This window comes from Kibdelosporangium banguiense (assembly GCF_017876405.1).
GTDB classification, from domain to species: Bacteria; Actinomycetota; Actinomycetes; order Mycobacteriales; family Pseudonocardiaceae; genus Kibdelosporangium; species Kibdelosporangium banguiense.
This window is the reverse complement of record NZ_JAGINW010000001.1, coordinates 627,120-740,124: the sequence shown is the minus strand read 5'-3', so window position 1 is coordinate 740,124 and position 113,005 is coordinate 627,120. Positions and strand designations below refer to the sequence as shown.

The window sequence follows — 113,005 nt, the reverse complement described above, 5'->3', positions numbered from 1 at the left end:
TACCTGCCGAAACCCTTTGACTACGAAGAATTGGTCGCCCGCGTGCAGGCATTGGGCCGACGTGTCCAGGCTCCGCTGCCGCCGACGTTGCAACGGCACGGGATCGTGCTGGACACAAACCTCATGCAGGTCACGCGCGACGGCCGCCATCTGCGGTTGTCGCTCAAGGAGTACGCGGTGCTCGAAGTTCTGATGCGAGCGAACGGAGGAGTCGTGAGCGCGGAGACATTGCTGGAGAAGGCCTGGGACGAGCACACGGACCCGTTCACCACCGTCGTGCGCGTGATCGTCAGCCGGCTGCGGGCCAAACTCGGTGACCCGCCGTGCATCCGGACCTTACCGGGAGCTGGATACCTGTTATGAAACAAACCATCCGGGTGCGGCTGACCCTCTTGTACACCAGCCTCTTCCTGGTCACGTCCGGGATTCTGGTGACCGTGGTGAACCTGTCATTGGGCAAGAAGCTGGAAAGCCGGGTCTCCGACATCGACGCGGCGCCACCTCCCGGTGCCGTTCCGCCACATCTTGCGCCCTTGCCGCACCCGCCAGCCGGCCGGGCGGCCCGTTCAGTGCTTGAGTTGCCCGATGAAGTCGTTGAGTACCAATGGATTGTCACGGCGATCGCGATCATCGTGCTGAGCCTGCTGTCGGTGGCGGCGGGCTGGTGGCTGGCCGGCCGGATGCTGCGACCGCTGCGTGGCATCACCGCGACCGCGCGTCGGCTCTCCTTGTCCAACTTGCACGAGCGAATCGGGGCCACAGGCCCACACGACGAACTACGGCACCTGGCCGACACGTTCGACGCGATGCTGGCCCGCCTGGAACGCTCGGTGGAAAGCCAGCGCTTGTTCATCGCCAACGCCGCCCATGAGCTGCGCACACCGCTGGCCACCCAGCGGGCCGCGATCCAGATCGGCCTGGAGGACCCGGTCGACCTGCCCGCGATCCGGGAAACCCTGCTCACTCACAACCGGCGGACCGAGCGCCTGATCGACTCCCTGCTGGTGCTGGCCCAAGCCGAACACGGCCTGGACGTCACCCAGCCCGTGGCCCTGGACGTGCTGGCAACCCAAGCCGTGGCGGAGGTAGCCGACTCAGGCCTCACGGTCACGGTCGAAGCCGAGCCGGTGACCGTGGCCGGAGATCCGGTGCTGCTCACCCAGTTGCTGGCCAACCTCGTGCAGAACGCTGTCCGGTACAACATCCCGGACGGGTCCGTCTACATCGGACTTACATCGACCGGCGTGCTGACTGTGCGTAACACTGGGCCGGTTGTCCCGGAGGAGCGGGTCGAGGAGCTGTTCGAGCCGTTCCGGCAGCTACAAAGCCGTACCGGAGGCGGCGCAGGGCTTGGGTTGTCGATCGTCGCGGCGATCGCACGAGTACACAGAGCGACGCTTTCGGCTCGCGCGAATCCCGGGGGTGGTCTTGAACTGACCGTGCGATGGAACCTGCTCGATGGGCGCAGCGTGTCAGATCCTGCGCTCAGTTTCCGTTGAGGGAACCACTGGCATACCTCCCGCGTCCTAGGGATCCCGGAGGGGACGGGGGAGTGGTGGGGCCGGCGTGGCGGCCCCACCACGCTGTTACCCCGGCAAGGTGTCTGCCGGGTCGAACGCCGGGGCGCTCACCTCGAACGGGTACTTCATGCCTGCGCCTGTGTTCAGCACGACGACACGGTGATTCTCGGCCAGCCAGCCGCTTTCACGGAGCTTGCGGACCGCGGCGAGGGTCGCTGCACCCTCAGGGCAGACAAAGGCGCCTTCCAGCTGGGCACACCGGGCCTGGGTGGCGACTGTGTCGGTGTCGTCGACTGCGACCGCTGTTCCTTTGGTCGCGTACAACGCGTCCAGGATGAGGAAATCGCCCAGCGGCTTCGGCACAGTCAGTCCAAACGCGACGGTTCGCGGATCGGGCCATTGCTCCGCGGTCCGTTTCCCGGCCTCAAAGGCCTGGACAATCGGTGCACAGCCGCTTGATTGCACCGCGACCAGGCGGGGCAGTGGCCCGCTGATCCAGCCCAGCTCCTGCATCTCCTGCAGCGCCTTGTAGATACCGATCAGCCCGACGCCACCACCGGTCGGATAGACGATCACGTCCGGGCAGCGCCAGCCGAGTTGCTCGATGATCTCGTACCCCATTGTCTTCTTGCCCTCGATGCGATACGGCTCTTTCAACGTCGAAGCATCGAACAATGCACCGCCCGATCGTGCGATGAGATCCGCGATCATCCGGCCCGCATCACCGATATGACCACGGACCAGGTAGAGCTGAGCCCCGCTGATGACGGTCTCGGTTCGTGTGATGCTCGGTGCATCGACTGGCATTGCTACGACGCTGCGCAGACCTGCCCGCGCGCCGTACGCGGCCCATGCTGATGCCGCGTTTCCATTGCTGGGCATGGCAAAAGCGCTCACACCGAGCTCGGCGGCGCGGGACACGCCCACTGCAGCGCCGCGTGCCTTGAACGAGCCGGTCGGGATGAGGCCGTCGTCCTTCATCAACAACCCGGGCACACCGAGCTCCAGGCCCAGCCGTTGCAGGGGGAGCAACGGAGTCATGCCTTCGCCGAGGCTGATCACGCGCTCCCGGACCGGCAGGACCTCGTGATAACGCCACATGGTGTGCGGCCGTGCCGCGATATCGCCGGGCCGGGTCGTGATGGAAGCCAGGTCGTAGCGGGCCAGCAGGGGAGAACCGCACTCGCAGAGGTTGTTGATCACGTCCGCGTCGTACTGCCGTCCGCACCGCGGGCAGTCCAAATGCGACAGGTGACTTAGGCTCATACCGCCATCCTTGTTGATCGACGCCGGACATGCAGCACACTGGACCAGTGGCTGAGAACATCGACATCTACGACGCGAACCTGGCACACCTCGGCGTGATGGAACGGGTGCAGGCGCACCTCACGGGCCAATGGCACCGCGCGTTCCACTGCTGGGTGGTATCCGCTGACGGAAAGGTGCTGCTGCAGAAACGCTCGCCCTCTTCTGCCGGCTATCCCAGTCTGCTCGACGTCAGTGCGGCCGGCCATCTTGAGGCAGGCGAATCCGTCCTGGCAGGCGCCCGGGAGATCACCGAGGAGCTCGGCATTCCCGTTGCTGTGGAGGAGTTGCATTTCCTGGGCGAACGGGTCGAGGTGGCCGACCTGACCAACGGTCACCTCAACCGGGAGTTCCAGTCCGTTCACCTGCTGCGGTGCGATGTTCCGCTGAGCGGGTACCAGGCCGATCCTGGGGAAGTCGTCGGGCTTGTGTGGCTGCCGATAACCGACGGATACCAACTGTTCGACGGCTCAGTGCGGGAACTCACCTTGTCCGGCTACCGGTTCAGCGCTGATGGAGCGTGGGAACCGTTCGACATGGCCGTGACCACGGAGTCGTTCGTGCCCAGGATTCAGCGCTACTACGTCACAGCGTTGATCATGGCTGAGCGGCTGCTGGCCGGGATCGGGCCGCTTGCGATCTCCTGAAGCGTTTCTCGGCAGCACGGCGTTTTGACATCTCTTGACCGGTACTTCACCCGCGCAGTATGGTCTAGACCACAAACCCCTGCAGTGGTCCCTGTGTTCCAGTGTCGGCAACGTCCCGCGCTGCCGACATACCGCCGCCCGCGGGAACCGCAGCTCGTCTCTTTAACAGGAGGAGCTGGAATGTCGAAACGCAGATTCATCGCCGCACTGATAGGTGTTCTCGTAGCTCCATTGCTCACTGTTGTCATGCCTGCCGGCACAGCCAGCGCCCACGGCTGGATCACCAGCCCGGCCAGCCGCCAGGAACAATGCCGCGCCGGGACCGTCAGCTGCGGCGAGATCAAGTACGAGCCCCAGAGCGTCGAGGGCCCCAAGGGCCTGCGCAATTGCCACGGCAACGTCGGCCGTTTCGCCGAGCTGAACAACGACGGCAAGGGCTGGCGTGTCCAGAACGTCAGTCGTACCACCACATTCCGCTGGAACCTGACCGCCCGCCACCGCACGAGCACCTGGGAGTACTACATCGGTGGCGCACGTGTCGCGTCGTTCAACGACGGCGGAGCCATCCCCGGCTCGACCGTCACGCACAACGTCAACCTCGGCCGCACAGGCCGGCAGAAGCTGCTGGCGATCTGGAACATCGCCGACACCGCCAACGCCTTCTACGTCTGTGTCGACCTGAACATCAGCTAGATTTCCCGTGATCAGTCCGGCCCGGCGGTCAGCGCACCGCCGGGCCGGCACCATTGCACCGAGAGTAACGATCAGGATCGCCCGGATGTAGCTATCCGGACATGGGACGTTTCGGTTAGCTGTCCGCATGGAGATCGTCGATCTTGCGAGCCGGCCCGATCTGGCGGACGCGGCCCTGAACCTCGGTGACGTCGGCGGCGAGTTCATCTACCGCGGCTCCAGCGGCAAGATGATCACGCTGGAGCGGTTCCGGCAGCACTGGGCCCGCTACTTCCTGATCGCGATCGAGGACGACGTACCGATCGCCCGGGCGCTGTCGGTACCGTTGGCCTATCCGGCCGAAGACCGCCCCGAACTGCCCGACCATGGCTGGGACGAGGCAATCCAATGGGCCGCCCAGGACAAAATGGACGGTCGCGCGCCGAACGCGCTGTGCGCCCTCGAAGTCGTGATCAACCCAGACCACCGCGGCCGAGGCCTGTCGGCACCCATGCTGAAGGCACTGAAAGCCCGAGCAGCCGAAACCGGCCTGCAAAAGCTGATCGTCTCAGTCCGCCCGATCGGCAAGGAACAAGAACCGGAAGTCCCGATGCCCGACTACGCCAACCGGCGCCGGGACGACGGCCTGCTCGCCGACCGCTGGTTGCGTACCCACGAACGCCTGGGTGCAAAAATACTCAAAATCTGTCCATTCGCCGTGACAATCTCCGGCTCCCTGGCGGACTGGCGCGACTGGACCGGCGTCAAACTAGCCGACGGCGACAACATCTTCCCCGGCGGCATCGCCCCCATCATCGCTTCGGTCGAACGAGACTACGGCGTCTACGTCGAACCGAACGTCTGGATGGAACACCCGATGTGATTGTTGCAAGACATGCCCTGGCCGGGCGGGCAAACCTCGGATGGCGAAGGGCTGGTCATTCGGATGGCGAAGAGTTGGGCGCGGGCTCACTCGGGCGGCCGAGGGCCCGGGGTGCGGGGATTACTCGGATGGGGGCCGGGGCGCGATCATACGGATGGCCGGGCCGAGGTGCAGGGATCGCTTGGATGGTTCACCGCCAAGCCGGGGCCCAGACCCCGGCTTGGCGGTGAAGTGGTCAGAGGGTGTGGGCGAGGCGTTCGGCGAGGATGCGGGTGAATCGGGGAGCGTCGGCCAGTTCGCCGCCCTCGGCCAGGAGGGCTATTCCGTAGAGGAGTTCGGCGGTTTCGGCTGTTCCTTCTTTGTTCGCGGCTTTGGCGTCGCGCAGGCCGGTCACCAGGGGGTGGTCTGGGTTCAGCTCGAGGATTCGCTTGATCTGGGGGATGTCCTGGCCCATGGCTCGGTACATCTTTTCCAGGGTGGGGGTCACGTCGTTCGAGTCGCCGACGATGCAGGCCGGTGATGTGGTCAGGCGCGCGGTCAGGCGGACCTCCTTGATGTTGTCCTTCAACGTTTCCGTCATCCAGGCCAACAGGTCCGTGAAGTCCTCGCGGTCGGTCTTCTCCTTGTCCGACGGGTCGAGGTCGACCTGGCCCTTGGCGATGGACTGGAAGGACTTGCCGTCGAACTCGTTGACCGAGCTGACCCACATCTCGTCGATTGTGTCGGTCAGGATCAGGACTTCGTAGCCCTTGGCCGTGAAGGCTTCCATGTGCGGCGAGTTCTCGATGATCGAGCGGGATGCGCCGGTCAGGTAGTAGATGTGTTCCTGACCGTCCTTCATCCGCTCGACGTACTGGCGCAGTGTGGTCTGGTCGGTGGCGTGATGCGTTGAGGCGAACGACGAGATCTCGAGGATTGCCTCGCGGTTGTCGAAGTCGTTGATCAGCCCTTCTTTCACCGCCGGGCCGAACTCCTTCCAGAACGTCTCGTAGCGCGCGGAGTCGTTCATCATCGTCTTCACCGTCGACAGCACCTTTTTCACCAGGCGACGGCGCATCAGCTGGATCTGCCGGTCCTGCTGCAGGATTTCCCGCGACACGTTCAGCGAGAGGTCCTGGGCGTCGACCACACCCTTGACGAAACGCAGGTATTCCGGCATCAGCGCTTCGCAGTCGTCCATGATGAACACGCGCTTCACGTACAGCTGCACGCCGCGCTTGCTTTCGCGCATGAACAGGTCCAGCGGCGCGTGCGACGGGATGAACAGCAGCGCCTGGTATTCGAACGTGCCTTCGGCCTGCATCTGGATGATCTCAAGGGGATCTGTCCAGTCGTGGCTGATGTGCTTGTAGAACTCGTTGAACTCGGCTTCGGTCGCGTCGTCCTTCGAGCGCGCCCAGAGTGCCTTCATCGAGTTGACGGTCTCGAATTCGACCTTTGTCTCTTCGTTCTCGGTCCGTTCGACCGCGAGCTTCACCGGCCAGGTGATGAAATCGGAGTAACGACGGACGATCTCGCGGATCTTGTATTCCGCCGTGTAGTCGAAAAGGTGGTCCTCGGCGTCCTCGGGCTTGAGGTGCAGCCGGACCGAGGTGCCCTGCGGGGCGTCGTCGACCGATTCGATGGTGTACGTGCCCTCGCCGCTGGATTCCCACTGCGTCGCATGGCTTTCCCCGGCCCGGCGGGTCAGCAGCGTGACCTTGTCGGCCACCATGAAACTCGAGTAGAACCCGACGCCGAACTGCCCGATCAGATCGTGCGAGGCCGCGGTGTCCTTGGTCTCCTTGAGCTTGCGCAGCAGCTCCGCGGTCCCGGACTTCGCGATCGTGCCGATCAGGTCGACCACCTCGGCCCGCGACATGCCGATTCCGTTGTCCCGGATGGTCAGCGTGCGCTGCTCTTTGTCGACCTCGAGTTCGATGTGCAGGTCATCGGTGTCGACTTGTAGTTCTTTGTCCCGGAACGCTTCCAGCCGCAGTTTGTCGAGTGCGTCGGACGCGTTGGAGATCAGCTCACGCAGAAAGATGTCCTTGTTCGAATAGATCGAATGGACCATCAACTGCAGCAGCTGGCGTGCCTCGGCCTGAAACTCAAGCGTTTCGATCTGGGTACTCACAGACTTCCTCTCGGGGTGAAACGGACCACTCCCCAGTATCTCAGGTCCAGGCCCATGATCGTCCGAAAGGCCCGATGTGGTTGCGGGGTGAGCGGCGAGCCACTCACCCCGCAAGTTCACCAGCGGTCGTGCACCGAGGCGCGGATCCGCCTGTCGTAGAGGTCCTCGATGGCGGTCAAGGTCTCCGGGGACAACGCGGGCACATCGGCGGCTGCCGAATTGGCCTGAGCCTGGGCGACGTTGCGGGCTCCAGGAATCACGGTGCTGACACCAGGCTGCTGAATGATCCAGCGCAAAGCCAGTTGCGCAGGGGTGACGCCGGACGGCGCCAGCGCGGAGAACTCCTGGGCCGCGGCGACGCCGGTTTCGTAGTCGACGCCGGAGAAGGTCTCGCCCACGTCGAAGGCTTCGCCGTGCCTGTTGTACGTACGGTGGTCGTCGGCCGGGAACACGGAGTCCATCGTGTACCGGCCCGACAGCAGCCCTGAGGCCAGCGGGACCCGGGCGATGATGCCGACGCCGGCCGCCGCGGCCGCGGGCAGGACCTGCTCCAAAGGCTTGCGGCGGAAGGCGTTCAGGATGATCTGGATGCTCGCCACGTTCGGCCGGGCGATCGCGGCCATGGCTTCGGCCACTGTCTCCACGCTCACGCCGTAGGCTGCGATCTTCTTCTCGTCCACCAATGTGTCCAGTGCGTCGAACACGGCGTCGGAGGCGATCACCGACGGCGGCGGGCAGTGCAGCTGGACCAGGTCCAGGGTGTCCATGCCGAGGTTCTTGCGCGAGCGGTCGTTCCACTGGCGGAAGTTCGCCATTGTGTAATTACCCAGCTCCTGGGCCATTCGGCGGCCCATCTTGGTCGCCACGAACGGCCGGTCAGAACGGCCGTGGATGAACTTGGCGATCAGCTGCTCGCTGCGGCCGTCGCCGTAGACGTCCGCGGTGTCGAAGAAATTGACGCCTGTCTCGACCGCGGCCTCCAGCAGCGCCAGCGCCTCGGTCTCGCTGACGTCGCCCCAGTCGGCGCCGAGCTGCCATGTGCCGAGGCCGATGACCGAGACGTCCTGCCCGATCCGGCCGATGGTCCTGTTCTCCACGAAGATCCCTTCCTCACGACTCGCCTGAAGTCTAGTTTCTTCGGGGAGTGACCGCCGGTCACGGTAAGTATTTGCGACGTTGTGCTCTCCCGCGGTCGCTTTGAGTGCTGTAGGGATACCGCATGGCTCCACGACGTTTACGGTTACGTGACTTCATGTCGGTCATCGCCTCTTCCGCCATGGTGATAACGGCGTTGGCGCCGGCGAGCGCGGCCGATCCGCAGTACCAGCGCGGCGGCGACCCGGCCAACCCGGCAATTGCACGGCGTTACCTCGACCAGCCGGTCTCCTGGAGCGTCTGTTCCTTCGACGCCCAGATCAAGGCCTCCTACCCGCAGGCGCCGACGACCGAGTGCGCGGTGGTCAAGGTCCCGATGGACTGGCACAACCCGGACGGGCACCGCGACATCAGCCTGGCGATCTCACGCAGCAAGGCCCTGGGGACGTCCAAAGGCCTGCTGACCAGCAACCCCGGCGGCCCCGGTGGTGCGGGCCTGAACTTCACCGCGACCCTGGCCACCACCAAACAGCGCCTGTTCCAGGAATACGACCTGATGGGCTTCGACCCGCGCGGGTTCGGCCGCAGCGAGCCGCTGCAGTGCCTGACCACGACCGAGGAACTGAACGCCCTGCCGACCACTCTGGACTACCGCGAGCGCACCGAGCAGACGCACCGCACGGAGATCGCCGAGGCGAAGCTGCTCGCCAAGGCCTGTGCGTCCACCGAGTTCGCCCAGTTCGTGAGCAGCCAGCAGACCGTGTACGACATGGAGTTCCTGCGGGCGCTCAACGGCGCCCGGCTGCTGAACTTCATCGGCTACAGCTACGGAACCTGGCTCGGTGGCTGGTATGCCGACTCGTACCCGCAGCGTGTCGGCCGGTTCGTCATCGACTCCAATATGGACTGGACGCACAGCCAGTGGGACAACGTGAACTTCGATCCGTGGTCCTACCAACGGCGTTACGACACGCAGCTGCTGCCGTGGATCGCCCGGCACGCCGACCAGATCAGCGGCCTCGGCTCCACCCCGCAGCAGGTGCAGGCCACCTACCAGCGGATCAGGGCCAAACTGGTCGAGCTGCAGAAGGCAGGCACCAGTTCGGTCCGCGGTGACGGCCTCGACGGCAACGTCGCCGGCGTGATCGGTAACAACCGCCGCTTCATCCGCGCGACGGTCGACATCCTCGTGCACGACGAGTACGTCAAAGCGCCATCGGCCAGCGGCCGGATCGACGGAGGGCACGTCGACCGCGCCTGGGCACGGCTCGCGCCTGAGCTGCAGAAGTACGACACGCTCGCCGCGACCAAGGCCAGGTACGGCGTGCCCGCCGTGGCCGCTGCCGACGAGGTCGTGAACCTCGGTGCAAGCGGTACGGTCGTGCGGTGCAATGACACTGCCTGGAACAAGGACCCGCGCTTCTACACGCGTGAAGCCGACCAGATGACCAAGCGCAATCCGTGGTTCGGCTACCTCAACGGCGTGCCGTTCTGCGCTTTCTGGCCGTATCAGCCACAGGACCGCAAGCTGGACCTGAAGGGCTCGCCGCGCCTGCTGATGGTGCACAGCGAGATCGACCCGCAGACCGCCTACGAAGGCGCTTTGCGGACCCACAAGGACATTTCAGGCGCGTCCCGGCTGGTGTCCATTGACGACGAAGGCCAGCACGGTCAGTACATCCTCGGCCCGTCGTCGTGTGTCGCCGACATCGGCGACCGGTTCGTGTTCAACGGTGAACTGCCTGGCCGCGACCAGATCTGTGGCACGTCGCCGCTGCCCGAGGACGGCTCGGTCTACGAGGTCAAGGGCCCGCTCGACGGCCGCGCGATGCCGTTGCCGCGCAACCTGCTGGCCGCCCGCACCGCGGAAAGCAACCCGTTGCTGGAGCAGGTCATCGACCATCTCAGCCAGCCGCTGAAGCCGGTCCTGCACCGATAGGTCAGGCGTCCGGGGCCTCGGCGACGGGGCCCCGGACGATCTTGCCGAGCCCGCCGATGCCCAGCAGGCCGGCCGGGCTGTCGTTGTCGCTCTCCAGCGCGCCGTCCGGCCGCCAGTCCGGCAGCACGGTGACGCCCGGCTCCAGCAGCCGCATACCGTCGAACCAGGTCGTGAACTCCGTCTCGCCGAAGACGTTGATCTGCTCGCTGGCGTCGTCGTAGACACTGATCAGGTCGAGCATCTGCTTGTGTGTCACGGGATCGTACTTGCTCACGTGTTCCAGCGTGATGACCGAGATCGGCACCAGGCTGCCCGGCGCGCAGGCGTCCCGATAGGTCGCGACCAGCCCTTTCGGGTTGTACTCGTCGCCGACGTACAACAGGATGCCGACCATCAGCAGGCCCATCGGCCGGTCGAAGTCCAGCAGGCCGAGGACCTCCGGTGCCGACAGCACACTGTCCGGGTCGCGGATGTCGGCGTGCAGGATTGCGGCGTTCTCGTTGCCGTCCAACAGTTTCTTCGCGTGCATGACGGCCGTCGCGTCGTAGTCGACGTACATCACGCGTGCGTCGGGATTGCGCCGCTGGACGATCTCGTGCACGTTGCCTACTGTCGGGATGCCCGATCCGAGATCCAGGAACTGGTCGATTCCCTCGTCCAGGCAGGCGTTCACGGCCCGGCGCAGGAAGGACCGGTTGAGCCGCGCCAGCGACGGCGTGCACGCGAGCACTGATTTCGCACGTTCGGCCAGTTCACGGTCGGCAGTGAAGTTCATCGCGCCGCCGAGGTAGTAGTCGTACATGCGGGATGCGTTCGGTACGTCGCTGTCGAAGCTCCGCGGGCCGATCGGCGGTAAAGGCGGAGGCGTGGGGCGGCTCATCCGGTCAGCATCCCCCGTGGCGACAACGCGAGGCAAACTGATCTACACAGCCGAAAAGTTTGTCAGAACACGAAATTTTGGTGCGGCCACCGAGGTTCGTGACCGGGCGTCCCACGTCCTCAGTGTCCTTGCCAGAGGGGGAAATTTTCGCCCATCGTTCATGTCCGTGTGGATCTTGGCGATCTAGGGTTTGGCACATGCGGGTTCTGACAGTGGTTCTCAGTGTTGTCGCATTGGTCTTCGGTGTCTCCTCTGCCGCCTCGGCGACGCAGGTGCGCCCGTTGCCCCAGGCGCACGCGCACAACGACTATGAGCACGAGCGGCCTTTGCTCGATGCCCTCGACCACGGCTTCACCAGCGTGGAAGCCGACATCTACCTGGTCGACGGCCAGTTGCTGGTCGGTCACGACCCGGCGGACCTGCGGCCGGAGCGCACGCTGCAGTCGCTCTACCTGGAGCCGCTACGCAAGCGTGTGCTGGCCAACGGCGGCAAGGTCTACCGCAAGCCGGTGGCGTTCCAGCTGCTGATCGACATCAAGACCAACGGTGTCGCCGCGTACACCGAGCTCGACAAGGTCCTGCGCCGCTACCCGCTGCTGATGACCCACTACATCAACGGGTTCGTCCTGCGTGGGCCGGTGACCGCGGTGATCTCCGGTGACCGGCCACGCGATCTGATGGCCTCGCAACGTCATCGCCTTGCCTTCTACGACGGCCGGATCGCCGACCCGAACGACCTCGGCCCAGGCTCGTCGGCCGCGCTCACCCCGTTGGTCTCCGACAACTGGACCAAGTTGTTCACCTGGACCGGAGCGGGCGAGTTCCCCGCGGCTGAGCGTGCCAAGCTCCGCGACATCGTGGCCACCGCGCACAAGGCGGGTCAGCGCGTCCGATTCTGGGCGACGCCGGACGTGGCCGGGCCCGAGCGCACCGCGATCTGGCGCGAGCTGCTCAAGGCCGGCGTCGACCACATCAACACCGACGACCTCGCGGGCCTGCAGGCGTTCCTTACGAGGTGAAGCCCTAGGCCTCGTTGGGTTTGTAGCAGGCCACGAAGCCCTCAGGCTTGGGGCCGTTGCCCGCGAGCAGGCTTTCCACCTGCTGTTTACGCAGGTTCTCCGGGTAGCCGGGCCAGTCCGGTTCGGTGCCGTTGACGTGCAGTTCGTCCAACCAGTAACCGGACTGGCCGGAGACCTTCTCGAACTCCAGGTCGCACCCCTTGACCCGGACCATCGCCTCGAGCACCTTCTGGCTGCTCTTGATCGTGCGGCCGCCGATCTTCTTGCTCTTCTTCTCCGTCTCGGAGGTCGGCTTGGCCACGTTGCCGAACCCCGCCGCCTTGAGCTCGTCGGCGAACTTGGTCTCATTGCTGGTGCACGCCGTCAGGGCGGCGGCGGTGCAGGCGAGCGCCACGGCGAGTGCGACCTTCTTCTTCACGGCAGTATCGAACAGGAAGGGTCAATGAGGTAACGCCGATTCGCGTAAATAGTTACCTCGCCGTTAGTTCACCCCTGCGGCCATTCGGCCTATTGTCGCCACAGTCCGGCGTCAACTGGGAACGCAGGGTATTTTTTGCGAAATTCTCCGAAAGCCGCGTAAGCCCCCGTCATTCCGGTCGTCCCTCTGTCAGACCGGTGAGAAAGCCCGCGGGGAGATGACATGGTCCAGCAGCACAGCTTGGGCGACGTGGTTCTTGCTTCGATCAAGCCCTTGGTGGTGCGGTACTGCCGCGCCCGGATCGGACGGCGGGACGAGTCCTTTGCCGTGGCCGATCTGCTGGCCAAGGAGACGTTGTACGCGGTGCTGAGGGCCTTGTCCGCCGAACAGGACCCACTGTTGGCGGTGACTTACCGAATCGCCTCGGAAAAGGTGAACAAGGAACTGAAAGGTGAGCCCGGATGCGCCGGTCTCACCATTGACGTCACCCGGCTGCCCGAACGGCAACGCGAGATCTTGGTCCTGCGCGCGGTGTGCGGCCTGAGCGCCGAGCAGACCGCTGAGGCGATCGGTTCGACCGTGGACGCCGTCCGGATCGCACAGCACCACGCGCTGACGCAATTGCGGAAAACCGCCTCGCCGGACATCCCCGCGACACGATTGGGTCACGGCGCCGACTACGAATCACTGCGTGAACGCTGCTGAGTTATAGTCGCCGCGTCCGGCTCGGGGGAGCTCGGGGGTGCGGGCCAGGGGGCGGTCGACAGTGGGTGAGTTCTTCCGGGCGACTCTGGGCTTTCCGGCCGTCCTGCTGACTTTCCTGCTTGTCGTCTGCGTCGGTTACTGGCTGCTGGCGTTGCTGGGCGCTCTGGACATCGATGACGACGCCGGTGATCTGCTGGGTTCACTCGGGTTCGGCGGCGTTCCGCTGACCATCGTGCTCACCCTGGTGATCGTCGTCGGCTGGTTTCTCAGCCTGGTCGGCACAGTGCTGACCCAAGGCCTGTCCACGGCCGCCCGGATCGGGCTCGGCATCGTGGTGCTACTGGCCGCGATTGTGCTGGCACTGTTGGTGGCCCGGTTGCTCGTGGCGCCGCTGCGCCGGATCTTGCACAGTGGACCTTCGGTGTCCCGTGCGGACTTCGTCGGCCGGACCTGCGTGATCCGGACCGGCACGGTGGCGATCGACTTCGGCCAGGCCGAGGTCCAGGCCGCGGACGGCTCGTCAGCCGTCGTCCAGGTTCGGCAGACCGGGCAGGACGACCTGCGCGCCGGCCAGACCGCGTTGATCTACGACTACGACACCGATGGCGAGTTCTTCTGGGTCGCCCCGGTCGAGACTCATCTGAAGGACTGAGACATGGACGCTATCGGAATCGGGGCGGGCGTGCTGATCGGCGTCGTCCTGCTCGTCATTCTCGTGATCATCTTCATCGTCAGCCGGCTGTTCAAGAAGATCGAGCAGGGCAAGGCACTGATCATCTCCAAGGTGCGCAAAGTGGACGTCACCTTCACCGGTGCCGTGGTGCTGCCGGTGCTGCACCGCGCCGAGGTCATGGACATCTCGGTGAAGACCATCGAGATCAACCGGGCCGGCCAGGAAGGCCTGATCTGCCGGGACAACATCCGTGCCGACATCCGGATCACGTTCTTCGTGCGGGTCAACAAGACGGTCGAGGACGTCATCAAGGTCGCCCAGGCGATCGGCACCGCCCGCGCCAGCGACGAGACCACGCTGCAGGAGCTGTTCAACGCCAAGTTCTCCGAGGCGCTCAAGACCGTCGGCAAGCAGCTGGACTTCGTGGACCTCTACACCAAGCGCGACGAGTTCCGCGACCAGATCATCCGCGTGATCGGCACGGACCTCAACGGCTACAGCCTCGAGGACGCCGCGATCGACTACCTCGAGCAGACCCCGATGAGTCACCTCGACCCGGCCAACATCCTTGACGCGCAAGGCATCCGCAAGATCACCGAGCTGACCGCGATCGAGCACGTGCGGACCAACGAGTACCAGCGCAACGAGGAGAAGGAGATCACCCGGCAGAACGTCGACGCCCGGGAGCAGATCCTTGAGCTGGAGCGCCGCAGGGCCGACGCGGAGGCCAAGCAGCGCCGCGAGATCGAGACCATGCGGGCCCGCGAGGAGGCCGAGATCGCCAAGGTCGCCGCGGAGGAGCGGCTCAAGGCCAACACCGCGCAGATCCGCACCGACGAGCAGCTGGGCATCCAGGAGCAGAACCGGTCCCGCGAGGTCGCCGTGGCCGAGAAGAACCGTGAGCGGGTCATCGCGATCGAGACCGAGCGCATCGAGAAGGACCGCCAGCTCGAGGTGATCGCCCGCGAGCGGGAGACCGAGCTGTCCCGGATCGCCAAGGACAAGGAGCTCGAAGGCGAAAAGCGCGCGATCGCCGAGGTGGTCCGCGAACGGATCGCGGTCGACAAGACCGTCGCGGAGCAGGAAGAGACGATCAAGCGGTTGCGTGCGGTCGAAGAGGCCGAGCGCATCCGTCAGACGGTGATCATCCAGGCCGAGGCAGAGGCACAGGAACGCCTGGTCAAGGACATCAAGGCGGCTGAGGCCGCCGAGCAGGCCGCGAAGTACGACGCCCGCCGCGAGCTGGCCATGGCCGAGGCCCGTCAGCAGGCCGCCGAGCTCGACACCCGCGCCAAGATCCGGCTCGCCGAAGGCGCCCAGGCCACAGCCGCCGCCGAGGGCCTGGCCGGCGTCCAGGTCCGGGAGCGTGACGCGGACGCGATCGAGAAGGTCGGCCGCGCCGAGGCCGCTGTCGAGCGTGAGAAGGCACTGGCCAAGGCGGAGGGCACCGAGAAGATCGGGATCGCCGAGGCAGGCGTGGAACGCGAGAAGGCCCTGGCAAAGGCCACCGGCGCCGAGAAGATCGGCATGGCTGAGGCCACAGTGGAGCGTGAGAAGGCCATCACCATCGCGGAGGCCTTGCGGGAGAAGCTGAAGGGCGAGGCGGAGGGCCTCACCGAGAAGGCCGCCGCACTGGCCGCGATGACCGACGCGACCCGTGAACACGAGGAGTTCCGGCTGCGGCTGGAGATGGAGAAGGACATCCAGCTGGCCGGTCTGGACGCGCAGCGCAGCCTGGCCGAGTCGCAGGCCTCGGTCATCGCGGCCGGTCTGGAGAACGCCGACATCGACATCGTCGGCGGCGACTCGATGTTCTTCGACCGGCTGGTCGGCGCCGTGTCGTTCGGCAAGAGTGTGGACGGTTTCGTCGATCATTCGCACACCGCCCGGGCGCTGGCAAAGCCTTGGCTCAACGGTGAATCGAGTTTCACCGAGGACGTCACCAGGGTGCTCGGCGGCCTGGACACCGCGGATGTGAAGAACCTGACGGTGTCCGCGTTGCTTGTCAAGCTGATCGGCTCGGGCAGCAAGGAGGCCGACAAGCTGCAGGAGCTGTTGGACACGGCGAACCGGCTGGGTATCGGTGAGCAGCCGGTCGCGGGCCTGCTGTCCCGATGACGGCGACGACAGTTTCTCTCGACGAGGGCACGTACGAACTGCTGCGGGCGCGGCTGGCGGAGCATGCCGCCGCGCTCTCGGCCCGCGCCGAAGAACTGAACACTCGCAGAATCGAGGTGTTCGGCGGAACCGAGCTGCGGCTGATCGGTACCGAGCGGATCCGCACCGAGAACAACTGCGTGCCGCGAGACGTCGTTTCGGTCAACGGCCTGATGTTGTTCGGTTACAACGTTTTCATCGGGCTGCGGCCGGAGACCGATGTCGACGACGTGGTCTCGTTGCACCGGTTCGCTCGTGATGGCGATGCTTTCCGGTTTGACGCCGCGGAAGCCGACGACCTGCCAGGACTGTTGCGTGACCCGCAGTTCGTGCAGGACTTCGCCGAACTGTACCGGTACTACAAAGAGACTAAGCTGCTGCAGCTGCGCCGGATCGACGGCAAACTGCTTGCGGTGTTCCAGACCGGCGCGGGGCCTGGCGATATCAAGGTGATGCGCTGGCTCGTCGGCGCCGACGGTGCTGTGTCCTATGAGGACAACCGTGGCGAACGGGACCATGTTTTCCCGCCGTCGCACGACTTCGAATGGATCGAGACTACCCGCGACCACCACATCCTGGGGCGGCACCCGCACATCTCGATCGAGAACGAGCTGTTCATCGAGACGGTCGGTGGCGACCTGACGATCAAGCTCGAGAACAACACGGAGACCGGCGAGGGTGTCTACAGCGAGCCGGTGACCGAGGCGCTGCAGAGCCTGGCCGACGCGGAGGTGCACTACGTCCGGATCGGCGCGCTGATCCTGCTGCGAATCCTGCCGTACAAGGAAACCCAGCGGCGCTACCTGGTTTTCAACACCCAGACAAAGGGTGTCGTGCGGCTGGACGGCATCGGGCAGGCCTGCCAGCGCCTGCCCGAGGACCAGGGCATCATCTTCCCAGGCGGCTACTACCTGCTGACCGGCACCGCGAAGACGTTCGACACCGACGTGGCCAGCCTGGAGTTCGAGCGGATGATCCGTTCGAACAACGGCGAGGACGTGCTGTACGTCTTCCACGCCCGCGCCGAGGGCCGGTACTTGTTGTTGCCGTACAACGTGATCCGCAAGGAAGTCGGCACCCCGATCCCGTGCCATGGCTACTCGCTCTTCGACGACGGCACTCTCGTGGTGTTCCGCGCGGTCTCCGAGGAGCCGACCCGCGTGCACCCGATGCAGGTCTGGCAGACGCCGTACCAGTCCAATACCTATGCGGCAGCGCAGGAAACCGGAACCGGCCCGCTCGACCGGGTCGGCAACGCGGACCTGGTGCGGGGGATCTCCGACTGCCTGTCGGTCTCACGGATGGTCGGCGAGATGGCGCCGTCGACCGAGGTCTTCGAGGCCCTGATCGCCGCGTGCGACCGGGCTTTCGACCACTATCACTGGCTGGGCGAGTGGGATCTGTGCGACCTGCGTACGCCGTTGGCGGAGGTCCGCGCGACCGCCGAACAGGTGCTGGACGAGTTCGAAGGCGTGCAGGCGCTCACGAACCAGGCTGCGACAGCGTTGGCGACGTCCAGCGACGACATCGCCTCCCTGATCCGCAAGGTCCGCGGTGAGGCGCCCAAGTCCGCCGACGCCTGGGTCACGCAGCTCGCTGACCTGCGTAAGCAACAAGGACATCTGGTCACGCTCAAAGAGATGCGGTACATCGACAACGCCCGCATCGACGAGATGAACACATTGCTGGACAACGAACTCGACTCCGCCGCGCAACGTGCGGTCGCTTTCCTCAGCGGAGCGGGCGCGTTTGTCGCGTATCACGCCGAAGTCGAGCGTCTGGTCGCCGACGGTGCCGCGATCAAGACTGTCGCCGAGGCCAAACCGGTCCAGCAGCGGCTCAATACCCAGGCCGAAGGCTTGGAGCTGCTCACCCAGGTGGTCAGCTCGCTGGAGATCGCTGATGCGACCGTGCGTACTGGGATTCTGTCCCGTGTCAGCGAGGTGCTCGGCGGGATCAACCGCGCCCGAGCCACTGTGGACGGACGTCGTCGCGAGCTGTCGGCCAGCGAGGGCCGTGCTGAGTTCGCGGCCGAGTTCGCCCTGCTGGGCCAGGCGATCACCGGCGCGCTGGCGGTCGCCGACACGCCGCAGCGCTGCGACGAGGGCCTCGGCCGGCTGATGCTGCAACTGGAGAACCTGGAGTCCCGGTTCGGCGAGTTCGACGACTTCATGAGCGAACTCGGCGCCAAGCGGACCGATGTCTACGAGGCGTTTTCCGCGCGTAAACAGGCATTGCTGGACGAGCGGGCACGCCGCGCGGACCGGCTTGCGGAGTCGGCCAACCGCATTCTTGGCAGCGTGCAGCGGCGCGCGGGCACGCTCGCGACGTTGGACGACGTCAACACCTACTTCGCGGGCGACCCGATGGTCGCGAAGCTGCGGTCGGTAGCTGACGACCTGCGCGCGCTTGGCGACCAGGTCCGGGCTGACGAACTGGACGGCCGGATCAAGGCTGCACGCCAGGAGGCGGGCCGGTCGCTGCGGGACCGCCTCGACCTGTACGCCGACGGCGGCGAGACGATCAAGCTCGGCCGGCACGTGTTCGCGGTGAACACCCAGGCCATGGACCTGACGTTGGTGCCCCACGAATCCGGCCTCGCGGTCGGCATCACCGGCACGGACTTCCGCGATCCGGTGAACGACCCGGAGTTCGAGACGACCCGGCCGTTGTGGAACCAGCTGCTGGTATCCGAGACGTCCAAGGTCTACCGCGGCGAATTCCTTGCCACAGCTGTACTTGCGTCCGCGCCTGCATTGGAGGAGGACGCGCTGCTCGAGCACGTCCGCACGGTCGCTGAGACGCGTTACGACGAAGGCTACGAGCGCGGCGTGCATGATCACGACGCTGCTCGCATTCTCGAAGCCGTGCTGCGCTTGCGGGCCGGCGTCGGTGTGCTGCGCTACCAGCCGCAAGCCCGCGCCGCCGCAACGATTTTCTGGGCCTTCGGTCCCGACGACGCCGCGAAGTCGATGTGGACTCGGCGAGCGTCGTCGCTGGCACGCGCCCGGGCTGTTTTCGGACACACCCCGGCGATCGACCTTCTGGCCGGCGAACTGACTACTGAGATCTCTTCGTTCTTGCAGAGCAGGGGTCTCGACATCGCCGATCCACTGTCCGGCGAGTACTTGTTCGAAGAACTGTCGAGTGCGCCCTTTGGCTTCGCCACCAGCGCCGCGGCCCGGTCCTTGGTCGACCGATTCCGCCGGACGCTTGGCACGCAAGCGAAAGCCGCCCAGGAGTTCGACGACGACCTGCGTTCCATCGAGGACCTCGCCGACCGCTACCAGCTGATCTCGGCTTGGCTGAGCGCGTTCCTCGCCAGCACGGGGGAGACCAGCGCCGAATTGCCTGAGGCCATCGCGATCGAGCTGTGCCGGGACGTTGCGCGGCACGACTCGTCGGCGACCTTGGACGCCACGGTCGACGGCCTGCTCGGCGCGCACCCCAGGATCATCGACCGCAAACTGTCGTTCCGGCTGGATGAGTTGCTCGCCCGGACCAGGCAGTTCCACGCTACCCGCGTTCCGGCTTTCCGTGCGTACCAACAGAAACGCGCCGCCCTGGTCGAGTCTTCCCGTCGTGGCTTGCGGTTCGAGGAGTTTCAGCCGAAGGTGATGAGCGCCTTCGTGCGCAACGGCTTGCTCGACGAGGTGTACTTGCCTTTGATCGGCGACAACCTCGCCAAGCAGCTCGGCACGGCCGGTGACAGCAAACGTACCGACCAGATGGGCCTGCTGCTGCTCATCTCGCCGCCCGGCTACGGCAAGACCACCTTGATGGAGTACGTGGCCAACCGGCTCGGCCTGGTGTTCGTCAAGGTCAACGGCCCAGCCTTGGGACACGCCGTGACGTCCGTCGACCCTGCCGAAGCCCCGAACGCGACTGCCCGCCAGGAGATCGAGAAGATCACCTTCGCCCTGGAGATGGGCAGCAACGTCCTGCTGTACCTGGACGACATCCAGCACACCTCACCCGAGCTGCTGCAGAAGTTCATCTCACTCTGCGACGCCCAGCGCCGGATGGAAGGCGTCTGGAAAGGCCGGACCAAGACGTACGACCTGCGCGGCAAGCGTTTCGCCGTCTGCATGGCCGGCAACCCGTACACCGAGTCCGGCCAGCGCTTCCGGATCCCCGACATGCTGGCCAACCGTGCGGACGTCTGGAACCTCGGCGATGTGCTGTCGGGCAAGGAAGACCTGTTCGCCCTGAGTTTCGTCGAGAACTCGCTGACCTCCAACCCAGTGCTCACCCCACTGTCCACACGAGACCGGGACGACGTGCCCAAACTGGTCCGGCTGGCCAAGGGCGACCCTGCGATCCGTCCCGACCAACTCGCGCACCCGTACTCGTCAGTCGAGCTGGACCAGGTCCTTTCGGTGCTGCGCAAGCTGTTGACCGTGCAGCAGGTCGTTCTCGCCAACAACCAGGCGTACATCGCTTCAGCCGCTCAGAGCGACGCCTCCCGCACCGAGCCCCCATTCCAGCTCCAGGGCTCGTACCGCAACATGAACAAGCTGGCCGAGAAGATCGTCCCCGCGATGAACGACGCCGAACTGGCCGCGGTCGTCGACAACCATTACCTGGCCGAGGCCCAGACCTTGACCTCCGGCGCCGAGTCCAACCTGCTCAAACTCGCCGAACTCCGCGGCACCCTGACCCCGCAACAGGCCAAGCGCTGGGCCGAGGTCAAGGCCGCCTACGTCCGGGAACGCGCACTCGGCGGCAACGACGACGACCCCATGAGCCGCGCAGTGGGCGCAGTCGGACTTCTGGCCGACCGAGTCGACTCAATCGCGTCGGCCATCAGGGAAAGTTGACCGGACGCGATAACCTTGCAGGCGGAGCGCGTTCACCGAGTCCTCCAGCTTGGTGAGCGCGTCTCTTTATGCTGGTCAGAGCACCAGTGCCTGCCACAGCCGGTCTAGTTCCCCGGCCGGATCCTCGGTGAAGCCGGTGTGCGTCGGCGAGGTCTGCAGCAGTGTGCTGCGGGGTGCGGTCAGCCAGCGGAACCGCTGGCCCAGCGAGGTCGTTTTCACCTGGGCGGTGGTGGAGCCGTCGCAGGCCCCGCACCACAGCCGCAGGCTGTCGTGCAACAGATCCAGGTCGATTTCCGGATCCAGGGCACGCAGCCGGTCGTCGATCACCTGCGTTTTGCAGCGCAGGAAGTCCTGGGGCGCGCAGTAGAGCAGCACGCCGACGTTCATGAACTCGCCGCGGTCCTGGCGTGGGACGGCCCGCAGCACCGCGTACTCAAACACGTGCGGCACGAGCGGCCTCCAAGTCGTTGAGCCACGACGACGCGTGCGCCAACCGCGATTCGAAGAACTCCAGATACGCGGCCCTGGCCTGCGTGGCGGTGAAGATCCCGTCGGACTCGAGCCAGTCGTCGGGTACCAGCTCCAGCACTTCGGTGAGCATCTGCGAGGTCACGTCCAAGTTCGAAAGCGGCCCGGCGGCGGGCAGCATCACGTGGTCGTGTGCGTCGAAGCGGTAGCTGTCAGCGGGTTTCCAACCAGGCCGGAAGTTGTGGTGGAAGTACAGCGCCGCGCCATGGTCGATCAGCCAGACATCACGATGCCACAGCAGAAGATTCGGGTTACGCCAGCTGCGGTCCACATTCAACGTCAACGCGTCCAGCCACAGCAGCCGGGACGCCAGCTCAGCACCCGGATCACGGATGACCGGGTTGAAGTCGAACGATCCGGGCAGGTAGTCGAAGCCGAGATTCAGCCCGCCGCTGGTGGCCAGCAGCTCCTGCACCTCCTGGTCGGGCTCGGCCTTCGACAGCGCGGGGTCCAGGTTCACCAAGACGATCTCCGGAACCCGGAACCCCAGCCTGCGGGCCAGCTCGCCCACGATGATCTCGGCCGTCAGGGCCTTGAGCCCATGCCCGGCGCCACGGAACTTCAGCACGTACATCCCCAGGTCGTCGGCCTCGATCAGGCCTGGCAGCGAGCCGCCCTCACGCAGCGGGGTGACATATCGAGTCGCCTCGACGGTACGAAGTTCCACGCGCAGATCATCGCAGCCCTACAAACCGGCCCAGAAACCGCAGTTGTGCTCCTGGTAGGCGTCGACCTGCCTGATGGCGTCCGGCGCGAGCGACTGGACCGTGTTCTTGGGCCAGTACGGCAGGCCGTGTCCGTTCGGGTTGCCTGTCCTGGCGAAGCGCGTCCAGTAGGAGATCATCTGGTCGGAGAGTGTGCGCTGCGAGGCGTTCAGATCGAACAGCGGTGTGTCGAACAGGTACGGCAGCTCCGAGGAGTGGAACGCACCGGCCGGGAAACCGGGCGGGAGCATGTCCTTGAAGAAACCCGAGGGCGCGGTCCGGTCTGCGAACTCGTAGCCGTAGGTCGGAACGCGGCGAGCCAGCAGCCGGTCGTCCGCGAGCTGGGCACAAACCCACACACCATCGGTCAGTGCGGCGGCGTATGCCAGGCGGTCCGATCCGTACCTACCGGCGGGATACTCGGCCTCGACCAGTGCGGCCTTGCCGTCGCCGAATGCCTGGACCAGCAGGCCGTGGTAGTCGAACGGGGGCGGAATCAGCCCGGCGGTCAGCCTGGCCTCGTCGCGAGTGTTGCCCCAGATCACCGGCACATGGTTGAACCTGCCCTGCGCCAGCGCCTCAGCCGGATGGATCGGCAGGACCTTGTTGCCGACCACGACCGGTGTCGGCCCACGCTCGATGGCGGTGAACGCCGAAGCCGGCAACGCCCGCAGGCAGTCCACAGTAGAGCAGCCGAGCTGGGTCGCCAGCGCGACGCCGTCGGCCTCCGCCTTGGCCTTGGCGATCCACGGCGAGCTGGCCGGGAACCCGTGGACCACCCCGTTGGCAGGCCAGGTGATCGAGCAGCCGCCGCTTTGCGCGATAGCGCGGTGGAACAGACCCCGCGACCCAGGCGCAGCCAACTGTGCGCATACGTCGAACGCACCGCCGGATTCACCGAACACGGTCACATTGCCCGGATCGCCGCCGAAAGCCGCCGCATTGCGCTGCACCCAACGCAGGGCCGCCTGCTGGTCCTCGATTCCGTAAGCACCCGAGTTGGGCAATCCGGGATGGCCGAGGAAGCCGAAGAAGCCCAGGCGGAAGTTCGTGGTCACCACAACGACATCGCCTTGTGTCGCGATACGCGCGCCGTTGATGCCGCCAGCGGTCAGGTAGCTGTTGCCACCACCGTGCAGGTACACCATGACCGGCTTACGGCCGTGCCGCGAAGGCGTGGTCACGTTCAGATAGAGACAGTCCTCATTGTCGGTCGCGGCGACGCCGCCGTTTGTCTGAGCGCAGGCGCCGCCGGGCTTTGTTGCGTCTCTGACGGCAGACCACGGCTGGACGGGCTGCGGTGAACGCCACCGCAGCTCGCCGACTGGTGGTGCGGCGAACGGAATTCCTTGGTACAGCTGGTGATCTGTGGCGACCGTGCCCCGGATGGGGCCTGCGTCCGTCCACACGACACCGTTCTCGCCAGCGGAGGCCATCCCAGTGGACCCGGCGAGCAGGCCTGTGACGACGAGCGTCAGTAAGCCTTTGCGCATGGTCATTCCCCTTCGTTGACTGCGTTGACACCAGTGCGTCGATCCGGCGGGCGCCGGATCGACATTCACTCGCCGAGAATTTCGGCGAGGCCGAAGTGTTCGAACATCCCAGAGCCGAAGGTGGTGATCTCGGCGATCTTGCCGTCCCGTGTCCGCAGGACGTCGAACTTGAACGCACGGAACTGGGTATCCCCAGGCCGGCGCAGGTAACTCGCGGCCGTCGGCATCCGGTTGGCCAGCGTCGGAACGAGCCGCCAGTCGCCGTCACGCTCCGGCCCGAACGCACGGTCCATCAGCGTCTTGACCCTGTCCAGCCCGTCGAAGCAGGCAGGCAACGGCGGCATGGTGACGCGGATGTCCTTCGCCGAGATCGCGATGGCCGCCTCGGCGTCGAGCCGTTCGTGCGCGTCGATGAACTTCGCCAGCAGGTCCCGTTCTTCGTCGCTCAGCTCAGCCGCGGTCCATTCCCCACGTTCCCGCGACAGGTTCTCCTGCATGGTGACGCGGGCCCGCTGCAACGCACTGTTGGCCGCCGCGACGCTGGTCTCGAGCAGCGCTGCCGTTTCCTTGGCCGACCAGTCCAGCACGTCCCGCGCGATGAACGCGGCCCGTTGCCTGGCCGGCAACAGCTGCATGGCGGCGATGAACATCAGCTCGATCGTCTCCCGGTCCACCGCCACCGAGTCTGGCTCGTCCTGCGCGGGCGCCATCTCGTTGAGCAACTTGTCGGGGTACGGCTGCAACCAGGGCACCTCGGCGAACGACTCCATCACCTGGACCTGCCGCGATCGCCGCCGGATCAGGTCCAGGCAGGTGTTGGTCGCGATCTTGTACAGCCAGGCCCGGAACTGCGCGCTGCCGTCGAACGTCTCGCGGCTGCGCCACGCCCGCAGGAACGTCTCCTGCACGGCGTCCTCCGCCTCGTCGAAGGACGCCAGCATCCGGTAGCAGTGAACGTGCAGCTCACGCCGGTGTTGTTCGAACTGGATCACTGGACTTTGCCGACTTCCTGGATCAGCCACTTGTTGCCGTCCGGGTCGTCGAACGCGAAGAAGGTGCCGAAGTCCGCGCGCTCCGGATGGTGGCCCGGCGTGGGCACGCCGTCCTGGTACCAGTGGATCTCGCCGACCTCGACGCCACGGCCCTTGGCCTCGGCGTGCGCGGCGTCGATGTCGTTGACGACCACCTGCAGGCCCATCATGTGCCCGGCGTACTCGTCGTTGCGCATCAGGGTGATCGAGCACTTGGACCCCGGCGGGGTCAGCTGCACGATCCGGAAGTCCTCGCCCGCGCTGAAGTCGACGTCCAGGGTGAAGCCGGCGTTGTCGGTGTAGAACGCCTTCGCCCGGTCGATGTCGGTCACCGGCACCACCACGACCTCGAGCTTCCAGTCCATCGTGATCTCCTTGGAGAGTGTGTTGTGTTGGTCGGTCTAACACGTGAAACGACGGCACGCCGGAAAACTCATCGATGCCGCGATGACTTTGAGTATGCGAACATATGTTCGTGACCGGTGCTACCATCTTGCACGCCGACTTGGATGCCTTCTACGCGTCGGTCGAGCAGCGTGACGACCCGCGGCTGCGGGGGAGGCCGGTGATCGTGGGCGGCGGCGTCGTGCTGGCCTGCAGTTATGAGGCCAAGCGGCGTGGAGTCGTCACGGCGATGGGTGGTGCGCGGGCGCTGCGGCTGTGTCCGGAGGCGATTGTCGTGCCGCCGCGGATGTCGGCCTACTCGAAGGCCAGCAAGGACGTCTTCGAGGTCTTCCGCGACACGACTCCGCTGGTCGAGGGCCTGTCGATCGACGAGGCCTTTCTGGACGTCGGCGGGCTGCGCAAGATCGCGGGCAGCCCGGCCGAGATAGCCAAACGTTTGCGCGCGGAGGTCCTGCGCACGGTCGGCCTGCCGATCACGGTCGGCGTGGCGCGGACGAAGTTCCTGGCCAAAGTCGCGAGTGGAGTGGCCAAACCAGACGGTCTGCTAATCGTGGAACCCGACGGGGAGCTGGATTTCCTGCGCCCGCTGGCGGTGGAACGGCTGTGGGGCGTCGGCAAGGTGACCGCGGCCAAACTGCGGGAGCACGGCATCGCGAAGGTCGGCGACGTGGCCGATCTGCCCGAGTCCATGTTGGTCTCGATGCTCGGCCGCGCCCTCGGCCGTCACTTGCACGCGCTCGCGCACAACTACGACCCCAGGCCCGTGCAGGTCGGGCGTCGTCGGCGCTCGATGGGCGCGCAACGAGCGTCAGGCCGTTACCTGAACACGCCCGACGAGATCGACGCGACCGTCGTCGCGTTAGTCGATCGCGTCAGCCGACGGCTACGTGCGGCCAACCGTGTCGGCCGCACAGTCGTCCTGCGGCTACGTTTCGGCGATTTCACGCGGGCGTCGCGGTCGCACTCCCTGGCGCAGCCGACGTCCGCCACCGAGGAGATCCTGAGTGCGCTGCGCGTGCTGGTGACGAAGGCGATGCCACTGATCGAAGAGCAAGGGCTGACCCTGGTCGGGATCTCAGTGGCCAATCTGGACGATGCCGATGCCGTCCAGCTCGTGCTTCCGTTCGACGACAACGTGCACAACGCCCTGGACCGGACGCTCGACAGCGTGCGCGACAAGTTCGGGTCTGCATTGGTCACCAGGGCGAAGCTGCTCGGCCGGGATCCCGGGATCGAGATGCCGATGCTGCCGGAATGACAGGTGTCCAGTTTCCCTGCTCAGGAAGGCTTTCCTGAGCGCAGGCCGTCGAGCACGAGGGTGATGACGCCGTCGGCCTCGGCACGCCAGTTGGGGCGGTCGTGGGCCGCGCCGATGCCGTGCAGTGCCATCATCACGGCACCGGCGTCCACGTCGTCGCGAACGGCGCCCGCCTGTATGGCGGCGGCCACCAGGTCGGTGACGGCCTGCTCCAGCGCCCGGCTGCCTTCGGTGAGCGCGTCCGAGCGCGTGGCCATGAGCGTGGCCAGCGTCCGGGCGAGGCCCTGGTGGGCATCGATGTGGTCGACCATGCCGCGTAGGAAGGTCGCCAACGCCTCCGCCGCGGGCAGCGTGGCCTGGAGCTGGCGGGCGTGGTCATGCAGCGTGGCGACTTCTCCGTGGTAGACCGCCTCGGCCAGTGCTTCCCGGGTGGGGAAGTGGCGGTACAGCGTGCCTGTGCCCACCCCGGCCAGGCGGGCGAAGTCATCGAAGCGCAGGTCGAAGAAGTCTCCGGCGTCGAAGATCTCCCGGGCCGTGGCGAGCAGGGCCTCGCGTTTGCGCTGGGCGTCGGCCCGCAGCGGCTTGTCGGCGGTCATGGGCTACCCCCTTGTTGACAAATGGAGATGACCTCCATATTTTGGAAAGTGGAGATAGTCTCCAAAACGATATCGATCGTACCCCGACGAGGTGCAGTGTGAAGATCCTGATGTTCGGCCGGGGCGTGATCGCCACCATCTACGGCTGGGTCCTGGAACGGGCCGGGCATGAGATCGAGTTCTACGTCCGCCCGGGCCGCGCGGCGACGTACGGGGACACAGTGGACCTCGACCTGTTCGATATGCGGCGCCGGGTGTGGGGGCAGCGCGTCGTCGAGAAGTGGCCGGTGCGCTACCGCGAGGCGCTGGAGACCGACCACGACTTCGATCTGATCGTGCTCAGCGTGCCGCACCACCGCCTCGCGGAGGCGACGGCCTTCCTGGCCCCGCGTGTCGGCCAGGCCACGGTGCTGGTCTTCGGCAACATCTGGACCGAGCCGCCGGCCGCGATCGGCGCCCTGCCTGTCGACCAGGTCGCCTGGGGCTTTCCCCAGGCCGGTGGCGGTTTCGACGCGGACGGCGTGCTGCGTGGGGCGCTGCTGCGGTCGGTCATCTTCGGCACCCTCGGCCAGCCCCCGACCGACCGGGAGCGGGCCGTGCGCCAGGCGTTTCGCGAGGCCGGGCTCCGGCTCAAGGAGCAGCCTGACTTCCGCGGCTGGCTGTGGGTCCATTTCGTGTCGGACGCCGGCCTGTTCTCGCAGGGCCTGCGGCTGGGTTCCCTGTCCCAGTTGGCCGGGGAAACGGGCGACCTGCGCGAGGCGCTGCTGGCCGGCCGCGAACTGCTGCCGCTCCTGCGGGCACGCGGCCTTGACCTGCGACGTCACCGGGGCGGTGTGCTGCTGTTCCGGGCGCCCACCTGGCTGACGGCCCCTGTGCTCGCCTGGCTGACTGCTCATGTCGCGCCCGCGCGCGTGAGTCTTGTGGCGCACTCCGACCCCGACGCCGAGGAGCCGCGTGAGATCTGCCGGGACACCCTGGCCGAGGCGCGACGGCTGGGCATCGCGGTGCCGCGACTGGAAGCGGCGGAACCGACCTTCGCCTGCTGAAAGGTCTCTGCGGTTCCGCTGCCGGAAAACATCGACTGTCACAGAACAAAATGCCGGGCTTATACGCTTTGCCGGTTGATGATGCGATTTGGGGGATGTCATCAATTCCGGCCTCAATTGGGCGTTTCTACCGGCCCTGATCGGGTGAACGTGAGGTTTGTCCGGATGTTGGCGAGGCCTCTACCTGCGCGAACTGCGGAGAAAATGGACACGTACTTTCGGTGGTTCACTTTTCTGTGTTCGCGTTGCAGAATCCCCTCGTCCGTAGGGCCAGTGGGGGAACGAGAGGGAAGCCGAACGTGAAGAGAATCGTGGTGACGGTCGTCGCCGCCGGTATGGCGCTGTCCAGCGTCGCGAATCCGGCGAATGCGGCACCGGACAAGCACGGGTTTGACCCCGCGCCGATCCCGTGGGGCAAGTGCGCCAACGCCGGACTGGCGAGCCGGGGCGCCGAATGTGGTCTGCTCGAGGTCCCGCTGGACTACGACCGGCCCGGCGGCACCAAGATCAAGATCGCCGTGTCGCGGATCAAGCACAAGGTCAGCGACGACAAGTTCCAGGGCGTCATGCTGGTCAACCCGGGCGGTCCGGGTGGCTCCGGCCTGACGTTGTCACGGCTGGGCGAGTTCGTCCCCGACCAGGCCGGCGAGGCGTACGACTGGATCGGCTTCGACCCGCGCGGTGTCGGGTCGAGCGTTCCCGCGCTCACCTGCGACGGCAACTACACCAGCCTGAACCGGCCGTACTACGTGCCGGAAACCCGTGAGCTGGAGAAGACCTGGCTCGCGCGTGCCAAGGGCTACGCCGACGCGTGCACCAAGGCCAACCCCCAGCTGATCCAGCACCTGAAGACCACCGACAACGCCAATGACATGGAGAGCATCCGTAAGGCGCTCGGCCGGGACCAGATCAACTACTACGGCTTCTCGTACGGTACGTACCTCGGCCAGGTCTACAGCTCGCTGTTCCCCAACCGGGTCCGCCGGATGATCTTCGACGGCACGGTCGACCCGCGTCGCGTCTGGTACGACGCCAACCTCGACCAGGACGTCGCGTTCGACCGCAACATCAAGGTCTACTTCGACTGGCTCGCCAAGAACGACGCCAGCTACCACCTGGGCACCAGCGGCGACGACATCGAGAAGCTGTTCTACGCCAAGCAGGCCCAGTTGCGTAAGACCCCGGCCGACGGCGTCGGCCCGGACGAGCTGACCGACGCGTTCCTGCAGGCCGGCTACTACGTCTTCGGCTGGGACAACATCGCCAAGGCGTTCGCCACGTACATCCACAATGGGGACATCAGCCAGATCAAGAAGCTCTATCAGGACGGCAACCCGGTGGGCCCGGGCGCGGACAACGGCTACGCGATCTACCTGGCGACTCAGTGCACCGACGTGCAATGGCCGACCAATTGGACGAAGTGGCAGATCGACAACTGGTTCACGCACTACCGGGCGCCGTTCGAGACGTGGGCCAACGCCTGGTTCAACGCGCCCTGTCTGAACTGGGGCGCCAAGGCGGCCAAGCCGGTCAAGATCGACGGAAGCAAGGTCGGCAGCCTGCTGCTGATCGGCGAAACCCTTGACGCCGCAACGCCTTTCGAGGGCGGCCTGGAGGTTCGTAGCCGCTACCCGCACTCGGCCCTGATCGAGGGCGTCGGCGGCACCACGCACGCCGGCTCGCTCAACGGCGTGGCCTGCACGGACGACGCGATCGCCGACTACCTGACCTCGGGCAAGCTGCCGGCCCGCAAGCCAGGCCGCCGATCCGACCTGCGGTGTGACCCGGTGCCGCAGCCGACTCCCACGGCCACGACCGCCGCGAAGTCCCTGTCAGTGCAGGGAGCCGGTCGCGCGCTGATCCGCCGCTAGGAGAAAGAGCCAGGGCCCCTCGTGATTGCTGGCTGCTCACGAGGGGCCCTTCCCTTTTGCCCCCAATGCCACATTGGGGACGTCCGATGCCCCCAATGTGGCATTGGGGGCGAACCGGGGTTGTCACTGCAAGGGGAACGGCACGCCGTGCTCCTCTTGCGGCCGGGGCCCGAAGATGCGGCGCTCCGACTCGGTGATCCTCAGGTCGTTGATGCTGGCCTCACGCCGGCGCATCAGGCCTTCCTCGGTGAACTCCCAGAGTTCGTTGCCGTATGAGCGATACCACTGGCCGTCGGCGTCGTGGGACTCGTACTGGAACCGCACTGCGATCCGGTTTCCCTGGTACGCCCAAAGTTCCTTGCGCAGCGCGTAGTCCAGCTCGCGCTCCCACTTCTGGGTCAGGAACTTGACGATCTCGTCGCGGCCGGTGACGAACCGGTCGCGATTGCGCCAGATCGAATCCTCGGTGTACGCGAGCGACACGCGGTCCGGGTCGCGTGTGTTCCAGGCATCTTCGGCGGATTGCACCTTGGTACGCGCCGATTGCTCGTCGAACGGTGGGAACGGTGGTCGTGCCGTCACGCCTCGGCTCCTTTCCGGGAGAACGCTCGTTCTCCAGTATGCTAGAGAACGAGCGTTCTCGGGCGCTAGGAGTGGTGATGAACGAGCAGGTACTGGACGCGGCGGAGTCGTTGTTCTACGACCGCGGCATCCAGGCGGTCGGCATGGACGAGATCCGCGCCGCGTCCGGCGTCTCCCTCAAACGCCTCTACCAGCTGTTTGCCTCCAAGGAAGCCCTGGTCGCCGGATATCTGGAGCGCCGCGACAAGCGTTGGCGCGACAATCTCGCCGGCTATGTCGCGAGAGCGGACGCCCCGCCGGTGCTCGCAGTGTTCGACTGGTTGCACGCCTGGTTCTCCGAGCCCGGATTCCGCGGGTGCGCGTTCATCAATTCCTTCGGTGAGCTCGGTGCGACCTCCCCGGCCGTGACCGAGATCGCCCGCCACCACAAGCGCGAGCTCAAGATCTACATCCGTGGGCTGGTGGACAGCGACCAGTTGGCGGACCAGATCCTCGTGCTGATCGACGGCGCCATCACGGTCGCGGCCGTGATGAAGGACCCGGACGTGGCCTGGCCTGCGAAGGCGGCAGCGAAAGCGCTCATTTCCGGCTAGGTTCTCTGCCATGGCGTCCGCGATCGAACTAGAGGTGGGCCACCGGACGGTCCGGATCTCCAACCCGGACCGGGTGTATTTCCCTGCCCGCGGCGAGAGAAAACTCGACCTGGTCAACTACTACCTGTCGGTCGGCGACGGCATTGTCCGCGCGCTGTTCGAGCGGCCATGCATGATGCACCGTTTTCCGTCCGGTGTGGCCGGTGAGAAAGTGCACCAGAAACGCGTTCCGAACGGCGCCCCGCCCTGGCTGGAAACTGTGCGGATCAAGTTCCCGCGTTACAACAGGACCGCCGACGAACTGTGCGTGACCGAGCTGGCGAGTGTCATCTGGGCGGTCCAGATGTCCACAGTGGAGTTCCATCCGTGGAATTCGCGCCGTGCGGACACCGAGAAGCCCGACGAATGGCGGATCGATCTCGACCCGATGCCCGACTGCCCGTTCTCCCGGGTGCGCGACGTCGCGCATGTGGTGCGCGAGGTGCTGGACGAGCTGGGCGTGGCCGGTTATCCGAAAACGTCCGGCGGCAAGGGTTTGCACGTATATGTCCGGATTGAGCCGCGCTGGGGCTTCGCGGACGTCCGCCGGGCCGCGCTCGCCTTCGCCAAAGAGGTCGAACGCCGTGCCCCTGATGACGTGACCACCACGTGGTGGCGCAAGGACCGCGACCCGGCGATGTTGTTCGTCGACTACAACCAGAACGCGCGCGATCACACAATCGCCAGTGCCTACTCCGTTCGTGGCAATCCCGAGGGCACTGTGTCGACCCCGATCACATGGGACGAGATCGATTCGGTGGAGCCGAGCGACTTCACCATCGAGACTGTGCCCGACCGGTTCGCCCGGCTGGGGGATCTGCATTCCACCATCGATGACAAGGCCCATTCCCTGGAAACCCTGCTGGAATGGGCGGATCGCGACAAACTCGAAGCACCCGACGGCGAGTAGGTCGGAAAGCTCCAACCCTGGTGACCGCTCGGTGAGTGGGAGATGAACAGGGTGATGTCGTGACGGAACGTGTAATGCCACAGGGGTGTCGAGGCGATTGCAGGGTAGCTCCCCACAGGTGCGGGAGAGAACCTGGAGAGGATCTCGATGGTTGGTGTGGCCGTCATCGGAGCGGGTTACTGGGGCCCGAATCTGGTGCGCAACATCCAGGCGACCCCGCAGTTTCACCTCAGGGCGCTGTGCGATCTCAACGTCGCCCGCGCGCAGGAGGTCCTGGGCCGTTACAGCACAGTGAAAGCCACCGATTCGCTCGCCGAAACGCTGGCAGACCCGCAGATCGAGGCGGTTGCCGTGGCCACGCCGGCCGGCACGCATCTCGAAGTGGCCCTCGCGGCCATCGAAGCGGGCAAGCACGTGCTGGTCGAAAAGCCGTTGGCGTCCTCGTACGAAGACGGTCTCAAGCTGGTCAACGCGGCTGAGGAGCGTGGCCTGGTCCTCATGCTGGACCACACGTTCTGCTATACGCCGGTAGTGCAGCGGTTACGCAAACTGGTGCACGACGGCGAGCTCGGTGATCTCCAGTATGTCGACTCGGTGCGCATCAACCTGGGCCTGGTGCAACCCGACATCGACGTATTGTGGGACCTCGCGCCGCACGATCTGTCCATCCTGGACTCGATACTGCCGCCCGGCGTCACGCCGGTCGCGGTGGCCGCACACGGCTCGGACCCGATCAACGCGGGCCGCGCGTGCGTGGCGTACCTCTCAATCAAGCTGTCGAACGACGCCATTGCGCACGCGCACGTGAACTGGCTGTCACCGACCAAGATCCGGACCACGATCATCGGCGGCTCCCGGCGTACCGCAGTGTGGAACGACCTCGACCCGACGCAGCCGCTCGCGGTGTACGACCGGGGCGTGGACTGGTCGGAGAATCCCGAGGCCAAGCGGGTTTCCTACCGCATCGGCGACATGGTCGCGCCGGCCCTGCCGACAGGTGAGGCCCTGCGGGCGGTAATGGCGGAGTTCGCCGCGGCGATCATTGAAGGGCGTGCACCGCTCACCGACGGGCGGTCGGGCCTGCGCGTGCTCGCCCAGCTCGAAGCCGCGTCGGCCAGCATCGCCGCCGGCGGTACGTTCGTGCCTGTGAACGGAGGACACCTCTGATGGAGTTGACCGACACCAGGATCCTGGTGACCGGTGGTGCGGGCACGATCGGCTCGCACGTGGTCGACCAGGTGCTGGACGCGGGCGCGAGCCAGGTCGTCGTGGTCGACGACCTCAGCCGTGGCACGCTGGCCAACTTGGGTACCGCGTTCGAGCGGGCGCCGGAGAAGATCGAACTTGTCGAGGGCGACATCCGGGACGCGGAGCTGATGCACAAGCTCACTGCGGGCAAGGACGTCGTTTTCCACCTGGCCGCACTGCGGATCACCCAGTGCGCCGCCGAGCCGCGCACGGCACTGGAAGTGCTGGTGGACGGCACTTTCAACGTGATCGAAGCGGCCGTCGAGGCGGGCGTGGCGAAGGTCGTGGCGTCCTCGTCGGCGTCGATCTACGGCCTGGCGGATTCCTTCCCCACCACGGAATCGCACCACCCGTACCACAACGACACCTTCTACGGCGCCGCGAAGGCGTTCAACGAAGGCATGTTGCGCAGCTTCAAGGCAATGCACGATCTGGATTACATTGCCCTGCGGTACTTCAATGTGTACGGGCCCCGGATGGACGCGCACGGCAAATACACCGAGGTGCTGATCCGCTGGATGGAGCGCATCGAGGCGGGCGAACCGCCCCTGGTGCTCGGCGACGGCCTGCAGACCATGGACTTCGTGCACGTCGAGGACATCGCGCGGGCCAATGTCCTGGCAGCGCGGGCAGATGTCACCGACCAGGTCTACAACATTGCCACCGCAACGGAAACGTCGTTGCTGGAGTTGGCGGAGGCCTTGCAGAAGGTGATGGGCTCGACAGCTGAGCTGGAGTTCGGCCCGGCGCGTTCGGTCAACAGCGTGACCCGGCGGCTGGCGGACATCGGCGCGGCCGAACGGGATCTGGGCTGGACGCCGTCGATCACCCTCGAGGACGGCCTGGCCTCACTGGTTTCCTGGTGGCGGGCGCAGAGATGATCCCAGTCATCCGCCCTTGGCTGGGTGAGCAGGAAGCCGAGGCCGCTGCCGAGGCGGTCCGGTCCGGTTGGGTCGCTCAAGGTCCTCGGGTCGCCGAGTTCGAGAAGGCCTTTGCCGCCTTCGCCGGCTCAGAGCAAGGCGTGGCAATCTCGTCCTGTACGACCGGATTGCACCTCGCATTGCACCTCCTGGGCATCGGTCCTGGCGATGAGGTCGTCGTCCCGTCGTTCTCGTTCATTGCGACGGCGAACGCAGCGAAGTACGTCGGTGCAATCCCGGTATTCGCCGACGTTGATCCGTACACCGGCAACCTGACCCCGGAGACAATCTCCGCAGTGCTCTCGCCGCGCACAGCCGCAGTGATCGGAGTGCATCAGGGCGGCGTGCCTTTTGATGTCGAGGTATTGGAAGCATTGTGCGCGGCAAAGCAGATCGCTTTGGTGCACGACTCGGCTTGCGCGGCCGGCTCGACCTATCGTGGTCAGCCGGTAAGTGCGGGCGCTTCGCTTGCTGCGTGGTCGTTTCACCCACGCAAGCTGCTGACGACTGGTGAGGGCGGGATGCTCACCACGTCCAATCCCGAGTGGGCAGTCCGGCTGCGACGGTTGCGTGAGCACGGGATGAGCATGTCCGCGGCCGACCGGCACGCGTCGTCCGGCGTGAAGCTGGAGCAGTACGAAGAAGTCGGCTTCAACTTCCGGATGACCGACATCCAGGCCGCGATCGGGCTGGTCCAGCTGGCCAAACTGGCTGAAGTGATCGCCAGGCGGCGTGAGTTCGCCGAGCGGTATCACAAATTGCTCGCTGAGATCGACGGTTTGCGCTGGGTATCGGACCCCGAGTACGGCACCACGAACTACCAGTCGTTCTGGGTGGTCCTGCCGGACGCGTACCAGGGGACCGTGGTCGATGTGCTGGAAGGCCTGCTGGCACGGGGAATCTCAGCCCGGCGCGGGATCATGGCGTCCCATTTGGAGCGTGCATACAGCACGCCAGCGGACCTTCCCGTGACCTCGTACCTGACCAGCCGTTCCCTGATTTTGCCGCTTTATCACCAGATGACCGAGGCAGAACAGGACACAGTGGTCACAACACTGGCCGAGATCCTGCGATGAACTCACTGATCCTCGTCGGCGCGGGCGGTCTGGCCAGGGAGACCCTGGCCGCCGCCCGGCAGGACTGGAAGATCCTGGGGTTCGTCGACGACAATCCGGCCCTGCACGGCACCGAGATCGACGGTGTGCCGGTGCTCGGCCCGCTGGACGTGATCTTCGACCATCCGGATGCCCAGGTCGTGATCTGCACAGCGAGCACCGCCAACCAGGCCAGCCGCAAGAAGATCGTTGCCCGCCTTGGCCTGCCGGCCTCGCGGTACGCGACGGTCGTGCACCCGACTGCGAGCATCGCCGCCGGAACCACCATCGGCGAAGGCTGCATCTTGCTCGCCTTTGTGGTCGTGACCGCGCCGCAGGAGATTGGCTCGCACGTGGTGATCATGCCGCACGTGACGATCACCCACGACGACCGGATTTCCTCCTACGTGACCTTCGCCGCGCGCGTCGCGCTCGCCGGTGCGGTCTCGGTGGGGGAGACCGCGTATCTGGGCAGTGGAGCCCTGGTACGCGAGGGACTGTCCATCGGCGAGGGCGCGCTCGTCGGCATGGGCTCGGTCGTGCTGCAGGACGTACCCGCACACCAGATTTGGGCCGGTGTCCCGGCCCGGCGACTTTCCGAGGGGACGCGATGATTCCGCCAGTCGACCTGTCCATCCAGCACGCCCAGGTGGCGGCCGAAGTCGCGGTGGGCTGGGAAGAGGTGTTCGCCAGGACCGCCTTTGTCGGCGGCCCTCAGGTCGCCGAGTTCGAGCAGGCCTACGCGACCTTCAGTGGCGTGGCGCATTGCGTCGGCGTCGCAAACGGTACGGACGCATTGGAACTCGCATTGCGTGCCCTGGAGATCGGTCCAGGCGACGAGTGCATTCTGCCCGCGAACTCGTTCATCGCCACTGCCGAAGCCGTCGCCAGGGCCGGAGCCACACCGGTCTTTGTGGACTGTGATGCGGACAGCTTCCTGATCGACACCAAGGCAGCGCTGGCCGCACTCACCCCACGCACCAAAGCCATCCTGCCGGTCCACCTCTACGGCCAGATCGCCCCCGTCGAGGACCTCCTCGACCAGGACGTGTTCATCGTCGAGGACGCCGCCCAATCTCAGGGCGCGACCCGAAACGGTGCGGTTTCCGGCTCGCTCGGCCACCTCGCCGGCACCAGTTTTTATCCAGGCAAGAACCTCGGTGCATACGGCGACGCAGGCGCGGTGACCACAAACTCATCCGACCTCGCCGACCGAGTGCGTCTGCTGTCCCAGCACGGCTCGGCGGCCAAGTACGTCCACAGCACCCTGGGCTTCAACAGCCGCCTGGACACATTGCAAGCCGTTGTCCTGCAAGCAAAACTGAGGCGCCTTGAGGCATGGAACACCGAACGCTCCGAGGCTGCGGAGTATTACACCTCATTGCTCCGAGGAATCGCCGGAGTCAAAGTCCCGCAGGTGCTCCCCGGCAACACGCACGTCTGGCACCTGTACGTGGTCCGCGTGCCCAACCGTGACCACGTCCACGACACAATGCGCGCCAACGGTGTCGGCGCGGCCATCCACTACCCGACCCCGATCCACAAGACCGCGCCGTTCGCGACAGACGGGTCCTTCCCCAACGCTGAGCTGGTGGCCGGCGAGATCCTGAGCCTGCCGATCTTCCCCGGCATCACCCGCGCCCAGCAAGACCGTGTCGTCGAGGCCCTGATCGGAGCTCTGGCATGACATTCGTGCACCCCCAAGGCCTCTGCGAGAGTACGGACGTCGGCTCCGGGACCCGGGTCTGGGCCTTCGCCCACGTGCTGAAGGGCGCCCGCATCGGCCGCGACTGCAACATCTGCGACGGAGCCTTCGTCGAAAGCGAAGTAGTCCTGGGCAACAACGTGACCGTGAAGAACAACGTGCTGCTCTTCAACGGGGTGACCTGCGAGGACGACGTCTTCCTCGGCCCAAACGTGGTCTTCACCAACGACATGCGCCCCCGCGCCCACCAAAAACTCAGCGGTGACGCCCTCCTCCCAACCGTCGTCCGCTCCGGCGCCACCCTCGGCGCAGGCACCGTAGTCGTCTGCGGCACAACCATCGGCCACGACGCATTCATAGGCGCAGGCTCAGTCGTAACCCGCGACGTCCCCGCCCACGCCTTCACAGCCGGAAACCCAGCCACCCAAAAAGGCTGGGTCTGCCGCTGCGCCACCCGCCTGGACCCAGACCTCCGCTGCCCCGCCTGCAAAACCGAACACAGACTGATATCGGAAACCGAAGGCCTCAAAGCAATCTGACGCGCACGCCAAGCCCAAGCGCCCACCCAGCGCAGCCTCCGGCCCCCCGATTCCCAGCCTACCGGGGAGCACCGACAAGTTCCGCTGTCCCGCGCCCCAAACCCAGCTGTTGTCCACAGCAGCCCCACCCATCCACAACCAGATCCAATCGCGACAGTCCCTATCGGTCCTATCGGCTAAGCTGGAAACCGGGGGCCGGAGGCCAAGCAGGTCACCGCGCGTGTGTTACTTGCAGATGCGTTTGAAGGCTGTGGCGCCTGGGCGGGCTCGGAATTTGACCTTGTGGCCGAGGTCGTCCTGGAAGACGGCCTCTGTTGGTGAGGTCAGTGTCATGGTGCCGGCCTGGTAGGGGTTGCCCCAGTCGGACGGGGGGCCGGGGATGGGGGTTTCCGCTTCGTAGAAGGTTCTTCCGATCAGGGCTTCGTCGACTCCGCAGTGGGTGTAGAGCTGGAAATGGAGCACGGGCGGCTGTGGCTGCGTGGTGGTTGGCGCGGTGGTCTGAGCAGGAGCCGGGGTGATCTGGACGGGTTCTGGTTGGAATGCGAACCATGCGCCTCCTCCGATGACCAGGACTGCGGCTGCGGCTGCGATGGCTGGGGCGCGGCTGGCCGGATGCCGTAGGCCGGGAGGTGGGGAGTCGGCTGTATCGGCGAGGGCGGTGAAGGCGTCCCGGAGACGATCCTCAAGCATGACGAACTCCCAACCGGTCGCCTAGTGTTGCCAGTGCGCGGGATGCGCAGGTCTTCACGGTGCCGCGGGAGACGCCGAGGGTTGCGGCGATCTCGGCCTCGGAGAGGTTGGCCCAGTAGCGGAGGATCAATACCTCCTGTTGACGTCGGGGCAATCGGCGAACCGCAGTGAGCACTTCCCGGTGTTCCTCGGCCAGTAGCAGCTCGGCGTCGAGGGGTGGCTGGCCGTCGGGTTCGGCCGCTCGTTGATGCCGCCACGCCACAATGCGCCGTCGTTGTGCGGAACGGGCGCCGTTCACGACGGAAACCCGCAGGTAGCCGATGGCGCCGACTGGGTCGGTGAGCCGGTGGAACCGGCGTTGCAGACCTACGAAGGCGTCCTGCACCAGGTCCTCGGCCTGACCCCGGTCCCCAGTGAGCAGCACGGCCAGCCGCAGCAGCCCGTGCCACTCCTGGCGGTAAAGCTCAGCCACATCCCGCATGCATCTAACACGCGGACCTACCCAACCGGGTTGACAGGAGTTTTGCGCCGCAGCACGCCGACCACCACGCGGCCGAACACGGCGAGCACCATGCCGCCGACTATGCCGATGACCAGCGAAGTCCATTGAATGCCCGGCGGGGGAGCAGCCGCGGGGGCAGACGACGTGACAATGGTCCGAGCCGGCTGCGCTTTGCTCTGATCGGGTGCACCGAGGATCTCGGTGAGCAGCTCGGTGAGCTTCGATGCATTCGCCGGACGATGCACGACGCCCCGCTGATCGAACTTCACGCCCTCATACGACTCGTATGTCTCGATCCAGGGCCCGTCGGTGGCGCTCAGGAAGATGTGGTCCACGCGCCAGACCTGGACGTCATGGATCAGCCAGGTCACATTGATCGCACTGCTTCCCGGGGTTCCGTGCAACATCGGCGCCTGCGGGTCGGCCATGGGCTGGCCCGTTCCGATCGCCGACCCTAACTCGCTGTAACTGGACTGGTACATGTACAGAGCGGCAGCGCGCTGTTCGGTCGGCGACGTGATCAGCACACTGGTCGGGCCGCCGGCCGACGCGGGCGTTGCGAGTAGCAGGAACAGAGCGGCGACGAACAGCACTAACCGGCGCATGGCAATCCCCAAAGGTAGAAAGACCTGGCGATGTATCTACACCGCCCGGCCCGATGGGGTTCCGGTCCTGCTAGCGGACCCCTTCCCAGAGCGCGAGCTCCTCGGCCTGAGGGTGCACGACCACCTCGGACTCGATGTCGAACCGCATTGTGCTGCGATTGCCCGTCTCGTAGGGGAACCAACCGGGGTTTCCGTGGGTGGCAAAGGAAACCCACGCACTGTGCATGGTGTCGGCCAAGTGCTGCGGCAGGTGCGGGCCGAGCAGGTTCTCGAACAGGTTGTCGTCCAGATTGTCGAACACGAACGGGATGTCGGCAGCGTGACAAGCACCGAGCTTGCCGTCGAAAGTCGGCGCCTGCCAAGCGAACTCGTACATGTACGCGGTCCGCGCCCGCTCAGCGATGCGGATCGCCGGAATCCGGAAGTGCCAGTCGGTGAACACCGCGCAGAACAACTCGTTGGCCGCCGCACCGGGCCGGCTGGCCTGATACACGGCTCTGCCCTCGACGGGATCCAGCCCGAACTGGCGGAACGCGGCGTTCAGCCGTTCCTCGCCGATGTAGTCGAACGCGCCGTTGGGCACGACGTAGAGCCGGAACTCGTCAGAGTTCGAGCCGACCAGGATGTCCACACCCTCGGCCAAGTGCTCGTTCGGTGGGCCCGGAATCGTGTCACCGTCGATCACCGGCGCGAACGGCAACATCGTCAGCGCGGCCTCACCCCACAGGCCGGGATCCGGCTGCATGGCAACAGCGCCCCGGAGTTGCTGTTGCGCGACAACAAGTTGCTCGGTCGGGACGGCTGAGAACCCTTCCTTTGTCGGTGCCACACCGAGTTTGCCGGCGAGCGCCAGCTTGAGCTTCTCGGCGGTGGCGGGCCCGACCGCGTGCTGCGACCCACCACTCTGCAGGATGGCCCGGTGGAAAAGCCCTGTCGCCTTGGGCATCCCCAGCAGCATGCCGATGCTCATCCCGCCGGCCGACTCACCGAAGACCGTGATCTGACCCGGATCGCCGCCGAACGCCTCGATGTTGTCCTGAACCCACTGCAGCGCCGCGACCTGGTCCAGCAGGCCCCGGTTCGCAGTGTCCTCGAAGTACAGAAACCCATCTGTGCCAAGGCGATAGTTCAACGTCACGCACACCACGCCGTCCCGCGCGAACGCCGAACCGTCGTACGCGGACCCCGACCCGTTGACGAAGGCCCCGCCATGGATCCACACCATGACGGGCAGCCGCCCACTGAGGTCCGGCGTCCAGACATTGAGGTTGAGATAGTCCTCGCCGGGAACGTCGACCTCGTGGATCAGGGCGTCAAGCGGCGGGGCATACGGAGCTTTTGGTGCTGTCGGGCCGAATCGCGTGGCATCGCGGACACCTGTCCATGGCACGACAGGCTGAGGAGGAAGGAAACGGTTCGGCCCAACAGGTGGTGCGGCATACGGGATGCCCTTGAAAGCGATCACACCGCCCGCCACGGCGCCGCGAACGGCGCCGTGGCGGGTGTCCACGGTCGTGGATGCCATGCCGTCACTCTACCGGGCGCTCACAGCCGCTCACACTGTTTGATCGGGAATCACCCGAACCGGTGTGTGTCACGGAACGTGGTTGCGCCTGGTGAGTGTCGACTGTCGGTGTCAGTACTTGTTGTCGATGATCCGGTCGAGCAACGCGGTTATCTGAGCCTGACCCACGGCTTGCCTGGCGAACCCTTCTCGCACCTCGGCCGTCAGAGACTTGAGCTGATGCCCGTGCTCTGTCAGCGTCTGGCCGTGCGTTACCTGGGTTTCGCGGACTGCCTCTATCAGTGTCTTCTGGACCGCTAGCTTGTCACCGAACGATTCGACATCCCTGTCGCAGCGCTGTGCGAGCACGCGCGCCGCAGCTGCATCGGACCTCGCCAGCCGAACCTCTTGTTCGACGTGGGTCAGCCGTGCTTCGTATGTCTCTTCGGATGCCATGACACCACCGTACTTGGCGCTCACGGTCGCTCATGTCATTCGGTCGGAAATCACCCGAACCGGGTATGCGTCACGAAGCGTGATTGTCCCTGGCGGGGGTAGGGTTTCGGCGACGAACCTGGGGAAAGGAACCACCACATGTCTTACCCAGAGCCGATCTACCACGGCACCGAAGGTGAGAAGAGCGCCCGGTATCGCCCGGCCGACGCCAAGCCGGACTGGACCTACGCCAACGGCAACACGGTCCACTACCTGGCCACCGGCGAGTCCACTGGCGGCCTGTTCGGCTTGTACCGCTGGGAGATGGGGCCTGAGCCAAGTGGCCCGCCCGCGCACTTCCACAAGACGATCACCGAGTCGTTCTACGTGCTGACCGGCACGATCAAGATCTACAACGGCACCGAGTGGATCGACACCACGCCGGGCGACTTCGTGCACGTGCCGGCCGGCGGGATCCATGGGTTCCGCAACGAGTCCGGTGCGCCGGCCTCGATGCTGCTGCACTTCTCACCCGGCGCGCCAAGGGAAGGGTACTTCGAGGGCATTCCCGATCTGGGCGGCATGTCCGAGCAGGACCAGATCGACTTCTTCCTCAAGCACGACAACTACTGGCTCTGAGTCACAAAACGATGTTCCGCGGCAGTACTTCTATCGACTGACTTGTCGAGGAGTGGGTGATGAGCTGGCGGCTGAGTGAGGAAGGACGGCGCAAACTGATCGCCGCGGGGACCCCGCGGGGCTGGTCACAGGGTGATGTGCTGATCCGCGAGTCCGAGGTGTCCGACCACGTGGTGCTGCTGACCAGCGGCCAGGTGAAAGTCAGCCTGGCCGCGCCGAGCGGGCGGCAGGTGCTGATGGCGATCCGTGGTCCGGGTGATCTGCTTGGTGAGTTCTCGGCGATCGACGGTGGTGAGCGGTCGGCCACGGTCACGGCGCTGACCGACGTCCAGGCGGTGTCGTTGACCGGCCCGGAGTTCCACCGGTTCATGCTCGGCACGTCGAGCGTCACAGTGGAGTTGCTCAAGATGGTGGTGGGCAGGCTGAGGGAGTCCACGCGGCGCCGGCTTGAGCACGGCGCGTACGACGTCTCCAGCCGCACGGCCAGACTCTTGATCGACTACGCCCGCGCGTACGGCGAGCCGATTCGCGGTGGTGTCCGGGTGAAACTGCGCCAGTCCGAGCTCGCCGAGGCCGCCGGGGCGTCGCGGGAGGCTGTGGCCAAGGCGTTGAAGACGTTCCGCGAGGCCGGGGCGATCCGGACCAACCGGGGCAACTTCGAGGTACTGCGCCTGGACGTGCTCAACCGGTTCGCGGAGGGCGACCCCTCGTGAGATTCGGGTGCTCACGAGGGGCCGGCGTTCACGATTCACAGTGAGGTCTCCCGGCCTGGGCCGTGCCGTCCGGGTGACCCGGGTCCCCTTGCGCGGCCGCGGCCGGTACGTGCATGGGCTTCTCCTAACTTCAGACAGTGTGCCGGGCGCGGACCATCTTTTTGACTATGCGCAACGCCTCCTCGTTTCCTGCCCACGCGGTTCGCGCGCCGGAATCCTCCGTCGAGTCGATTCTGATCGCGACCGATACCTTCGAGCCGTCGGAAATGGATAATGTGAACATTTGCGCGATTAATCGGCCGGGTGCGGTGACCGCGGATTCGGACACCGCGACGATGTCCCGATAGTGATATTCGTCGATTTGCTCCAATGTCGTGCAGCCGGTCCGGAAATCGAGGTCGCAGCGGTAGATACTGATCAGGGTGTCGGTCAGGAACATGACCATCAGGTCGTGTGTGTCGGTGTGCCACGTGTTGTCGTCGCCAAGCCGGACCACGGATTCGTCCACGTCGTAGCCGGCCACCACCTGCGGCGGGTAGACCAGGTCCCCGCCGTGGATCTTGAGTTCGGTGTTGAGCATGACCTTCTCGCCGGCCACCCGGGTGATCTCCCTGATGTCCTCGGCCAGCCAGTGATCCATCTGCGCCTCGGTGGGTTTCGGCTCGGCCTGGGCGTACCGGCGCAGGTACGTCTTGTAGTGCTGCAGGTCGTCGTACCCCCATTTGGCCAGCAGCAACGCACCCGCGACCAGCACGAGCGTGCCGAAGCTCTGCACCATGATCCCCAGCAGGACCAGTGCCGCCGCGCCGGCGAACGCCATCGCGAACCGGGAACTGTCGCGGCGTGGCGGCGTGGGCACGAAGTACCTGGCCACCGCCGCGGGCCGGGCCGGGTCGGGGAACCGGGTGGTCCCGCGGGTGCGTTCCGGGCGGCGGGTGAGCAGGCCGAAATGGACCGCGACCTGCTGTACCGCCGTCCACGTCCGGCTGTGCGGGGCTGGGCCGATGTGCTTGACCAGTGGCTCGAGTTCGGGGGCGCTGAGGCCTTCGATGCTGGCCCGCAGCATTTCCGGGTCCAGTTGGCCCGCGTGCATGTTGTACCGGTCGTAGTAGTCCTCGTGCACGATCGCACGCAGGACGTTCGCCTGGTACTGCGCGGTCACGTTCGTGTACAGGTGTACCTGATCGAGGTATTCCTCGATCCGCTCGATGTCGTCCGGGTTCTTCTCACCGGGGTTGCGACCGCCGAGCAGGGCCAGCGCGGCGTAGAACCGCGCCGGGCCGGGCTCATCGTTGAGCGCGTGCTCGAACTCCTCAACCGCTTGGGGGTACTGTCTTTCCTGCAGGGCGAGCAGTCCGCCGGAGAAATGATCTCTCTCGAAGTTCATGGCTGGACGGGTCCTTCAGCCGGTGGGGTGAGGTGTTCGCGACGACACTCGCAGGCCCCGGTGCATCCGTCTGTGGCATCTGACGCACAAGCCAGGGTGTCCACTAAATGGCCAGTCCGCGCGAAAATGTCCCTTCATGGGTCTGCTCTTCGGCCCGTTCGTGGGGCATCCTCTCTGCTCAAGAGGGAAGTAGAACTGCGCGAGCGGGCAAGAAGTCATGCCAACCCAACGCCCGGGACACCGGGTTCTCCAGCGGATCATCGCCGAGCCTGACCTGCGGTTCCGCGCGACCGTCGACGGTTACGCGCACCGCTACACGCTGGACCGCGACGATCTGTACCAAGCGGCGAGCGAACGCTTGCTGCGTCAGGGAAACGTCGAGCCGGACCACGAAGGCCTGCGCGGCTGGCTGGACCGCTGCGTGAACTACGCGGCGCTCGACATGATCAAGGAACGCAACCGGCAGCCGGTCTTGATGAGCGAACTGCCGGAGCGGGCCACGAGCACACCCCAGGAGTCGGTCGGCTGGGAGCAGTGGCTGACCACGCTGCTGGCCGCGACGCTGAGCCCCGATCAGGTGCGCGCGGTCGTGGAGCTGGCCCGGGATCCAGACCTTGACCTGCGGGAACTGGCCAAAATCGTGGACAAGAGCTACGCGGGCGCGCGGCAGCTGAAGTCCCGTGCCATGGCCAAGCTGGGGCGTCTGATCGGCCTGACGTCCGACGAGCGGGCGGCCTACCGCGCCTGGCGCCGGGACGAAGGCCCGGCCGAGGTGGCGCGGCGGCTGGGCATCGACCCGGCGCAGGTCGATCGCCTGCGCCGGGCCGCATCGGTCAAGCTGCGCCGGTTCCTTTCCCGGGATGCCACCGGATCCCGTAGGCAAGGCCGGGCGTGAGCTCGCGGAACAGGGTGTGGATCTCGCCGGAGCGGTCCAGCGGGAGCGCCTCGCCGCGCGGCTCGGGGTCCTCCACATCCCGCTGGAAGGCGTTGACCAGCCGCCAGATCCGCGACGGCAGGTGGTCGAGGTCGAACCGGACCCGCAGGTCGAACTCGCTGCACCGGTGCTTGGGCACGCAGACGTAGTGCGGCGCCAGCAGCCAGTCCCGGCGGACCCGGAAACGCAGCCCGATCTGGTGCGATTCGTGGCGCCGCAACGCTTTCGGCAGCGCGAGCCGGTACCCGGACCGGTCGGCCGGCTCCGTGGCACGGCCAGCCACGCGGCCACCGTGGAAGACGTCGATCTCCAGGTCCTCGCCGCGTGCCAGGCCGTTCGCGGTCAGGGCGAGCGCGAGGTCGACGTGCTCGATCCGGTCGTGGTCGGCCACGATCCGGCGGAACTCGAACGCCTCCGGCGTGGGCTGGTCCAGCGCCAGCGTGACCCGCAGTTCCTCGGTGTGCCAGCTGGTCGCGGGCTCGGTGAACCCGGCAGGCACGGAGTTGGCGATGGCCACCTCGGCCAGCCGCTCGATGCCCTCGTCGATCCGGCGTCGCGCGGTGCGTTCGTCGCGGTTGAGCCGCTCGGCGACCAGCCGGACGCGGTCCTTGTACAGCGGCAGCTGATCGGGCTGGTCCAGCGCGAACGCCGCCAGCACGGCGAGTCGCAGGTCCTCCGGTAACTCCGTCGACCAGCGCCATAACCGGTCCGACAGTTTGCGCCGGAGGTCCGCGGCGTGCTCCAGCCCATTGGTCCCGCTGGCCCGGCGCAGTGCCGGGCCGACCCGTGAACCGATCGCGCTCGCCAGTATTCCGCGTCCTTTGCGAAGCGTCTTCAAATCGTGCACAAGTTGGTCATCGCGGGCCATCATCAGCCGCCTCCATGTTGAGCCGCGTGGACCGATCAATGGATGACGGTAGCTCGCAGGACCGCGTTGGTTCAAGCTTCACCCAAAAGGATTAAATGCATCTAATGGTGGCCGGAAATGATTCATCGAAAAGGACCCCCTGCGCCGCAAGGGGTCCTTGGCGTTTTCGGTTAATTCGTATGTCAGCGGCGGCGGCGCACCACGCCGGCCACGGTCAGTGAACCCGGGCCCAGCACGGCGATCAGCAGGAAGATCCAGCTGTACAGCGCGGCCGGCTCACCCATGTTCTGCAGCGGAAGCAGGGCGAGGGCCTGGTGCACCGAGAAGTAGGCGTACGCCATGGTGCCGGACGCAAGCAGCGCCGCGACCCGCGTGAACACACCGCTCAGCACCAGAACGGAGGTGACGACCTCGATCGTGCTTGCCCACCAGCCCAGCGTGCCGAACGAGACCGCGGTACCGGCGCCGTCGATACCGCCGAAGGCGCCGAACCCCTGCAACCCGTGGCACAGGAACAGGAAGGCGACGACAACGCGGAAGGCCGACAGCGTGATCCCGGTCAGCTTGTCGCTCTTGGACTTGGTGGCGGAGGTGGTGGAGGCAACGGTCTCGGGGCGCAGGGTCTGGGTGGTCATCGGACTGTCCTCTCTAGGGTCTCTCGCTTGCCTGACACCTAGTCGTCGAACGGCCGACAGCCGGATCGACATGACCGCGGAAACTTTTTTCGCGGGCTCCACCGACGGCGGTATCCCAGAGGTGAGGCACCTGCCTACGCTCGCCTCCCATTGGGCCGAAGGGAGTAGCGTGACCAGCACTGAGCAGGGCAGACGTAAGTACGACGAGCTGGCCGACCGTTATGAGGAGATCTTCCCGTACGTGGCCGAAGTCGGAAAACTGCTCGTCGAGCACGCCTCCCCGCCTTCAGGCGCCCGCCTCCTGGACGTCGGCGCAGGACGCGGCGCCGTCGCCCGCGCAGCCCTCTCACTCGGCTGCACAGTCACAGCAGTCGACGCCTCCCAAGGCATGGTCGAACGCCTCGCCTGCGACTTCCCGGACATCGAGGCCCGTCAGATGGACGCCGGCGCGCTGGCCTTCCCCGACGCCAGTTTTGACGTGGTCGCGGCCGGTTTCGTCATCCAGGTCCTGCCGGATCCGGACGTAGCCTTGGCCGAAGCCCATCGAGTCCTGGTCCCAGGCGGAACAATCGCACTGTCCCTGGAGAAGCAATCCGTGGGACGACTCCGTTGGCTCTACGAACTCGCCGCGGAGTACTTCGGCACCCCCGTGCCAAGCGACAACGACGAAGACAACGGCGCCGTGTCCAGCGCCCAACTGGACGCCCTGCTCCAAGCCGCAGACTTCACCAACCTCGCCACAATCCCCGTGGAGATGCCAGTCTCGTTGGCAAACCCGCCCGCCCTCTGGGACTGGCTGACCCCACGCGGCCTAGCCGAGGCAGTCAACGCCCTCCCCGCAGAACAAGCGGAGTCCTTCCGCAACCGCTTTCTCACCCAAGCCGAAACCATGCAATCCAACGACGGCATAGCCCTGGACTTCCGCGCAACCCTCCACAAAGCCCAAAAACCCTGTGGACAACCAGCCAGCATTTGATCTTGGCACCCCGGTTGCTGTCAGTACCCACCGCTAGACTGGAAACCGGGGGGCCGAAGGCCAAATTTTGGCTGGTGGCACCCGTCTTCGGCCGGAAACGATGGGGAACCCGATTCTGTTGCCGGCTGACTTGCTGACGGCATCAATCGTCTGTGGACAACCGATCCTGGTTGATCTTGCCTGTCGGCTTTGTGTCGGTGCTCGCCGGTAGACTGGACAATTGGGGGCCGCAGGCCTGATTTCGTGAACCGTGCTGCAGTGAGAGTCCTTTGTGGACTGCGTTTTGGCTGGACTAGGGCCCCTGCTGCTGGCTCCGGCTTGAGCGCCCTTGCTTTGCTGCGCTTGGTCGGGACTTGGACACGCTTCGAGGCGCTAACGGTTGCACAAGACCGGCTGCATGCGCGCGCTGATGATCGGACTCATGCTGATCGGTATCTCGAACGGGCCGCCCTTGCAGGGATGGCCTGCGGCCCCCGTTTTCCAGCCTAGCTCCAGACACCGACATTTCGGGGCCGCGAACGGCCTCGCAGGGGGAGTTGTCCACACCACACAGGCTTGTCCACAGTGTGGGCGGCATCATCGGCCACCTGCCTCAAAACTGTCGGTGTCTCTGCCTAGGCTGGATAACTGGGGGCTGGAGGCCAAATCAGCCTGCAGTCTGCTGTGGACGAACAGTCTGGTTGCGGGCTGGAGAACGGGGCCTGGGTCAGGCGGCTTCCCAGAGGCCCATGAGGTTGCCTTCGGTGTCGTTGAAGTAGGCCGCGAAGCCGAAGGTGCCGACGGCTCGTTTGCCTGCGACGGTTTTTCCGCCCAGGTCTTCGATTTTGGTGAGGGCGGCTTCGATGTCGGGGACGTCGATCACGATGACTGGGCTGGCGGTCGCGGCTGGGTCGCGGGCGAGCAGGCCGCCGTTGATGAAGCCGGGTTCCGCGGGGACGAGGTCGCTGGTCGGGCCGGTGGCCGCGAGGGTGTAGCCGGGGACCTCGTGCAGGCCCCAGCCGAATGCCTCCTGGTAGAAGGCGTTGGCGCGGCCTTCGTCGTCGAAGGGGATCTCGAAGTGCACTACCCGTCCACTCATGAGAAGTCACTTTCCGTTGCGGGGGATGTCGCGGACGAAGTTAGACCGGACGGCGCAACGACACCAGGCACACAGCTGGACAGCCGACTACTTTCAGTGGAGTACACCCAGGGATAGAGTCTTGCAGCCTGGGGGAAGGAGAGAGACCGATGACCGTTGACTTCCTGGCGCAGGCCGACCCGTATCGGCGTGAGCTGCTGGCGCATTGCTATCGGATGCTCGGCTCGGTGCATGATGCCGAGGATCTGGTGCAGGAGACGTACATTCGCGCGTGGAAGTCCTATGACAAGTTCGAGAATCGCTCCTCGTTGCGCACTTGGTTGTACCGGATTGCTACGAATGTCTGCCTCACGGCATTGGACGGCCGGGAACGCCGTCCGCTGCCCGCCGGCCTGGGCAATCCGGACAGTGACCCGTCGGATCCGCTCAACGAGCAGAACGAAGTGCCTTGGCTCGAGCCGTTCCCGGACGCGGACGACCCAGCGGTGATTGTGGCCTCGAAGGAGACCACGAGGCTTGCTCTGATCGCGGCGCTGCAGCACTTGCCGCCTCGGCAGCGGGCTGTGCTGATCCTGCGTGACGTGCTGAAATGGCGCGCGGCCGAGGTCGCTGAGGCATTGGAGACGTCAACCGCGGCGGTCAACAGCACTTTGCAGCGAGCGCGTGCCCAGTTGGACCAGATTGCACCGAGTGAGGACGAGGTCACCGAGCCGACCGCCGCCGAGCAGCGGGAACTGCTGGAGAAGTACGTCAAGGCATTCGAGGCCAAGGATGTCGCCGCGATTGTCGAACTGTTCACCAAGGACGCCATCTTCGACATGCCGCCGTACGCCGTCTGGTACCGCGGTCGCGAGAACATCGCCCGTCACCTGGCCAACACTTGCCCCGTCGGCCCCGGAGAGATGCGGCTCATCCCCGTTTCGGCCAACGGCCAGCCAGGCTTCGGCACGTACTGGCTGCAGGACGGCGTGCACAAGGCTTTCAACTTGGTGGTGCTGACCCTCAGCAAGGACGGGATCACGCACTCGACCTCGTTCTTCGACCACGCCCTCTTCAGCAAGTTCGGCCTGCCGTTGGAGCTCAGCGACTGAGCAGGCCACGGTCGTAGGCGATGGAGACGACCTCAGTGCGGTTGGTGGCGCCGAGTTTGGCCATCACCCGGGATAGGTGGACGCTCGCAGTCTTCTGGCTGATGTAGAGCTGGTCGCCGACCTGCTTGTTGGTCAGGCCGGAGGCCACGAGCTCAAGCACGGCGAGCTCACGCGGGGTAAGGAACGTCGTGGGTTCCGCTGTCGTGCCAGGCAACGTGATCCGGCCGCGGCGGGCCAAAACGGTCAGGGCGTCGCGCAAAGGAGCCGCACCCAGGCTCACGGCGGACGAGTAAGCACTGAGAGCCTGCTCAGCGGCCTTGTCGCGGTCACCGGCGGCGAGCAGGGCAGACGCCCACCGCCAACCGGCGTTGGCTTTCCAGTACTCGGAACCGAAAGTCGAGGAACAGGCCGCTTCCCACAGTCGCATGTCGTCCTGCCCGCGCAGACGGCTCAACTCAGCAGCCACCCGCGCGGTGAATGCGGCCGTCTCGGCGTGGTTCTCCTCGGAGTACTTCCGGCCCACGCTGGTCTGCGGCACGAGTTCGGTCGCGTTGTCGGCCAGGGTTTCGCCCTCGATGACGGCTGCTTCGACAGCTGCGGTGTCGCGGCGGACGCGAGCCTCGGCGGCGATGTCGCTCAACGCCCACAACCCGATGGCGGTGGCCATCATCGTGTCGGTGACCGACGGCCTGGTCAGGGTTGCCATGTGGCCGAACATCGTGTGCACGTGATCCACTGCGGCCCGTGGGTCGCCGCGCCAGATCGCTGCCTCGGCCAGGCCGATGCTCGCGATCTGGTGGCTGAGCGGGTCGTCGGTGCCTTGCGCCAGTTTTGCCGCGAGCTTGTCGATCCGGTCGAAGTCGCCCATCGCGGCCAGCACCCACAGGGTCGGCGCGAGCACCCGGCAACGGGCCACAGTGGACGCTCCGGCGATGTCGTCACCGGCCGCCAGAGCGCCTGCCCAGTCGCAGATGGCGTACCGCATGCAGACGAGTTCCATCCGCGCGTCGATTCCGGTCAGCCCCCAGGTCAGGCCGACCTCGGCGGACCTGCGGCTGATGGATTCCATCAGCCGCAACGCCTCTTCGCGTCGGTTGTGTGTCCACAGCACCACGGAGGTGTTCTTCCGGGCGCGTAGCTCCACGTCGTAGGCGCCGATCGCGGCGGCCCGGTCGGACGCGGCCAGCCCGAGCTTGATGGAGTCCTCGACGTCGCCCGCCCATTCGGCGAACACCGCCAGTGTGGCCATGGCATCGACCTCGATCGCGGGCTCGCCGACCTGCCGGGCGTCGGCGATGGCCAGCTTGGCGAACCCCTCCATCTCGGCCAGATCGACGTCCACATCCCACAACCACACCCATTCACGCGCGTGCAGCGCGAGCGTTCTGGCTCGGGCGACGCTGGCCGGCCGGTCGCGCACCAGATCCCAAGCCTGCTCGACGATCGACTGGATGTCCTGGGTGCGATCTTCCAATGGCAGCAAGGCAAGCGCTAGCTGGGTGCGCGTGTAGGCCTGCGGTTCGGGGTCGCCGAGTTCGTCGGCCAGGGCCACGGCTGATCGCGCGTAGTCCACCGCGCGATCGATCTCGCCGGTGGCGTGCGCGGCCATGGCCGCCATCTTGACCAAAGCGAGCTCGGTGGTTCCGCTTTCCTCCGGCTGGGGCACGACGTTCCACAGCTCCAGGGCCTGCTCGACGTGCCGGAGTTTTTCGCCCAGCGCGCCCATCTTGCCTGCCTGTTCCGCGGCACGCACGGAAGCCGCCAGCGCGCCAGGCAAGTCGTGGCTGCGAAAACTGTGGTACGCAAGCAAAGCCTGAGAAGTGACGACCCCTGCGTACGCCGCGTGCAGACGTACTCGCTCGCCTGGCAACAGATCCCCGTACACGGCCTCACGCAACAGCGCGTGCCGGAACGTATAGCCGCCATCAGCGGCGACGAGGACATGGAGTTGCACGGCCTGGCGGAGCGATTCCTCAAGCACGTCGTCATCGAGCCCCGACACAGCCGCAAGGCTCGCGTGCGTCGCGGTCTGACTGGCGACCGAAGCCGCTCTGACGACCTTGCGCCCGTTCGCGCTCAGCCGTTCGACGCGTGCCAGCAACAACTCCGCCAGGCCGGATGGCACCCCCGCGCTGTCGCCGTAAGCCGCAGTGAGCTCTTCGCAGAAGAAGGCGTTCCCCTCGGAGCGCTCGGCGATCTTCGACACTGTCTCCGACGGCAATGCTCCATCGGCGAGCGCCTGGACGAACGCGACGGCGTCGACCTTGTCGAACGGCTTGAGCTCCAGAATGTCCACGCCGGCCAGCCGGGACAGCTCGCCGAGCATCGGCCGCATCGGGTGCCGCCGGTGCAGATCGTCCACGCGATACGTGCCCACGAACAGGATTCGCTGTTTGTACAGCCTGGACACCAGAAACAGCACCAAGTCCCGTGTGGACGCGTCGGCCCAGTGCAGGTCCTCGATCGCGATCAGCGCGGGCTGCTGCTCGGCCAGTTCGCTCAACAGCCCGCCCACCGCGTCGAACAGCCGCAGCTGCTCCATTGTGGACTCGACTGGTTCGGCGGGCGTCAGACCGGGCATCAACCGCCTGAGCACCGGCCACTTGGCCGCGACCGCGCGCTGTGACTCGGTGAGCCGGCCGAGTGCCTCGACGAACGGCAGGTAAGGCAGACCTGCTTCATCGACGTCGAGGCACCGGCCTGTGAAGACGGTGGCGCCGGCCGACCGCGAGATCGTGACCAGTTCGGCCAGCAGCCGTGATTTGCCGACGCCCGCGTCCCCGCCCAGCAGGACGGCATTGGCCTGGCCTGACACGGCCGAGTCCAGTGCCGCCCTGAGCGTTGTGAGCTCATCCTTCCGACCAACCAGCGGGATCCCGGTTCCGATACGAGGCACACCGCATGTTGGCATATCCAGGGCTTATGGCGTGGCGATTATCGGGTGGCGTCGCACGTTCGGTGCACGACGCTGTGGCCGCCAACGGCGCGTGGCCCGCGCCTCGCGCTCAGCCTGCGCGGCGGTGCGGTTGAGGGCCTGCTCGGCGGTGATGTACTGGAAATGGGCTTCGGCGACGTTCCACATGACGATAAGACTTCACCTAAGACGTGGCCCCCGACATTGGGCAACTGGGCATCATCCGAGCCCTTCGATCAGCTTCACGGCGTAAGGGCTGTCCGGTTGAGCTGCGAGTTCGTCCCTAAGGCCCCGTGAGACCGCGCGGTAAGACGGGTCGCCGAGCACAGCCGACGCTGCCTCAGCCACCTCGTCCGGCGTCACGGTGACAGCGTTCAGAACCTTGCCGAGGCCCAGGTCAACGCACCGTTCGGCGTTCACGAGCTGATCAGCGCCCAGCGGTATGAGCACGGTCGGCAAGCCGTGCCTGATCGTGCCGGTCAGGCTGCCGGAGCCGCCGTGCGACACCACCAGACGGCACTGAGGCAGGACCGTCGCCTGAGGGATGAACCGTTCGATCGTCACGTGCGACGGCTGAGGCCCGAACTCAGCCGGGTCGATGTGGGCACCGACCGTCATGACCAGGGGGACGTTGAGCGAGCTGAGCCCGGACAGCACGCGGCCGAGCAGGTCACCGGACTCGGTGTTGAAGATCGTTCCGAGCGTGAAATAGATGGTCTCGCCGTCGGCCTCGGCCACGTCCTGTGTGCGGATCGTGTACCCGTTGGCCGGCAGGGGATAGCCGGGATCGCGAAAGCCAGGAGGAAACGGCGACAACACAAGGTGACGGCTCATCATGCGCAAGTCGGGCTCCGGAGCCAGACCGTGCGACACCCGGAGTTCGTTGAGCGCCTCGCCGATGACCGGATAGCGGACGAACGAGCCTGCCGCGTTGCTGAGCACCGTCACGTGCGGAATCCCCAGGACCTCCGCGGCGATCATGGCGCCGAAGTCGACCTCGTCGCACATGATCACGTCTGGTCGCCACGACTTCGCGTGCGACAGGACGCCGGTCGCTCGCAGCCGGGCGGCGTTGCGGACGAAGCCCTCGCGAAGGTCGTTGTCCTCACGCTGAGCATCCGGCTCGAGCAAGGGATGCCGGGTCCCGCCGCCGTCGAAGTCCGGTCCGGACTGCCACGCCTCGAAGCCCGCGTCCCGGACCGTCTGGATCATGCTTTGCTGACAGGTGAAGGCGATCGTGTGCCCGGCATCCACGGACGCCCGGGCGATCGGGGCCATCGGGTCGAAATGTCCTCTTCCTCCGGCAAATCCAGACAGGATACGCATGCCGACACCCTAGGGGTTGCCTGCGTCGCGATCAGTGAGTACCTTCATGTAAGCGTTTTCATAGTAAGCGCTTACCATGCCAACGGAGTTCATGGTGGAGTGTCTATGCCAAGAAGGTACCTGTCCATAGCCGTTCCTCTTGTGGTAGCAGTACTTTTGGCGCCGCCCGCGCTCGCTGACGACGCCCCGATCCTCGATCCGATACCAGAGAAACCGATTACATCCGGCATCGCGCTGACGCTGCAGGAGCTGGCGACGATGCCCAAGTCGGATCCGGAGCCACCCGTCACCGACGTGCGACTACGTCGGCACGCTCGCATCAACTATCTCGGCGAGGTGCCCGACGGTTCCGGCCGGTTGTACGTGCCGGACCTCAACGGCAAGCTCTACCTGCTCAAGAACGGGCAAACCCTGCAGTACCTCGACGTGGGTGCCACCGTGGGGCCGAACTTCTTCAACAACCGCGGCCTGGGGACCGGTTTCGGCTTCGTGACGTTCCATCCGGACTTCGCGCGAAACGGCAGGTTCTACACCACGCACAGTGAGGCCAAGGAAGCGCTTACCACCAAGCCCGCCGACTTCAACCAGCCGGGCAATATCTTTGTGCAGAGCGTGGTGACCGAGTGGACCGCCACCAACCCGGCGGCCGACACGTTCAGCGGAACGCGCCGCGAGATCCTCCGGATCGGCTTCACCGGCCAGATCCACGCGATCCAGCAGGTGGACTTCAATCCGACTGCGCTGCGTCACCAGGAAGACTACGGCAAGCTGTATATCGCCGTCGGTGACGGCGGCCGCGGTGTGACCAGTGACGATCCGCAGAACCTGGCGCTACCGCACGGAAAGCTGATCCGGATCGACCCGGACGGCCGCAACAGCCGAAACGGCAAGTACGGAATCCCTGTGCGCAATCCGTTTGTCGGCAGGGCGGGTGCGCTCGGTGAGATCTACGCCTACGGATTCCGTGACCCGCACAGGTTCAGCTGGGACACGCTGACCCGCAAGCTCTACCTCGGCAGCATCGGTGAGCACGAGATCGAAGCGGTGTACGAGGTTCGCGCGGGTGACAACTTCGGCTGGAGCGACCGCGAAGGCCCGTTCGTGTTCAAGCGGTCCGACCGCTGCAACCTGTATCCGTTGCCGGCCAACGACGCCCAGTTCGGATACACCTACCCGGTTGCGGCCTTCGACCACGACCCGCCCCCCAACTTCCCGTGTACCTCTGACAGCGGGCACGCGGTCGTCGGTGGATTCGTCTACCGTGGTTCGCAGATCCCGGAGCTGTGGGGCAAGTACATCTTCGGCGACCTGGTCGACGGCAGGCTGTTCTACACCAACAGCCAGCAGATGCGCCGCGGCGCCGGCCTGGCCCCGCTGTATCAGCTGTCGCTTGTGGATGGTCAGAACCGGCCGATGACGATGCAGGACTTCGCCGGTGACAAGCGGACCGACATCCGCTTCGGCACCAACGCGGCCGGCGATCTGTTCATCCTGGCCAAGGCCAACGGCAAGATCTGGAAGGTCACCGGTACCAAGCCGTTGCCCGATGTCTACCCGTCGCTGACCGGGAACCTGGTTGCGCACTACGACTTCGAGCACCCGGCCGGGACCGCCGAGGCCGACCAGGGCCGGTCCGGGACCAACATCGAGCTGATCAACGGTGCCTCCCGGGTGTCCGACGGCGCGTTCCCGGGAAGCCGGAACTCGTTGCAGGTCAAGCAGGTCAATCCCACAACGGCGGGTAACGACGACTGGAAAGCCGGTATCTACTCGGCCTCCGGGGTGCCCACGCTCAGGGCGTTCAACGGGGTCGGCCAGACGACTGTCATGGGCTGGGTCAAGATGACCGGCCAGAATCCCAGTCCGAACTCCAATTCGGCCAATCCTGGCGATTTCTACAGTGCCATCGGGATCGCCGGAGTGCTGTCGGGCAACTCCGACGGTCACGCCGTCCGGGCGTTGCTCGAACTGATCGAAGTGGACGGTGTGCTCAAGGTTGTCGCCCTGGGCCGGAGAATCGACGGCAGCGCGTCGCAGACCTTTGCCGCGACCGAGGACTGGCGCACGATTCTGCCGCCGGACGAATGGGTTTTCCTGACCGCGACGTTCGATTTCAACACCGGCGCCATGGCCCTGTACAAGAACGGCCGTCCGCTCGCCGGATCCTATGTGGTCACAGGCGATCCGTGGGGCATCGGCACCGGCCAGGGCCCGTATGTCAGTTCGCCGACCGATCCGCGTGGCATCAAGATCGGCGGTAGTTTCCCGCAGAACACCAGGGAAGGCAACCCCTGCAACTGCCGGTTCGACAGCCTGATGTTCCTCAACCGCGCCGTGGAACCGTGGGAAGTGGCGAGCCAGTACGCCCTGACCAAGAACTGACGGCGCGCCCAGTGTCCCGTTGGTGGCACCTGCCGCCACCAACGGGACTAGGCCGTGTATCGACGTCCCGTTCGCGATAGCCGGGCCGGATGCGGCCCCTGACGCCACCGCCGAAATGCCCAAAGACAACCAGTATTCGAGGCATTCCGGCGGCGACGCCAGGAACCACCCCGATCCCGGCTCTCATCGAACGGCAACATCGATACACGACCAACCGCCGCCAACAGCGGGTCTGGCGTCATCGGTAACCGGATGGCATCCTTGTGTCACCGCGGACTGACCGCGATGTCATGCTGCCCTGGACCCCGGCGCGTGTCTGGTGCGACCAGGGAGCTTCAGTTTGACGACAACACCCGACCTCCGCACATCTCAGGGCAGCGACTACGCCGAACTCTCCCGCGAGGTGAAGAAGGCTGGGCTGCTGGAGCGGCGCGGGGGGTACTATGCCGCGCGCATCACGCTCAACCTGCTGGCACTCGTCGGCGGCGGGGTGGCATTCGTGTTCATCGGTGACTCATGGTGGCAGTTGTTGCTCGCAGCATACTTCGCCGTGGTGTTCACGCACTTGTCATTTATCGGCCATGATGCCGGCCACAAGCAGATCTTCCGGACCCGCAAGGCCAACGACGCGCTGGGATATCTGCACGGCGGCCTGGTCGGGCTGAGCTACGGATCGTGGATCGGCCAGCACAACCGGCATCACGCCAACCCCAACCACGAGGACGACGACCCGGACCTCGACATCGCGGCGCTCGCGTTCACCGTCGAGCAGGGCAGGCTCAAGCACGGTGTGCTGCGCTGGATGGCCAAGTACCAGGCGTATCTGTTCTTCCCGCTGCTGTTGCTGGAGGGCTTCAGCCTGCACGCGACCGCGGTGCGGACTGTGGTCAAGGGCGAGATCCGGTTGCGCGGGCTGGAAGCCGCGCTGCTGATCGCACACGCGGTGATCTACTTCGGCGGTGTGTTCATCGTCCTGTCACCGTTGACAGGTGTGGTGTTCATCCTGGTCCACCAAGGACTTTGGGGCGTCTACATGGGATGTTCCTTCGCCCCCAACCACAAGGGCATGCCCACGCTGCAGGCCGGCCACGAGCTCGACTTCCTGCGCAAACAGGTCCTGACGTCGCGCAACATCCGCGGCAGCCGGATCGTCGACTTCGCCCTCGGCGGGCTGAACTACCAGATCGAGCACCACCTGTTCCCGAGCATGCCCCGGCCCAACCTCAGGTATGTGCAGCCGATCGTGCAGCGGTTCTGTGCCGACAAGGGCATCGAATACGCACAGTGTGGTCTGGTGCGCTCCTATCGCTACGTCCTGGAACACCTGCACGCGGTTGGCGCGCCGCTGCGGGCCAACGGCTGACGCTTTTTCAGTCCTCAGGCGCGCTGGTAGAGGATATCCGTATGGACCATGCGCGTCTGGTGGACACGTTCGTCGAGCTGGCTGACACCATGATCGTCGACTTCGACATGATCGACTTCCTGCATCTGCTCACCGACCGGTGCGTGGAGCTCCTCGAAGTGGAGGCCGCGGGTCTGCTGCTGGCCGCCCCGTCGGGTGAGCTGCAGGTGATCGCCAGCTCGGACGAACGGGCCCGGGCACTCTCAGCATGCCAGCTGGAGGCCTCGGAAGGCCCTTGTATGGAGGCGTTCAGGACAGGCAACGCGGTCACTCACGGTGACCTGGCCGCCGCGACGGCGAGGTGGCCACGGTTCGCCGCCGCGAGCGTGCAGTGCGGCATCGGCGCTGTACACGCGGTGCCGATGCGGTTACGCAGCCAGACCATCGGCGCATTGGACCTGTTCCGGGCCACACCGGGCGTATGGGACGTTACGACTTTGAAAACAGCGACGGCGTTCGTCGATGTCGCCACCATCGGCCTGTTGCAGGAACGGGCCATCCGCAGCCGCACGATCCTGACCGAGCAACTGCAGACGGCGTTGCAGAGCCGAGTGGTCATCGAACAGGCAAAAGGCCTGGTGGCGGAGCGTCTCGGCATCGACATGGTGGCCGCGTTCACGGCGTTGCGGGCGTGGGCCCGGCGCAACAACGTCAAGCTCAGCGACGCCGCCGGTTCGGTCATCCAGGGAACCCTGCGGGCGCACGATCTTCTTTCGGTGTGACGACAGACACCCGGTGGGCGGGGTACTGTGCGGAAGGTCGAGAGCTCCCCGAACACTGGCAGTCGCGCCGGTGTCGTCCTCGGCGTCTGTGCGAACATCCAGCCGGTGGGCAGTGCCCCACCAGGCTTGGAAGGACCGGTATGACCTGGGCAAGGCCGGCTTCACCGCCGCAAGAGCCGAACGAGTTCAGCCAGGCACGCGCTCTGGCCAAGAGCAAGGAGTCGATCCAGCAGGCGCTGGCCGCCCGTACGGTGGCCAGCCACGCCGTGGACGCGCAGGAATGCGAGCGGCTGCTGGCGATGCTGGGCCTGGACGCGGTGGGCGCCGCCAAAGGCTCGGATTCCTGAGCCGCTGACGCCCGATCTCCGGCCGGTGAGCGGCCGGTCTGACGCGGCGGGAAAGCTCGCAGCGCGAATGCGTCAGACCTGGAAACTCGCGCCGGCCGGAGCGGTGGCCGCTGTGCCTGCTGTGTCCTATGTGGTCAGATATCGGCCTCCAGAGGCTTGAGCCCGGCGGCGAAATCATCGAGCCACGAGCGGATCGAGGGGACCTGAGAGGCTGGGCGGACCACGAACTTGGTCAGCCCAGCCTGGATGTATCGGCTGATCAGCTCGCGTGCTTTGGCCCAGCCATCGGGGATCAGCTCAGCCGGATCGACGCCGGGGTTGCGATTCTGAACCATGGCGAGTAGTTCGGCGGGCACGCCGTCGGTCGCGACGGGAAGACTGATGCCGTAGTGGTCGTCTTCGATCTCACGCCCCGCAGCAGCGGCCGCGGCCTCGATAGTTTCCCGCGCCGCACGCGCTTGCTCAGGCGTGAGAAAACTGCCCAGCCAGCCGTCCGCGAGCCGCCCCACGCGGTCCAATCCGGCTGGCGCGGAACCACCCAGCCAGATGTCGATGCGCTTTGGCCGCGGCAGCACACGTGCGCTCTCGACGGTGTTGAACTCACCCTGGAACGTAACCTCGTCCTGTTCGAGGAGCATTCGCACGAGCTGCATGGACTCGTCGAAAGCAGCACCTCTCCTGCCCTCCGGCACGGCGAAAACCTGCCGTTCGACTCGCCGTGCCGGCTGCAGGCCGAAGACAGGCAGGACGCGTTTGGGGGCCAACGCGGCCAACGTGGCCAGCTGCTTCGCCACGAGCACAGGGTTACGGCCCGGCAGCACCGCGACGCCAGTTCCCACCTTGAGGTTGGTGGTGCGCGACAACGCGTATGCCATTCCGACGAACGGGTCGACGTGTTCGGAGAACACGACCTCGGACAACCACAGCGAATCGATGCCCAGTACCTCGGCATGGTCAATCGCCTCGACGAACTCACCCGGGCCGCCCCGCGGCCCCAACCCGACCCCGATCCGCACCTTCATACCACCTATCTTGCCTGGTGGCAGCGGTGTTTGTCGTTCGGCAATTCCGTGGTGAGGCCGCCCGCCCGAAGGCGTGACCCATTGACGGTCCGCAATAGACGATCCGGCCTGACGGCTACGGCCCGTGTTCCGTCGTGACAGTGCGCTTGGATTCGCAAAAATCCGGGTACCACGCGGATTCGCTGACCTATTGCCTGGATTCCGCCCCACGGCAGCCTGATTTGCTGAATGCTAGGGCCCGGGGGGACGACCACAGACTGGGGAAACCATGGGTGTGGGGATTCCGGCGGTATCCGGCGGCGGTCCTGCTGCGCCGCAAGGCAACACCGCTCACCTGACTTCGGATATCGAAGCCTTACTGGCGCAGGTCGCGGCGAGTCCGGAATGGAGGATCGGGCGCAATCTCGGGTCCGCCGGTCATAGGATCTTGTGTGAGTGCCCGAATTGCTCCACTGTGCACCGTTCCCGACCAAGGGAGGGATCATCCTGCCGGGTGTTGCGAAGGCGTGAACCAGGGATGTCCATGATGCGAAGAATGCCGGCCGGAAAGAACGCCGAACCGCTGAGGCGAAGCGGATCCCGGAGTTGTCTGTCCACAATATACACGCGGGCGAAATTGGTGGGAACGTTTGCAGGCTCGCGGCGTGGACACCGTACAGTTAATGGAATTCACGCGCATGGCGGTACCGTGTTCGCGCTGAATCTGGGGCGGGCATGATCCGTGAGATTGGCACAGACGTCTGTGCGGCTGCCGGAGCCCTGCGGGGAACCGCTTTCCCGGGACGCGGCCGGGGAAATCGCCGATACCGAACCACGTCCGGGCGGTGAAGTGCCGATGCGGGGGCACTTTGCCCGCCACGATTCGCCTACGGCCGTCGATCGACGTGCCTCAGCCGATTTTGTTGCGTACTCTGACCGATGCCGCTGCAGTTCACAGACATTTCATGCTGGTTCGTCCGGCCGGTGCGACAGACCTGTTGCGTTCCGGCGGAAAGGTGACCGGGTGAGCGCGCGTACGCCGAACGGCGTTGCCGACGTCTCGGCCGGGCTGACGGCCGGTGCCGTCGGCCGGCCCAGCAACGTCCTCGGCCGGCCGGGCCTTGCGATCGGCAAATTGCCGGTCCAGCCGACCGGCGATTTCACAACAGCGGTGCTTAAGTGGCCTGTACCCGGCGCGGTGACCTGGCAAGTGGCCCGGTCAGGCAGGCTGCAACCACGGCACGAGAAGATGTTCATGTGGTCCGCACCCCCTGCTCGTGCGCTGCGGCGCACCCTCTGCCGCATGATCGGCAACTCTCGGCTGAACCATCACCGCGTTCCGTCATGGGCCGAACCGGCCCTGCCACCCGCAAGGTCCACTTAGGAGCGAGATGCAGACGGTCGGCAGCACTGTCGCCGCCCCGCCGCGACCGGTGTGGGAGAGGATCGTGGCCTTCCACGAATGCGACCCTTCCGCCCCGGCGCCGGCCGGTGGCGGGAACGAGTATTTCACCCGGTTGCGGGTGCTCTTGTTGAACAGGACTGAGGAGGGCTTCCATGCGCTGAAGCGGGCGGAGAAGGCGGCCGGTGTTCGTCGGGTCGAGTGAGGGTGAGGCTGGCATGAAGAGCCAAAGGCTTGGCGTGGGCTGCCGGGCTGAGATCGGCTACCGGGCGTTGCTGACCCGGTCACGATGGCAGCCGGACTGTCTGGCGCATGCGTTGGCATGGCCGGTATCGGATAGTGCCGGGGTGTTGGCGGAGTTGAGAGCCGAAGGACTGGTGATGGACTCCGCTGTCGAAGCCGGGGCCGTGCGGGCGGTCCAGCCCTGCCTGGCGCTGCCCGCACTCGCCGCCCGTCGGCTGGCAGGCGGTCCGATGCCGTCCGCGGCGGTGGTGGAGACGTTCGTGTCCCTGCACGAGCAGACCACCGGCCGGCTCGACGACGGCACCCCACTGTCCGATATGGACGATGTGTTGGCAGTGGTGGAGCGGCTCGCGGCCCGGGTGCGTAACGAGATCGTCATCCTGGCCCCGGCCTACTCGCCAGGCTCGTACGAGTTCTCGTCGCACATCGTCGACGGGGTCCTCCGGCGCGGAGCCGGGTTGCGGGCGATCTGGCGCGCGGACGTGACCTCGGACTTCGCGGTGTGGCTGGGCAATCGTGGCGTCGGCCCCCGGGCAGCCAGCACGGTTCCGGTCCGCGCGGTCGTGGTCGACGGACTTGTCGGCGTCGTCCTCAGCGACACCGGCGACGGCCGGGTGGTCCGCGACGACGCCGAGATCAAGTCGCTGCTGGCATTGGCCGACGGCCTCTGGGCGATGGGAGCGGAGGTCAGTTCGCCATCGTCGGACCGGCCCACCCGCTCCCGGCACGAACTTGTGCTGCGAATGCTCGCCCAGGGCCTGACGGACGACGCGATCGCGCGCCGATTAGGTGTCAGCGTCCGTACAGTCCGCGGCGACGTCGCCTCCGCCATGATCGAGCTCGACGCCCGCAGCCGGTTCCAGGCGGGTGTCCGGGCGATGCAGATGGGCCTGCTTTAACCGCCACAACGAAATGATCTCCTGTGCCTTGACCGCGGCCAACGGGTCCTGGCCCTGCCGGATTCGCGTGCTGGGGCGAGTGTCCAGCCTGCCTGCGACCTGGAGCCCGGCCCGTTGGATCAGCTCGGTGAGGCTGCCGCGCAGGCCCAGTCGTTCGGCGAGGTCGGACATCACCAGCCAGGCCTCGCCGCCCGGGTTCAGGTGCGCTGGAAGCGTGTCCAGGAAGCCTTGCAGCATGCCCTGGTCGTAGACACCCGCGTGCAACGCCGACTGGGGAACACCGGGCAGCCAGGGCGGATTGCTCACCACCAGATCCGCTTTACCTGCTGGAAACAAGTTTCTTTCCTCAACCTGGATCCGCGCGGGCGCAAGCCGTTCGGCGTTCTCCCGGGCGCACGCCACCGCCCGTGGCTCGATGTCCGTGGCGACAACCCTTTGCGTCCCACGCCTTGCCAGCAGGATCGCGATCACACCCGTACCGGTCCCGATGTCGAACGCGGTTGCCGCGCCCTCGAACTCGGCGTTCGCCACCAGTTCCAGATAGTCCTGCCGCGTCGGCGCGAACACCCCGTAGTGCGGGTGGATTCTCTCGCCCAGTACCTCGACATACACACCGCGGACCCGCCATTCGTGTGCGCTCAGCACACCCACCAGCTCCTGCAACGCAACCAGCCGTGGCCCCTCGCACGGCCCATACGCCTGTGTGCATGCTTCAGTCACATCCGGAGCACGCCGCAACCCCAGCTGATACTCCGGCCCCAGCTCGACAAGCAAGCTCTTGAGTAACGGCGACTTGCCCACCCGGCGTTTCAGCGCTCGTAGCAGTTGCCGCGCGTTCCAGTAGTCGCCACGCCACACCAGGACCCGGTTCTTCCGGATCAACCGCAGCGCGTGGTTCGCGCTGATCTCGTCTCCCACCACAACAACGTTCTGGTCCATCTGGACTCCCAGCCAAGGGAGCCGCCCCCGGAGACAGCCGTCCGAAGACGGCTCGATTCGGTAAGCGAACAGCCGTCAGTCAGACGACCGTCGCCAGACAACCGAACCAGCAACCATGCGAACGATAGTACCGGCTCAGGCCGGAGTGACCACGCCAGTCGCGCCATCCACCGTGATGGTCTGGCCCGTGGTGATGCGGTGGGTGGCGTCAGCGACGCCGACAACGGCGGGAATGCCGTACTCGCGGGCGACGACGGCTCCGTGGGAGTTGGCGCCGCCCATCTCCATCACAAGGCCGCCTGCGGTCAGGAACAGGGGAGTCCAGCCCGGGTCAGTGGAGGGCGCGACGAGGATCTCGCCGGGCTCGAGGTGGGCGCCGACCGGATCGAGCACAACCCGGGCAATACCGGTGATGGTGCCGGCGGACGCGGGAGTGCCAGGCAGCGAGCCGTCCGCGGCTGGTGCTGTCTGGGAGACAGCCTCGGGTTCGGTGCCGTCGGACAGCATCACGCGAGGGATACGCCGACGCCGTAGTTCCTGGTCGTAGTCGGCGCGACGGGTCGCGACGACGTCCTGGTACGTGATTCCGGCCAGGGCCGCGCGCATCTCCTTGAGGTTCAGGAAGAACACGTCCTCAGCCGAAGCGATCCGGCCCGCACCGGCCAGTTCGGCTCCGATGTGCGCCAGGTGACCACGCACCGCGCCCAGGGCCACGATCAGGAAGTACTTCGGCATCTCGCGTAGTCCGGCCAGTTCACGAGCCCGGTTGAGCGCGAACCGGACAGTCCGCTTCCGCCGTGTTCCGGCGACAAGACGGTCGATCGTCTCGGCTGCTTCGGCCGCGCCACGGGCGAACTGCGCGTCGGGCGCCATCTCGGGATTGTCCAGGCGGAGGTAGTTGGCAAGCACGCCGAGGATGTGGGTGGGATCGTCCGACCAACGGGGCATGCCCACGTCGATCTCGGCGACCGCACGGTGTCCCCAGTGCCGCAGGAACTCCGCCAGACCGATGTCCGGCAGCGTGCCTTCGCGGTATCGCTGAGCGAGTTCCTCCGCGGAGAGGTCACGGAACAGCGCAGCCGCTTCAGTGCCGCGAATCCGTGTGGCGAGGTGCCACAGTTCCAAGTCCATCTCGGTGGTGATGTTGTGCGGCAGACCACGCAGCACAGGCTGCAGTCCGGCTGTGCCGCCGAGCAGTTTGCCGGCCAGGCCCAGCATCGCGAACCCGGCGCCGGCGCTCGGGATCACCCTCGGCAGCAGCGGGACGATCTCCTTGAGCAGCACCCTCTCGATGTGGTCCAGTCGCTGGATCGCGGTCGCGTCGCCCGGCAACGCGATCCGCCGGCGAAGCTGCTCGCCGACCTTGTCCGCGTTGCGATGCGCGGCCGCCGGGCTGATCAACGCCTGGAGCATCCGCGGCGGGATCCGGTACTTCACTGCCAGGCGTAGCAACCGCAGCACGAACTTGCGCCGTGACTTCTGCGTCAACGAGAACCGTGGGTCGTCGAACAGGTCCGTCAGCACCTTGCCCGAACGAGCCTCCATCACACCGAGGACCTTGGGCATCAGCTGACGTCCGGCCTTGCTGCGCACCACGTTGGTGGCGTCCAGGTAGACCCGGCCGCCGGCCTCGGCGAACGCGGGCGGCCCGGCGAGCGGGTCGGCGACGTCGATGCCGAAGATCTCCCGGCCCGCGCTGGACGCGATCAGCCGGAACACCGCCATCCCGGCCGGCGTGATCGGCCGGTACAGTCCTTGCGCCACGCTGAAGGAGAAGTACGCCCGGGTGTCCTTTCCGGATTTCTCCGGCAACGGGTACAACGTGGTGATCGGCCGGGACTGGGTCAGCCACAGTTCGCCGTCGCCGTCGATCGCCCACTCGGTGTCCTGCGGACTGCCGTAGTGCTGCTCGACCTTCGCGCCGAGGCTCGCCAGAGCAAGCACTTGCTCATCGGTGACGCATGGCTCATCCGAGCCGACCGTCAGCTCGACGTGCTCGGTCCCGCCGCCTGGCAGGGATCGGATGGTCAGCCGCTTGTCGCCGAGCCGTCGTTCCACGATCTTCTTGTCCTGCACGACAAAATGGTCCGGGTTGACGGCGCCGGAGACGACCGCCTCACCGAGCCCGGGGCTCGCGTCGATCACGTACTCGTGACGGCGCCCGGTGACCGGGTTGGCCGTGAACATCACACCGGCCACATCGGACTGAACCATCCGCTGGATCACGACCGCGAGCTGGACCGAGCTGTTGTCGATCTCATTGGTGGCGCGGTAGGAGAACGCGCGATCCGTCCACAGCGAAGCCCAGCACCGACGGACAGCGTCCAGCACGGCCTCGCCGCCCACCACGTTGAGATACGTGTCCTGCTGCCCCGCGAAGCTCGCGAACGGCAGATCCTCGGCGGTCGCGGACGAGCGCACGGCAACGGGAACGTCGTCCCCGAGTCCGGCGTAGCCGGCCAGGATCGCCGCACTGATCTCGGCGGGAACGGGTGCGCCGAGGATCAGCTCACGCGCCTTCTCGGCCTCGTGGCTGCCATCGACCCCGGCCAGGGTCGCGACCTGGCGGTACGCCTCGGTCGTGACACAGAACCCTGATGGGACGGGCAATCCTGCCCGGGTGAGCTCGCCGAGGTTCGCCGCTTTGCCGCCGACCGTGGCGAGCATGCCGGCGTCGATGGCCTCGAAATCCCGCGTCCACGTCGTCATGAACCCGAGATTAACACAATCTCAACGCGTGATGAATAAATTTCGGCCGGACGTGGTCAGCAGCACGTCCGGCCTCGCCGGGCGTCCTGGCCCTCCTTCGCCGCGATCCCCGCGATGATCATTCCGACGATCGGATCAGCCCACCACCAGTCGAACAAACTGTTGAGTAGCAACCCAAGCAGCAACACCCCGGAGAGATAGGTGCACAGCAGCGTCTGTTTGGAGTCGGCGACCGCACTAGTCGATCCAAGCTCCCGTCCGGCCCGCCGTTGCGCAGCCGACAGGAACGGCATGACCAGCAGCGACACCGCGGCCAACACGATCCCAGCCGTCGAATGCTCCGCAGGCGCGCCGAACAGAGCCCGGACAGACTCGACGGAAACATAGGCCGCCAAAGCGAAGAATGAGACCGCGATGACCTTGAGCGCCACCCGCTCCCTGGCTTCCGGCTGCCTGCCGGAGAACTGCCACGCCACAGCCGTCGCGGACGCCACCTCGATGACCGAATCCAGCCCGAACCCGATCAAGGCAGTCGACGAGGCAATCGCCCCAGCCGTGATCGCCACAACCGCTTCGGCAACGTTGTAGGAGATCGTCGCGCCGACCAGCAACCGAACGCGCCTCTCCAGTACAACCTTCCGTTCGCCGTCCGCAGTGGACGAACAACATGAACACGTGGTCACGTCGGCGCCTCACACTTCAGCATGGACGCGACTATACAGCTGAGACTGAACTGTTGGTGCTACTTCTTGTCAATGGGGGAGACGGCTATCTGGAAGTCGTTCGCCGCGGCGAGCAGTGCGACGCAGGTCGAGAAGGACTCGTCAGGCGCTCGTTCGTCCAGCTTGGTGGCGCACTGCCGGGATATCTCCGGTGACTCGTTCTGCAGATACGAGAAGGCTATTCCTGGCAGTGTGTACTTTCTCGCGTCGAATTCTGTGATCCTGTGTTCGTCGACGAGGATCGAAGTGCGGCCGCACTGGGAGATACCGTCGAAGACAGGGCTGGCCGACGGCTCGGAGCGCAGGTCAAAGTTCCACCCGTTGCCGTAGGAGGATCGGGATCTGTTCAGTTTGGCACACTCCTCGGCGTTGACGCCGTCCTTCAGTTCCTCCTCGTCCGGTGCGGACTCCGCTCGCGAACGGTGCAGCCAGATGTCTTCCAGGTTTTTCGCGTACTCACGCGACAATGCCGGAAAGTCGAACTCGTGCAGGCCGATGATGGGCAGATCACTGTTCTTCCTCGATGGAAGATGGGACTTGCCGATACTGATGTTGACGGCCCCGTCGTAGGGTCCCACCATGGTGGGCGCTGTGGCCTTGTCGACGCTCTTGAGGTAGAACGAGGAAAGTGAGTTCATCTCGCCGTCGTTGAGGAGGCTTTTCTCGGTGCTCCCGTCGGCGTGGACGAAATCCACGACAAGCGGCCACTTGTTCACGGCCTGGGCGGCCGTGATGCCTTTGAGGATGCCGTGCCACCGGGCGCCGGCGTGGTTGAGATCGCCGAGCACGGCCACTCTGTGGAAGCTCGTGTCTCCCTCGAAGGGGCGTACCGACTCGATGGCTTTCAGGATCGCGGCATCGGATTCCGTCCTGGCCAAGTCGTTCCATTGGTCACGCGCGATTGTTGCGAAACAAGCGGACTTGCCGTTGATGTTCGAGCGTTTCATTCGCCCTGCGGCCGGAGCCCAGTCTGTGGCGGCACATTCCGGAGGTTCCTGGTAGACGGCTACCAAGACCAGTGAGGCGGCCACGGCCACCGCCGCTGTAGCGGCTACAGTGCGCCACTTCGACTGTTTGGGAGGCGTCTTTTCGTTGACAGCGTTGATGACGAGTCGTTCCTGCAGTGAAACATGCCAAAACTGATATGACGCGCCCGTTCTGCGAAGAATGCCGCGGCTGTGGGCATCGATCAGAAAACGCATTGTCCGCCACGGAAGACGTTTCTTCACGGCGAGACCGGCCCGAGCGCCGAGGAACCACATCCAGGGACGGCCTGCCAGGAGTATCAACGAATAGAAAACGGCCAGTGTGCCGGACTGGATGAGTAGCCCGAACGGATTTCCGGATATTATCTGCCAGTACACCTGGTCGGTCAGCGGCGGCAGATCCTGATCTGTCACCGTGGGCAGGCTCAGGATCCGCGCGAGCCGCTGGCCCACGTAGTCGCCGACTGTTCCGGCTATCGCGATGGCGGGCAGACTCAGTATGCCCACGATCAGTGAGCATGGCAGGGCTGTGAAGACGGCCGAGCGGCGATTCTGTCTCAGAAACTCCAGCGGGCTCCCGCGGCCGGTCGTGGCGGTCCGTTCCGCCAGTGAATTGTGTACCGCGGCCACGGTACCGGACAGCAGCGAAAGGACTATCACTTCCGCTGTGAAGGCGGATACCTCTGCCACACCGGTGTGTGTGTTGGTCAGGCTGGCAAGAATCAACAGCGGAGACATTATCAGCCCGGCCGCCAGTACACCGATCGTGGTCGACCGCATGTCGGTGCGGAATCGGTTGCCTGCCTTGCACTTCTTGGTTTCCAAGCCCTGTGCGGTCGTCCAGAACGTGCCCAGCAGCATGGCACCCAGCGGCAGTGAGAAGGTCAAACTGGTTGTGGCGTCGAAATTTCCGTCGTCGGTGGTCGTGAAGTGTTCGACTATGAGGCTCAGCGTCAGAAACGAACCGGCGACGATGACGAAGAAGATGAAGAGTATGGCTGCTCCCTGTTTGCGGTGGGCCAGTTTCCACCATGCCAGGTCGCGTTCACCGTGTTTGTGCAGATATTGCGCCAGGTAGGTGAGCCAGCGTCTTGCCTGTTGCGACGTCCACGGTCGCCATGGCCGCCGGCCCTCGCCGGTCTCCGCGGCGGGATAAGCCGAATCCACCAGGGCGTCGACCAGGTGATCCTCGACAGCGTGCCTGGTGGTGAATTCGGTGTCGCCGAGCAGGTCGTCCGGGCGGCGATCCCGGTACGCGGCAGTGAACAGCGAAAGCATCAGGGGTGTGGTCAGGGCGGAGCCCAGCGGGCCGTTCGGATTCTGCTCGATATCACCCACCACGTCCGCCCAGGCTGCCGATTCACTGAGGTGGGCCTGAACATCAGTGACTGTCAGCGGACGCACCTCGATCACGGGCGAACGCAGGAGCACCGGAGCGCCGCCGGCCACCTCGTTCTCGTACTCGGCCGCCCGGCACGTGAGTATCAAGGGGCGGTCGCCATCGAGCGTTTCGTTGATACGCCTTATCGCCCGGCGCCGGAGATGTTCAGGGATTTCGTCGAGGCCGTCGAGAACGGGAAGAATCATGTTCCGTGTCAGCAAGGACCGTGGCGTGGTCTCGTCATCGCCGTAGTGCTCGGCCGCAAGGCAACGAACTATCCAGTCGTCCAGTGGTTCGAGTACCGGATCCCATGTGGACAACGACAGGAAAACCGGCACGTGGTCGCCTTGCGTGTATTGGCGAAGCAGGCCCACCGTGAGCATGATGGCCAGGAATGTCTTGCCCGCGCCCGGTTCGCCGAGCACGACAAGTCTCATGCTGGGGATACTGTTGTATCCCTGGGCGAGCAGTGTCGCTCCCTTGTCCGGATTGTCGTCCAGCCGGCCGTCGAGTTTCAGTCTTACCTGGCCCAGGTGACTGTGCGAGCCGATGATGGTCTCAGGGTCTGCCGCGACATTCCGATCGGTCTGTGCCCAGGTGAGCGGGATGGTGCGGGTGCTACCGAACCGGCGCCGCCGATGCCGGATCTCCGGTGCCCATTGGTCCAGCAGGCGCTGGGCGAGAGCATGCGCTTCCTGGCCGGGCTCCAGCGCCGCCTTCTTGCGAAGCAACGCACTGACAATGCATGAGAAGCCTGTCGCGAGACTTACGTACGCGCTGATGACGCTGGCAACCGAATCGTTGTCGGACAGGGAGTTGCTGACGAGGAAGAACGCAGAAAGGACAAGGAAGAGCGTTCCCGCGGTGATGAACGCGATCAGTGTCCGCTTTCGTGATTTGTCAGGCGCCACGGCTACCCCGAACTCTCGATGGGCTGTCAAGCCGCTACTCGCCCGACGCCTACGCGCTGTTACATTCGACGGCGATCAAGCTTGTTCGTTCATCCGAAAGTGTGACGACTTTTATCGTTTGGATCTCGGTTGTCGCGCAGAGTCTTGGCTTACCCGCGAGCCTTGGCTCCGGTCAGGCGATTTCGTACCTCACGCTTAACCGTTCAAAAGGATCAGCAGACCGATTCCGATCAGCACAACGGGCAGCACAATGTGTCCCCACCTGGACAAGGCACGTGCGACCAGCGGGCGGGTGGCCAAGAACCGCCCAGCCGCGCACCACACGCCCACCAGGATCAGAAAGACGACTGCGAACACAACAAGGCCACCAGGCCCAGCCGTCGCGAAGACTGGCACATACACGCCGATGTTGTCGCCGCCGTTGGCGAACGTGACAGCTGCGACCGGCAAGACCCCGGCTGGACGTTCTTCGGCTTCCCCGTCCTCGGCGTTCCGTTCGCGCCACACGCGCCAAGCAGCCCGGATACCCAGCAGAAGCGGCAGGAACCCGAGGTAGGGCAGCACGGCCTCCGGCAGCAGCCCGACGCCGAGCGCGCCCACGATCGACACCGCGAGGATCGCGGCGAACCCCAGGTACTGCCCGGCGACCACCGTGGCCGCCGATCCGCCTTGGCTGAAGAACAACGCCAGAATCACGATGTCGTCGACGTTGGTGACCGCGAACATGCCCACGGCCTGGCCGACGAGCGTCAGGTTGGTGTTCAGCTGATCGGTTCCTGCCAGTCGATGTGGTGGTCGTAGAGCCAGTGCCGTTCGGTGGGGTCGGGCCGGACACTCTGGCCTTGCCTGTTGCTCTGGGCGGCGCTGTCGGCCACGAGCTTCTCCACCCGTGCCCGGCGGATGTTCGTGTAGCGGGCGAAAGCGGCCTCGAGGCCGGGGATGTCGCGCAGGCATTTGGCGAGAATCACGCTGTCCTCCAACGCCATTGACGCGCCCTGGCCGGCGGCGGGGGAGGCGGCGTGCGCGGCGTCGCCGACGAGGACCATGCGTGAGCTGTGCCAATGAGGGGTTTCGGGCACGTCGTAGGCGTTGTTGATGAACAAGTCGCCGGTCGTGCGGACGATCTCGGCCGCCGGGGTGTCGTCCTCTGACAGCAGGTCGATGAAGTTCTGGGACGTCGCGGTGTCCAGGTCGAGCGAGGGCGCGCGGGAGAACCACCAGGTTTCACCCGAAGGCGAGGTGGTGTAGCCGAAGAACGCGTTCTTGCCGGCGATCATCCGGTACGCGTCCGCCGACGGCTCGAAAGACGTCGCCCTGGTGTAGCCGTACGCGATGGTCAGGCCGGTGAACCGGGGTGACGGCGCCGCCGGGTCGATCAGCGCGCGCACGCACGAGTGGATGCCGTCCGCGCCGACCAGCAGGTCGCCGGTGGCTGTGGTGCCGTCCGCGAATGTGGCGACCACCTCATCGTCGGCCTCGGTGGCGGAGACCAGACGTTTGCCGTGCTCCAGCGGGATGCCACGGCGTGCGGCCTCATCGTGAAGGACGCGGTAGAGCACGGCGCGCCTGATGGTGTGGGCATCGCCACGCATGGGGTTGAGGCCCAGCAACGTGCCTGTGCCGTCGATGTACTCCACGTCAGTGGCCGGAAACGACGCGTCGATGACCGGCTGGTGCGCCTGGACCGCACGTAGCGCGTTCATCCCGTTCTTCATGATGGTCAGGAACGCCCCGATGTCGTCCGCGCCGGTCGGATATGCCTCGTAGACAACGGATTCGATGCCCGCCTGCCGCAACGCCATCGCGGTCACCGCGCCTGCGATGCCGCCCCCAACGACCAACGCCTTCGTCATCGGTCCAACCTAGCGTCGATTAACCTCGTCCACATGAGCAAGCGCTTAGTCGCGATAGGAGACTCCTTCACCGAAGGAGTGGGTGACGACGACCCCGGCTACCCGAACGGGGTCCGCGGCTGGGCCGACCGCACCGCCGAACAGTTGGCGGCCCGGGAGCCGGACCTCCGGTACGCGAACCTCGCGGTCCGGGGCAAGCTGATGGCGCAGGTGCTGTCCGAGCAGCTGGAACCTGCTCTGGACATGCGGCCTGACCTGGTCACGCTCTATGCGGGCGGCAACGACCTGATGCGGCCGTCGGTCGACATCGACACGATGATGGACGACTACGACAAGGCCATCGGCCGGCTCGTCGAATCAGGCGCCACTGTTGTCATATTCACCGGAGTGGACGGCGTCGAGGACGCGTTGTTCCGCAAGATGCGTGGCCGCGTGGCGATCTACAACGAACACGCCCGGGTGATCGCGGCCCGGCGCGGCGCGAAGGTCGTCGACATGTGGGCCATGCGCCAGTTGCGTGACCGCCGGATGTGGGCGCCGGACCGCCTGCACCTGAACCCGTTGGGCCACAACGAAGTCGCGATCGAAGTCCTCAAGGTGCTCGGCGTCGACCACGTGCTTGCCCCGCATGAACTCGGGCCGAGGGCGACGGTGAGCCCGCGGGACCGTCGCGCCCAGAATCTCCAGTGGAGCAAGGAACACGCGTGGCCGTGGGTGCGCAGGCGGCTGCGTGGCGAGTCGTCGGGCGATCACATCCTGGCGAAACGTCCTAGCTTGGGACCAGTTTGAGCTTCCGGTAGGCGCGGGCGACGTCGTTGAGGAAGGCCGTGTCGCTCTCCAGGTCACGGCCTCCCGGCACGGCCACCGGCTCGGTCGTACGCGGCGGCGCGCCTGACCGTTTGGCGTCCACGGCTGCGGCCAGCGTTGTCGCCTCCACGACCGCGTCCAGCTCTTGACCTGTCACGCCGCTGCGCCTGCGTGCGGCCAGCCCGACCTCCGGATCGAGGTACGGCTGCAGGGCGAGCCGCCCATCCCGGATCTCGATCACCCGCCGGTAGAGCCGCAGGTTCAGATCGGTCGGCAGCAGGAACTCCAGCAGCGCCGACCGTGGCTGCACCAACGCGATCTGCGGATTGGCCTGATACAGCGCGAACCACAACGGGCGAAGCCGTTGGTACGTACGCCATCTGCCGGCCCAGTCGAACAACGCCGACAACCCGATCCGCGGACCCCACGACGGCAGTGTGGCGCCGACCAGTATCAGCACAGTCGCGACCGGCGTCAGGACCTTGTCCCACAGGCCGTTGAAAGTGGGGTAGTAGAAGCCGAATCGCTGCGACGCGAAGTACAAGGCCTTGTGCACGTGGTAAAGCAGCGAGACCACGACACCGGCCGCGATCAGCCGCAGCCCCAGCTTGCCGATGGCCGAACCGGAGAGCCGGGCATAGCGCCAGCACAGCCGCACGATGTTGGCGAACGCGGGAGCGAGCCCCGCGATGAAGACCAGCCAGTACTCCAGCACCCATGGGGTCGCCGAGTACCGCATGTTGTACCGCGGGTCGTCGATCGGCGTGTCGGCCAGCGCGAATGTCACCGTCATCGCCACGACCGCGGCGACCAGCATCCATCTGCGCTCGCGGATCTCGGACTTGGTCAGGCCCAGCAGCATCGCCTGCGCGGCCCAGGCGGCCAGCAGGATGAACGTGTGCGAGAGCAGCCTGCCCAGGTTGGGCACTCCGGTGAGCGCGGCCACCACGCGGTAGGGCTCCGGCGCCGTGACAGTGAACGAGCAGGCCAGGCCGATCAGGATCAGCCACAGGGTGCCGCCGGTGAAGGAGCCCTGCAGGCGCCACCGCATCAGTTTGCCGATGACAAAACCCCAGGCCAGCACGGCAGGCCCGTAGATCCGCAGCCAGTCAATCATGCCAGTCGAACGCCGCGTTGATCTTCTCGGCCACGTCGGTGGTCACGTGGCCGGGCGCGGCCTCCCGTTGGGCGCGCTGCTGGATGAGGGTCGCGAGCAGTTCGGCTTCCTGTTCCTCCACGGCCAGGTACGTGGTGCGGCCCAGGATGCGTTGGACCATCTGCGGATCCAGGTCCGGCATCAGCATCCGCATGTGCTCGGCGGTGGACAGCTGGGCGGGGTAGTGGTCGCACAGCAGGTGGCTCAGCTCGTGCAGGATGATGTGTTCCTGGTGCGGAACGGTGGTGTTCTGCTCGTAGAAGATCATGTCGGCGCTCTCGGCGGCGACCCACAGGCCGAGGACTCCGCTGTCGCCGCCGTACATCGGCATCAGCGTGATCGGCCGGCCCCGCTGCCCGGCCACCCGGCGGCACAGGACGCGTACGTCGAACGGCCGCGGCAACGGCAGATCACGCGCCACCTTCGCGCAGCGCCTGCGTACCGCCTTGAAGTCCATATTCACCACGACGTCCTGCCACGGCTCTAGGATGAGTGGCGAGAGTCATGCTCTCAGTCTTCTGTCACACCAGGCTGAGGCAGCCCCTCGAGTTCCCGCACGCGGTCCACCATATCGGCGATCGCGTCCAGGCTTCTGGGCGACAGTCCGTTTGCCCGCAGTGCGATCTGCCGGACGGAGTTGTCCCGCAGGGCGGCGAGCAGTTTGAGTTCGGCATCGATGCGGGCGGTGGCCTCGTCGTCGAAGAAGTACGCGGGCGGAACGCCGAAGAATCCGGCCAGTGCCTCGAGGTGGCGCTTGGTCGGGTTGTCGCGCAGTCCTTTGCGCAGCTGCCAGATGTACGTCGCCGAGATGGTCGGGCCGCCCCGTGCCCGGATGGTCTCGGCGACCTCTTCGAAGCTGTACTCCCCGCCTTCGCGTGGGTGAATTGTCTGAAACAGGTGGTTCACCTTCGCGGCGAGGGCTCCACCCGCCGCTGGCCCGGTGTCCGGCATGTCATACCTCCATTGGGACAGTATCAGGCCATCAACTGAGATGGATGGTAGAACCGTCAACATCACGCTTCCAGTTGACGGCCGGTTTCACGCTGGTTTACGCTCGCCGCGTGGCCGTCAACTGGGATGACGGCACAGTCCCGCTGTGGGGAGCGGTTATTTTGGCGATTCGTGGTGGAGAATTTCCGCAGGCCCGTACGAAGGTGGGGGTCCGGTTTTGAGAATTCAGCTACTGGGGCCGCTGTCGGTGAGTGTGCCGGGCCGCCGGGGCGACGTCGGTTCGCGCAAGGTGCGAACCGTTCTCGCCCGCCTGGCATTATCGCCGGGCGTTCCCGTTCCGTGCGAACAGCTTGTGCACGAGCTGTGGGGCGACAAGCCGATGGGAAACGCCCGGAACGCATTGCAGGCGAATATCGCACGATTGAGGAAAATCCTCGGCGGCCCTGATCTGGTCCGTACGCTCGGCAACGGCTACCTGCTCGACGTGCCGCCGCAGGCGATCGACGTACACCGGTTCGGCTACCTTGCCGACCAGGGCTCCGCGCGGGTCGAACGGGCTCCGAAAGAAGCCGTTCACCTGCTGGAAGCAGCCTTGCGGCTGTGGCGCGGGCCGGCCCTGTGCGACGTGCTGGACGGGGCGTGGTGCCGGGCGGAGGCCGGCCGGCTGGACGAGCGGCGGCTGATCGCCCGGGAGGATCTGATCGCGGCCCGGCTGGCCAACGCCGAGGACCGCGGCGTGCTGTCGGAACTGAAACAACTCGTCACCGAGCATCCCGAACGGGAACGGCTCAGTGAGCAATTGATGCTGGCGTTATACCGAAGCGGACGACAAAGTGAGGCGCTCAATGTATTCCACTACACGCGAACCCGGCTGGGCAAAGAACTAGGTCTTCAGCCAAGCCGGGCTCTGCGCAGCCTTTACCAGGCGATCCTGGTTCAGGATGTGGTTCTCGGTTAGTCGACCGGAATCAGGCGCTGGTCGTTTTCCGGCTGTACGGCCAGCGCCCGAGCCTTGTTCTCCCGGCGCATCGTGAGAATTCCGGTCAGGCTCACGACCACGCCGAGGACGGCGATACCCGCCACCACGGCCAGGCCAGGGAAGTAGCTGGCCAGCAGTTCATCCGGGGTGACCTGGGCGACGTGGGTCTCGTTGGCCGAGACCACCGCGGTCACGATCGCGAGACCCACCGCGCCGCCGACCTGCAGCGAGGTGTTGAGCAGGCCGGAGGCCAGGCCCTGCTCCTCGTCCTGCACGCCGGACGTCGCCTGGATGTTCAGCGACGTGATCGACAGTGCGCAGGCGACACCGAGCAACAGCATGCTCGGGATGATCACCGCGACCAGGTTCGGCGTGACGTCCATGCCCAGCATGAAGACATAGCTGCCGACCAGCGCCAGGATGCCGAGCATCAGCAGGCGCGGCGTGCCGAAGCGGTCCACGATCTTGTCCATCTTGGTCGAGCTCGCGGCCACGATCACCGCCGCGGGCAGGAACGCCAGCGCGGTCTCGATGGCCGACCAGCCCAGCAGCCGCTGCATGTACTGCATGACCACGAACTGGAAGCCGACGTACGAGCCGAAGAAGATCATCGCGCCGAGGTTGGCCCGCACCAGCGAACCCGACCGCAGGATTCCCAAGCGCACCAACGGATGGCTGCTGCGCTTCTCGATCGCGACGAACGCCACGAGCAACGCGATCGTCACCAGGAACCCGCCGATGGTCAGTGCGGAGAACCAGCCGACCTCGGGCGCCTGCACGATCGTGAACACCAGGATCAACATGGCCGACGTCGAGGTGATCGCACCGCCGATGTCGTAGCCCTGGCCGTTGCGCTCAGGACGCCCGTCGTCCGGCACGAACTTGATCGCGGCGATCAGGATGGCCAGGCCGATCGGGCCGGGCAGCAGCAGCGGCCAGCGCCAGCCGATCTCGGTGAGCAGCCCGGACATCACCAGGCCGAGGGAGAAACCGCTCGCCGCGCACACCGCGAAGATGCTCAGCGCGCGGTTGCGTGCCGGGCCTTCATGGAAGGTGGTCGTGATGATGGACAGGGCGGCGGGCGCGGTGAAGGCCGCCGCGACACCCTTGACGAACCGGGCCGCGATCAGCAGTTCCGGGCTGCTGACCAGCCCGCCGATCACCGATCCGACGGCGAAAACGCCGAGCGCGACGAGCAGGACCCGGCGCCGGCCAAGCAGATCCGCGGCTCGTCCGCCCAGTAGCAGAAGGCCGCCGTATCCCAGGATGTAACCGCTGACCACCCATTGCAGGGCGGAGGTGGACATGTTCAGGTCTTCGCGGATGGCGGGCAGGGCGACACCGACCATCGAGATGTCGAGGGCATCGAGGAAGACGACACCACACAGCACCACCAGCGTGCCCCACAAAGCCGGTCCCCAGCGCACATCTGAAGTGGAAGTAGACGTTGACTCGATCACGGCGACGACTATTGCATGCATGTGCATTGAGTGCAAGTGCATTTAATGACTTCGCACTAAGTGCACCTGCATGGTAGGGTGCGCTCATGGCCGCCGACGAAGACCGGCCGCTCGTCTGTGAGTGGCGTTCGATGCTCTCGCTCCACGCTCGGACCTGGAGCGCGCTGGAACGCGAGCTCAACGAGCGACATGGTCTGGGGGCAAGTGAATTCGAAGTCCTCGACCGGCTGATCGAGACCGACAAGCCGAAGTGCCGGGTGATCGAGCTGGCCGACGGCATCCACCTCTCGCAGAGCGCGCTCTCCCGCCTGATCGCCCGTCTTGAGCGTGACGGACTCGTGGCGCGAGGCATGTGCGAAGAGGACCGCCGTGGCATCTTCGTCTCCCCGACCGAAGCCGGTCGCGCTCTGCACGCCGAGGCGGTGGGCACGCATCGCGCCGTCCTGGCCTCGGTGTTCGCCCACGCCTGATTGTTTTCTATCAAACAGTCTCGTGCGGCATTACTCTGTCGGGTATGACAAACGCCGACGTTGACCTGGTGTTGTACCTGTCCCAGGCCAGTCACGCGCTGACTCTCGAGCTGACCGCGGGCCTGGCCGAGCTGGGTATAACCCCGCGCCACCAGTGTGTTCTCAGCAAAGCCCTGCCCGGCGACCTGACCCAGAACCGCCTCGCCGAACTGGCGGCCCTCGACAAGACGACCATGGTCGTCACCGTCGACGAACTCGAACGCGCCGGCTACGCCGAACGACGTCCCTCGAAAACCGACCGCCGGGCCCGCGTGATCTCGGTGACCGACGCGGGCAAGTCGGTCCTGGCCAGATCCCGGGCCATCGTGTCCCGTGTCTACGGCGAAGTCCTTTCTGGACTCCAGCAACCCCAGCGCGAAGCCTTTGTCGACGCGCTGGTCACCCTGGTCGAGGGCCGCCTTGCCAACCCTGTCGCCCTGGAGAAACCCGTCCGCCGCCCACGCGTCCCCAAGCTCTGATCCAAGCGCGATTCTCGGTTGACAGGCGTGCCACAGTGCGTCTTTGTGGGACACGACAACAATGATGCGGACACGATCCACCGTATGGCAGGGCTGGCGACGCCGATGGCTCTGCGGGTGGCGGTGACGCTGGGCCTGCCGGACAGGCTGCTCAGCGACAGTGTCGCGGCCGATCAACTCGCCGCCGAGCTCAACGTTTCCCCGATCGCACTCGATCTGCTGCTGCGCCATCTCACGACCCTCGGGGTCATGCAACAGACATCCACCGGCTACCGGACTACCGAGTTCGGGGCGAACCTCTGTGCCGACGCCGGCAACGGTCTGACAAACATGTTGCTGCACATGGATTCCGCCGGTGGGCGAGCCGAACTGTCCTTTGTGGAACTCGCGCACAGCATTGCGACCGGGCAAGCGGCGTACCCGCGCCGCTACGGCAAGGACTTCTATGACGACATCGCTGAACACCCCCGTCTGCGGGAGTCGTTCGACCGGCAGATGACGCTGCGGCTTCGTATGCAGGTCCCGCGGATCGTCGCCGGGTTCGACTGGTCCCGGTTCTCCACCGTCGTCGATGTCGGCGGCGGCGTGGGCACTCTGCTCGCCGCGATCCTGACGGCCCATCCTGGGATGCATGGCCATCTCGTCGATCTCGAAGCCACGGCGGCCGACGCCAGGCACACGTTCAGCGCGCACAACCTTGACGAGCGAACAGAAGTGACCGCGGGCAGCTTCTTCGACCCGCTCCCGGCCGGGGCGGATGCGTACCTGTTGTCCGACATCCTGCACAACTGGGATGACGAGCACGCCCACCGCATCCTGGCCCGGTGTGTCGAGGCCGCTCGGCCGACCGGTCGCGTCCTCGTCATCGAAACGGTCGGCGGGCTGGGTGCCAAGAGTGAGTTCGACTTGTCCATGCTCGTGCTCTATGGCGGTCGCGAGCGCCGGATCGACGAGTTCCGCACACTCGCTGCCACACATGGACTTGTCCTCGACACGGTGACCACGCTGACCCACGAACGCTCTCTTCTCGAGTTCCAGCTTGCCGGCCAGTGAGGTGACAGAACTGTCGCCGAGCGGATGCCACTCTTGTCACTTCTGCCGTGACGGCCGAGGATTGCTGCCCGGCAGGTGATTTCGGCCGACAGTTCTGTCCACATTGGCCGCGTTGGGCCCTGCGGCCGGATTGCCCGCAGGAGGCGCCATCTCGCGTTCGGTGTACTCAAGTTGGAATGCCGAGAATTCTTCGTCTTCGTAACATGGGAGTCACTGTATGGTTCTGATGAAGGTCAAATCGTTCACTGAGAATCAGCGCCCGATTGCGTGTGGTAGCTGAGAAGTCGCCCGATTGGACCATTCGATTGAACGCTGAACCGATGGGGTAGGCAGTGCCCCGCGAGGGTCGGTAGGCTTTTTTGGTGCCTCAGCGCGAGTCGATCTCGCCGCTCCCGGATGACGCTGTTGCCGGCCACCCCGGCCTCATTCGTGAGCGGCGCAAACTCGCCCGCAAATGGGCTTACCTGATCTGTGGGACCACCTACGTGCCGCTCTCGCAAGCAGACCTGGAAAGCAGGCTGCAAGAACTGTTCGAGCACATTGTCACGGCGCTGCGCGGCGATCCTGTCGACACTTCGGTCACCGAGCTGGTGGCCACTCGCCTGGTGGCGATGAACTGCACGGACAGCACGAGTCTGCGCTGCACGCTCGAAGTGCTGGGCAAGGCGTTGCTGGCCTCGCCGGAATTGCGGAGCGTCGACCGGCTGGGCGACAAGGTCATCACTCTGCTGAGCGCGCTTTCTGCTTGTTACACGGAGTCGATCCGGACTGCCGTGTTCAATCAGCAGGAGGAAATCGAACACGCGCTGATCATGGCCGTGCGCGACGCCCGCTGGAGTCTCAAGGTCAGTGAAGCGCGGTTCGACGAGGTCGTGACCTGTTCGTCGAGCGGGATAGTGATCACCGATCTGAATGGCAGGTTTGTGCGTGCCAACCAATCGTTCGGCAACATCGTCGGCTACACCCGCGGTGAGCTTGCCAATCTGTCACTTTTCGAACTCGTGCATCCGGACGAGACGACATACCTGCGTGAGGCGTACGAGAGTGTGCTGAAGGGCGAACACGACAGACTGCGGCACGGTCGCAGACTGGTCCGGCGCGACGGCGAAGTCGCGCGTGTTTCGCTCATAGCGACAGTGTTGCGGGACGGCGACGACAGGCCGAGCCATTTCCTGACAGTGGTCGAAGACGGCACGGAACTGAAGCTGCTGCAGAACGAACTGAGCCGTCAGGCGTTGCACGACGTGCTGACCGGCCTGCCCAACCGGCAGTTCTTCACCACACACCTGGAAGGCGTGCTGCGCCGGGCCGATCCGGCCACCGGCGTGACGCTGTATCACCTTGACCTGGACGCGTTTTCGCTGATCACCGGTGGGCTCGGCCGCAAGACCGGCGACCTGCTGCTGATCGCGGTCGCCGAACGGCTCAAAGCGGTGCTGGCCAACGAGAAGGCGATGGTCGCCCGCTTCGACGGCGACGAGTTCGCGATCCTGGTGGAGAACTCGCCGAGTACGCCGGACGTGCTCAGCATGGTGACGATGATCAACGAGGAGCTGTCCGAGCCGGTCTACATCGAGGACCACGGTGTCGCGGCGACCGCGAGCATCGGCGTGGTGGATCGTCCGCCGCGCACCATGGATCCGGCCGAGCTGCTACGAGCCTCGGACATGACTCTGCGGCGTGCCAAGGCCAACGGCCGCAGGCAGTGGGAGTTGTTCCACCCCGAGCAGCACGCCCACGACCGCCGGACGTTCGGCATGGCCGCGCAGATGCCCGGTGCCTGGGAAAGCGGCGAGCTGGCGGTGACCTACCGGCCGATCATCCGGCTGATCGACAAGGAAGTCGTCGGCACCGAGGCCCTGTTGCGCTGGGACCACCCCGAACATGGCCTGCTGTGCGGGCAGACGTGCCTTGAGCTGGCCGAGGAGACCGGTCTGATCCTGGCGCTCGGCCCATGGCTGCTGCGGTCGGCGTGCGAGAAACTGCGGTGGGACAGTGACTTGCCGCTGAGCGTGAACCTCACCGCGGCCCAGTCCTCGGACGCGGACCTCGTCGGTGACGTTGCCCGCGTCCTGCGGGAAACCGGTGTCGCGCCGGAACGTCTGTCGCTCGGCATGCCGGTGCGCGCGCTGCTCGCCGGCCGGGGCGAGGCGATGGACAACCTCAAACTGCTGGCCGAGAACGGCATCCAGACCGTGGCGATCGAGTTCGGCGGCACGCCCGGCGACATGGTGTGCGTCGAAGACCTGCCGCTGAAGGCGATTCGGGTCGCGCGCTGGCTGGTCGACCGCGAGCCCGTGCCGGGTTCGCCGGTCACTCACGCGATGCTGGACATGGCCAGCCTCGTGCACCTGGCCGGTGCGCAGGTGATCGTCGACGGCGTCAACTCCAAGGAGCAGGCCGACTGGTGGCGTGCCGCGGGAGCCGATCTTGCTCAGGGCAGCCTGTTTTCTTGACTTATGAAGACTTCAGGTAGCCGCCCATGGTGCGGAAGAAGTCTGTTGCCGCGTATTCGGTGTCGTCCTCAGTCCGCACGCGTTCGATGACCAGGCCACGGTTGCGGCCGGTGCGGGCGTCCGCCCCGGCCACGATCACCACGCCCTGGCCTTCCCGGATGAAGATCCGGCCGGGTGTGCCGCCGTAGCAGGCCTTGGACACCGATGCCTTGACCACCCGGATCCGCTCGCCGCGGTGGAAGGTGAACGCGTTCGGGTACGGATCGGACTGGGCGCGCACCAGCCGTTCGATGTCCTCGGCCGGCCAGTCCCAGTTGATCAGACTGTCCTCAATGGACCGCTTGTGAAAGAAACTGGCCCTGGCGCGGTCCTGGCTGACCCAGTCGGTCCGGCCGGACGCGATGAGCGCCAACGCGTCCACGGTGATCGGGCCGATCATGTCCACCGTCCGGTGGAACAGGTCCGTGGCGGTGTCAGTGGGGCCGACCGGGGTCGCGCGCTGCAGCACGATGTCGCCCGCGTCGAGGTCGGCGTCCATCATGTGGGCGGTCAGGCCGACCTCCTTCTCGCCGTTGATCAGCGCCCAGATCAGCGGGGAGAAGCCGGCGTAAGCGGGCAGTAGCGAGTCGTGCACGTTCAGTGTGCCGTACTTGGGGAGTTCGAAGATCTCCGGCGGCAGCCAGGTGCGCCAGTTGTTGGCCACGATGATGTCGGGTTCGGCGGCCTTGAGCCGGGTCTGCAGCTCCTGGTCGTCGGGCCGGTTGCGCAGGAGTATCGGGACACCATGCTCCTCGGCGAGGTCGGCGACCGAGTCGGACCAGATCTTCTCGTACGCGTGCTCGCTTTTCGGGTGCGTGACCACGAGGACGACCTCGTGCTCGGATTCCAGCAAGGCTCGCAGGGTGCGGTGGCCCCAGGTCTGGTATCCGAACAGTGCGACCCGCATGGGTCCTCCTTTGTGGCGACGAGCGTCACGCTCGAATGTAGTAGTAAAGGCTCACCTTAGTTAGGTTAGGGTGACCTTGCATTCACGAAGACGGCGGCGGAACCGAGTAGAGGAGCGTCATGTCCAACCCGTTCGACGACCCCGACGGCACCTTCAAGGTCCTTGTCAACGACGAGGGCCAGCACAGCCTCTGGCCCGACTTCGCCGACGTGCCCGCTGGCTGGACCGTCGTGCACGGCCCCGGCCCGCGCCGATCCTGCCTGGACTACGTCGAGGCGAACTGGACTGACATGCGTCCCCAATCCCTGATCGAGGCCATGGGGAACTGACCTGATCCCCACCGGCAGTCTCAGCCTCCTCTCATCAACTCCCGGCACACTGGAGACAAGAGAGAGGAGGTCGCCATGAGTGCGCTGGGTACTCTGCTCGGCTGGATCCTGACCCTGTTCATCATCGTGATGATCGTCCGCGGAATCCTGGACTGGGTCGCGATGGCCTCCCGGAGCCTGGGTGTGATGAGGGCCCGCCGGGTCACGCACGCCCTGACCGAACCCGTCATCGCCCCGGTCCGCCGGGTCATGCGGCCGGTCCGGATGGGCTCGATCGGCATCGACCTCGCGTTCAGTGTCGTCTTCATCGCCGCGGTGATCCTGCGCGCAGTGGTGTGGAGCTTGTGAGTCCCACACCGTGCAGGTACTACCAAGCCGCGGTAGTACCTGCACGGCAGCGTGTCAGCCGACGGACTTGGCCAGTTGCGGAACGAGTGCGTCGAGCAGGATGGGCAGGCTCAGCACGGAGATGAACGACGCCGCGCTGCCGACGTCGGTCGACTCGTCGAGCAGGATGTCGCGCTTTTCCTTGGCCACCTTCAGGCTCGCGTACAGCGGGTCGCCGTCCAAAGCCGTCCGGCCTTCCTGGGCGGTCGCGGCCAGCCAGATGATCGTGCTCTGGTCGAGCAGGTCCACGCGTTCCTTGCTGATCGACGCGCCGAACTTGTCACCGATCACCTCGTCGAGCTTCTCGGGCAGCTTGAAGCCGAGCGAGGTGAGGATCCGCGAGCGGGGATCCTGGCTGCCGTAGACGAAGTAGCCCTCCCACATCGTGGCCATCAGGCCGGTGGCGTCGGCGAACTTCGGGTTGTCCTGACGCGCCTTGGCAATCCGGGCCTCGGCGTCCGCGACCAGTTTCTCCGCCTCGGCCGGCTTGCCGACGAGCTTGCCGACCGTCTTGGTGGTCTCCTGCCAGGGAATGCCGTAGTCGTTGTACTGCTTGGGTTGTGCCACCGTCGGGGCGATCTTGGTGAGGGTGTCGTACGCCTCCTGCGTCAGGCCGGAGTACAGGCCGATGATCAGGTCCGGCCGCAGCGAGGCGATCTTCTCGAACTGCGGGCCGTTCTGGTCGACGAGCACGGTGGGCAGCGGCGCGCCGTTGAGCTTGTCCTTGGCCCACGGGTTGATGGCGCCTTCGTACTTCTTCAGCCATTCGGTCACCCCGACCGGCACGATCCCCAATGCCAGCAACGAGTCCTGTTCGGTCAGTCCAACCAGGACGATCCGCTTCGGCTCGGCTTTGACGGTGGTGCTGCCGTACTTGTGCTCCACCGTGACCGGGAACGCGTTTGCCGCCGGCGCACCCGCGGAGGCGGGCGGTGCGGCGGTGTCGGTGGGACTGGAACCGCACGCTGCCGTTAACAGTACGGCGGATACGACTAGCAGTTTGCGGAACATTGTGCTGCCCTTCTGAAGTGCGCGTGTCGCCCCTCGGTCGTCACGCACCTCCCGGTGTTGATCGGGTCGCTGGACTTCGGTTAGCCTAGCCTCAGTAATCGAGTTTGAGGGCAGGGGCGTGACGACCCACACGATCACCTCAGCGCGGTCGTCATACCGGGCGATCGGGCTGGTCGGCGCCCTGGTGGCGCTGATAGTGGTGTGCCTGCTGAGCATCTGGTTCGGCTCGAAGGACATCCCGTTCGGCGCGACGTGGGACGTGTTGTGGCACAACGACGGCTCCCGGGACGCGGCGATCATCCACTCGGTGCGCATCCCGCGGACCATCCTGGGCGTGCTCGTTGGCGCCGCGCTCGGCTTGGCGGGCGCGTTGATGCAGGCGTTGACCCGTAACCCTTTGGCCGATCCGGGACTGCTCGGAGTAACCGCGGGCGCTTCGTCCGCGGTGGTCGTCGGCATCGCGTTCCTGGGTGTCACCGGGATCAACGGTTACGTGTGGTTCGCTTTCATCGGCGCCGGAGCCGCTTCGGTTGCCGTCTACGTACTCGGGTCCGCCGGGCGTGGGGTGAGCCCGGACCGGTTGATCATGGCGGGCGCGGCGATCACAGCCGTGCTGATCTCGTTCGTCAGCGCGATCCTGTTGCTGAACCCGCAGACGTTCAACGTGTTCCGGTTCTGGGACGTCGGTTCGCTCGGCGGCCGTGACATGGGCGTCGTCCGGCAACTCGCGCCGTTCATCCTGGTGGGCATCGTGATCGCGCTGGCGCTCGCGCGTTCCCTCAACGCGCTCGCTCTTGGTGATCAGGCCGCGAAAGCGCTCGGCACCAACATAGGCCTGACCAGGATCATCGGCGTGATCGCGGTGACATTGCTCTGCGGTGCCGCGACCGCGGGTGTCGGTCCCATCGGCTTCGTCGGACTGGCGGTGCCATACGCCGCCCGGCTCATCGTGGGTCCGGACCAACGTTGGGTGCTGCCGTACTCGGCGGTGCTCGCGCCGATCCTGCTGATCGGCTCGGACGTGCTCGGCCGGGTGGTCAACAGTCCGGAGGAGCTGCAGGTCGGCATTGTCACGGCGTTCGTCGGCGCGCCGGTGTTCGTGCTGCTGTGCCGTCGTCGCAAGGTGGCAAAGCTTTGACCGCCGTGACATCCGCGATCCGCGGCCGCACGCTGCGCACCAGACGTGGCCGTCTGTCGATCCGTGTCGACCTCCGCGCAGCGTTGGCGTGTATCGGTTTGCTGATCGGTGTGCTCGTCATCGCCGTGATCACCATGACCTCCGGCGACTATCCGCTGACCGTGCCGGAAGTGATCGACACGATCCTCGGTCAGGGACCACCCGGCGCCGAGTTCATCGTGGTGACGTTGCGGCTGCCGAGGTTGCTCACCGCGTTGCTGGTCGGCGCCGCTTTCGGGATCAGCGGGGCGGTTCTGCAGCGGATCACGTCGAACCCGTTGGGCAGCCCGGACATCATCGGCTTCACCACCGGCTCGGCGACGGGCGCGCTGATCGTGATCGTGCTGACCGACGGCGGCATGCTCCAGGTCGCCGGTGGCGCACTGGCCGGCGGTATCGTGACGTCGATCGTGATCTACTTGCTGGCGTTCAAACGCGGGGTGCAGGGTTTCCGGCTCGTGCTGATCGGCATCGGGGTCAGCGCCATGCTGTTGGCCACCAACCAGTATCTGATCACGCGGGCCACGTTGCGGGACGCGATCGCGGCACAGGCCTGGCAGGTGGGCGGACTCAACGGCCGCGGCTGGGACCACGTCGAACCAATCGCTTGGACAGTGGCAGTTCTGCTGCCGTTGACCGCGTACTACAGCCGCCGCCTCGGCATCCTGGAGATGGGCGACGACGCGGCCAAATCCCTTGGTGTCTCAGTGGAACGCAGCCGGTTCGTGCTGATCTGCATCAGCGTCGTGCTGGCCGCGGTCGGTACCGCTGTCGCCGGTCCGATCGCGTTCGTGGCCCTGGCCGCCCCGCAGATCGCCCGTCGGCTGGCCGGGACGCCGTCGGCTGGCCCGATGTCGTCCGCGCTGACCGGTGCTCTGCTGCTGGTGGCAAGCGATCTGGCTGTGCAGCGCCTGTTCTCCGACGTTCAGCAGCTGCCAGTCGGCATCGCGACCGGCACGCTGGGCGGGCTGTATCTCGCCTGGCTGCTCGCTCACGAGTGGCGCAGGCGCTGACAGTCATTCGGCGGAGAGCGGTTCCAGGGTGTCGTCCCGGAAATTGCCGCTTGCCTCGATACGCCCGTCAGTGACGTCGAACGGGCCGAATCGCCAGGTCGGCACGATCCGGTTGTTGATCACCCGCACGCCGTCCGGGAAGCCGTTTCCCTGACTGCGGACCTGCACCGCGAAGTTCCCACCGGCGAGCAGATTGTTCTCGACCAGGAAATTGTGGGAATCACCCTGTTCGGTGGCGATCCGGACCACGGCGTTCTTGCCCATCGCGTCATTGATGAACGTGTTGTGACGCAATACGACATTCCGTGCGCCGGACGACTGAATGGCGTCGTTGTGGCAGATGTCGCAACTGGCGAGATCGTGGACGTACGAGTTTTCGATCAGCACATCGGTGCCCATGTGCGGGCCTTCACCGAGACTGTGGATGTTCACCCGGCGCAGCGTGTAGTACTCGAAACCGACGGCCGCGTTCGTGGTACCCGAGTTCAGCCCGTCGATCTCGGTGTCTTCGATCACTGCGTTACGGAATCCCTCATAGATGCGAATGGGGAAGTAACTTTCGCAGCGGACACGGCTGCGTTTGATCGTGACGTTGTCCGCTTTGATGCTGACGCAGCCGCGGATGTCCTTGCCGTCGATCACGGCGCCGGGCTTGGTGATCTGGAACTCCGCGTCCGGGGTGAGGTCCACGCCCGCGGTGGTGAGCTTGACGCCGGTCGGCTGCCAGCCTGTGTTGCTCGCGTCGGGGAAACCGCATGCGCGAAGAGTGTTCACACAGTTGGTTTTCGGCGCTGCCTGGCCCGGGGGAGGAGGTGGCGGCTTGGAACCCGACTGCTGCTTGACGCTGGGCTGGCTGGTGGCCGAGCCGGTCGTGGCGGTCGGCTGGGCAGGCTGAGGCGATATTTCCGCAGTGGTCCACTCGCTCGGGGCCGGGGATACGGCAGTCGGCTCTCCGGACGTTTTGCACGCGACCAGAGAGGCGCCCAGTAACCCGATCGAGATGATCGTTCTCAGTCGGCGGCGCCGGTTGGATATTAACTCGGCCATTCGGCCTCCCTGTCAATTAGAAAGGGTAGGTTCGAACCGTGAGTGTGCAGCGTACTGAATCTGTGCGAACTCCGGACGGGGAGTTCGACATGTCGGTCTGGATGCCGGCGGCCGGGCGTGGCCCGGCCGTGCTCGTGCTCCAGGAAATCTTCGGAGTGGGGGAGTACATCGAGGCCGTCGCGGACGATCTGACCAAGCTCGGATACGTGGTCGTGGCGCCGGATCTGTTCTGGCGGGAACACCGTAACTGGCGGGCCGCGCACGACGATCAGGGCCTGTCGCGGTCAATGGACTTGGCCGGGAAATTCGACCTTGAGCAGGGCGTCTCCGACATCGTGCTGGCTTGTCAGCGGCTTTACCAGTTGCCCGAGGTGGACGGTGGCGTGGCCGTGCTCGGGTTCTGCTTCGGCGGCACGCTTGCCTTCATGACAGCGGCCGCCATCCAACCGGCGGCGGTCGTCTCCTATTACGGATCAGGTGTGCCGGACCAACTGGACCTGCTCGAGAAGATCAAATCCCCGCTGCAACTCCAATTCGGCGGCCAGGACCCCTACATTCCGGCCGAGCGGATCGCCGACGTCGCGGACGCGGTGGAGCAATTGGACCACGTGGAATTGCACGTGCAAGAAGGCGCCGGGCACGCCTTCCACAACCGCGTGGCACCCCAGTTCCACCAACCCGACGCAGCAGCCCGCGCCTGGGCCCTGACCGTCGAGTTCCTGGAAAGGCACCTCTGATTCCTGCGGGCACAGTCACCGCGGCATGCCGAGGACGACGTTTCCCCGCGTCGCGCAGCGTCATCGACCCCAGCCGACATCCTCGCCTTGACCCACGCCCTGGGCCTCCTGGTCACCGCCACCGACCTACCCGGCCAGATCCACCCCACCACCGCCCAACTCCTGCTCGCGGGCATCACTAAACGAGGCAACGACTCATCCAGGCGGGCATCTTGACATGAGGCAACAGGGATGGACAGGGCAGTCCACAGGCTGTGCTGTGGACAAGTCAGCGCCTGTGGACAACCAGGGCCTCGTCACCCACGATCTCGACTTTCTGTCAGACCGCAACGATAGGCTGGAAAACGGGGGCCGTGGCCCAACACCCAGCGTGGCCAGTGGCTGTGAGGGATGGTTGTCCACAGCCGGAGTCTGTGTCCACAAGTGGCCCCGCTGAACAGTGTTTTGTGTCGGTACCCGCCGTTACGCCGGAAATCGGGGGGCCGACGGCCGCCCAGCGGCGTTGTTGGTCAGCGATCCTTCACCATAGCACTGCTGTGCCACGTCGTCCGTCAGCCGGCAGTCAACAGGTCGACGACCTCGTTCATCACCCCGCGCCAGTGGTCCCGCTGGCGCGCCCGTTCCTCCGGGCCAGTCATTCGCTCCTGATGGAAATTCAGGACCGTCTTGGCGCCACGCGTCGAGAGCGCGATCTGAACTGTGGTCTCGTGGTCCCAGTCGCGGCGCTGCCAAGTGAGCCGGATCCGATCGAGTTCGTGCAGGCTGCGGACCTCGCCGACAGTCCCGTCGGCGGTCTCGTAACGCTCTCCCTTGACCAGGGTGGCTCCTTTGCCGAGCCACAGGGCGACGCCCGCCGGGCTCATGATCGCCGCCCACACGACTTCCGGCGGGAACGGCAGCGTCCTGGAGACCCCGATGTTGAAGCCGACGTCCTTGGTCTGCCCGATCATGGCCATCCTCCCAGCTGTAACCACTATAACCGGTAGTGAAACCGACTATAGTGGTTACATGACGGCCCACTCAAGGGTGCTGACCAGTCTGGACGGTCAGCGCTACCACTTCGAACCAGGCAATTTCTGCCTGGAACTGCTGGTCACAGGTGGTCCCGGGCCAGGCGAGGCGTACGAGATCCTGCACGCGCCGGACGATCTGGCCGCCTGGCTCGTGGACTCCCGGCTCGCCGAAGTGGCGCCGGTGCGGATCGAGGACCTGGAGATCACGGCCGAAGCTCTCGCGTACACCAGGCGCTTCCGCGACACCATGTGGTCCGTGGGGACGGCCATCGCGCACGGCCAGGCTCCCGAGAAGAGCCACCTACAAGTGATCAACGAGGCCGTCGGCCCTCTGCCGCGGCCGCGGATCGACCTCGAAACCGGCAAGCGGGCCTGGGCGCCGCCGATCACCGGCGCCCAGATCGTGGGCGCGGCTGCCCGGGAAGCCATCGACATCATCGACTCGCCCCGGCTGCGCCAGTGCGCCAGCGACAACTGCTATCTGCTGTTTCTTGACACATCGCGGCCCGGCAACCGTCGCTGGTGCTCGATGGAGCGGTGCGGGAACCGCCACAAAGTCCGGCAGCACCGGTCCCGCAAGGGCGTAGTCTCAAGCTGACTCCGCCGCCCACGGACTCAGTAGAGGAGCCTTTTCGTGGTCGGTAGGACAGTGATGGCCGCCCTTGTCGCGGCCGGGATGCTCGTAGGTGTTTCTCCCGCATCGGCTTTGCCGTTCGATTCGTTGGTCACCCGATCGGGCAATGGCGCTTCGTTGACGCCAGTCCTGAGCGGGGATGGCAGGTACATCGCCTTTCAGTCATCAGCATCAAACCTGGTGCGGCACGACAGAAACGGCGTGTCCGACATTTTCGTCAAAGACCGCTACACCGATCGGGTCAACCGCGTCAGCGTGACAGCAGACGGCCGGGAAGGTGACGCAGCTTCATACGACCCACCCGGCATCAGTGCCGACGGGCGTCATGTGGCCTTCGTATCAAGCGCGACCAACCTGGTTTCCGGTGACACCAATGGACAAGACGACGTGTTCGTCAAGAATCTCCGAACCGGAACCCTGACTTTGGTCAGCGCGGCCACCGACGGCACAATCGGCAACGGCGCCTCCTACGGTTCACCAGTGCTCAGTTCGGACGGTCGCTACATAGCCTTCCGCTCAGATTCCTCAAACCTGGTGGCAGGCGACACCAACAACGTCGCCGACGTGTTCATAAAGGACATTCGAACCGGAGCCATCGCCCGAGCGAGCGTCGGAGCAGCCGGCGAGCAAGGCGACCGCCTTGTCGCCCACGGACTCGCGATGAGCGCGGACGGCCGCTATGTCGTATTCCCATCCGCAGCAACAAACCTGGTCCCCGGCGACACCAACGCAAGCATCGACATCTTCGTCAAAGACCGCACAACAGGCTCAATTGTCCGCGCCAACACCACCCGCGACGGCACACAGACAAGCTCGTACACCCTCATGCCCTCCATCACCGCAGACGGCCACAAAGTAGCTTTCGTCGCCTGGGGCGACAACCTCGTACCAGGCGACACCGAGGACACACCCGACCTGTTCGTCAAAGACCTAACCAGCGGAACAATCGACCGAGTGAACACGGCAACAAACGGAACCGTCGCCGAATCCCAACCCTACGGCCCCGTCATCAGCGCCGACGGCCGATTCGTAGCCTTCTCCTCCCTGGCGGCCAACCTCGCTCCCCATGACACCAACAACGTCGACGACGTCTTCCTCAAAAACCTCCGCACAGGAAAGACAGTCCGGTTGACCGGCCACCCCCAAGGCAACAACTTCTCGGTGGCCCCAGCCCTGAGCGCCGACGGCAGGATCGTGGCCTTCTCGTCCTACGCCAGCAACCTGGTTCCCCGGGACCGCAACGAATCCGCAGACATCTTCATATCCCTCTGCCCATCCTGAGGCCAGGACACCCTTCAACCACCTACGTTTGGGCCTCCGCCCCCCAAATCCAGCCTACCGCGACCCGCCGACACTCTGCGCCCAACGAAGATCGACTAACAGCACTTGTCCACAACCACCCCCACCATCCACAGGCCCCGCAGAAACCCCTTGCCCAACCCACACCCCTTGTAGACTGGACCAGTGAGGTTTGCCCGCCCGGCCAGGGCATTCAAAAACAATCACAGCAAAACACAAGATCACCGTGCACCACAAGGGATCCCAACAGAAACACGCAACCCGCGCAGTCTGCGCTCACATCAGTTGGTAGGCCCGGAGATCGCGTAGGAGCAAGTGGCAGTCCTGGATCTGGGCGGAGTCGCTGAGCGATCGGTAGATGCCCCATTTTGGGCGGACCCGGTCGTCCAGCCAAGTGTCTACACCGGACTTGCGGACGTCCAGGACCGTGGTTTCTCCGTTGCGGATCAGCCAGGCGACGTGGCCTTCGCCTGCGTTGCCGATTTTGATCTCGACCTCGGTGGAGATCCAGCGGTCCTGCAGCGGGGCCAGGTCGGTGCGGCCGACCAGGGTGTCGCCCTCGGTGACCCTGAATTCGATTGTGGGTGTGTTTCCCTGACGCCGCAAAGACATCACGGTGATCGGTGCTGAGCCGAGGCCGGGCATCTTGGTCTGCATGATGTGGGTGAAGCTGCCGGTCGCTTTGAGGGTTGACGGAATGAACATCGAATATGTGAACCGCCAGGTCTGACCGTTGTCCATGTCCAGTGCGTTGCCGCCGGTGCGCATGCCGCGGACTTCATTGCGCTGCCGGTCAGTCGCCGTGTCGCGGTCGCGTTTGTGCATGTCGAATCGGTAGGTGTTGCCCTGCGCGTAGATGTGTTTCACGCCTGGGTGTGAGTTTGCGCGATCGTCCTCCACGCCTTCGAAGGCGCCGAGCCCATCCTTGCCCGGTACTGGACTCCAGCGGAGCTGCCAGCCGGCGGACGGCAGAGCAAAGGCCGCTACCGGCAGGAAGAGTGCTTGACGGCGGCCGATCCCGGCTGAACTCATAGGTCTCCTCCATAAGGCCCGTTGCGGCGGAAACCTGACTCGCATCACACCATCGAGCTACTTGCGCTGTCAACGGGCCTTAAGGGGCCTCCCGGATGTCGCGAAGCGGCGTATCCCGTAGAAAGATTCGGTGTCTCAGAGAAGAAGAGTGACAGCGCTGGCAGCAGCGGTGGCGGTCGCGTTACCGCTGACCGCGACCGTGAGCCAGGCGGATCAGAGCCGTTTCGCGGCCATTGTGCGCTACACCGAGAACGGCATTCCGCACATCAAGGCGAACAGTTTCCCGGACCTCGGCTATGGCTACGGTTATGCCGCAGCGAAAGACAACATCTGCCAGATCGCGGACCTTTACGTCACACTGGGTGCGCAACGATCCCGGTATTTCGGCGCCGACAGCCCTGCCGGTCCGGCACTCGGAGGCGCGGCCACGAACCTGGCCAGCGACCTGTATTTCCAGCAGGTCAACGACTCTGAACAGGTCGAACAGGCAATCGCGCGACCGGCTCCGCTTGGCCCGCGCCGGGAAGCGCGTGAAGTCGTCCGCGGTTACGTCGCCGGTTACAACCGATTTGTGGCCGAGCGGAACATCAGCGATCCTGCTTGCCGTGGTGCCGCGTGGATCCGGCCGATCTCTGAAATCGATGTCTACCGCCATATTCAGGCGTTGGCTCTGATCAGCGGCCAGGGACTGGTGATGGACGCCATCGCGTCCGCGCAACCGCCGGTCGGAGCGGCTGCGCAACAGAGCCAGGTCCCGCCGGACGCCGCGGACCGGGTCATCGAAGCGCTCGAGTCCAGGAAAGACATGGGCAGCAACGGCATCGCGATCGGCCGGGACGCCTCGGCCGGCAAGAGCGGCCTGCTGCTCGGCAATCCGCATTTCCCGTGGCACGGCGGCCGTCGGTTCTGGCAGGCCCAGTTGACGGTCCCCGGCAGACTGGATGTCTCCGGCGCGAGCCTGCTCGGCATGCCGTTCGTCCAGATCGGCTACAACCGCGACGTGGCCTGGAGCCACACTGTCGCCACCACAACGCCGTTCGGCCTGTACGAGCTGAAACTCGCGCCGGGGGATCCGACCTCGTATCTTCTCGATGGCCGGCCCGAAAAAATGACCAGCCGCAAGGTCAGTGTGCAGACGCGTAACGCCGACGGCTCGATGTCCACTGTGGAACGAACGCTCTGGTCGACCCGGTATGGCCCAGTGGTGGGGCCGGCGCTCGGCCTGCCGCTGAACTGGACGAACACCACCGCGTACGCCATGCGCGACGCCAACCTCGGCAATGTCCGCTCGATCAACATGTGGTTCGAGATGGCACAGGCGCGCGACACCAGAGAAATCGTGCAGGCCCTTTCGGAGAACCTGGGTTCGCCGTGGGTCAACACGATTGCCGCCGACAGGTCCGGTAACGCGACTTATGCCGACATCCAGGTTGTCCCGCACATCACCGACGAGCTGGCGCAGCGCTGCAACACGCCGCTTGGGCAGGCAGTTTTCCAGAAAGCTGGACTGGCCGTCCTGGATGGCGCCACCACCAGTTGCGCGTGGGGAAGCGACCCGGACGCGGTCGTGCCCGGACTGCTGGGGCCGTCCCGGCAACCGTTACTGACCAGGGGTGACTACGTCGCGAATTCCAACGACAGCCCTTGGCTGACCAACCCGAAAGCGCCGATCACCACCTACCCGCGAATCATGGGCGACGCCGGCACCGAGCGCGGACCACGCACGCGAATGGCGATCACGGAACTTGAAGGCCGGAAGTTCTCCAGGCAGGCCATTCAGGACACGCTGTTCAGTGACCGGAGCCTTGTCGCTGAACTGGCCGCGGACGACGTCACGAAAATGTGCGAGACGCTGGCGGACACTCAGGACGCTTGTGCCGCATTGCGAAAGTGGGACAAGAGGTTTGCCACGTCCAGCCGTGGTGCTTTGTTGTTCCAGCGGTTCTGGAGCCGAGTCCCGGCTGGCTCCTGGAAGGTGCCGTTCAACCCGGCCGACCCGGTCCGCACGCCGAACACGGTGAACACGGCCAGCCCGGCGGTTCAGAAAGCGTTCCTGGACGTGGTCGCCGAACTGCGTGCCGCCAAGATCCCGCTCGACGCGCCGCTGGGCGACTACCAATACGTTGTGCGCAACGGTGAGCGGATTCCGGTGCACGGTTCGACCAGCAACCTGGGGGTGCTCAACATGATTGTCCCGGCCGGGGATCTGGCCAAGGGTAACCCGGAAGTGGTCCACGGTTCGAGCTATATCCAGGCTGTCTCGTTCGATCGCGGGAAATGCCCGGACGCGCAGACTCTGCTCACATATTCACAGTCGAGTGACTCGAAGTCACCCTACTTCGCCGACCAGACAAAGCTTTTCTCACAAGGAAAGTGGGTTCGTGGCCGGTTCTGTGAGCACGAGATCCTGTCGTCACCGCAGTTGCGGATCGTCTACTTGAGCCAAAGGTAGCCGTGGCGCCGGGTTGAGGACGTCTGGCGGGGCGGGTTTCTCCTGCTCCGCCAGTACTTTCCGGGAGCAAGAGGAAACTCAGGCCACGCGCACGCACAGTCCCGTACTTGCGACGTCTCTGCCGACGATGCGCGCGGTGTGCCAGCCCTGTGGGGTGCGTCCGGCGAGCAAACGTGAGCGCATCACAGGTGAGCGACGCGCGTGACGGGCGAAGGACCACTTGAGCAGAACGCGTCCACGCGCGACCTGACCGGCGAGCGCTTCGGCGGGGGAGCAGTCGATCCAGATGAGATGACGGCGACGACCGCTGATCGCGCCGATGACGGCGAAAGCGGTCCGCGCGGCGGCTCCTGTTGCTGGGTCGTGCACTAGGACTGGGCGGGATGAGCAAATGACGGTGCCGACGATCCGCGCTGTGTTCAGCAAATGCACAAGCGGGCGGTACCAGCCGTACGGCACGGAGCTGGGGAGCACGCGCCTCAGCCAGTTGCGTAGGTGGTCCGTGTCGATCACGGAGATCGGCACGTTGGCGCGTGTCCGGCGCAGCAGCGTGCTCTTGCCTGAGCCGGGCAGCCCGGCGACGAGTACCAGGGCACGGCTTTCGACCGTTATGTCCATAGGCTCTCAACGCACGACCTGCCCAGTCCGTTCTCAAGCACTTCCCGGAAGTGAGTTGGGTAACCTCGCCCCTGCGAGCTTGAGGAGGCCGGGTGGTCAGGGAACAAGCAGGTCAGGTGCTGGCTGCGAACCTCAGGGCGCTGCGTGGGCAAGCCGGGCTCTCACTGTCCGAATTGGCCAGGCGCTCCGGGATCGCCAAGGGCACGCTGTCGCAGCTGGAGTCCGGCACGGGCAATCCGACAATCGAGACTGTGTTCAGTTTGTCGAACGCCTTCAACGTGCCGGTATCGAGCCTGCTCACCGAGCGTACCGAGCCCGATGTCGTACTGGTGCGTTCGGCGAGCCTCGACGTGCTGAGCAGCAACGCGGTCGATCTGAGGATGCTGCGGCGGGTGGATCTGACCGACACGGTGTTCGAGGTGTACGACCAACGGGTACGTCCAGGAGCCGTCCAGCACTCCGAAGGACATCCCGGTCTTGAGCACATCACTGTGATCTCGGGCCGGCTCAGGGTTGGCCCTCCGGAGGAGCCATATGTGCTCGGGCCTGGGGACTACGTGTGTTTCCCGGCGCAACGGCCGCACATCTACGAGGCTGTGGAGGACTTGGTGATGTCGGTCCTCCTGCTGCAGTACCCGGCTGATCAGGTCGCGTCGCGCGTCCACCACTAATGGCCCCTTGGCGGCGCCATCCGCCGGAGTTACTCTGCTGGCGTTCACTTTAATGAACGGTGGGTGAGAATGCCGGACGTCGTGGTCGTCGGAGCGGGCATCATCGGCGCGGCCTGCGCCGAGGCGCTCAGCGCGGCCGGGGTCCGGGTCACGGTGCTCGACCGCGGCTCAGCCGCGAGCGGAACCACCGCGGCCGGTGAGGGCAACGTGCTGGTCTCCGACAAGCAGCCAGGCCCGGAACTCACCCTCGCCCTGGCCTCGATCGCCCGCTGGCCCGCGTTGCTCGCCGAGTTGCGCGAGGAACTTGGGCCTGACCTGGCCGAGGCGGAGTGGGAGCCCAAGGGCGGCCTCGTCGTGGCGACCGAGAACGCCGAGGCCTTGGAAAAGTTCGCCGCGCTGCAACTGGAGGCCGGCGTTCAGGCAGACGTGATCACGGTCGCGGACGCGGTGGCTCTCGAACCGCACCTCACCCCGGATCTCGCGACGGCCGTGTACTACTCGCAGGACGCGCAACTGCAGCCTGTTCTCGCAGCGACGACGTTGCTCGCGGCTGTGCGGCGGCGCGGTGGGGAGGTCCGTCCAGGCGTGAGCGCTGTGAAGCTGAGATCCGGTGGCATCGAAACTTGTGAAGGTTTTCTTCATTGCGATGCGGTCGTGAACGCGTGTGGCCCGTGGGCGGGCGCGTTCAGCGAAGCGGCCGGAGCGCCGATCACCGTGCTGCCGCGCAGGGGCATGCTCCTCGTCACCGCGCCGGTCCCGTTCGCTGTACGGCACAAGGTCTACGACGCGGACTACGTCGGCGCGGTCGCGAGCGCGGATGCCGACCTGCAGACGTCGACAGTGGTCGAGTCAACCCAGGCCGGGACCGTCCTCATTGGCTCAAGCCGGGAGCGCGTCGGGTTCGACGACAGCATCCGCGTGGCCGTGCTCAGGGTGATGGCGCAAAAAGCGATCCGTCTGTTTCCGATGCTGGCCCAGGTCCCGGTCATGCGGGCGTACGGCGGGTTGCGGCCGTACGCGCCCGACCATCTGCCGGTGATCGGCCAGGACCCGCGCGTGCCCGGACTGTGGCACGCGACCGGGCATGAAGGCGCCGGGATCGGACTGGCTGCGGCGACGGGCCAGTTGCTCGCAGACCTCTATCTAGGGCGGCCGCCCGCGGTCGACCCGTTTCCGTTCCGAGTGGACCGTCCGGCGGTGATGGCTCATGAAACTGACCGTTGATGGGCAGGCGGCTCTGGCACAACCCGGCCAGACCATCGCCGCCGTGCTGCACACCATGGGTCGCGGCCGGCTCTTCTGCGGCATCGGCGTCTGCTTTGACTGCGTTGTGACCGTCAACGGCGTGTCGGACGTACGCGCATGCCAACGCGTCGCGGCCGACGGTGATGACATACGGACCGTGTCATGACGGTCGTCGTAGTCGGAGCGGGTCCTGCGGGAATCAGCGCCGCGCGGGCAGCGGCGTCGCGAGGCGCGCACGTGGTGCTGGTAGACGCCGGACCGTCGGTCGGCGGCCAGTTCTACCGGCAACCGTTCGACCAGCCGCGTACCGTGCCTGGCGTTGAGCACTTGCCGTCCACTGTGGTGTGGGCGATCGAGGGCCGCCGGGTGCACCTGCTCAGTGGTCCCGCAGATGGGCCAGGCCGGCGGGCGCGCACAGTGGACGCCGACGCGCTTGTGCTTGCCACGGGCGCCTACGACAGAACGGTGCCGTTCCCAGGCTGGGACAAACGAGGCGTCTACACAGCGGGGGCGGCTCAAATTCTGGCCAAGGAGCAACGGCTCGCCATCGGCCGCCGGGTGCTCGTCTCCGGGACCGGGCCGTTCCTGTTCGCCGTGACCAAGTCTTTGCTCGACGTCGGCGCCGAGGTCGTCGGCGTCCTGGAAGCCAACTCGCCGGCGCGCTGGCTGCGCCATGCGTTCGCAGGCCGGAGCAAACTTTTCGAGGCCGCGCGCTACATGGCTCTCCTGGCACGCCACCGCATTCCGTACATGACCAGGATGGCTGTGGTGGCGGCGCACGGAACGGACCACGTCCACGAAGCGACCGTCGGCCGGCTCGATGCCGACTGGAACGTGGTGGCCACAAAACGGATCCAGGCCGACGCGGTGTGTGTGGGCTACGGCTTCACGCCTCAGTTGGAACTCGCCGTCGCCGCAGGCTGCGAGCTCGCCGACGGCTTCGTAAAGGTGGACATCGCACAACGAACCTCAGTTCCGGGCATCTTCGCGGCGGGCGAGGTCACCGGCATCGGCGGCGCAGATCTGGCCGCGGCCGAAGGCATGGTGGCGGGCATTGTCGCGGCCGGGGGAGAAGCGCCACCAGAGGTGTTGAGAAGGGTCCGCCAAGGGCGCCGGTTCGCGGCCGCCCTGGCTGACGCGCATCCCATTAGGCCTGGTTGGCAGGGGTGGCTCTCCGGCGAGACCACCATCTGCCGCTGCGAGCGCGTCACCTACGCGGCCATGCAGGACGCCATCGTGAGCCGCGGCGCGACCGGCGCACGGGCCGTGAAGCTGGTCAGCCGGGTGGGCCTCGGCAGGTGCCAGGGCCGGACCTGCCTGCGCAACGCGGCCGACCTGACCGGAGTGACTTTTACTGATCGACGCCCGATCGCGGCACCGCTGCGCCTGGGCGAACTCGCAGCCGAGGAGGAAGAGTGACACAGGAGAAGCTCGACGGTGTCATCGTGGCGACAGCGTTGCCCTACGCCGAGGACACGAGCGCGCCCGCGGGCCTCCGCGTGGACCTGGACCGCTACGCGGAGCACTGCGCGTGGCTCGTCGAGAACGGGTGTCGCGGCGTCGGCCCGAACGGGTCCCTTGGCGAATACTCGTCACTGACGGACGCGGAGCGCCGCGCGGTGGCGCGGACCGCCGTAGAGACCGTCAAAGGCAAGGGGATCGTTGTCGTCGGCGTACACGGCGTCGGCTCGCACCAGGCGCGGTACTGGGCCGAAGCCGCCGCGGAGGACGGCGCGGACGGCGTGCTGTGCCTGCCGCCGACGATGTACCGGGCCAACCCAGGTGAAGTGATCAAGCACTTCGAGCAGGTCGCGTCGGTGGGCCTGCCGGTGATGGTCTACAACAACCCGATCGACACCAAGGTCGACCTGACCCCGGCCCTGCTCGCCGAGATCGCCCAGTTGGACAACGTGGTCGCGGTCAAGGAATTCTCCGGCGACGTCCGCCGCGTGCTGGAGATCCGGGACCTGGCGCCGGACCTGGCCGTGGTCGCCGGCGCCGACGACGTCCTGGTCGAGTCGGTGCTGATGGGCGCCACCGGCTGGTTCGCCGGCTTCCCCAACGTCTTCCCGGCCGAGTCCGTGCGCCTGTTCTCCCTGGCCCTGCAGGGCAAGGTCGAGGACGCCCGCACGATGTACGCGTCGCTGGTCGGTGCGTTCCGCTGGGACTCGAGGACCGAGTTCGTGCAGGCGATCAAGTACGGAATGGACTACGTCGGCCGTTACGGCGGGCCGTGCCGTCCGCCGCGCGGGCCGCTGTCGGCGGAACAACTGGCGATCCTGGAGGCGGACATGCGCCGTGCGGTAGGAGCGTGACATGCGGGCATCCCGGTATTTCAGCGCTGTCGACTCACATACCGAGGGAATGCCGACGCGGGTGATCACCGGTGGCGTCGGCGTCATTCCCGGCGACACCATGGCCGCGCGCCGGCTTTACTTCATGGAGCACCTGGACCACATCCGTCAGTTCCTGGTCAACGAGCCGCGCGGGCACGCCGCGATGAGTGGCGCGATTCTGCAGCCACCGACGCGGCCAGACGCCGACACCGGCGTGCTGTACATCGAGGTGTCGGGCTGCCTGCCGATGTGCGGGCACGGCACCATCGGTGTGGCGACGGTCCTTGTGGAGACCGGCATGGTGGAGGTCACCGAGCCGGTCACGACCGTCCGGCTGGACACTCCGGCGGGCCTGGTCACCGCGGAGGTCCAGGTGCGCGACGGCCGCGCCACCTCGGTCACCATCCAGAACGTGCCGTCGTTCTCGCTGGAGCTCGACGCGGTGGTCGACGTCCCGGAGATCGGCGAGGTCCGCTACGACATGGCGTACGGCGGCAACTTCTACGCGATCCTGCCGATCAAGGACCTGGGCATCGCGTTCGACAAGTCCGAGAAGGACCGGATGCTGACCGCCGGGCTGAAGATCATGGCTGCGATCAACGACCAGCGCCGCCCGGTGCACCCGGCCGACCCGGGTATCGGCGGCTGCAAGCACGTCCAGCTCGTGGCTCCCGGGAGTGACCTCGGCGATGGACAGCGCAGCGACGCACGCAACGCCATGGTCATCCACCCAGGCTGGTTCGACCGGTCCCCGTGCGGCACCGGCACGTCCGCCCGGATGGCGCAGTTGCACGCCCGCGGCGATCTCGGCATCGGCGCGGACTTCGTCAACGAGTCCCTGCTGGGCACGACGTTCACCGGACGGCTCCTGGAAGAGACCACCGTCGGCGAGCATCCAGCTGTGATACCGACGGTATCCGGACGCGCCTGGATCACCGGTATGGCTCAGTACCTGCTGGATCCCACGGATCCGTTCCCGGCGGGCTTCACGCTTTAAGGGATCTTGAAGCCGTAGGGCAGTTCCAGCCGGTGCTGGGCCAGCAGCTGGGTGTCCGCGAGGATCTTCTCGGTCGGGCGGTCGGCGACGATGACACCGCCGTCGATCAGGATGCTGCGCGGACACAGCTGCAGGGCGTACGGCAGGTCGTGGGTGACCATCAGCATCGTGCGGTCCAGCGAGAGCAGCACCTCGGCCAGCTCACGCCGCGCGATCGGCTCGAGGTTGGCGGACGGCTCGTCCAGCACCATGATCTCCGGATCGCACGCCAGCACGGTGGCCACCGCGACGCGCCGTCGTTGACCAAACGACAGGTGCAGCGGCGATTTCGACTCGAGGTCGCGGACGCCGACAGCAGCCATGGCCGACGTGACGGCCGTCTCCAGAGCCTCCCCGGTGACGCCGAAGTTCGCCGGGCCGAACGCGACGTCCTCACGCACGGTCGGCATGAACAACTGGTCATCCGGATCCTGGAAGACCACGCCGACCCGGCGGCGGATCTCCTTGAGGTTCTGTTTCGTGACCGGCAGCCCGGCCACCTCGATGCGGCCCGCGCCTGCCTGCAGCACCCCGTTGAGGTGCATCACGAGCGTCGTCTTGCCGGCGCCGTTGGGACCGAGCACAGCAACCCGCTCGCCAGGCTCCACGTGCAGGTCAATGCCGAACAGCGCTTGTGTCCCGTCGGGGTACGCGTATGCGAGGCCTTCGACAAGCAGCGCGGGGGTCAGGTCCACAACGCAACCGTAAGGGTCGTGACGGACAGCAACGCGGGTGCCAGCCCGGCCAGCCAGAGACGCGCCTCTGGTCGTGACCGGACTGGCTCGGGCAGCACGCCCGACCACCCCCGGGACAGCATGGCGATGTGCACGCGCTCGCCACGTTCGTAGGCTCGGATGAAGAGCGTGCCGATGCTGCGCGCCGTCGCACCGACCTGCCAGAGGAACCGTGGGTCATGCCCGCGGCTGATACGGGCCACGCGCATGCGACGCGCTTCCTCGACGATGACTTCGACGTACCGCAGCATCAGCGTCGCGATCGTGATGATCAGACTGGGCACGCGTAGCCGTTGTAACCCGGCGATCAGGTCGCGCTGGCTCGTTGTCGCAGCCAGTGTGAGCGACACCAGCACACCGAGCGTGCCTTTCACCAGGATGTTCCACCCGGCGAGCGTTCCCGCGACGGACACCGACAGGCCAAGGAACTCCGTACGTTCGCCGCCACCGACGAACGGCAGCACCACCGCGAGCACGACGAACGGCACCTCGATCATGGCTCGCGCGGCGAACCACCGGACCGGGATCCGCGCCACCGCCCAGATCGCGACCAGCACGACCAGGTAGCCACCGAACGCCCAGTACTCGGCGCGCGGCGTGGCCACGACACAGAGCACGATCGCCAGCGCCGAGACGATCTTCACGTGCGGTGCCAGCCGGTGGACTGCCGAATCGCCGGCCCGGTACAGCAGGTGGCTGTGCCCGGCGCCCATTCAGGACTCCTTGGGTGCGCGTTTACGCAGCAACCAGAACAGGCCGCCGGCGACCGCCAGGGTCGCGATCACGCCGATGACACCGGCGAGACCCGTGAGCTTGTCGTCCCCGCCGACGGCGTAGTCGGCGAGCGGCGCGTCTTTGAACGCGTGGTTCTTGGCGCCCTGGGCGATGCAGGTGCCGGTGAGTTCGTCGTTCGGGCCCACCGTGCAGCCCTGAAGCGTGGAATGATCCAGACCGTCCGGATTGGAATCGGCGAAATAGGACACTCCGCCCGCCAGGATCAGTGCGATCAAAGCGAATCCGACAAAGAACAGGCTACGGCGACGAGTCACGACGCCTCCTTCACGACGAGCGGACGCGCGGTGCCACGAAGCAGGTAAACAAGATCAGGCCGGACGGCGGCGACTGCGCCCACCGTCAGCGCGGTGATGATGCCCTCGCCGATCCCGATGAGACAGTGCACACCGACGACCGTCCCGGCGACGCCACCGAGCGCGAACGCGGGATCACCGCCGATCGCGAACTCGAGCACAAAGCCAAGGGACGCAACGACGGTGTTCACGAACGCCGCGACGAAAGCCACCGTGACGAGCCCGATGCGGTTCTTGACTGCCAGTTGGCGCAGCGCGACGGCCACCAGGTAGCCGACCGCAGTACCGATCAACGCCATGTTTGTCACGTTCGCACCAAGCGCGGTCAGACCGCCATCTGCGAACAGCAACGACTGCAGCACAAGCACGATCGTCACGCACAGTGCACCAGTCCACGGGCCGACAAGGATCGCGGCGAGCGCGCCACCCAGGAGGTGCCCGCTCACGCCCGGCAGGACCGGGAAGTTCAGCATCTGCACGGCGAAAATGAAGGCCGCGACCAGGCCTGCCATCGGTGCCGTCCGGTCGTCCAGGTCAAGTCGCGCGCGGACTGTCGCGATGGCGAGGCCGAGCACCGCCACCGCGCCGAACAATAGGGACGTCGGTGCGTTGAGCAGGCCGTCGCTCATGTGCATCGCTACCGAGGTAGTCATGCTGGCCTCCTTCTTCGTCGTCGGATCACACTAATCGCCACACAAGCGTTGTCACCAGTCTCTTGCGATAGGGGCATGTGAACACTTCGTGGCCGACGGCCCGATGGCCTGGACGTATCTGTACGTAAACGTTTACAGTCTTTTCTGTAACGCATCCGCCGCCCGGTAGTGCCAGTCAACGACGACCTGGAGGCAAGGATGGATCGACGGCAGCTGCTCAGGACCAGTGCGGTGGTGGCCGCCGCGGCCGCGGTGTCACCTTCACTCGTCAGCACCGCGCTCGCGTCGAGCGCGCAGCTGACCACCGCGCGGCTTACGGCGGAGATACCCACGCTGCCGTGGCCGGCGGCCAATGACATCGTCGCGGCGACCAGGCTGCCGATTTTTCCGAGTGTGAATTTTCTCGCCACGGATCCGAAGTACGGGGCTAAAGGCGACAACTCCACCGACAACACCGCGGCGTTCCGGAAGGCCATCGACGCGGCCTCGGCGGCCGGCGGCGGGCACGTGATCGTGCCAAAGGGGAACTACGTCACCGGGGCCATTCATCTGAAGAGCAACGTGGACTTCCACCTGGAATCCGGGGCCGTGTTGAAGTTCAGCTCGGACGGCTCGAAATTTCCGACGGTGCTGACAAGGTATGAGGGCATCGAGTGCATGAACCGCTCTCCGATGGTCTACGCGTACGGCCAGACGAACATCGCGCTGACCGGATCCGGGACGCTGGACGCGAACGCCACATCGTCCTGGAACAAGGGTTCCGACCGGGCCTGGCTGGAATCCCGGATCTCGGCCGGGGTGACCGACCCGGCCAAGCGGGTTTTTCCCGGTTCCGGGCATACCGCTCGCTCGACGTTCATCGAGCCGTACAACTGCGATACGGTCCTAATCCAGGGCGTGACGCTGAAAAATCCGAAATTCTGGCAGATTCATCCGACCCTGTGCAAGAACGTCACCGTCGACGGGGTGAAGACCGATCCGAGCACCGCGGCCAACAACACCGACGGGGTCGATCCGGAGTCCTGCGACCACGTGGTCATCGCCAACTGCACCCTGGGCGCCCACGACGACAACGTGGCCATCAAGTCGGGCCGGGACGCCGACGGGCGCCGGGTGAACGTCCCATGTCAGAACCTTGTCGTGGTCAACTGCACGATGAACGGCAACTGGGGCGCGATCACCTGCGGCAGCGAGCAGACCGGCGGTATCCGCAACGTCTACGGCTACAAGTTGAATGTCATTGGCGCCACGAAGTTCGCCCTGTACGTCAAGTCCAACACCAAACGCGGGGGATTCTCCCAGAACATCAACCTCGACAGTGTCAGCGGGACGTTCGTGCGTTCCTTCGTGTTCGTGACCACGACCTACAACAACCAGACAGGAGACTTCCCGCCTGCGTTCGGGCCGTTTACCGTCAGCAACTCGTCCTGCACCAAGGCGGCCCGCGTGTTCGACGTCAGCGGTCTGCCGAACGCTCACATCAAGGGCCTTGAGGCGCGTGACTGCAAGTTCACCGGCGTGGCCGACACCTCGAACATACTCAACAACGTCGACGGCCGGAAGTTCACAAACGTGACTGTGAACGGAAAACCTATCTGACTCGTGGTCCGGGTGTTCCGGTGTGCTTCGCCACGCCGAACACCCGGCAGTTGCGAAGTGGCCGTAGTGGCGAACTATAGTCTCTTCTAACACCCGCGCAGGGGCCATTCTCATGGCGTTCCATCGAGCGGGAGTTACCCATTGTCACCACTGTCGCAAATCGAGGTATCCTTTAATGGCTCAGAGGGTCACCGTCCAGTTGGTTGATGACCTCGACGGCACCGCCGCCGACGACATCAGCACCGTGAGCTTCGCACTCGACGGCGTGAGCTACGAGATCGACCTTACCGAGGCCAACGCCGAGAAGTTGCGTTCCGGCCTCGAGGAGTTCGTCAACTCCGCCCGCCGTACCGGCGGCCGTGTCAAGCGCGGAACCGCGCCGGTGAAGCGGGCCGGTTCGCCCGCCAACCGGGAGCAGACCAAGGCAATCCGCGACTGGGCCCGGCAGAACGGCTACGAGCTTTCCGACCGCGGCCGTATTCCGGCCAACGTCATCGAAGCCTTCGAGACCGCGCACACCAGCAAGGGCAAGAAGAAGGGCGAGCCGGCATTCTCCGCATGATGCCGGCGGGGGAGTGGCCATGGGGAGAGCCACTTCTCCTAGCCTGAAGGAAAATCGGCCGGACGCGAGTCGTCTGGGGCGAATCCCGGCCGGATTTCGTGTCAGTCCGCGGTCAGGTGTGTGCGCAGCCCGTTGAAGCTGATCGCGCAGACCGCGTCGGCGAGGTCCTCACTGCCGAGGCCACCTCGTGGCCGGTACCACTCGATGAGTGAGTTGACCGTCCCGAACAACAGTCTCGCGGTGATCGCGGGGTCGATGTCCGGCCGGACGTCGCCCTCGGCTTCGGCTTGTTTCACCAGTTCCGTCACCAGGTGATCGAACTCGCGCCTGCGGGCCAGGGCGGCGCGTTCGACTTTTGTGTTGCCGCGCACCCGCAGCAGAAGCGTGACGAACGGCAACCGCTCGACCAGTACCTTGATACTGCCGCGCACCAGATATTCCAGCCGGTCGATCGCCCGGCCCTCAAGCCGGAGTGCCTCGTCGGCGACCGCGAACAGACCGTCCAGCGCGCGGTCGACCGACATCCGCAGCAGTTCGTCCTTGCTGGACACGTGGTAGTAGATCGCCGACTTGGTGATGCCGAGCTTGCGGGACAGTTCCTCCATGCTGGTGGCCTCGTACCCGCGCTCGTTGAACACCTTCACCGCGACCGCGAGCAGTGATTCCAGGTCGTATCCGGGCCTGCCGCGGCGGGTCATCGGCTGATCACCCGGCTCCGGCCGCGGAACTCGGCGATGACTTCATCCTCCCGGTAGACGGTCACGTCATAAATCCCGCTCCGGCCGAATCGCGTCTTTTCCACGGCGTGCGCTGTGAGAACATCGCCCGCCCGCGCCGATGTGACGAAGGTGATATCGGCGCCCGCAGCCACCGTCACCGGGCCGTGGCTGTTGCACGCGAGCGCAAAAGTCGTGTCCGCCAGCAGGAAAACGTATCCACCGTGCGCGATGTCGTGGCCGTTCACCATCTCGGCTGTGACCCGCATCCTGGTGACCGCCCGGCCGTCGGCTGCTTCGATCAGTTCGATCCCCAGCGCCCGCGACGCGGCATCCGCCTCGAACATGTGGTAGGCCGCATTGTGTGACACCGGATTCACCACCCTTGCCAACTGACCGAATGGACGGTTGATAATACCGAGTATGGCTGAAGCGTTCGTCGTCGATGGTGTCCGAACTGCTCAAGGTCGTTACGGCGGCGTGCTGGCCGGGGTCCGGCCGGATGATCTGGCGGCCCTTGTCGTGGCCGAGGCCGTGCGCCGGGCCGGGGTTTCCGGCGAGGAGATCGACGAGGTCATCCTGGGCGCGGCCAACCAGTCCGGTGAGGACAATCGCAACGTCGCGCGGATGGCCGTACTGCTGGCCGGACTTCCGCACACAGTGCCTGGCTACACCGTGAACCGCTTGTGCGCCAGCGGGTTGACGGCGGTCGCGTCCGCGGCTCAGGCCATCAAGTCCGGCGACGCCGACATTGTCGTGGCGGGTGGCGTCGAGTCGATGACACGCGCGCCCTGGGTGATGGCCAAACCCGGGACCCCGTGGGCCAAACCCGGCGAAATAGCCGACACCTCCCTCGGCTGGCGATTCGCCAACCCGAAATTCTCCGGGAAGACCACGCTCTCAATGGGTGAGACGGCCGAAGAAGTCGCCACGCTCGACGGCATCACCCGCGAAGACTCCGACGCTTTCGCATTGCGCAGCCACACGCGTGCACTCGGCGCGATCGACGCCGGCAGGTTCGAGCGCGAAATCGTCCCGGTCCCCGTCAAGGACGACACAGTCACGGTCGACGAAGGCCCGCGTCGCGCCACAACGCTCGAAAAGCTCGGTCAGCTCCGGACCGTTTTCCGTAAGGACGGCATCGTCACTGCCGGTTCGTCGTCTCCGTTGTCCGACGGTGCCGCCGCGCTTGTGCTCGCCAGCGAGGCCGCTGTGGAGCGCCTCGGCCTTAACCCCCGCGCGCGGGTTGTCGCCAGCGCGAGCGCAGGCGTCGAGCCGCACATCATGGGGCTCGGTCCCGTACCCGCGACGGAGAAGGTGCTCGCGCGTACGGGTTGGCAACGTGACGAACTGGCCGTCGAGTTGAACGAGGCCTTCGCTGCACAGAGCCTCGCGGTGATCCGACGTTTGAAACTCGACGAGGAGCGCGTCAACGCCGACGGCGGCGCGATCGCGCTTGGGCACCCGCTCGGCTGTTCCGGCGCCCGCCTGGTGGTCACTTTGCTGGGCCGGATGGAACGCGAGAACACCAACCGGGGCTTGGCGACGTTGTGCGTCGGCGTCGGTCAGGGCGTCACCGTGGCCTTCGAGAAGGCCTAACGCCCGAGGAAGGTGGGGGTCTCCTTGGCCAAGAACGCCGCGACGGCGTTCTGGTGGTCTTCGGTAACGCCGAGGCGCGCCTGACCTGCGCCCTCGGCGGCCAAAGCCTGGTCCAACGAGAGCGCCATGGCGCGTTTGGCCTCGGCGTAGGCCAAGGTCGGGCCGTTGGCGAACTTGCCGGCCAACGCGGCGGTCTCGGCCGCCAGGTCCTCCGGGGGGACCACCTGCCCGACGATTCCCCACGCCAGAGCTTCCTCGGCGCTGAATGTGTTCGCCCGGAACACGAGCTCGCTGGCCCGTGCGGCGCCGACGGCCCGCGCGAGGGTCACGGACAGGCCTGAGTCACACGTCAAGCCGATCGCGGTGAACGCGGTGCCGAATTTCGCCTTGGCCGACGCGATCCGTAGGTCACAAGCGAGTGCGAAACCCAACCCAGCGCCGACGCACAGACCGTTGATTGACGCGATGACGGGCTTGGGCATAGTGGCAAGCCCGAGCACGATCGGATTGTAGTGCTGCTCGACGGTGTCGAACGCGTGTGACGCGTCCTCGCGCAGTGCCGCGGCGTGCTCGTTGAGGTCCTGGCCCACGCTGAAGGCCTTGCCAGTCCCGGTCAGTACCACCGCGCGGACCTCTGAATCGGCGCTGACCTGCGCGATCGCGTCCACGAGAGCGGCCTTGACCTTGCTGGTCAGCGCTGCCCCGGTGATGGTGATTGTCGCCACTGAACCGTCTCGAACGAGCGTCACACCGCTTTCGTCGGGCATGCCGCCAAGCTACCATGCTTACTGAACGGACGGTTAGTAATTCAGCTTGGAGGTCGACGAGGATGGCTCCGCTGCGCAGCTACGTGTCCGGTGGGTGGTACACCCCTGATGACGAGGGCGCGCCCCTGCACGACGCGGTCACCGGTGAGGAGATCGCCCGCATCTCGTCCACCGGCGTGGACATGGCCGCCGCGTTGGCGTACGGCCGCTCCAAGGGCGCCGACCTGCGCGCGCTGACGTTCCACCAACGCGCGGCTCTGCTGAAGGTCCTCGCCTCGTATCTGATGGAGCACCGCGACGAGCTCTACGCGCTGTCGCACAAGACGGGTGCCACCAAGGGTGACAACAAGTTCGACGTGGATGGCGGCATAGGCACGCTGTTCGGCTACTCCAGCAAGGGCCGCCGCGAGCTGCCGAACGACACCATCTATGTGGACGGCAACCTGGAGCCGCTCGGCAAGGGTGGCACTTTTGTCGGCCAGCACATCTGCACGCCGCTACGAGGCGTCGCGGTGCAGATCAACGCCTTCAACTTCCCGGTCTGGGGCCCGCTGGAGAAGTTTGCGCCCGCGTTCATCGCCGGTGTGCCGAGCCTGATCAAACCGGCCAGCCAGACTGCGTACCTGACCGTCGAACTCGTCGAGCTGATCATCGAATCCGGCATCCTGCCCGAGGGCTCGTTGCAGCTCGTCGCGGGCAGCGCCGGCGACCTGCTCGACCACCTCACCGAACAGGACCTGGTCTCCTTCACCGGCTCCGCGTCCACCGCCCAGCGTCTGCGCGCGCACGAGAACGTGGTCCGCCGTTCGGTCCGGTTCAATGCCGAAGCCGACTCGCTGAACTGCTCGATCCTCGGCCCGGACGCGACGCCCGGCACGCCCGAGTTCGACCTGTTCGTCAAGCAACTGGTCACCGAAATGACGGTCAAGGCGGGCCAGAAATGCACCGCGATCCGCCGCGCGTTCGTCCCGGCCGCGCTGCTGGACGACGTCGCCCAGGCCACCAGCGAGCGCCTGGCCAAGATCACGGTCGGCAACCCGGCCAACCCCGATGTCCGGATGGGCGCGCTGGCGAGCCTCGAGCAGCGTGAGGAAGTCCGGCGCTCGCTGAAGGCCCTGCTGGAGGCGGGCCGCGTTGTCTTCGGCAACCCGGACGAGGTGTCCGTTGTGGACGCCGACGCCGGACGTGGCGCTTTTGTGTCGCCAGTCCTTCTGCTGGCCGAGGACCCCGAGCAGGCGCAGCCGCACGAGGTCGAGGCGTTCGGCCCGGTCAGCACGCTCATGCCGTACCGCGACGCCGAGCACGCGATCGAGCTCGCGGCGCGCGGTCAAGGAAGCTTGGCGGGCTCCGTGGTCACATCGGACGCGGAGTTCGCCCGGACCATCGTGATCGGGGTGGCTCCCTGGCACGGCCGCATCCTCGTCACCGACAGCGACAACGCCAAGGAGAACACTGGCCACGGCGCCCCGTTGCCGGGCCTCGTGCACGGCGGCCCTGGCCGCGCGGGCGGCGGCGAGGAGATGGGTGGCATCCGTGGCGTCCTGCACCACATGCAGCGCACGGCTGTGCAGGCGAGCCCGCGCGTGATGACGGCCGTGACGAACAGGTGGGTCCCTGGAAGCGCCAGGACCGAAGGCGAGCACCCGTTCCGCAAACACCTCGAGGACCTGCGTATCGGTGACACGGTCGTCGCCGGGCCCCGCGAAGTGACCATGGACGACATCGAGCACTTCGCCTCGTTCACCGGCGACACGTTCTACGCGCACATGGACGAGGAGGCTGCTGCGGCGAACCCGTTCTTCGGCGGCCGCGTCGCCCACGGCTACCTCGTTGTCTCCTTCGCAGCCGGTCTCTTCGTGCAGCCAGACCCGGGCCCGGTGCTGGCCAACTACGGGCTGGAGAACCTGCGGTTCCTCACGCCGACGTTCCCCGGCGACTCGCTGACGGTCACGTTGACCGCCAAGCAGATCACGCCACGCAACGACCAGGAGTACGGCGAAGTCCGGTGGGACGCCGACGTGACCAACCAGAAGGACGAGTCCGTCGCCAAATACGACGTACTGACCCTTGTCGCCAAGCGGGAGCGCTGATGGACCTCGAACAGCATTTCGACGCCACCATCGCCCGCGACCAGCGGATCGAGCCGCGCGACTGGATGCCCGAGGGCTACCGCAAGACGATGATCCGCCAGGTCGCGCAGCACGCGCACTCGGAGATCATCGGCATGCAGCCCGAGGGCGACTGGATCACGCGGGCACCGTCGTTGCGCCGCAAGGCGGTCCTGCTGGCCAAGGTGCAGGACGAGGCCGGGCACGGGCTGTACCTGTACTCCGCCGCCGAGACACTGGGTGCGGACCGGACCGACCTGACCGAGCGCCTGATCGAAGGGCGGCAGAAGTACTCGTCGATCTTCAACTACCCGACGCTGACCTTCGCCGACGTGGGCGTGATCGGGTGGCTCGTCGACGGAGCCGCCATCTGCAACCAGGTCCCGTTGTGCCGCAGCTCGTACGGGCCGTACGCACGCGCGATGATCCGGATCTGCAAGGAGGAGTCGTTCCACCAGCGGCAGGGCTACGAACTGCTGATGACCATGATGAGCGGCACGCAGGCGCAGCGCGACATGGTCCAGGACGCGACCAACCGCTGGTGGTGGCCCTCGCTGATGATGTTCGGCCCGCCGGACGCCGAATCGGCCAACACCGCGCAGTCGATGGCCTGGAAGATCAAGCGGCACACCAATGACGAACTGCGCCAGCGGTTTGTGGACATGAGCGTGCCGCAGGCCGAGAAGCTCGGCGTCACCCTGCCGGATCCCGAACTCAAGTGGAACGCCGAGCGTGGTCACCACGACTTCGGTGAGATCGACTGGGTCCATTTCAAGCAAGTCGTCAGTGGCAACGGGCCGTGCAACGCGATCCGGGTTTCCCGGCGCCGCAAAGCCCACGAGGACGGCGAATGGGTTCGGGAAGCCGCCGCCGCGTACGCCGCGAAACGCAAGGAGGCCGCAGCATGAGCTGGCCGCTGTACGAGGTCTTTGTCCGTGGCAAGCGCGGCCTCAACCACGTCCACGTTGGATCGCTGCACGCGGCCGACGACGAGATGGCGCTGACGAACGCCCGCGACCTTTACACGCGCCGCAACGAAGGCGTGAGCATCTGGGTCGTGCGGGCCGATCACATCACCGCGTCCAGCCCGGACGAGAAGGATCCGTTCTTCGCGCCGAGCGGTGACAAGGTCTACCGCCACCCCACCTTCTACGACATTCCCGACGACGTCCCCCACATGTGAGCTGCCATGTCATTCGACAACGCATATGAAGCGCTTACCGAGGAGAACGACGCGCGGTGGGCGTTCGGCACTGGATTCGCCGATCCTCTGGCCGGCATGGACACCTCGGTCCCGTCCGGTGTGGACGCGGGCGAGCTGGCCCGGTCCTGCCTGTGGCTCGGCGACGACGCCTTGATCATGTCGCACCGGCTGCAGGAGTGGTGCGCGGCCGCGCCCGAGCTCGAGGACGAGGTGGCGCTCGCCAACATCGGCCTGGACCTGCTCGGTCAGGCCCGGCTGCTGCTCGCGCGGGCCGCGAAGGCCGATCCGGGCATGGTCCCTGTGGTGGACCAGTCCGATGAGGACGCCCTGGCGTTCTTCCGGGACGCCGAGGACTTCCACAATGTCCGGCTGGTCGAACTGGGCGGCGGGGACTTCGCCTTCCTGATGGCGCGGCTGCTGGTTTTCGCGACCTGGCGACTGGCTCTGTTGCAGCGCCTGGCGAACGCGCCCGACCCGGTGCTGGCAGCGATCGCTGTGAAAGGCGTCAAGGAATTGACATACCACCGGGATTACGCGGCCCGGTGGGTTGTCCGGCTCGGCGACGGAACCGCGCTGTCACACGATCGGATGCAGGACGGACTGGCCGATGTCTGGCCGTACGTGGACGAATTGTTCGACGACGACGCCGAGCTGCGTGCGGAGTTCGACGCCGTGATCGCGCAGGTCTGTGCCGCCGGAACACTCCAGATACCAGTGGTATCCAGGATTCCCGAGCAGGCCGGGCATACCGAACACTTGGAGCCATTGCTCGCCGAGATGCAAAGCGTGGCGCGTGCCCATCCGGACGCGACATGGTGACCGCACGGGCAGTGGCCGAAACGGTCACAGATCCCGAACTGCCGATGCTGACGCTCTCCGATCTCGGTGTATTGCGCGACGTCCAGGAAACGGCCGACGGCGTGGTCGTGACCATCACCCCGACCTACACCGGCTGTCCGGCGATGGACGCGATGCGGGCCGATCTGAGTTCGGCATTGCACCGGGCCGGCTACGGCGAAGTGGACGTCCGCACAGTGTTGTCCCCGGCGTGGACCACCGACTGGATCACGCCCGAAGGCAAGCTGAAACTGGCCGAGGCGGGGATCGCTCCACCGGGCGCGGCGCCACGCGGCCCCATTTCACTGTCGCTGGTTCCGCCGGTGAAGCGCGTCCCGTGCCCGCAGTGCGGCTCACCGGACACCCAGCTGTTGTCCGAGTTCAGCGCCACCGCGTGCAAGTCGCTGCGCCGCTGCCGGTCCTGCGACGAGCCGTTCGAGCACATCAAGGAGATATAAGTGACCACCTCCTTGCGGCGCCGGACCGAGTTCCACACCTTGACGGTGGCTCATGTGGAGCGCCTCTGCGACGACGCCGTCGCCGTGACGTTCGACGTGCCCGCGGACGTCGCGGACCAGTACGACTTCCGTGCCGGGCAGTCGCTCACCCTGCGCCGGATCATCGACGGCCGGGACGAGCGCCGGTCCTACTCGATCTGCGCGGTGGTCGGATCGAAGCCGCGGATCGGCGTGCGCGAG

General features: G+C 65.8%; 111 protein-coding genes (2 of these 111 only partly in view). 63 read left to right on the top strand and 48 right to left on the bottom strand.

From position 1 onward, the window contains the following. A protein-coding gene (locus JOF56_RS03500; RefSeq protein ID WP_209634323.1) for a response regulator transcription factor crosses the window boundary here: on the top strand, positions 1-363 show its 3' portion. Its footprint begins 291 nt before the window's first position; only the last 363 of its 654 coding nucleotides appear in the window; its start codon lies off the left edge, out of view; it ends in the stop codon at positions 361-363. Then, positions 360-1,499 carry a HAMP domain-containing sensor histidine kinase gene (locus JOF56_RS03495; protein WP_209634321.1) on the top strand — a complete coding sequence of 380 codons (1,140 nt, stop codon included), beginning with the start codon at positions 360-362 and terminating at the stop codon, positions 1,497-1,499. Before JOF56_RS03500 ends, JOF56_RS03495 begins: the two co-directional genes overlap by 4 nt. A gap of 87 nt (positions 1,500-1,586) precedes the next feature. Here the strand turns inward: JOF56_RS03495 and JOF56_RS03490 are convergent, their stop codons facing one another. After that, positions 1,587-2,786, bottom strand: coding sequence for a threonine synthase (locus JOF56_RS03490; protein WP_209634319.1), 1,200 nt, complete (start codon positions 2,784-2,786; stop codon positions 1,587-1,589). Positions 2,787-2,833: 47 nt separating this feature from the next. Here JOF56_RS03490 and JOF56_RS03485 point away from each other — a divergent pair, with 47 nt between their 5' ends. From JOF56_RS03485 to JOF56_RS03475, 3 genes are all read left to right on the top strand, one after another. Continuing rightward, positions 2,834-3,472, top strand: a complete 639-nt coding sequence (locus tag JOF56_RS03485; RefSeq protein ID WP_209634317.1) for an NUDIX hydrolase — start codon at positions 2,834-2,836, stop codon at positions 3,470-3,472. Between the two features lie 180 nt (positions 3,473-3,652). Then, positions 3,653-4,165 carry a lytic polysaccharide monooxygenase auxiliary activity family 9 protein gene (locus JOF56_RS03480; protein ID WP_209634315.1) on the top strand — a complete coding sequence of 171 codons (513 nt, stop codon included), beginning with the start codon at positions 3,653-3,655 and terminating at the stop codon, positions 4,163-4,165. A 127-nt stretch (positions 4,166-4,292) separates the two neighbouring features. Further along, a complete protein-coding gene (locus tag JOF56_RS03475; RefSeq protein ID WP_209634313.1) occupies positions 4,293-5,027 on the top strand; it encodes a GNAT family N-acetyltransferase family protein in 735 nt (244 codons plus the stop codon). A 235-nt stretch (positions 5,028-5,262) separates the two neighbouring features. Here JOF56_RS03475 and htpG read toward each other — a convergent pair whose 3' ends face one another. Together htpG and JOF56_RS03465 are read right to left on the bottom strand one after the other, a co-directional pair. Further along, entirely contained in the window at positions 5,263-7,143 is a 1,881-nt protein-coding gene (htpG, locus tag JOF56_RS03470; RefSeq protein ID WP_209634311.1) for a molecular chaperone HtpG, read from the bottom strand. A 116-nt stretch (positions 7,144-7,259) separates the two neighbouring features. Next, positions 7,260-8,240, bottom strand: coding sequence for an aldo/keto reductase (locus JOF56_RS03465; RefSeq protein WP_209634309.1), 981 nt, complete (start codon positions 8,238-8,240; stop codon positions 7,260-7,262). A gap of 122 nt (positions 8,241-8,362) precedes the next feature. On the opposite strand from JOF56_RS03465, the gene JOF56_RS03460 reads away from it, so the two are divergent. After that, positions 8,363-10,177, top strand: a complete 1,815-nt coding sequence (locus JOF56_RS03460; RefSeq protein ID WP_209634307.1) for an alpha/beta hydrolase — start codon at positions 8,363-8,365, stop codon at positions 10,175-10,177. A gap of 1 nt (position 10,178) precedes the next feature. Here JOF56_RS03460 and JOF56_RS03455 read toward each other — a convergent pair whose 3' ends face one another. Beyond that, on the bottom strand, positions 10,179-11,057 hold the full coding sequence (locus tag JOF56_RS03455) for an SAM-dependent methyltransferase (RefSeq protein WP_209634305.1): 879 nt from the start codon (positions 11,055-11,057) through the stop codon (positions 10,179-10,181). A 197-nt stretch (positions 11,058-11,254) separates the two neighbouring features. Here JOF56_RS03455 and JOF56_RS03450 point away from each other — a divergent pair, with 197 nt between their 5' ends. Then, positions 11,255-12,076: a phosphatidylinositol-specific phospholipase C/glycerophosphodiester phosphodiesterase family protein gene (locus JOF56_RS03450; RefSeq protein WP_209634303.1), complete on the top strand. Its 822-nt coding sequence runs from the start codon at positions 11,255-11,257 to the stop codon at positions 12,074-12,076. Positions 12,077-12,080: 4 nt separating this feature from the next. Here JOF56_RS03450 and JOF56_RS03445 read toward each other — a convergent pair whose 3' ends face one another. Further along, entirely contained in the window at positions 12,081-12,494 is a 414-nt protein-coding gene (locus JOF56_RS03445; protein ID WP_209634301.1) for a hypothetical protein, read from the bottom strand. Between the two features lie 222 nt (positions 12,495-12,716). Here JOF56_RS03445 and JOF56_RS03440 point away from each other — a divergent pair, with 222 nt between their 5' ends. Genes JOF56_RS03440 through JOF56_RS03425 form a run of 4 tightly spaced genes read left to right on the top strand, consistent with a single transcriptional unit; the run spans position 12,717 to position 20,849 of the window. Further along, positions 12,717-13,199, top strand: coding sequence for a sigma factor-like helix-turn-helix DNA-binding protein (locus JOF56_RS03440; RefSeq protein WP_209634299.1), 483 nt, complete (start codon positions 12,717-12,719; stop codon positions 13,197-13,199). 37 nt (positions 13,200-13,236) lie between these two features. Continuing rightward, the gene (locus JOF56_RS03435; RefSeq protein WP_307854904.1) at positions 13,237-13,851 is read left to right on the top strand and encodes an OB-fold-containig protein; all 615 of its coding nucleotides are present in this window, start codon (positions 13,237-13,239) and stop codon (positions 13,849-13,851) included. A gap of 3 nt (positions 13,852-13,854) precedes the next feature. Then, positions 13,855-15,990: an SPFH domain-containing protein gene (locus tag JOF56_RS03430; protein WP_209634297.1), complete on the top strand. Its 2,136-nt coding sequence runs from the start codon at positions 13,855-13,857 to the stop codon at positions 15,988-15,990. Beyond that, the gene (locus JOF56_RS03425; protein ID WP_209634295.1) at positions 15,987-20,849 is read left to right on the top strand and encodes a DNA repair ATPase; all 4,863 of its coding nucleotides are present in this window, start codon (positions 15,987-15,989) and stop codon (positions 20,847-20,849) included. Before JOF56_RS03430 ends, JOF56_RS03425 begins: the two co-directional genes overlap by 4 nt. Before the next feature lie 75 nt (positions 20,850-20,924). Here JOF56_RS03425 and JOF56_RS03420 read toward each other — a convergent pair whose 3' ends face one another. The 5 genes from JOF56_RS03420 to JOF56_RS57605 all read right to left on the bottom strand — a co-directional run bounded on the left by JOF56_RS03420 (position 20,925) and on the right by JOF56_RS57605 (position 24,970). Further along, positions 20,925-21,299 (bottom strand): DUF3037 domain-containing protein, encoded by a 375-nt coding sequence (locus JOF56_RS03420; RefSeq protein ID WP_209634293.1) that lies wholly within the window; start codon positions 21,297-21,299, stop codon positions 20,925-20,927. Next, positions 21,283-22,044 carry a HipA family kinase gene (locus JOF56_RS03415; protein ID WP_307854903.1) on the bottom strand — a complete coding sequence of 254 codons (762 nt, stop codon included), beginning with the start codon at positions 22,042-22,044 and terminating at the stop codon, positions 21,283-21,285. The genes JOF56_RS03420 and JOF56_RS03415 overlap by 17 nt, the downstream gene beginning before the upstream one ends. A gap of 18 nt (positions 22,045-22,062) precedes the next feature. Then, on the bottom strand, positions 22,063-23,574 hold the full coding sequence (locus JOF56_RS03410) for a carboxylesterase/lipase family protein (protein ID WP_209634291.1): 1,512 nt from the start codon (positions 23,572-23,574) through the stop codon (positions 22,063-22,065). A 65-nt stretch (positions 23,575-23,639) separates the two neighbouring features. Then, positions 23,640-24,566: an RNA polymerase subunit sigma-70 gene (locus tag JOF56_RS57610; RefSeq protein WP_307854902.1), complete on the bottom strand. Its 927-nt coding sequence runs from the start codon at positions 24,564-24,566 to the stop codon at positions 23,640-23,642. Continuing rightward, a complete protein-coding gene (locus JOF56_RS57605) occupies positions 24,563-24,970 on the bottom strand; it encodes a VOC family protein (RefSeq protein ID WP_245378131.1) in 408 nt (135 codons plus the stop codon). Before JOF56_RS57605 ends, JOF56_RS57610 begins: the two co-directional genes overlap by 4 nt. Positions 24,971-25,074: 104 nt before the next feature. Here JOF56_RS57605 and dinB point away from each other — a divergent pair, with 104 nt between their 5' ends. Further along, positions 25,075-26,268: a DNA polymerase IV gene (gene dinB, locus JOF56_RS03400; RefSeq protein ID WP_209634287.1), complete on the top strand. Its 1,194-nt coding sequence runs from the start codon at positions 25,075-25,077 to the stop codon at positions 26,266-26,268. A 20-nt stretch (positions 26,269-26,288) separates the two neighbouring features. Here dinB and JOF56_RS03395 read toward each other — a convergent pair whose 3' ends face one another. Further along, positions 26,289-26,864: a TetR/AcrR family transcriptional regulator gene (locus JOF56_RS03395; protein WP_209634278.1), complete on the bottom strand. Its 576-nt coding sequence runs from the start codon at positions 26,862-26,864 to the stop codon at positions 26,289-26,291. A 98-nt stretch (positions 26,865-26,962) separates the two neighbouring features. On the opposite strand from JOF56_RS03395, the gene JOF56_RS03390 reads away from it, so the two are divergent. Together JOF56_RS03390 and JOF56_RS03385 are read left to right on the top strand one after the other, a co-directional pair. Further along, complete coding sequence (locus JOF56_RS03390) at positions 26,963-27,910, top strand: ketopantoate reductase family protein (RefSeq protein ID WP_209634276.1); 948 nt, start codon at positions 26,963-26,965, stop codon at positions 27,908-27,910. A 299-nt stretch (positions 27,911-28,209) separates the two neighbouring features. Beyond that, positions 28,210-29,781: an alpha/beta fold hydrolase gene (locus JOF56_RS03385; RefSeq protein WP_307854901.1), complete on the top strand. Its 1,572-nt coding sequence runs from the start codon at positions 28,210-28,212 to the stop codon at positions 29,779-29,781. A 123-nt stretch (positions 29,782-29,904) separates the two neighbouring features. Here JOF56_RS03385 and JOF56_RS03380 read toward each other — a convergent pair whose 3' ends face one another. Continuing rightward, positions 29,905-30,363 (bottom strand): nuclear transport factor 2 family protein, encoded by a 459-nt coding sequence (locus JOF56_RS03380; RefSeq protein ID WP_209634274.1) that lies wholly within the window; start codon positions 30,361-30,363, stop codon positions 29,905-29,907. 77 nt (positions 30,364-30,440) lie between these two features. Between JOF56_RS03380 and JOF56_RS03375 the strand changes: the two genes are divergently transcribed. From JOF56_RS03375 to JOF56_RS03340, 8 genes are all read left to right on the top strand, one after another. Continuing rightward, positions 30,441-30,956: a TetR/AcrR family transcriptional regulator gene (locus JOF56_RS03375; protein WP_209634272.1), complete on the top strand. Its 516-nt coding sequence runs from the start codon at positions 30,441-30,443 to the stop codon at positions 30,954-30,956. Between the two features lie 10 nt (positions 30,957-30,966). Next, complete coding sequence (gene ligD, locus JOF56_RS03370; protein WP_209634270.1) at positions 30,967-31,905, top strand: non-homologous end-joining DNA ligase; 939 nt, start codon at positions 30,967-30,969, stop codon at positions 31,903-31,905. Between the two features lie 147 nt (positions 31,906-32,052). Beyond that, positions 32,053-33,072, top strand: a complete 1,020-nt coding sequence (locus JOF56_RS03365) for a Gfo/Idh/MocA family protein (protein ID WP_209634268.1) — start codon at positions 32,053-32,055, stop codon at positions 33,070-33,072. Continuing rightward, positions 33,072-34,034 (top strand): NAD-dependent epimerase/dehydratase family protein, encoded by a 963-nt coding sequence (locus JOF56_RS03360; protein ID WP_209634266.1) that lies wholly within the window; start codon positions 33,072-33,074, stop codon positions 34,032-34,034. The genes JOF56_RS03365 and JOF56_RS03360 overlap by 1 nt, the downstream gene beginning before the upstream one ends. Then, the gene (locus JOF56_RS03355; protein ID WP_209634264.1) at positions 34,031-35,149 is read left to right on the top strand and encodes a DegT/DnrJ/EryC1/StrS family aminotransferase; all 1,119 of its coding nucleotides are present in this window, start codon (positions 34,031-34,033) and stop codon (positions 35,147-35,149) included. Before JOF56_RS03360 ends, JOF56_RS03355 begins: the two co-directional genes overlap by 4 nt. Beyond that, complete coding sequence (locus tag JOF56_RS03350; RefSeq protein ID WP_209634262.1) at positions 35,146-35,781, top strand: acetyltransferase; 636 nt, start codon at positions 35,146-35,148, stop codon at positions 35,779-35,781. Before JOF56_RS03355 ends, JOF56_RS03350 begins: the two co-directional genes overlap by 4 nt. Beyond that, a complete protein-coding gene (locus JOF56_RS03345) occupies positions 35,778-36,854 on the top strand; it encodes a DegT/DnrJ/EryC1/StrS family aminotransferase (RefSeq protein ID WP_209634260.1) in 1,077 nt (358 codons plus the stop codon). Before JOF56_RS03350 ends, JOF56_RS03345 begins: the two co-directional genes overlap by 4 nt. Next, complete coding sequence (locus tag JOF56_RS03340; protein WP_209634258.1) at positions 36,851-37,411, top strand: acyltransferase; 561 nt, start codon at positions 36,851-36,853, stop codon at positions 37,409-37,411. Before JOF56_RS03345 ends, JOF56_RS03340 begins: the two co-directional genes overlap by 4 nt. A gap of 225 nt (positions 37,412-37,636) precedes the next feature. On the opposite strand, the gene JOF56_RS03335 is transcribed toward JOF56_RS03340, so the two are convergent. The 5 genes from JOF56_RS03335 to JOF56_RS03315 all read right to left on the bottom strand — a co-directional run bounded on the left by JOF56_RS03335 (position 37,637) and on the right by JOF56_RS03315 (position 41,168). Continuing rightward, positions 37,637-38,101 carry a hypothetical protein gene (locus tag JOF56_RS03335; protein WP_209634256.1) on the bottom strand — a complete coding sequence of 155 codons (465 nt, stop codon included), beginning with the start codon at positions 38,099-38,101 and terminating at the stop codon, positions 37,637-37,639. Then, entirely contained in the window at positions 38,094-38,582 is a 489-nt protein-coding gene (locus JOF56_RS03330; protein ID WP_209634254.1) for a SigE family RNA polymerase sigma factor, read from the bottom strand. The genes JOF56_RS03335 and JOF56_RS03330 overlap by 8 nt, the downstream gene beginning before the upstream one ends. 17 nt (positions 38,583-38,599) lie before the next feature. Next, complete coding sequence (locus JOF56_RS03325) at positions 38,600-39,208, bottom strand: hypothetical protein (protein ID WP_209634252.1); 609 nt, start codon at positions 39,206-39,208, stop codon at positions 38,600-38,602. A gap of 70 nt (positions 39,209-39,278) precedes the next feature. After that, the gene (locus JOF56_RS03320; RefSeq protein WP_209634250.1) at positions 39,279-40,733 is read right to left on the bottom strand and encodes a carboxylesterase/lipase family protein; all 1,455 of its coding nucleotides are present in this window, start codon (positions 40,731-40,733) and stop codon (positions 39,279-39,281) included. Positions 40,734-40,844: 111 nt separating this feature from the next. Next, the gene (locus JOF56_RS03315) at positions 40,845-41,168 is read right to left on the bottom strand and encodes a hypothetical protein (RefSeq protein WP_209634248.1); all 324 of its coding nucleotides are present in this window, start codon (positions 41,166-41,168) and stop codon (positions 40,845-40,847) included. Positions 41,169-41,306: 138 nt separating this feature from the next. Here JOF56_RS03315 and JOF56_RS03310 point away from each other — a divergent pair, with 138 nt between their 5' ends. Together JOF56_RS03310 and JOF56_RS03305 are read left to right on the top strand one after the other, a co-directional pair. Next, positions 41,307-41,786: a cupin domain-containing protein gene (locus tag JOF56_RS03310; RefSeq protein WP_209634247.1), complete on the top strand. Its 480-nt coding sequence runs from the start codon at positions 41,307-41,309 to the stop codon at positions 41,784-41,786. 59 nt (positions 41,787-41,845) lie between these two features. Next, positions 41,846-42,499, top strand: a complete 654-nt coding sequence (locus JOF56_RS03305; RefSeq protein ID WP_209634245.1) for a Crp/Fnr family transcriptional regulator — start codon at positions 41,846-41,848, stop codon at positions 42,497-42,499. 130 nt (positions 42,500-42,629) lie between these two features. Here the strand turns inward: JOF56_RS03305 and JOF56_RS03300 are convergent, their stop codons facing one another. Further along, positions 42,630-43,886, bottom strand: a complete 1,257-nt coding sequence (locus JOF56_RS03300) for a hypothetical protein (protein WP_209634242.1) — start codon at positions 43,884-43,886, stop codon at positions 42,630-42,632. 217 nt (positions 43,887-44,103) lie between these two features. Here JOF56_RS03300 and JOF56_RS03295 point away from each other — a divergent pair, with 217 nt between their 5' ends. Next, the gene (locus JOF56_RS03295; protein ID WP_209634239.1) at positions 44,104-44,781 is read left to right on the top strand and encodes an RNA polymerase sigma factor; all 678 of its coding nucleotides are present in this window, start codon (positions 44,104-44,106) and stop codon (positions 44,779-44,781) included. Here JOF56_RS03295 and JOF56_RS03290 read toward each other — a convergent pair. After that, positions 44,720-45,691: a hypothetical protein gene (locus JOF56_RS03290; protein ID WP_245378130.1), complete on the bottom strand. Its 972-nt coding sequence runs from the start codon at positions 45,689-45,691 to the stop codon at positions 44,720-44,722. The two genes, JOF56_RS03295 and JOF56_RS03290, sit on opposite strands and share 62 nt — an antisense overlap. 179 nt (positions 45,692-45,870) lie before the next feature. Beyond that, a complete protein-coding gene (locus tag JOF56_RS03285; protein WP_209634238.1) occupies positions 45,871-46,323 on the bottom strand; it encodes a DoxX family protein in 453 nt (150 codons plus the stop codon). A gap of 169 nt (positions 46,324-46,492) precedes the next feature. Between JOF56_RS03285 and JOF56_RS03280 the strand changes: the two genes are divergently transcribed. Then, complete coding sequence (locus JOF56_RS03280) at positions 46,493-47,299, top strand: class I SAM-dependent methyltransferase (protein ID WP_209634237.1); 807 nt, start codon at positions 46,493-46,495, stop codon at positions 47,297-47,299. A gap of 706 nt (positions 47,300-48,005) precedes the next feature. On the opposite strand, the gene JOF56_RS03275 is transcribed toward JOF56_RS03280, so the two are convergent. Then, a complete protein-coding gene (locus JOF56_RS03275; RefSeq protein ID WP_209634236.1) occupies positions 48,006-48,377 on the bottom strand; it encodes a VOC family protein in 372 nt (123 codons plus the stop codon). A 149-nt stretch (positions 48,378-48,526) separates the two neighbouring features. On the opposite strand from JOF56_RS03275, the gene JOF56_RS03270 reads away from it, so the two are divergent. After that, positions 48,527-49,468: a sigma-70 family RNA polymerase sigma factor gene (locus JOF56_RS03270; RefSeq protein ID WP_209634235.1), complete on the top strand. Its 942-nt coding sequence runs from the start codon at positions 48,527-48,529 to the stop codon at positions 49,466-49,468. On the opposite strand, the gene JOF56_RS03265 is transcribed toward JOF56_RS03270, so the two are convergent. The 3 genes from JOF56_RS03265 to JOF56_RS03255 are packed head-to-tail and all read right to left on the bottom strand — an operon-like array spanning position 49,458 to position 53,708. Continuing rightward, positions 49,458-52,379 (bottom strand): helix-turn-helix transcriptional regulator, encoded by a 2,922-nt coding sequence (locus tag JOF56_RS03265; protein ID WP_245378129.1) that lies wholly within the window; start codon positions 52,377-52,379, stop codon positions 49,458-49,460. The two genes, JOF56_RS03270 and JOF56_RS03265, sit on opposite strands and share 11 nt — an antisense overlap. 9 nt (positions 52,380-52,388) lie before the next feature. After that, the gene (locus tag JOF56_RS03260) at positions 52,389-52,550 is read right to left on the bottom strand and encodes a hypothetical protein (protein ID WP_209634233.1); all 162 of its coding nucleotides are present in this window, start codon (positions 52,548-52,550) and stop codon (positions 52,389-52,391) included. Positions 52,551-52,601: 51 nt separating this feature from the next. Then, positions 52,602-53,708 (bottom strand): glycosyltransferase, encoded by a 1,107-nt coding sequence (locus JOF56_RS03255; RefSeq protein WP_209634232.1) that lies wholly within the window; start codon positions 53,706-53,708, stop codon positions 52,602-52,604. Between the two features lie 105 nt (positions 53,709-53,813). Here JOF56_RS03255 and JOF56_RS03250 point away from each other — a divergent pair, with 105 nt between their 5' ends. From JOF56_RS03250 to JOF56_RS03235, 4 genes are all read left to right on the top strand, one after another. Continuing rightward, entirely contained in the window at positions 53,814-56,090 is a 2,277-nt protein-coding gene (locus tag JOF56_RS03250) for a PQQ-dependent sugar dehydrogenase (protein WP_209634230.1), read from the top strand. Between the two features lie 340 nt (positions 56,091-56,430). Then, positions 56,431-57,453, top strand: coding sequence for a fatty acid desaturase family protein (locus JOF56_RS03245; protein WP_209634228.1), 1,023 nt, complete (start codon positions 56,431-56,433; stop codon positions 57,451-57,453). 41 nt (positions 57,454-57,494) lie between these two features. Then, positions 57,495-58,214 carry a GAF and ANTAR domain-containing protein gene (locus JOF56_RS03240; RefSeq protein WP_209634226.1) on the top strand — a complete coding sequence of 240 codons (720 nt, stop codon included), beginning with the start codon at positions 57,495-57,497 and terminating at the stop codon, positions 58,212-58,214. Positions 58,215-58,354: 140 nt separating this feature from the next. Continuing rightward, positions 58,355-58,561: a hypothetical protein gene (locus JOF56_RS03235; RefSeq protein WP_209634224.1), complete on the top strand. Its 207-nt coding sequence runs from the start codon at positions 58,355-58,357 to the stop codon at positions 58,559-58,561. Positions 58,562-58,695: 134 nt separating this feature from the next. Here the strand turns inward: JOF56_RS03235 and JOF56_RS03230 are convergent, their stop codons facing one another. Further along, positions 58,696-59,583 (bottom strand): TIGR03854 family LLM class F420-dependent oxidoreductase, encoded by an 888-nt coding sequence (locus tag JOF56_RS03230; RefSeq protein WP_209634222.1) that lies wholly within the window; start codon positions 59,581-59,583, stop codon positions 58,696-58,698. A gap of 1,003 nt (positions 59,584-60,586) precedes the next feature. On the opposite strand from JOF56_RS03230, the gene JOF56_RS03225 reads away from it, so the two are divergent. The 3 genes from JOF56_RS03225 to JOF56_RS03215 are packed head-to-tail and all read left to right on the top strand — an operon-like array spanning position 60,587 to position 62,106. Next, a complete protein-coding gene (locus JOF56_RS03225) occupies positions 60,587-60,946 on the top strand; it encodes a hypothetical protein (RefSeq protein ID WP_209634220.1) in 360 nt (119 codons plus the stop codon). A gap of 7 nt (positions 60,947-60,953) precedes the next feature. After that, on the top strand, positions 60,954-61,169 hold the full coding sequence (locus tag JOF56_RS03220; RefSeq protein WP_209634218.1) for a hypothetical protein: 216 nt from the start codon (positions 60,954-60,956) through the stop codon (positions 61,167-61,169). Positions 61,170-61,182: 13 nt separating this feature from the next. Further along, entirely contained in the window at positions 61,183-62,106 is a 924-nt protein-coding gene (locus JOF56_RS03215) for a helix-turn-helix transcriptional regulator (RefSeq protein ID WP_209634216.1), read from the top strand. Here JOF56_RS03215 and JOF56_RS03210 read toward each other — a convergent pair. The 6 genes from JOF56_RS03210 to JOF56_RS03185 form a co-directional block, all read right to left on the bottom strand. Further along, positions 61,993-63,045 (bottom strand): methyltransferase, encoded by a 1,053-nt coding sequence (locus tag JOF56_RS03210; RefSeq protein ID WP_209634214.1) that lies wholly within the window; start codon positions 63,043-63,045, stop codon positions 61,993-61,995. The two genes, JOF56_RS03215 and JOF56_RS03210, sit on opposite strands and share 114 nt — an antisense overlap. 135 nt (positions 63,046-63,180) lie before the next feature. Beyond that, the gene (locus JOF56_RS03205) at positions 63,181-65,754 is read right to left on the bottom strand and encodes a PEP/pyruvate-binding domain-containing protein (protein WP_209634211.1); all 2,574 of its coding nucleotides are present in this window, start codon (positions 65,752-65,754) and stop codon (positions 63,181-63,183) included. Positions 65,755-65,810: 56 nt separating this feature from the next. Next, positions 65,811-66,437, bottom strand: a complete 627-nt coding sequence (locus tag JOF56_RS03200; protein WP_209634209.1) for a cation efflux transmembrane domain-containing protein — start codon at positions 66,435-66,437, stop codon at positions 65,811-65,813. A 59-nt stretch (positions 66,438-66,496) separates the two neighbouring features. Then, positions 66,497-69,784 (bottom strand): NACHT domain-containing protein, encoded by a 3,288-nt coding sequence (locus JOF56_RS03195; protein WP_209634207.1) that lies wholly within the window; start codon positions 69,782-69,784, stop codon positions 66,497-66,499. Between the two features lie 165 nt (positions 69,785-69,949). Further along, a complete protein-coding gene (locus tag JOF56_RS03190; RefSeq protein ID WP_209634205.1) occupies positions 69,950-70,480 on the bottom strand; it encodes a cadmium resistance transporter in 531 nt (176 codons plus the stop codon). A 35-nt stretch (positions 70,481-70,515) separates the two neighbouring features. Continuing rightward, the gene (locus tag JOF56_RS03185) at positions 70,516-71,607 is read right to left on the bottom strand and encodes an FAD-dependent oxidoreductase (RefSeq protein WP_209634203.1); all 1,092 of its coding nucleotides are present in this window, start codon (positions 71,605-71,607) and stop codon (positions 70,516-70,518) included. 33 nt (positions 71,608-71,640) lie between these two features. Here JOF56_RS03185 and JOF56_RS03180 point away from each other — a divergent pair, with 33 nt between their 5' ends. Continuing rightward, on the top strand, positions 71,641-72,396 hold the full coding sequence (locus JOF56_RS03180) for an SGNH/GDSL hydrolase family protein (protein ID WP_209634201.1): 756 nt from the start codon (positions 71,641-71,643) through the stop codon (positions 72,394-72,396). Here JOF56_RS03180 and JOF56_RS03175 read toward each other — a convergent pair. The 3 genes from JOF56_RS03175 to JOF56_RS03165 are packed head-to-tail and all read right to left on the bottom strand — an operon-like array spanning position 72,377 to position 74,521. Continuing rightward, positions 72,377-73,531 (bottom strand): MAB_1171c family putative transporter, encoded by a 1,155-nt coding sequence (locus tag JOF56_RS03175; RefSeq protein ID WP_209634199.1) that lies wholly within the window; start codon positions 73,529-73,531, stop codon positions 72,377-72,379. The two genes, JOF56_RS03180 and JOF56_RS03175, sit on opposite strands and share 20 nt — an antisense overlap. Then, a complete protein-coding gene (locus JOF56_RS03170) occupies positions 73,524-74,027 on the bottom strand; it encodes a hypothetical protein (RefSeq protein ID WP_245378993.1) in 504 nt (167 codons plus the stop codon). The genes JOF56_RS03175 and JOF56_RS03170 overlap by 8 nt, the downstream gene beginning before the upstream one ends. 53 nt (positions 74,028-74,080) lie before the next feature. Then, complete coding sequence (locus tag JOF56_RS03165) at positions 74,081-74,521, bottom strand: helix-turn-helix domain-containing protein (protein ID WP_209634195.1); 441 nt, start codon at positions 74,519-74,521, stop codon at positions 74,081-74,083. 217 nt (positions 74,522-74,738) lie between these two features. On the opposite strand from JOF56_RS03165, the gene JOF56_RS03160 reads away from it, so the two are divergent. Continuing rightward, positions 74,739-75,479, top strand: a complete 741-nt coding sequence (locus JOF56_RS03160; protein ID WP_245378128.1) for an AfsR/SARP family transcriptional regulator — start codon at positions 74,739-74,741, stop codon at positions 75,477-75,479. Here the strand turns inward: JOF56_RS03160 and JOF56_RS03155 are convergent. Continuing rightward, entirely contained in the window at positions 75,476-76,960 is a 1,485-nt protein-coding gene (locus tag JOF56_RS03155; RefSeq protein WP_307854900.1) for an MFS transporter, read from the bottom strand. The two genes, JOF56_RS03160 and JOF56_RS03155, sit on opposite strands and share 4 nt — an antisense overlap. An 86-nt stretch (positions 76,961-77,046) precedes the next feature. Between JOF56_RS03155 and JOF56_RS03150 the strand changes: the two genes are divergently transcribed. From JOF56_RS03150 to JOF56_RS03135, 4 genes are all read left to right on the top strand, one after another. Then, positions 77,047-77,430 carry a MarR family winged helix-turn-helix transcriptional regulator gene (locus JOF56_RS03150; RefSeq protein WP_209634192.1) on the top strand — a complete coding sequence of 128 codons (384 nt, stop codon included), beginning with the start codon at positions 77,047-77,049 and terminating at the stop codon, positions 77,428-77,430. Positions 77,431-77,474: 44 nt separating this feature from the next. Continuing rightward, positions 77,475-77,948 (top strand): MarR family winged helix-turn-helix transcriptional regulator, encoded by a 474-nt coding sequence (locus JOF56_RS03145; RefSeq protein ID WP_209634190.1) that lies wholly within the window; start codon positions 77,475-77,477, stop codon positions 77,946-77,948. Between the two features lie 84 nt (positions 77,949-78,032). Beyond that, positions 78,033-79,001: a methyltransferase gene (locus tag JOF56_RS03140; protein WP_209634188.1), complete on the top strand. Its 969-nt coding sequence runs from the start codon at positions 78,033-78,035 to the stop codon at positions 78,999-79,001. Positions 79,002-79,363: 362 nt separating this feature from the next. After that, positions 79,364-81,457 (top strand): putative bifunctional diguanylate cyclase/phosphodiesterase, encoded by a 2,094-nt coding sequence (locus JOF56_RS03135; protein WP_307854899.1) that lies wholly within the window; start codon positions 79,364-79,366, stop codon positions 81,455-81,457. Position 81,458: 1 nt separating this feature from the next. Here JOF56_RS03135 and JOF56_RS03130 read toward each other — a convergent pair whose 3' ends face one another. Further along, positions 81,459-82,403: a methionyl-tRNA formyltransferase gene (locus JOF56_RS03130; protein ID WP_209634186.1), complete on the bottom strand. Its 945-nt coding sequence runs from the start codon at positions 82,401-82,403 to the stop codon at positions 81,459-81,461. A gap of 119 nt (positions 82,404-82,522) precedes the next feature. Here JOF56_RS03130 and JOF56_RS03125 point away from each other — a divergent pair, with 119 nt between their 5' ends. Both JOF56_RS03125 and JOF56_RS03120 read left to right on the top strand, forming a co-directional pair. Then, positions 82,523-82,732, top strand: a complete 210-nt coding sequence (locus JOF56_RS03125; RefSeq protein ID WP_209634184.1) for an MbtH family protein — start codon at positions 82,523-82,525, stop codon at positions 82,730-82,732. A gap of 75 nt (positions 82,733-82,807) precedes the next feature. Next, on the top strand, positions 82,808-83,080 hold the full coding sequence (locus JOF56_RS03120; RefSeq protein WP_209634182.1) for a YggT family protein: 273 nt from the start codon (positions 82,808-82,810) through the stop codon (positions 83,078-83,080). A 54-nt stretch (positions 83,081-83,134) separates the two neighbouring features. Here the strand turns inward: JOF56_RS03120 and JOF56_RS03115 are convergent, their stop codons facing one another. After that, positions 83,135-84,178: an iron-siderophore ABC transporter substrate-binding protein gene (locus JOF56_RS03115; protein WP_307854898.1), complete on the bottom strand. Its 1,044-nt coding sequence runs from the start codon at positions 84,176-84,178 to the stop codon at positions 83,135-83,137. 70 nt (positions 84,179-84,248) lie between these two features. Between JOF56_RS03115 and JOF56_RS03110 the strand changes: the two genes are divergently transcribed. Then, entirely contained in the window at positions 84,249-85,268 is a 1,020-nt protein-coding gene (locus JOF56_RS03110; RefSeq protein WP_307854897.1) for a FecCD family ABC transporter permease, read from the top strand. A gap of 5 nt (positions 85,269-85,273) precedes the next feature. After that, a complete protein-coding gene (locus tag JOF56_RS03105; RefSeq protein WP_307855769.1) occupies positions 85,274-86,320 on the top strand; it encodes a FecCD family ABC transporter permease in 1,047 nt (348 codons plus the stop codon). Positions 86,321-86,323: 3 nt separating this feature from the next. Here JOF56_RS03105 and JOF56_RS03100 read toward each other — a convergent pair whose 3' ends face one another. After that, positions 86,324-87,094 (bottom strand): right-handed parallel beta-helix repeat-containing protein, encoded by a 771-nt coding sequence (locus tag JOF56_RS03100; RefSeq protein WP_209634180.1) that lies wholly within the window; start codon positions 87,092-87,094, stop codon positions 86,324-86,326. 362 nt (positions 87,095-87,456) lie between these two features. Here JOF56_RS03100 and JOF56_RS03095 point away from each other — a divergent pair, with 362 nt between their 5' ends. Next, the gene (locus tag JOF56_RS03095; protein ID WP_209634178.1) at positions 87,457-88,104 is read left to right on the top strand and encodes a dienelactone hydrolase family protein; all 648 of its coding nucleotides are present in this window, start codon (positions 87,457-87,459) and stop codon (positions 88,102-88,104) included. 551 nt (positions 88,105-88,655) lie between these two features. Here JOF56_RS03095 and JOF56_RS03090 read toward each other — a convergent pair. Beyond that, positions 88,656-89,054, bottom strand: coding sequence for an SRPBCC family protein (locus JOF56_RS03090; RefSeq protein WP_209634176.1), 399 nt, complete (start codon positions 89,052-89,054; stop codon positions 88,656-88,658). Positions 89,055-89,112: 58 nt separating this feature from the next. Between JOF56_RS03090 and JOF56_RS03085 the strand changes: the two genes are divergently transcribed. Both JOF56_RS03085 and JOF56_RS03080 read left to right on the top strand, forming a co-directional pair. Then, the gene (locus JOF56_RS03085; protein ID WP_209634174.1) at positions 89,113-89,715 is read left to right on the top strand and encodes a CGNR zinc finger domain-containing protein; all 603 of its coding nucleotides are present in this window, start codon (positions 89,113-89,115) and stop codon (positions 89,713-89,715) included. Between the two features lie 216 nt (positions 89,716-89,931). Further along, the gene (locus tag JOF56_RS03080; protein ID WP_209634172.1) at positions 89,932-91,032 is read left to right on the top strand and encodes a TolB family protein; all 1,101 of its coding nucleotides are present in this window, start codon (positions 89,932-89,934) and stop codon (positions 91,030-91,032) included. Positions 91,033-91,326: 294 nt separating this feature from the next. Here JOF56_RS03080 and JOF56_RS03075 read toward each other — a convergent pair whose 3' ends face one another. Beyond that, complete coding sequence (locus JOF56_RS03075; protein ID WP_245378126.1) at positions 91,327-92,082, bottom strand: polysaccharide lyase; 756 nt, start codon at positions 92,080-92,082, stop codon at positions 91,327-91,329. 148 nt (positions 92,083-92,230) lie between these two features. Here JOF56_RS03075 and JOF56_RS03070 point away from each other — a divergent pair, with 148 nt between their 5' ends. Beyond that, on the top strand, positions 92,231-94,534 hold the full coding sequence (locus JOF56_RS03070; RefSeq protein ID WP_307854896.1) for a penicillin acylase family protein: 2,304 nt from the start codon (positions 92,231-92,233) through the stop codon (positions 94,532-94,534). Between the two features lie 78 nt (positions 94,535-94,612). On the opposite strand, the gene JOF56_RS03065 is transcribed toward JOF56_RS03070, so the two are convergent. Next, positions 94,613-95,152 (bottom strand): AAA family ATPase, encoded by a 540-nt coding sequence (locus tag JOF56_RS03065; RefSeq protein WP_209634166.1) that lies wholly within the window; start codon positions 95,150-95,152, stop codon positions 94,613-94,615. Positions 95,153-95,244: 92 nt separating this feature from the next. Between JOF56_RS03065 and JOF56_RS03060 the strand changes: the two genes are divergently transcribed. From JOF56_RS03060 to JOF56_RS03035, 6 genes are all read left to right on the top strand, one after another. Then, complete coding sequence (locus tag JOF56_RS03060) at positions 95,245-95,823, top strand: helix-turn-helix domain-containing protein (RefSeq protein ID WP_209634164.1); 579 nt, start codon at positions 95,245-95,247, stop codon at positions 95,821-95,823. A 69-nt stretch (positions 95,824-95,892) separates the two neighbouring features. Continuing rightward, complete coding sequence (locus tag JOF56_RS03055) at positions 95,893-97,047, top strand: NAD(P)/FAD-dependent oxidoreductase (RefSeq protein ID WP_209634162.1); 1,155 nt, start codon at positions 95,893-95,895, stop codon at positions 97,045-97,047. Continuing rightward, entirely contained in the window at positions 97,031-97,234 is a 204-nt protein-coding gene (locus tag JOF56_RS03050; protein WP_209634160.1) for a 2Fe-2S iron-sulfur cluster-binding protein, read from the top strand. Before JOF56_RS03055 ends, JOF56_RS03050 begins: the two co-directional genes overlap by 17 nt. Continuing rightward, positions 97,231-98,487 carry an NAD(P)/FAD-dependent oxidoreductase gene (locus tag JOF56_RS03045; protein WP_209634158.1) on the top strand — a complete coding sequence of 419 codons (1,257 nt, stop codon included), beginning with the start codon at positions 97,231-97,233 and terminating at the stop codon, positions 98,485-98,487. Before JOF56_RS03050 ends, JOF56_RS03045 begins: the two co-directional genes overlap by 4 nt. Beyond that, positions 98,484-99,383 carry a dihydrodipicolinate synthase family protein gene (locus JOF56_RS03040; RefSeq protein WP_209634157.1) on the top strand — a complete coding sequence of 300 codons (900 nt, stop codon included), beginning with the start codon at positions 98,484-98,486 and terminating at the stop codon, positions 99,381-99,383. The genes JOF56_RS03045 and JOF56_RS03040 overlap by 4 nt, the downstream gene beginning before the upstream one ends. A gap of 1 nt (position 99,384) precedes the next feature. Beyond that, positions 99,385-100,401: a proline racemase family protein gene (locus tag JOF56_RS03035; protein ID WP_209634154.1), complete on the top strand. Its 1,017-nt coding sequence runs from the start codon at positions 99,385-99,387 to the stop codon at positions 100,399-100,401. On the opposite strand, the gene JOF56_RS03030 is transcribed toward JOF56_RS03035, so the two are convergent. The 4 genes from JOF56_RS03030 to JOF56_RS03015 are packed head-to-tail and all read right to left on the bottom strand — an operon-like array spanning position 100,398 to position 102,915. After that, positions 100,398-101,135 carry an energy-coupling factor ABC transporter ATP-binding protein gene (locus JOF56_RS03030; protein WP_372447823.1) on the bottom strand — a complete coding sequence of 246 codons (738 nt, stop codon included), beginning with the start codon at positions 101,133-101,135 and terminating at the stop codon, positions 100,398-100,400. The genes JOF56_RS03035 and JOF56_RS03030 overlap by 4 nt on opposite strands. Beyond that, complete coding sequence (cbiQ, locus tag JOF56_RS03025) at positions 101,126-101,887, bottom strand: cobalt ECF transporter T component CbiQ (RefSeq protein WP_209634152.1); 762 nt, start codon at positions 101,885-101,887, stop codon at positions 101,126-101,128. The genes JOF56_RS03030 and cbiQ overlap by 10 nt, the downstream gene beginning before the upstream one ends. Next, positions 101,888-102,223, bottom strand: a complete 336-nt coding sequence (locus JOF56_RS03020) for a PDGLE domain-containing protein (RefSeq protein ID WP_209634150.1) — start codon at positions 102,221-102,223, stop codon at positions 101,888-101,890. After that, a complete protein-coding gene (locus JOF56_RS03015) occupies positions 102,220-102,915 on the bottom strand; it encodes an energy-coupling factor ABC transporter permease (protein ID WP_209634148.1) in 696 nt (231 codons plus the stop codon). Before JOF56_RS03015 ends, JOF56_RS03020 begins: the two co-directional genes overlap by 4 nt. A 186-nt stretch (positions 102,916-103,101) precedes the next feature. On the opposite strand from JOF56_RS03015, the gene JOF56_RS03010 reads away from it, so the two are divergent. Together JOF56_RS03010 and JOF56_RS03005 are read left to right on the top strand one after the other, a co-directional pair. Then, positions 103,102-104,514 carry a glycoside hydrolase family 28 protein gene (locus JOF56_RS03010; RefSeq protein ID WP_307855768.1) on the top strand — a complete coding sequence of 471 codons (1,413 nt, stop codon included), beginning with the start codon at positions 103,102-103,104 and terminating at the stop codon, positions 104,512-104,514. 175 nt (positions 104,515-104,689) lie between these two features. Further along, entirely contained in the window at positions 104,690-105,076 is a 387-nt protein-coding gene (locus tag JOF56_RS03005; protein WP_209634145.1) for a histone-like nucleoid-structuring protein Lsr2, read from the top strand. Between the two features lie 101 nt (positions 105,077-105,177). Here JOF56_RS03005 and JOF56_RS03000 read toward each other — a convergent pair whose 3' ends face one another. Both JOF56_RS03000 and paaI read right to left on the bottom strand, forming a co-directional pair. Continuing rightward, the gene (locus tag JOF56_RS03000) at positions 105,178-105,774 is read right to left on the bottom strand and encodes a TetR/AcrR family transcriptional regulator (protein ID WP_209634143.1); all 597 of its coding nucleotides are present in this window, start codon (positions 105,772-105,774) and stop codon (positions 105,178-105,180) included. Further along, complete coding sequence (gene paaI, locus JOF56_RS02995; RefSeq protein ID WP_209647974.1) at positions 105,771-106,139, bottom strand: hydroxyphenylacetyl-CoA thioesterase PaaI; 369 nt, start codon at positions 106,137-106,139, stop codon at positions 105,771-105,773. The genes JOF56_RS03000 and paaI overlap by 4 nt, the downstream gene beginning before the upstream one ends. Positions 106,140-106,215: 76 nt before the next feature. On the opposite strand from paaI, the gene JOF56_RS02990 reads away from it, so the two are divergent. Then, positions 106,216-107,391: a thiolase family protein gene (locus JOF56_RS02990; RefSeq protein WP_209634141.1), complete on the top strand. Its 1,176-nt coding sequence runs from the start codon at positions 106,216-106,218 to the stop codon at positions 107,389-107,391. Here JOF56_RS02990 and JOF56_RS02985 read toward each other — a convergent pair. Next, positions 107,388-108,158, bottom strand: coding sequence for an enoyl-CoA hydratase/isomerase family protein (locus JOF56_RS02985; protein ID WP_209634138.1), 771 nt, complete (start codon positions 108,156-108,158; stop codon positions 107,388-107,390). The two genes, JOF56_RS02990 and JOF56_RS02985, sit on opposite strands and share 4 nt — an antisense overlap. Before the next feature lie 62 nt (positions 108,159-108,220). Between JOF56_RS02985 and paaZ the strand changes: the two genes are divergently transcribed. The 6 genes in view from paaZ to paaE are tightly spaced (at most 6 nt apart) and all read left to right on the top strand, a layout consistent with a single transcriptional unit that may run on beyond the window. Beyond that, a complete protein-coding gene (gene paaZ, locus JOF56_RS02980) occupies positions 108,221-110,248 on the top strand; it encodes a phenylacetic acid degradation bifunctional protein PaaZ (protein ID WP_209634137.1) in 2,028 nt (675 codons plus the stop codon). Continuing rightward, positions 110,248-111,174: a 1,2-phenylacetyl-CoA epoxidase subunit PaaA gene (gene paaA / locus JOF56_RS02975; RefSeq protein WP_209634135.1), complete on the top strand. Its 927-nt coding sequence runs from the start codon at positions 110,248-110,250 to the stop codon at positions 111,172-111,174. The genes paaZ and paaA overlap by 1 nt, the downstream gene beginning before the upstream one ends. Further along, positions 111,171-111,449: a 1,2-phenylacetyl-CoA epoxidase subunit PaaB gene (gene paaB, locus JOF56_RS02970; protein WP_209634133.1), complete on the top strand. Its 279-nt coding sequence runs from the start codon at positions 111,171-111,173 to the stop codon at positions 111,447-111,449. The genes paaA and paaB overlap by 4 nt, the downstream gene beginning before the upstream one ends. A gap of 6 nt (positions 111,450-111,455) precedes the next feature. Then, on the top strand, positions 111,456-112,289 hold the full coding sequence (gene paaC, locus JOF56_RS02965; protein ID WP_209634131.1) for a 1,2-phenylacetyl-CoA epoxidase subunit PaaC: 834 nt from the start codon (positions 111,456-111,458) through the stop codon (positions 112,287-112,289). Further along, positions 112,283-112,765 (top strand): 1,2-phenylacetyl-CoA epoxidase subunit PaaD, encoded by a 483-nt coding sequence (gene paaD, locus JOF56_RS02960; RefSeq protein ID WP_209634129.1) that lies wholly within the window; start codon positions 112,283-112,285, stop codon positions 112,763-112,765. The genes paaC and paaD overlap by 7 nt, the downstream gene beginning before the upstream one ends. Next, positions 112,766-113,005: the 5' portion of a 1,2-phenylacetyl-CoA epoxidase subunit PaaE gene (gene paaE / locus JOF56_RS02955; protein WP_209634127.1), read on the top strand. The gene runs 834 nt beyond the window's last position; the window shows 240 of its 1,074 coding nt (coding positions 1-240); it begins with the start codon at positions 112,766-112,768; the stop codon falls past the right edge of the window.

Bases quoted from the DNA above. Each gene is read 5' to 3' on its own strand.
- JOF56_RS03375 (WP_209634272.1), top strand. From the start codon at position 30,441: ATGAACGAGCAGGTACTGGACGCGGCGGAGTCGTTGTTCTACGACCGC.
- JOF56_RS03145 (WP_209634190.1), top strand. From the start codon at position 77,475: ATGACAAACGCCGACGTTGACCTGGTGTTGTACCTGTCCCAGGCCAGT.
- JOF56_RS03050 (WP_209634160.1), top strand. From the start codon at position 97,031: ATGAAACTGACCGTTGATGGGCAGGCGGCTCTGGCACAACCCGGCCAG.
- JOF56_RS03490 (WP_209634319.1), bottom strand. From the start codon at position 2,786: ATGAGCCTAAGTCACCTGTCGCATTTGGACTGCCCGCGGTGCGGACGG.
- JOF56_RS03325 (WP_209634252.1), bottom strand. From the start codon at position 39,208: ATGCGCCGGTTAGTGCTGTTCGTCGCCGCTCTGTTCCTGCTACTCGCA.
- JOF56_RS03460 (WP_209634307.1), top strand. From the start codon at position 8,363: ATGGCTCCACGACGTTTACGGTTACGTGACTTCATGTCGGTCATCGCC.
- JOF56_RS03180 (WP_209634201.1), top strand. From the start codon at position 71,641: ATGAGCAAGCGCTTAGTCGCGATAGGAGACTCCTTCACCGAAGGAGTG.
- JOF56_RS03085 (WP_209634174.1), top strand. From the start codon at position 89,113: ATGACGGCCCACTCAAGGGTGCTGACCAGTCTGGACGGTCAGCGCTAC.
- JOF56_RS03355 (WP_209634264.1), top strand. From the start codon at position 34,031: ATGATCCCAGTCATCCGCCCTTGGCTGGGTGAGCAGGAAGCCGAGGCC.
- JOF56_RS03005 (WP_209634145.1), top strand. From the start codon at position 104,690: ATGGCTCAGAGGGTCACCGTCCAGTTGGTTGATGACCTCGACGGCACC.
- JOF56_RS03410 (WP_209634291.1), bottom strand. From the start codon at position 23,574: ATGCGCAAAGGCTTACTGACGCTCGTCGTCACAGGCCTGCTCGCCGGG.
- JOF56_RS03035 (WP_209634154.1), top strand. From the start codon at position 99,385: ATGCGGGCATCCCGGTATTTCAGCGCTGTCGACTCACATACCGAGGGA.
- JOF56_RS03285 (WP_209634238.1), bottom strand. From the start codon at position 46,323: ATGACCACCCAGACCCTGCGCCCCGAGACCGTTGCCTCCACCACCTCC.
- JOF56_RS03360 (WP_209634266.1), top strand. From the start codon at position 33,072: ATGGAGTTGACCGACACCAGGATCCTGGTGACCGGTGGTGCGGGCACG.
- JOF56_RS03475 (WP_209634313.1), top strand. From the start codon at position 4,293: ATGGAGATCGTCGATCTTGCGAGCCGGCCCGATCTGGCGGACGCGGCC.
- JOF56_RS03045 (WP_209634158.1), top strand. From the start codon at position 97,231: ATGACGGTCGTCGTAGTCGGAGCGGGTCCTGCGGGAATCAGCGCCGCG.
- JOF56_RS03315 (WP_209634248.1), bottom strand. From the start codon at position 41,168: ATGGCATCCGAAGAGACATACGAAGCACGGCTGACCCACGTCGAACAA.
- JOF56_RS03250 (WP_209634230.1), top strand. From the start codon at position 53,814: ATGCCAAGAAGGTACCTGTCCATAGCCGTTCCTCTTGTGGTAGCAGTA.
- JOF56_RS03150 (WP_209634192.1), top strand. From the start codon at position 77,047: ATGGCCGCCGACGAAGACCGGCCGCTCGTCTGTGAGTGGCGTTCGATG.
- JOF56_RS03095 (WP_209634178.1), top strand. From the start codon at position 87,457: ATGTCGGTCTGGATGCCGGCGGCCGGGCGTGGCCCGGCCGTGCTCGTG.
- JOF56_RS03265 (WP_245378129.1), bottom strand. From the start codon at position 52,379: ATGCCAACATGCGGTGTGCCTCGTATCGGAACCGGGATCCCGCTGGTT.
- dinB (WP_209634287.1), top strand. From the start codon at position 25,075: ATGTTCGTGACCGGTGCTACCATCTTGCACGCCGACTTGGATGCCTTC.
- JOF56_RS03175 (WP_209634199.1), bottom strand. From the start codon at position 73,531: ATGATTGACTGGCTGCGGATCTACGGGCCTGCCGTGCTGGCCTGGGGT.
- JOF56_RS57605 (WP_245378131.1), bottom strand. From the start codon at position 24,970: ATGGACTGGAAGCTCGAGGTCGTGGTGGTGCCGGTGACCGACATCGAC.
- JOF56_RS03125 (WP_209634184.1), top strand. From the start codon at position 82,523: ATGTCCAACCCGTTCGACGACCCCGACGGCACCTTCAAGGTCCTTGTC.
- JOF56_RS03165 (WP_209634195.1), bottom strand. From the start codon at position 74,521: ATGCCGGACACCGGGCCAGCGGCGGGTGGAGCCCTCGCCGCGAAGGTG.
- JOF56_RS03215 (WP_209634216.1), top strand. From the start codon at position 61,183: ATGAAGAGCCAAAGGCTTGGCGTGGGCTGCCGGGCTGAGATCGGCTAC.
- JOF56_RS03320 (WP_209634250.1), bottom strand. From the start codon at position 40,733: ATGGCATCCACGACCGTGGACACCCGCCACGGCGCCGTTCGCGGCGCC.
- JOF56_RS03055 (WP_209634162.1), top strand. From the start codon at position 95,893: ATGCCGGACGTCGTGGTCGTCGGAGCGGGCATCATCGGCGCGGCCTGC.
- JOF56_RS03205 (WP_209634211.1), bottom strand. From the start codon at position 65,754: ATGACGACGTGGACGCGGGATTTCGAGGCCATCGACGCCGGCATGCTC.
- JOF56_RS03350 (WP_209634262.1), top strand. From the start codon at position 35,146: ATGAACTCACTGATCCTCGTCGGCGCGGGCGGTCTGGCCAGGGAGACC.
- JOF56_RS03425 (WP_209634295.1), top strand. From the start codon at position 15,987: ATGACGGCGACGACAGTTTCTCTCGACGAGGGCACGTACGAACTGCTG.
- paaI (WP_209647974.1), bottom strand. From the start codon at position 106,139: ATGTTCGAGGCGGATGCCGCGTCGCGGGCGCTGGGGATCGAACTGATC.
- JOF56_RS03365 (WP_209634268.1), top strand. From the start codon at position 32,053: ATGGTTGGTGTGGCCGTCATCGGAGCGGGTTACTGGGGCCCGAATCTG.
- JOF56_RS03015 (WP_209634148.1), bottom strand. From the start codon at position 102,915: ATGACTACCTCGGTAGCGATGCACATGAGCGACGGCCTGCTCAACGCA.
- JOF56_RS02985 (WP_209634138.1), bottom strand. From the start codon at position 108,158: ATGCCCGACGAAAGCGGTGTGACGCTCGTTCGAGACGGTTCAGTGGCG.
- JOF56_RS03170 (WP_245378993.1), bottom strand. From the start codon at position 74,027: ATGGACTTCAAGGCGGTACGCAGGCGCTGCGCGAAGGTGGCGCGTGAT.
- JOF56_RS03235 (WP_209634224.1), top strand. From the start codon at position 58,355: ATGACCTGGGCAAGGCCGGCTTCACCGCCGCAAGAGCCGAACGAGTTC.
- JOF56_RS03430 (WP_209634297.1), top strand. From the start codon at position 13,855: ATGGACGCTATCGGAATCGGGGCGGGCGTGCTGATCGGCGTCGTCCTG.
- JOF56_RS03000 (WP_209634143.1), bottom strand. From the start codon at position 105,774: ATGACCCGCCGCGGCAGGCCCGGATACGACCTGGAATCACTGCTCGCG.
- JOF56_RS03455 (WP_209634305.1), bottom strand. From the start codon at position 11,057: ATGAGCCGCCCCACGCCTCCGCCTTTACCGCCGATCGGCCCGCGGAGC.
- JOF56_RS03075 (WP_245378126.1), bottom strand. From the start codon at position 92,082: ATGAGTTCAGCCGGGATCGGCCGCCGTCAAGCACTCTTCCTGCCGGTA.
- JOF56_RS03345 (WP_209634260.1), top strand. From the start codon at position 35,778: ATGATTCCGCCAGTCGACCTGTCCATCCAGCACGCCCAGGTGGCGGCC.
- JOF56_RS03220 (WP_209634218.1), top strand. From the start codon at position 60,954: ATGCAGACGGTCGGCAGCACTGTCGCCGCCCCGCCGCGACCGGTGTGG.
- JOF56_RS03295 (WP_209634239.1), top strand. From the start codon at position 44,104: ATGCCAACCCAACGCCCGGGACACCGGGTTCTCCAGCGGATCATCGCC.
- cbiQ (WP_209634152.1), bottom strand. From the start codon at position 101,887: ATGGGCGCCGGGCACAGCCACCTGCTGTACCGGGCCGGCGATTCGGCA.
- JOF56_RS03255 (WP_209634232.1), bottom strand. From the start codon at position 53,708: ATGCGTATCCTGTCTGGATTTGCCGGAGGAAGAGGACATTTCGACCCG.
- JOF56_RS03440 (WP_209634299.1), top strand. From the start codon at position 12,717: ATGGTCCAGCAGCACAGCTTGGGCGACGTGGTTCTTGCTTCGATCAAG.
- JOF56_RS03140 (WP_209634188.1), top strand. From the start codon at position 78,033: ATGGCAGGGCTGGCGACGCCGATGGCTCTGCGGGTGGCGGTGACGCTG.
- JOF56_RS03260 (WP_209634233.1), bottom strand. From the start codon at position 52,550: ATGTGGAACGTCGCCGAAGCCCATTTCCAGTACATCACCGCCGAGCAG.
- JOF56_RS03120 (WP_209634182.1), top strand. From the start codon at position 82,808: ATGAGTGCGCTGGGTACTCTGCTCGGCTGGATCCTGACCCTGTTCATC.
- JOF56_RS03310 (WP_209634247.1), top strand. From the start codon at position 41,307: ATGTCTTACCCAGAGCCGATCTACCACGGCACCGAAGGTGAGAAGAGC.
- JOF56_RS03395 (WP_209634278.1), bottom strand. From the start codon at position 26,864: ATGACCGCCGACAAGCCGCTGCGGGCCGACGCCCAGCGCAAACGCGAG.
- JOF56_RS03335 (WP_209634256.1), bottom strand. From the start codon at position 38,101: ATGCTTGAGGATCGTCTCCGGGACGCCTTCACCGCCCTCGCCGATACA.
- JOF56_RS03185 (WP_209634203.1), bottom strand. From the start codon at position 71,607: ATGACGAAGGCGTTGGTCGTTGGGGGCGGCATCGCAGGCGCGGTGACC.
- JOF56_RS03305 (WP_209634245.1), top strand. From the start codon at position 41,846: ATGAGCTGGCGGCTGAGTGAGGAAGGACGGCGCAAACTGATCGCCGCG.
- paaB (WP_209634133.1), top strand. From the start codon at position 111,171: ATGAGCTGGCCGCTGTACGAGGTCTTTGTCCGTGGCAAGCGCGGCCTC.
- paaZ (WP_209634137.1), top strand. From the start codon at position 108,221: ATGGCTCCGCTGCGCAGCTACGTGTCCGGTGGGTGGTACACCCCTGAT.
- JOF56_RS03065 (WP_209634166.1), bottom strand. From the start codon at position 95,152: ATGGACATAACGGTCGAAAGCCGTGCCCTGGTACTCGTCGCCGGGCTG.
- JOF56_RS03330 (WP_209634254.1), bottom strand. From the start codon at position 38,582: ATGCGGGATGTGGCTGAGCTTTACCGCCAGGAGTGGCACGGGCTGCTG.
- paaC (WP_209634131.1), top strand. From the start codon at position 111,456: ATGTCATTCGACAACGCATATGAAGCGCTTACCGAGGAGAACGACGCG.
- JOF56_RS03290 (WP_245378130.1), bottom strand. From the start codon at position 45,691: ATGATGGCCCGCGATGACCAACTTGTGCACGATTTGAAGACGCTTCGC.
- JOF56_RS03210 (WP_209634214.1), bottom strand. From the start codon at position 63,045: ATGGACCAGAACGTTGTTGTGGTGGGAGACGAGATCAGCGCGAACCAC.
- paaD (WP_209634129.1), top strand. From the start codon at position 112,283: ATGGTGACCGCACGGGCAGTGGCCGAAACGGTCACAGATCCCGAACTG.
- JOF56_RS03270 (WP_209634235.1), top strand. From the start codon at position 48,527: ATGACCGTTGACTTCCTGGCGCAGGCCGACCCGTATCGGCGTGAGCTG.
- JOF56_RS03190 (WP_209634205.1), bottom strand. From the start codon at position 70,480: ATGTTCGCGGTCACCAACGTCGACGACATCGTGATTCTGGCGTTGTTC.
- JOF56_RS02990 (WP_209634141.1), top strand. From the start codon at position 106,216: ATGGCTGAAGCGTTCGTCGTCGATGGTGTCCGAACTGCTCAAGGTCGT.
- JOF56_RS03450 (WP_209634303.1), top strand. From the start codon at position 11,255: ATGCGGGTTCTGACAGTGGTTCTCAGTGTTGTCGCATTGGTCTTCGGT.
- JOF56_RS03495 (WP_209634321.1), top strand. From the start codon at position 360: ATGAAACAAACCATCCGGGTGCGGCTGACCCTCTTGTACACCAGCCTC.
- JOF56_RS03230 (WP_209634222.1), bottom strand. From the start codon at position 59,583: ATGAAGGTGCGGATCGGGGTCGGGTTGGGGCCGCGGGGCGGCCCGGGT.
- JOF56_RS03275 (WP_209634236.1), bottom strand. From the start codon at position 48,377: ATGAGTGGACGGGTAGTGCACTTCGAGATCCCCTTCGACGACGAAGGC.
- JOF56_RS03340 (WP_209634258.1), top strand. From the start codon at position 36,851: ATGACATTCGTGCACCCCCAAGGCCTCTGCGAGAGTACGGACGTCGGC.
- paaA (WP_209634135.1), top strand. From the start codon at position 110,248: ATGGACCTCGAACAGCATTTCGACGCCACCATCGCCCGCGACCAGCGG.
- JOF56_RS03090 (WP_209634176.1), bottom strand. From the start codon at position 89,054: ATGATCGGGCAGACCAAGGACGTCGGCTTCAACATCGGGGTCTCCAGG.
- JOF56_RS03480 (WP_209634315.1), top strand. From the start codon at position 3,653: ATGTCGAAACGCAGATTCATCGCCGCACTGATAGGTGTTCTCGTAGCT.
- JOF56_RS03300 (WP_209634242.1), bottom strand. From the start codon at position 43,886: ATGAACTTCGAGAGAGATCATTTCTCCGGCGGACTGCTCGCCCTGCAG.
- JOF56_RS03130 (WP_209634186.1), bottom strand. From the start codon at position 82,403: ATGCGGGTCGCACTGTTCGGATACCAGACCTGGGGCCACCGCACCCTG.
- ligD (WP_209634270.1), top strand. From the start codon at position 30,967: ATGGCGTCCGCGATCGAACTAGAGGTGGGCCACCGGACGGTCCGGATC.
- JOF56_RS03240 (WP_209634226.1), top strand. From the start codon at position 57,495: ATGGACCATGCGCGTCTGGTGGACACGTTCGTCGAGCTGGCTGACACC.